Source organism: Ignavibacteria bacterium, assembly GCA_041649015.1.
GTDB lineage: Bacteria > Bacteroidota > Ignavibacteria > Tepidaquicellales > Tepidaquicellaceae > CAIKZJ01.
This window is the reverse complement of the sequence record JBAZNU010000005.1, coordinates 173,015-266,312: the sequence shown is the minus strand read 5'-3', so window position 1 is coordinate 266,312 and position 93,298 is coordinate 173,015. Positions and strand designations below refer to the sequence as shown.

Annotated in this window: 72 protein-coding genes (1 of these 72 only partly in view); 32 read left to right on the top strand and 40 right to left on the bottom strand. The window is 35.8% G+C overall.

The genetic code is table 11. The features are described 5' to 3' along the window. Both WC644_10290 and WC644_10285 read right to left on the bottom strand, forming a co-directional pair. Positions 1–278 (bottom strand): two-component regulator propeller domain-containing protein (locus WC644_10290; GenBank protein ID MFA5012326.1); only part of this gene is annotated, 278 nt, incomplete at its 3' end. A gap of 1,466 nt (positions 279–1,744) precedes the next feature. Further along, positions 1,745–3,055: a Clp protease N-terminal domain-containing protein gene (locus WC644_10285; GenBank protein MFA5012325.1), complete on the bottom strand. Its 1,311-nt coding sequence runs from the start codon at positions 3,053–3,055 to the stop codon at positions 1,745–1,747. Positions 3,056–3,422: 367 nt separating this feature from the next. Here WC644_10285 and WC644_10280 point away from each other — a divergent pair, with 367 nt between their 5' ends. From WC644_10280 to WC644_10260, 5 genes are read left to right on the top strand one after another with little or no spacing between them, the layout of a single operon-like run. Continuing rightward, positions 3,423–4,175 (top strand): glycosyltransferase family 2 protein, encoded by a 753-nt coding sequence (locus WC644_10280; protein MFA5012324.1) that lies wholly within the window; start codon positions 3,423–3,425, stop codon positions 4,173–4,175. Beyond that, positions 4,172–5,995 (top strand): ABC transporter ATP-binding protein, encoded by a 1,824-nt coding sequence (locus WC644_10275; protein ID MFA5012323.1) that lies wholly within the window; start codon positions 4,172–4,174, stop codon positions 5,993–5,995. The genes WC644_10280 and WC644_10275 overlap by 4 nt, the downstream gene beginning before the upstream one ends. A gap of 2 nt (positions 5,996–5,997) precedes the next feature. Then, a complete protein-coding gene (locus WC644_10270; protein MFA5012322.1) occupies positions 5,998–7,233 on the top strand; it encodes an O-antigen ligase family protein in 1,236 nt (411 codons plus the stop codon). Beyond that, positions 7,220–7,519, top strand: coding sequence for a DUF1844 domain-containing protein (locus WC644_10265; GenBank protein ID MFA5012321.1), 300 nt, complete (start codon positions 7,220–7,222; stop codon positions 7,517–7,519). Before WC644_10270 ends, WC644_10265 begins: the two co-directional genes overlap by 14 nt. A gap of 5 nt (positions 7,520–7,524) precedes the next feature. Beyond that, on the top strand, positions 7,525–8,391 hold the full coding sequence (locus WC644_10260) for an NAD(+)/NADH kinase (protein ID MFA5012320.1): 867 nt from the start codon (positions 7,525–7,527) through the stop codon (positions 8,389–8,391). Positions 8,392–8,393: 2 nt separating this feature from the next. Here the strand turns inward: WC644_10260 and WC644_10255 are convergent, their stop codons facing one another. The 9 genes from WC644_10255 to WC644_10215 all read right to left on the bottom strand — a co-directional run bounded on the left by WC644_10255 (position 8,394) and on the right by WC644_10215 (position 18,406). Then, positions 8,394–9,296 carry an ABC transporter permease gene (locus WC644_10255; protein ID MFA5012319.1) on the bottom strand — a complete coding sequence of 301 codons (903 nt, stop codon included), beginning with the start codon at positions 9,294–9,296 and terminating at the stop codon, positions 8,394–8,396. 1 nt (position 9,297) lies between these two features. Next, complete coding sequence (locus WC644_10250) at positions 9,298–10,224, bottom strand: ABC transporter permease (protein MFA5012318.1); 927 nt, start codon at positions 10,222–10,224, stop codon at positions 9,298–9,300. 103 nt (positions 10,225–10,327) lie between these two features. Next, the gene (locus WC644_10245) at positions 10,328–11,818 is read right to left on the bottom strand and encodes an ABC transporter ATP-binding protein (GenBank protein ID MFA5012317.1); all 1,491 of its coding nucleotides are present in this window, start codon (positions 11,816–11,818) and stop codon (positions 10,328–10,330) included. A gap of 3 nt (positions 11,819–11,821) precedes the next feature. After that, entirely contained in the window at positions 11,822–13,024 is a 1,203-nt protein-coding gene (locus WC644_10240) for a glycosyltransferase family 4 protein (protein ID MFA5012316.1), read from the bottom strand. Positions 13,025–13,057: 33 nt separating this feature from the next. Then, the gene (locus WC644_10235) at positions 13,058–14,224 is read right to left on the bottom strand and encodes a DegT/DnrJ/EryC1/StrS family aminotransferase (protein ID MFA5012315.1); all 1,167 of its coding nucleotides are present in this window, start codon (positions 14,222–14,224) and stop codon (positions 13,058–13,060) included. 11 nt (positions 14,225–14,235) lie between these two features. Next, the gene (rfbC, locus tag WC644_10230; protein ID MFA5012314.1) at positions 14,236–14,808 is read right to left on the bottom strand and encodes a dTDP-4-dehydrorhamnose 3,5-epimerase; all 573 of its coding nucleotides are present in this window, start codon (positions 14,806–14,808) and stop codon (positions 14,236–14,238) included. Between the two features lie 120 nt (positions 14,809–14,928). Then, positions 14,929–15,861: a site-specific tyrosine recombinase XerD gene (gene xerD / locus WC644_10225; protein MFA5012313.1), complete on the bottom strand. Its 933-nt coding sequence runs from the start codon at positions 15,859–15,861 to the stop codon at positions 14,929–14,931. Then, on the bottom strand, positions 15,839–18,079 hold the full coding sequence (locus WC644_10220; protein ID MFA5012312.1) for an HDIG domain-containing metalloprotein: 2,241 nt from the start codon (positions 18,077–18,079) through the stop codon (positions 15,839–15,841). Before WC644_10220 ends, xerD begins: the two co-directional genes overlap by 23 nt. Before the next feature lie 24 nt (positions 18,080–18,103). After that, on the bottom strand, positions 18,104–18,406 hold the full coding sequence (locus tag WC644_10215; GenBank protein MFA5012311.1) for a hypothetical protein: 303 nt from the start codon (positions 18,404–18,406) through the stop codon (positions 18,104–18,106). Positions 18,407–18,530: 124 nt separating this feature from the next. Between WC644_10215 and WC644_10210 the strand changes: the two genes are divergently transcribed. The 4 genes from WC644_10210 to WC644_10195 all read left to right on the top strand — a co-directional run bounded on the left by WC644_10210 (position 18,531) and on the right by WC644_10195 (position 25,137). Beyond that, positions 18,531–20,633: a thioredoxin domain-containing protein gene (locus WC644_10210; protein MFA5012310.1), complete on the top strand. Its 2,103-nt coding sequence runs from the start codon at positions 18,531–18,533 to the stop codon at positions 20,631–20,633. Positions 20,634–20,635: 2 nt separating this feature from the next. After that, on the top strand, positions 20,636–22,885 hold the full coding sequence (locus WC644_10205; protein ID MFA5012309.1) for an aconitate hydratase: 2,250 nt from the start codon (positions 20,636–20,638) through the stop codon (positions 22,883–22,885). A 657-nt stretch (positions 22,886–23,542) separates the two neighbouring features. Then, positions 23,543–24,523 (top strand): site-specific DNA-methyltransferase, encoded by a 981-nt coding sequence (locus WC644_10200; protein ID MFA5012308.1) that lies wholly within the window; start codon positions 23,543–23,545, stop codon positions 24,521–24,523. Further along, entirely contained in the window at positions 24,520–25,137 is a 618-nt protein-coding gene (locus tag WC644_10195; protein ID MFA5012307.1) for a BglII/BstYI family type II restriction endonuclease, read from the top strand. Before WC644_10200 ends, WC644_10195 begins: the two co-directional genes overlap by 4 nt. Before the next feature lie 327 nt (positions 25,138–25,464). Here WC644_10195 and WC644_10190 read toward each other — a convergent pair whose 3' ends face one another. Both WC644_10190 and WC644_10185 read right to left on the bottom strand, forming a co-directional pair. Then, entirely contained in the window at positions 25,465–27,564 is a 2,100-nt protein-coding gene (locus WC644_10190; GenBank protein MFA5012306.1) for a YCF48-related protein, read from the bottom strand. A 190-nt stretch (positions 27,565–27,754) separates the two neighbouring features. After that, positions 27,755–29,932, bottom strand: coding sequence for a PAS domain-containing sensor histidine kinase (locus WC644_10185; protein MFA5012305.1), 2,178 nt, complete (start codon positions 29,930–29,932; stop codon positions 27,755–27,757). Between the two features lie 327 nt (positions 29,933–30,259). Between WC644_10185 and WC644_10180 the strand changes: the two genes are divergently transcribed. Further along, the gene (locus WC644_10180; GenBank protein ID MFA5012304.1) at positions 30,260–30,604 is read left to right on the top strand and encodes a rhodanese-like domain-containing protein; all 345 of its coding nucleotides are present in this window, start codon (positions 30,260–30,262) and stop codon (positions 30,602–30,604) included. Positions 30,605–30,662: 58 nt separating this feature from the next. Here WC644_10180 and WC644_10175 read toward each other — a convergent pair whose 3' ends face one another. Continuing rightward, complete coding sequence (locus tag WC644_10175) at positions 30,663–31,088, bottom strand: 6-carboxytetrahydropterin synthase (protein MFA5012303.1); 426 nt, start codon at positions 31,086–31,088, stop codon at positions 30,663–30,665. Between the two features lie 224 nt (positions 31,089–31,312). Between WC644_10175 and WC644_10170 the strand changes: the two genes are divergently transcribed. Next, on the top strand, positions 31,313–31,591 hold the full coding sequence (locus tag WC644_10170) for a serine hydrolase (protein ID MFA5012302.1): 279 nt from the start codon (positions 31,313–31,315) through the stop codon (positions 31,589–31,591). A gap of 9 nt (positions 31,592–31,600) precedes the next feature. Beyond that, positions 31,601–32,200, top strand: coding sequence for a class A beta-lactamase (gene bla / locus WC644_10165; protein ID MFA5012301.1), 600 nt, complete (start codon positions 31,601–31,603; stop codon positions 32,198–32,200). A gap of 13 nt (positions 32,201–32,213) precedes the next feature. Here bla and WC644_10160 read toward each other — a convergent pair whose 3' ends face one another. Both WC644_10160 and WC644_10155 read right to left on the bottom strand, forming a co-directional pair. Further along, positions 32,214–34,322, bottom strand: a complete 2,109-nt coding sequence (locus WC644_10160; GenBank protein MFA5012300.1) for an acetate--CoA ligase family protein — start codon at positions 34,320–34,322, stop codon at positions 32,214–32,216. An 11-nt stretch (positions 34,323–34,333) separates the two neighbouring features. Then, complete coding sequence (locus tag WC644_10155; GenBank protein MFA5012299.1) at positions 34,334–37,063, bottom strand: bifunctional acetate--CoA ligase family protein/GNAT family N-acetyltransferase; 2,730 nt, start codon at positions 37,061–37,063, stop codon at positions 34,334–34,336. 67 nt (positions 37,064–37,130) lie between these two features. Between WC644_10155 and WC644_10150 the strand changes: the two genes are divergently transcribed. Continuing rightward, positions 37,131–37,922 carry an exodeoxyribonuclease III gene (locus tag WC644_10150; GenBank protein MFA5012298.1) on the top strand — a complete coding sequence of 264 codons (792 nt, stop codon included), beginning with the start codon at positions 37,131–37,133 and terminating at the stop codon, positions 37,920–37,922. Between the two features lie 50 nt (positions 37,923–37,972). On the opposite strand, the gene WC644_10145 is transcribed toward WC644_10150, so the two are convergent. From WC644_10145 to WC644_10105, 9 genes are all read right to left on the bottom strand, one after another. Then, complete coding sequence (locus tag WC644_10145) at positions 37,973–38,524, bottom strand: hypothetical protein (GenBank protein MFA5012297.1); 552 nt, start codon at positions 38,522–38,524, stop codon at positions 37,973–37,975. Between the two features lie 17 nt (positions 38,525–38,541). Next, a complete protein-coding gene (locus WC644_10140; GenBank protein ID MFA5012296.1) occupies positions 38,542–38,961 on the bottom strand; it encodes a YtxH domain-containing protein in 420 nt (139 codons plus the stop codon). Positions 38,962–39,156: 195 nt separating this feature from the next. After that, complete coding sequence (rarD, locus tag WC644_10135) at positions 39,157–40,056, bottom strand: EamA family transporter RarD (GenBank protein MFA5012295.1); 900 nt, start codon at positions 40,054–40,056, stop codon at positions 39,157–39,159. Between the two features lie 546 nt (positions 40,057–40,602). Next, positions 40,603–42,207 (bottom strand): SBBP repeat-containing protein, encoded by a 1,605-nt coding sequence (locus tag WC644_10130; protein MFA5012294.1) that lies wholly within the window; start codon positions 42,205–42,207, stop codon positions 40,603–40,605. 264 nt (positions 42,208–42,471) lie between these two features. After that, complete coding sequence (locus tag WC644_10125; protein MFA5012293.1) at positions 42,472–44,130, bottom strand: SBBP repeat-containing protein; 1,659 nt, start codon at positions 44,128–44,130, stop codon at positions 42,472–42,474. Between the two features lie 120 nt (positions 44,131–44,250). Continuing rightward, positions 44,251–45,762 carry a T9SS type A sorting domain-containing protein gene (locus WC644_10120; GenBank protein MFA5012292.1) on the bottom strand — a complete coding sequence of 504 codons (1,512 nt, stop codon included), beginning with the start codon at positions 45,760–45,762 and terminating at the stop codon, positions 44,251–44,253. Positions 45,763–45,818: 56 nt separating this feature from the next. Next, complete coding sequence (locus WC644_10115; GenBank protein MFA5012291.1) at positions 45,819–46,136, bottom strand: hypothetical protein; 318 nt, start codon at positions 46,134–46,136, stop codon at positions 45,819–45,821. Positions 46,137–46,264: 128 nt separating this feature from the next. Then, positions 46,265–47,842 carry a T9SS type A sorting domain-containing protein gene (locus WC644_10110; GenBank protein ID MFA5012290.1) on the bottom strand — a complete coding sequence of 526 codons (1,578 nt, stop codon included), beginning with the start codon at positions 47,840–47,842 and terminating at the stop codon, positions 46,265–46,267. Position 47,843: 1 nt separating this feature from the next. Next, positions 47,844–49,388 carry a T9SS type A sorting domain-containing protein gene (locus WC644_10105; protein MFA5012289.1) on the bottom strand — a complete coding sequence of 515 codons (1,545 nt, stop codon included), beginning with the start codon at positions 49,386–49,388 and terminating at the stop codon, positions 47,844–47,846. 313 nt (positions 49,389–49,701) lie between these two features. Between WC644_10105 and WC644_10100 the strand changes: the two genes are divergently transcribed. Continuing rightward, a complete protein-coding gene (locus WC644_10100) occupies positions 49,702–51,789 on the top strand; it encodes a methylmalonyl-CoA mutase family protein (protein MFA5012288.1) in 2,088 nt (695 codons plus the stop codon). A 35-nt stretch (positions 51,790–51,824) separates the two neighbouring features. Further along, entirely contained in the window at positions 51,825–53,999 is a 2,175-nt protein-coding gene (scpA, locus tag WC644_10095) for a methylmalonyl-CoA mutase (GenBank protein ID MFA5012287.1), read from the top strand. 70 nt (positions 54,000–54,069) lie between these two features. Here the strand turns inward: scpA and WC644_10090 are convergent, their stop codons facing one another. Continuing rightward, positions 54,070–55,788, bottom strand: coding sequence for a T9SS type A sorting domain-containing protein (locus tag WC644_10090; protein ID MFA5012286.1), 1,719 nt, complete (start codon positions 55,786–55,788; stop codon positions 54,070–54,072). A 156-nt stretch (positions 55,789–55,944) separates the two neighbouring features. Between WC644_10090 and meaB the strand changes: the two genes are divergently transcribed. Next, positions 55,945–57,060 carry a methylmalonyl Co-A mutase-associated GTPase MeaB gene (meaB, locus tag WC644_10085; GenBank protein MFA5012285.1) on the top strand — a complete coding sequence of 372 codons (1,116 nt, stop codon included), beginning with the start codon at positions 55,945–55,947 and terminating at the stop codon, positions 57,058–57,060. A 46-nt stretch (positions 57,061–57,106) separates the two neighbouring features. On the opposite strand, the gene WC644_10080 is transcribed toward meaB, so the two are convergent. The 5 genes from WC644_10080 to gatE form a co-directional block, all read right to left on the bottom strand. Next, a complete protein-coding gene (locus WC644_10080) occupies positions 57,107–59,626 on the bottom strand; it encodes a TonB-dependent receptor (GenBank protein MFA5012284.1) in 2,520 nt (839 codons plus the stop codon). Between the two features lie 97 nt (positions 59,627–59,723). Beyond that, positions 59,724–60,260: an NUDIX hydrolase gene (locus WC644_10075; GenBank protein MFA5012283.1), complete on the bottom strand. Its 537-nt coding sequence runs from the start codon at positions 60,258–60,260 to the stop codon at positions 59,724–59,726. Between the two features lie 82 nt (positions 60,261–60,342). Continuing rightward, positions 60,343–60,774, bottom strand: a complete 432-nt coding sequence (locus WC644_10070) for a hypothetical protein (protein ID MFA5012282.1) — start codon at positions 60,772–60,774, stop codon at positions 60,343–60,345. A gap of 233 nt (positions 60,775–61,007) precedes the next feature. Beyond that, positions 61,008–62,393, bottom strand: coding sequence for a Glu-tRNA(Gln) amidotransferase subunit GatD (gene gatD / locus WC644_10065; protein MFA5012281.1), 1,386 nt, complete (start codon positions 62,391–62,393; stop codon positions 61,008–61,010). Further along, a complete protein-coding gene (gene gatE / locus WC644_10060) occupies positions 62,393–64,315 on the bottom strand; it encodes a Glu-tRNA(Gln) amidotransferase subunit GatE (protein ID MFA5012280.1) in 1,923 nt (640 codons plus the stop codon). Before gatE ends, gatD begins: the two co-directional genes overlap by 1 nt. 376 nt (positions 64,316–64,691) lie before the next feature. Here gatE and WC644_10055 point away from each other — a divergent pair, with 376 nt between their 5' ends. From WC644_10055 to WC644_10045, 3 genes are all read left to right on the top strand, one after another. Beyond that, positions 64,692–65,507 carry a ZIP family metal transporter gene (locus tag WC644_10055; protein ID MFA5012279.1) on the top strand — a complete coding sequence of 272 codons (816 nt, stop codon included), beginning with the start codon at positions 64,692–64,694 and terminating at the stop codon, positions 65,505–65,507. Between the two features lie 87 nt (positions 65,508–65,594). Then, entirely contained in the window at positions 65,595–66,356 is a 762-nt protein-coding gene (locus WC644_10050) for a class I SAM-dependent methyltransferase (protein ID MFA5012278.1), read from the top strand. Between the two features lie 170 nt (positions 66,357–66,526). Beyond that, the gene (locus WC644_10045) at positions 66,527–67,087 is read left to right on the top strand and encodes a DUF5655 domain-containing protein (GenBank protein MFA5012277.1); all 561 of its coding nucleotides are present in this window, start codon (positions 66,527–66,529) and stop codon (positions 67,085–67,087) included. An 11-nt stretch (positions 67,088–67,098) separates the two neighbouring features. Here WC644_10045 and WC644_10040 read toward each other — a convergent pair whose 3' ends face one another. From WC644_10040 to WC644_10015, 6 genes are all read right to left on the bottom strand, one after another. Further along, positions 67,099–68,295 (bottom strand): glycosyltransferase family 9 protein, encoded by a 1,197-nt coding sequence (locus tag WC644_10040; protein ID MFA5012276.1) that lies wholly within the window; start codon positions 68,293–68,295, stop codon positions 67,099–67,101. Positions 68,296–68,360: 65 nt separating this feature from the next. Beyond that, the gene (gene ispE, locus WC644_10035) at positions 68,361–69,218 is read right to left on the bottom strand and encodes a 4-(cytidine 5'-diphospho)-2-C-methyl-D-erythritol kinase (GenBank protein ID MFA5012275.1); all 858 of its coding nucleotides are present in this window, start codon (positions 69,216–69,218) and stop codon (positions 68,361–68,363) included. 77 nt (positions 69,219–69,295) lie between these two features. Then, a complete protein-coding gene (locus tag WC644_10030) occupies positions 69,296–70,300 on the bottom strand; it encodes a beta-ketoacyl-ACP synthase III (protein ID MFA5012274.1) in 1,005 nt (334 codons plus the stop codon). Positions 70,301–70,304: 4 nt separating this feature from the next. Then, positions 70,305–72,821 (bottom strand): ATP-dependent Clp protease ATP-binding subunit, encoded by a 2,517-nt coding sequence (locus WC644_10025; GenBank protein MFA5012273.1) that lies wholly within the window; start codon positions 72,819–72,821, stop codon positions 70,305–70,307. A 4-nt stretch (positions 72,822–72,825) separates the two neighbouring features. Further along, positions 72,826–73,275, bottom strand: a complete 450-nt coding sequence (locus WC644_10020) for a BrxA/BrxB family bacilliredoxin (GenBank protein MFA5012272.1) — start codon at positions 73,273–73,275, stop codon at positions 72,826–72,828. 42 nt (positions 73,276–73,317) lie between these two features. Next, positions 73,318–74,163 carry a prolyl oligopeptidase family serine peptidase gene (locus WC644_10015; protein ID MFA5012271.1) on the bottom strand — a complete coding sequence of 282 codons (846 nt, stop codon included), beginning with the start codon at positions 74,161–74,163 and terminating at the stop codon, positions 73,318–73,320. Positions 74,164–74,309: 146 nt separating this feature from the next. Here WC644_10015 and WC644_10010 point away from each other — a divergent pair, with 146 nt between their 5' ends. Then, positions 74,310–75,065: a hypothetical protein gene (locus WC644_10010; GenBank protein ID MFA5012270.1), complete on the top strand. Its 756-nt coding sequence runs from the start codon at positions 74,310–74,312 to the stop codon at positions 75,063–75,065. Positions 75,066–75,179: 114 nt separating this feature from the next. Here WC644_10010 and WC644_10005 read toward each other — a convergent pair whose 3' ends face one another. Beyond that, positions 75,180–75,602 (bottom strand): hypothetical protein, encoded by a 423-nt coding sequence (locus tag WC644_10005; GenBank protein MFA5012269.1) that lies wholly within the window; start codon positions 75,600–75,602, stop codon positions 75,180–75,182. Positions 75,603–75,636: 34 nt separating this feature from the next. On the opposite strand from WC644_10005, the gene WC644_10000 reads away from it, so the two are divergent. From WC644_10000 to WC644_09970, 7 genes are all read left to right on the top strand, one after another. Continuing rightward, positions 75,637–76,296, top strand: coding sequence for a DUF4145 domain-containing protein (locus WC644_10000; protein ID MFA5012268.1), 660 nt, complete (start codon positions 75,637–75,639; stop codon positions 76,294–76,296). A gap of 107 nt (positions 76,297–76,403) precedes the next feature. Next, entirely contained in the window at positions 76,404–77,474 is a 1,071-nt protein-coding gene (locus WC644_09995) for an adenine-specific methyltransferase EcoRI family protein (GenBank protein MFA5012267.1), read from the top strand. After that, a complete protein-coding gene (locus WC644_09990; protein MFA5012266.1) occupies positions 77,471–78,640 on the top strand; it encodes a DUF262 domain-containing protein in 1,170 nt (389 codons plus the stop codon). The genes WC644_09995 and WC644_09990 overlap by 4 nt, the downstream gene beginning before the upstream one ends. 171 nt (positions 78,641–78,811) lie before the next feature. Continuing rightward, positions 78,812–79,039 carry a hypothetical protein gene (locus tag WC644_09985; GenBank protein MFA5012265.1) on the top strand — a complete coding sequence of 76 codons (228 nt, stop codon included), beginning with the start codon at positions 78,812–78,814 and terminating at the stop codon, positions 79,037–79,039. 3 nt (positions 79,040–79,042) lie between these two features. Beyond that, on the top strand, positions 79,043–79,870 hold the full coding sequence (locus WC644_09980; protein MFA5012264.1) for a hypothetical protein: 828 nt from the start codon (positions 79,043–79,045) through the stop codon (positions 79,868–79,870). 30 nt (positions 79,871–79,900) lie between these two features. Then, positions 79,901–80,560, top strand: coding sequence for a hypothetical protein (locus WC644_09975; protein MFA5012263.1), 660 nt, complete (start codon positions 79,901–79,903; stop codon positions 80,558–80,560). Positions 80,561–81,053: 493 nt separating this feature from the next. Further along, positions 81,054–81,626: a dihydrofolate reductase family protein gene (locus WC644_09970; GenBank protein MFA5012262.1), complete on the top strand. Its 573-nt coding sequence runs from the start codon at positions 81,054–81,056 to the stop codon at positions 81,624–81,626. 170 nt (positions 81,627–81,796) lie between these two features. On the opposite strand, the gene WC644_09965 is transcribed toward WC644_09970, so the two are convergent. After that, entirely contained in the window at positions 81,797–84,967 is a 3,171-nt protein-coding gene (locus WC644_09965) for a T9SS type A sorting domain-containing protein (GenBank protein MFA5012261.1), read from the bottom strand. A 279-nt stretch (positions 84,968–85,246) separates the two neighbouring features. Continuing rightward, the gene (locus tag WC644_09960) at positions 85,247–88,159 is read right to left on the bottom strand and encodes a T9SS type A sorting domain-containing protein (protein ID MFA5012260.1); all 2,913 of its coding nucleotides are present in this window, start codon (positions 88,157–88,159) and stop codon (positions 85,247–85,249) included. Between the two features lie 324 nt (positions 88,160–88,483). Between WC644_09960 and WC644_09955 the strand changes: the two genes are divergently transcribed. From WC644_09955 to WC644_09935, 5 genes are all read left to right on the top strand, one after another. Continuing rightward, positions 88,484–89,524: a T9SS type A sorting domain-containing protein gene (locus tag WC644_09955; protein MFA5012259.1), complete on the top strand. Its 1,041-nt coding sequence runs from the start codon at positions 88,484–88,486 to the stop codon at positions 89,522–89,524. Positions 89,525–89,597: 73 nt separating this feature from the next. After that, complete coding sequence (hutH, locus tag WC644_09950; protein MFA5012258.1) at positions 89,598–91,127, top strand: histidine ammonia-lyase; 1,530 nt, start codon at positions 89,598–89,600, stop codon at positions 91,125–91,127. A 4-nt stretch (positions 91,128–91,131) separates the two neighbouring features. Next, positions 91,132–92,043, top strand: coding sequence for a YihY/virulence factor BrkB family protein (locus tag WC644_09945; protein ID MFA5012257.1), 912 nt, complete (start codon positions 91,132–91,134; stop codon positions 92,041–92,043). Beyond that, positions 92,012–93,259, top strand: a complete 1,248-nt coding sequence (locus tag WC644_09940) for a PP2C family protein-serine/threonine phosphatase (GenBank protein MFA5012256.1) — start codon at positions 92,012–92,014, stop codon at positions 93,257–93,259. The genes WC644_09945 and WC644_09940 overlap by 32 nt, the downstream gene beginning before the upstream one ends. Positions 93,260–93,262: 3 nt before the next feature. Further along, on the top strand, positions 93,263–93,298 hold the start of the coding sequence (locus WC644_09935; GenBank protein ID MFA5012255.1) for a hypothetical protein. The gene runs 1,110 nt beyond the window's last position; only the first 36 of its 1,146 coding nucleotides appear in the window; it begins with the start codon at positions 93,263–93,265; the stop codon falls past the right edge of the window.

Here is a 93,298-nt window from a genome sequence, read left to right as displayed (position 1 = left end):
CTGTCAAATACTATATCTCTTATTTTGTTCCCAGGCAGTCCCGAATTTGCTGAATCATACCTTGTCCATTGATTGTTGTAAAACTTTACAATTCCGCTATCTTGGGTTCCAATCCATATTGCCCCGTTTTTATCAGGGGTAACACAGGTAACACCATCGTCCGGTAATCCTGAATTACTCGAATTGTAAACAATAATATTTTGAGAAAAAACATTCACAATAAATATTAATTTTGTGAAAGTTATTAAAACTACCAATATTGAATATTTCTTATACATATTGAGAATTAAATTTCTTATAAAATTAGTTAACGGAAATTTCATTTTATTAATTGAATTTACCCCTCTATAATAAAGCATCCCTAAATGATTTTTATTCATATGTTCATACTTTGGCATCTATTTCTGTGATATATAAAACAAATAAAAATAATCTGTATTAATATTCGATGTTTTTCTCCTCAATACTTTATATAGTACAATTACACTCATTTCTCGGAAAATATTCATAAATTCTTTAAAGAATTTTCATTTAAACAGCGTTTCTTAGATTCTGCTGCAGTTATATATTTTATGCAGTAAGAAATATACTGGAAAATGACTCTTGAGGATCTAACTTTTTCTGAATTAGTAATTTCAAAATTTACAGGATGTATATTAGAAGTCGTGATAAATGAATCAAAGAAATGAAATGAAATTGTAGATAAAGAAAATATCAAAATAAATTCGCGCCCCTCAGACAAACAAATTTGATAACTCAAATTATGCAAAATTGTATTTTCTTAATCCCCCTCATGAATCAAATAGTTACTATTTTTTGAAGAGCGTTTATTAATACTTGAATCAAAATAGTCATTATTTGATTTTCTGTCAATGTAACAATATAGTATTAATCAAGTCCGCATTTCGTCATGAATAATTAAACAATGAGAGTTATAAAGATTGAGTCGTTAAGTATAAAGTGATGCAAAGTAGTTATTAATAAAGAAAAAGTCTCCGTTGTATTACAAACAATAAAATGAGGCTTCGCTGCAAGCAGCCGTGTATGATAAATAAGCAAATATGTAGTACCTACGGGACGGCAGAGTTAAACATTTATTTTGCTATTGTTAGACCTACCTACGGGACTTTGTATGTTTAAAGCAACACAAGATTTCGCTTCAAGCAGGATGTCCCGCCCCTCTCCCGCCAAAAAGATAGGCGGGTCTTCGACAGACGGCGGGTTTTCAATAAGGCGGGATCGAAGAATTGCGTTACACGACGTAGATAAATCTACAAACAAAAGGAAGAAAAACAAATGTTGAAGAATTTTAACCGCAGAAAACGCAAAGAAAAATGTAGGATATTATAGCTTAAAAGATTATTTACAAAAGATTTTAACGCAAAGATTATTAAAAAAAGATTTTTATCGCAAAGCTCGCAGAGAATGCAAAGGACGCAAAGAGAGCAAAAATCTATAACGCGCGGGATAAATACGGAAAATCAAGGTGTATTTATTTTGTAAAGAGTTTGTTTTTATTACAACGTTTTTACGAATAGTAGCACTAAGAACAAAAGCCTGGCATGCCTCCCCAAACTGGAGTTTAAAGAGCGATGCTTCGCGTTGGGAAGGAGGAAAAGATTTCGCTGCAAGAAGCCGGGAATTAAACTTATAGTAATTAAAATCGGCTTAAAAGAATAGATAAAAATATATTTCTACAGTTACATTCTTATTAAGCAATCAAGAAAGAAATAAAATAGTCAAATTACAACTCTCGTTTTAAAGCTTCGCGTTCGATTTCGAGCTGTTTAATACGACGCTCAATGTTATCGAGCTCTTCTGGCATAGAATCGATTTCTATTCTAAGCTTTGATGCTGCTTCATCGATAAGGTCGATTGCTTTATCGGGTAAGAACCTGTCAGAAATATATCTATCAGAAAGTTGTGCGGCAGCAACTATTGCCCCATCAGTTATTCTAACGCCGTGATGGATTTCATACTTTTCTTTAAGTCCGCGAAGAATAGAGACAGTATCTTCAACGTTAGGTTCTGAGACGAGAACAGGTTGAAAGCGGCGTTCGAGAGCGGAGTCTTTTTCGATGTACTTTCTGTATTCATCGAGGGTTGTTGCACCGATACAGCGTAAGTCTCCTCTTGCGAGTGCGGGTTTTAAAAGGTTTGATGCATCCATTGAGCCTGAGGACGCACCAGCACCTATAACAGTATGGAGTTCATCGATGAACAGAATAACCTTACCGTCAGAGCTCTGGACTTCTTTTAAAACTGATTTCAGTCTATCTTCAAACTGACCACGGTATTGAGCACCAGCGATAAGAGCTCCCATATCAAGGGCAACAATATGTTTATCTCTGAGACCATCCGGAATATCGCCCTGGACGATTCTGATTGCAATGCCTTCGGCTATTGCTGTTTTGCCGACACCCGGTTCACCGATAAGAACGGGATTGTTTTTTGTACGGCGCGATAAAACCTGAAGTACTCTTCTAATTTCTTCATCCCTTCCTATAACAGGGTCGAGTTTACCTTTAGCTGCAAGCTGGTTTAAGTTTTTACCATAACGTTCGAGAGCCTGAAAAGTATCTTCAGGATTTTGGGATGTTACACGCTGGGAACCTCTTACATTTTTTAGAATATTTAAAATGCTTTTCTTTGTGAGATTAAAAGATTTTAAAATAATAGACACATTACCTTTTGTTTCAATTAGACCGATAAGCAGATGTTCTACAGAGACATAATCATCTTTCATATCTGAGGCTTCGGAAAAAGCTTTCTCGAGAACACTATTTAATTCCCGAGAGATAGAAAGCTGTTCAGATACGCTTCCGGAAACTTTTGGCATAGCGTTAATGAGTTCATCCGTACGGTTTATAAGCTGCTCCTTGTCAACGGAAAGTTTAATGATTATAGAATTTAATATACTTTCATTTTCGCTTAGCATTGCAGAAAAAAGATGTGCCGGCTCGATTATTTGATTAGAATTATTTACGGCAATATCCTGAGCTTTTTGTAAAGCTTCCTGAGATTTTGTTGTAAGTTTATTAAAGTTTATCGGCATAGTTAATTATTTTAATAAAATTATGAAATATTGATTAAATTATCAATTGAGAGATTAGGAATATTATAGGAACAGGGAAAGAGCTTATTGGAATACAGATTACGGGAAAAGATAAATTTTTGAGAGCGCATATAGATATAAGAAACAATATATTTCATACGTGAAAGAAAAATTAATTAAAAATCACACACTGATAAGAACTGAAAAATTATGATTCACACTGATAAATGAATCGATATAATTTCTGAGGGTTAAGGAGATTTGGAAGGTTAATAGAGGTTGAGTTTGTAGCGGGGATTTTCCGATTTATTTTGTAATTACATATTTGATAGTGTTTCATTAAATTGATTGATATTAAAAAATAAATTTGATTTCAGTAAATATAATCTGCAAGGATGAGGAAAAGAATGTCGAAGACTGCCTAAAGAGTGTTTTATGGGCGGATGAGATAATAGTTGTTGACGGAGAAAGCAAGGACAAAACTGCAGTAATTGCCAGTAAATACACGAAGAACGTATATGTTAATAAATGGGAGGGATTTGCGAAACAAAGACAGTTTGCACTTTCTAAATCAACGAAGGAATGGGTATTAGTGCTTGACGCGGATGAACGATGCTCTAATGAATTAAGAGAAGAGATACTTTCAATTATAAATAACAGAGACAATAAATATAATGGTTATAAGTTACCGCGTAAGAACTTCTTTCTCACAATATGGATAAAACATGGAGGTTGGTATCCAGGTTATCAGAAAAGATTTTTCAGAAGAGAAAGAACAAGTATTTCAGAAAGACTTGTTCATGAAGGTTACGAAATAGACGGTGAAGTGGGTGTACTAAAAGGTGATATATTGCATTACACAGTACAATCGATATCCGAATTTATGGCAAAGGTAAATCAATACTCAACACTTCAAGCTGAAGAAAAAATTGGCAGGGAAAAAACAGGTTATACGGATATGATTTTAAGACCACTGCGGAGATTTATTAATATATATTTTATACGCGGAGGGTTCAGGGATGGGATTCCCGGGCTAATGGTAGCAAATTTTGACCTGATAACTACTTTGCTAACATACATGAAAATATGGGAAAGCCAGAACAAAAACGGAAGTAAATGAAAATATACCTCAGAATAATAACATACATAAAGAAGTACAAGAAATACATATTCTTATCCGTTGTTATGTCATTATTGTTTTCATTATTCAGTGCACTTTCAATCTATCTGACGATTCCACTTTTGAAGACTTTATTCACGGGAGTCCAGACCCAGGGTTCTCAGACGACGGATAACCTAACAGGGTTTTATCAGAGCATTCAAAAGATATTTGAGGACTTCATTCTCAGCGGGTCAAAGGAATCTGCAATATTGAAGATATCGTTATTAATACTTGCTGCATTCTTTTTAAAAAATGTAACAGGGTTCTTTCAGTCGGTTTTCATGCAATACGTTGAAAAGGGAGTTCTCAGAGATATAAGATTTGAAATGTATGAAAAGGTGAACAAACTATCGATAAGATATTTTACACAGGAGAAAGCAGGAAACCTGATATCGAGAATGACTAATGATATTAACAATATACAGTCGGGAATTTCTGCGGCATTTTCAAATCTCATAAAAGACCCGTTATTAATAATAATTTTTTTGATTCTCTCATTGTCGATAAGCTGGCAAATGACATTAATGTCATTTACAGTTTTCCCTATAACAGTACTAATAGTTGCAAAAATCGGTTCGTCATTAAGAAGGAGAAGTTTAAGGGTCCAGGTAAAGCTATCAGAGCTTCTATCAGTAATCAACGAGACAATATACGGAGCAAAAATAATACGTTCTTTCAGGGCTGAAAGGTACAGGAATGAAGTATTCAGAAAAGAGAATAATGAACATTACAAACTATTGATGAAGACATCTATTATGAGTGAGCTTGCATCACCGATTACTGAATTTCTTACAATATTAGCGGGTGTTATAATAATCTGGTTCGGAGGAAGAGAAATATTAATATATAATAACCTCAGACCGGAAGAATTTCTCGGCTTTATTTTTATACTTTTTCAGCTTATTGTGCCGATTAAAAATCTTTCGTCAGTATCGAACAGAATTCAGGAATCAGCAGCATCGGGACAAAGAATATTTGAAATACTCGACTACCCAATAGAGGTTAAAGATGCCGTAGAACCGAAAGATTACAGAAACTTCACAAAAGAGATAGAATTGAAAAATGTATCTTTTTATTATGATACTAATAAATACATTTTAAAGGATATAAACCTTAAAATAAACAAATCAGAAATTGTTGCAATAGTAGGTCCTTCAGGTTCAGGCAAGTCAACAATGGCAGATTTAATCGCAAGATTTTACGACGTAACAGAGGGTCAAATATTATTTGACGGGAATAATGTTAAGGATATCAGATTCAGCCAGCTAAGAGATCTTATAGGCATAGTCCCTCAGGAAACGATTCTTTTTAATGATACTGTAAGGAATAACATCGTGTTTGGAATGGATAATATATCTGATGAAGAACTAAGGAATGCGGCAAAGAATGCGAATGCACTTGAGTTTATAGAACAACTTGACAATGGATTTGATTCAATAGTCGGTGAAAGAGGTTTGAAGTTATCCGGCGGACAGAAGCAACGGATTGCAATTGCAAGAGCATTACTAAGAAATCCGCAGATATTGATACTTGATGAAGCAACATCATCACTTGATACTGAATCCGAAAGAATTGTACAAGAAGCGATTGATAATCTTATGGCAAACAGGACATCAATTGTAATAGCTCACAGACTATCTACGATAAAGAATGCGGACAAGATAGCTGTAATTGCGGAAAGCGGCATATCACAGGTTGGAACACACGATGAACTGATGAAAGATAAGGATGGATTATACAAAAGACTTTACGAGATACAGTTTAATACAAGCGATTAAATATGCTAAGAATAAAAAAAGAGGAATTTACTTTAGATAAAATAATTAATTATTTTATTCTTCTGCAAATAATATCCATAGGTTTTTCTATGGCATTAAGTTCAATTTCTCTTGGTGCATGGGTTGTACTGTGGGGCTTTAAAATATACAAGGAAAAGGATTTTTTATCCTTTAGATTTTTTTTCAAAGAATATAAATACTTCCTACTAAGTTTTGGAATTTATATAATAGTCGATACTCTATCGAGAATTTTTGCTTACTTTCCAGAGGATGCACTTACAGGCCTTAAGAGGTATCTTTTAATAATATGTTTCTTTTCGAATCCGACTGTAATAAAATCCAAAAGTGATATTTTGAGGAATTTGTTAATAATAGCTGCAGTATTTTCTATACTGTCCTGCATAGAGATCGTTAAGTTTGCTCTCACACTTTCAGAAAATTTAAAAACTACAAGTTTTTCCGAAATCAGAATTGATTATTTCAGCTATCCAATTACAGCGGGCGAAATAAAGATGCTGATATTAATGGCAATATTTCCTTTTTTGTTATCGAAAAATAAATACAAGGTAAAGAAAATATATTTAATAATAATTCTTATTCCGATTCTCGTATCGCTGTTTCTAACACAATCGAGGAACGTATATCTTGGGGTACTGGCAGCATTGATAATTTACGGGATTTTTGTTAACTGGAGATTTCTGGTTTCATTCATACTCTTTCTATGTCTTTTATGGATAGTAACACCTAATTCGGGGAAAGACCGAGTAAGGAGCATATTAGATTTTAATCACCCAAGCAATAAAAGCAGGATTGTTATGTGGGAAGTTGGAATAAAAGTGTACAAAGACTTTCCCCTGCTTGGAACAGGAGATAACGAAATTACGAATGTTTACAGAATGTATAAAAATCCAGAAAGTCATGGCGAGGGTTCTCATTTTCACAGCAATCCAGTGATGATACTTGCGACAACGGGTACAACCGGAGCGTTATTTTATTTGTTAATATGGACGACGATATTTTATTATACTATCAGAGATTACAGGCGAGCAAAAAACACTTTTGATAAGGAAATTGTGATAGGAATAATTATTGCAATGATTTCTTTTCATATTTCAGGTATTTTTGAATGGAATTTTGGAGACTGGGAAGTTGTAACATTGTTGTATTACTTAATATCCATAGTATTCACATTAAAATTTATAAATTATAAAAATAATATAATAAATGGAAAAAAATAAATCATCAGAACTATTCGTAGCACTTGTTTATTCATTGCAGATGCAGGCAATGATGAACCTTGGGAAAATAAAGAATCCGATGACGGATAAAGTTGAAAAAAATTTGGAAGGCGCAGAAGTGTCAATAGACATGATAGACATGCTACTACATAAATCAAAAGAAGGATTTACAGATGAGGAGAAGAAGGTATTAGAGACTGTAGTATCCGACCTAAGGTTAAACTACGTTGACGAGAAAAGCAAAAAGGACAGCGACACCACTGAGAACAAGGAAAATAAGGGATAAATATCATGACATTCGGGATAATAGGGAATAAGAATAAAGCCGGGATTGAAAAAGTAATTATATCATTAATAAAATATTTTAGGCGCAAGAATATTTCCTATTTTCTTCATGATGATTTTAAGCAAATAATAAAATCGAAAGAAATAAGTAGTAAGTTTCTGAGAATAAGTATGCTTATAAATAGATCTGACATTATAGTTTCAATAGGCGGCGACGGTACATTCCTAAATTCTACAAGAATGATAAAACACACTGATAAACCAGTTGTTGGAATTAACTTAGGAACGCTTGGATTCATGTCGGATATAATGCCAACAGAGATTGAAAAATTCTTTAGTGAAGTTATAAAAAATAAGTATAAAATAATAAAACTACATCTCGCTAAGTGTACAGTGAACGGCAAGTATGAATTTGATGCATTAAATGAAATTGTTATAGACAAAGCAGATACGATAAAAATGGTTGAACTTGGTATATTTTATAACAAGGAATTTGTCGGAAGATTCTTTGCAGATGGAGTACTCATTTCAACACCGACGGGTTCGACAGGATATTCACTATCGGCAGGAGGACCTATTATAACACCATTCAGCAAAGTATTTATAATAACGCCGATATGTCCTCATTCACTTAATTTCAGACCAGTAATAGTACCCGATTCAGGAAGAATAACGGTGAAATCATACAACGATGTAAAAGTAAGAATTACACCGGATGGTTATAAAGGACTCATAAAAGAAGCTCCTCTTGAGATAATTATAGAAAAATCAGAACACTCAATTGAAAGCGTAAAAAAACATAATTGGTCATTTTTTAATACGCTCTATGAAAAACTACTATGGGGAGAGGATATAAGGAAAGGCAAGAGATAGATTCAATAAGGAACACCGTCAGCAGCAGGAGGTTTAGTTTTGCCGACAAATCCTATAAGGACAAGAATTGTAATCAAATAAGGAAGCATCTGAATCAGCTGTGAAGGAATACCTGAACCCGATATCTGCAGGACTATTTCAAGACTTTCGAAGAAGGCAAACATAAGACAGGCAAAGAAAATATTTACAGGCTTCCATTTACCGATAATCATTGCTGCGATAGCAATATAACCCCTACCCGCAATCATACCATCGCTGAAAGAGTTTTGGTTTGATGCAAGCCAAATACCACCGAGTGAAGCAAGAAATCCGCAAATAATAGTACCCCACATTTTATATATTCTTACTTTAATACCGAGAGTTTCAGCGGCTTCGGGATTCTCTCCGACAGATCTCAATCTCAAACCAAATTTAGTTTTATATATCAAAATTTGAGATAATACGACAAGTATCAATGCAAATATTATTATTGAGTCACCCGTCAGATCGCCTACCAAAGGTATTGAGCTCAGGAATGGAAGTACCGGTACCTGAGTGAAAGACGGAGTGTTGCTTGAGCTCTGAAAGAACATCAACATTAAAAATTTTGCAATACCTGCCATAAGCAGATTAAATCCTACACCGATAACAATCTGATTAATTTTAAGCTTTATTGTGAAAAAAGAATATAATAGGCTAAATAGAATCCCTACCGCAACAGAACCAAAAAGACCAGAGTATGGATTTCCTGTAAAAATGGTAATTGAAGCATATGAGAAAGCTGATATTATCATGAATCCTTCAATAGCAATATTAATTACACCGCCTCGTTCCGAAAAATTAGCGGCGCTGGCACCGAGATAGTAAGGAGTGAACATCCTCAGGACCTGCATCATAAATGTTATTGATAATATGCCTTCAATCATTTTATGACTCTTTAAGATAATAAATTTTAACAAGCCTATCAAAAGAAAGTATTGATAAAATCACGAGTGCCTGAAAAACGAGCATAATTTCTTTGGGAACGATAGTATTAACTGCCAAGCCACCATAGTCCATAACTCCAAAAAGCAAAGAAGTAAATATTATTCCTATTGGATTATTTTTCGCAAGAAGAGTAACGGCGATAGCTGTAAAGCCAATATTGTTAGAAAAACCATATTCATAGTAGCTCTTATAACCGAAAACAAAATTCAGACCTACAAGAGAAGTAATTCCAGCTCCAATCATAAAACTGATTACAGTCATTCTATCGGAATTAATCCCAAGGTATTTTGAGGCTTTTGGATTAAGACCAACAGCACGAAGTTTGTAACCAAATCTTGTTTTATAAAAAATTAAATGCGTTACTAAGGCAAGAATGATAGCAAATATGAAAGTAAGATTAACAGAAGAGCCCTGAAAAATTTCAAAATAGTTTGACAATTGCGGTATGCTTACGTAATCGAGAATCTTTTCAGTTCTGACAGTTGACTTAACAGCAAGAAATTCTATAAGAAGATAATTAATTAAAGCCAGTGAAATAAAGTTTAGCATAATAGTAGTTATTACTTCACTCACACCCCGTTTAATTTTTACATAAGCGGGAATGAGACCCCAGAATGCGGAGAGAAGAAAACCACAAATTATTGCAACAGGAACCACAAGCAAGCCGAGCGAATCATCGAAGACATAGGCTACTATGCTCATTCCAAAAACACCGAGATTTAACTGACCTTCGGCACCAATATTAAATAATGAAGCCTGGAAACAGAAAGCTAATCCGCAGCCGACGATTATAAGCGGGGTCGCTTTAAACAATGCCTGTCCAATTCCATATCCCGTACCAAATACTTCAGTGAACATTGTTTCCATAACAAAGAAGGGATCCCTTCCTACAAAAAACAGGAAAATGAAAAGTATAAATAAAGTAGCAATTAACGAAATTGAAATTGATAGTATATTCGCTTTTAAATTTTTAGACAATGTTGACTCCTATCATTGCTTTACCTATGTTCCTCAGGACCTCGTGACGTTTTATACTGCCTTCTTCAAAATCCTTTCTTTTAAATTCATTCCCTATCCTGCCTTTGTACAGTACACCAATTTTATCAGAAAGATAAAATGCTTCATCAAGGTCAGATGTTATGATGAGTATAGCTTTTCCTTTATTTTTCTGCTGGAGAATAATCTTATGTAAATATGCTGTAGCATTAATATCCACTCCGCGAGTTGGATGAACGAAAACAATTGTATTGCAGTCAAGTTCAATCTCTCTCCCAAAAATTACTTTCTGCTGATTACCACCTGATAAAGAATCGAGAGGTGCGGTTAATGACGGTACCCTTATATCGTATTTTTCAACTATTGATTTTGAAGACTCGATTATCATATTCGAGGTTATGACAAAATTTCTCCCATTCCTAAGAATAACATTTTCACCAATATTAAACTCCTTAATCATTCCCTTTTCAATTCTGTCATCGGGGACGAGTGATATCGCTTCATATTCTAAAAATATTTCGCCATGAGATTTGTGAGCAATCCCAACTATTAATTCTACTATCTCGCTTTGTCCGTTTCCCTCAACGCCGCATATGGAATATATCTCACCTCCATGTACCTGAAAATTGAGTTCATTAATTAATTCAATATCATCCTTTTTATAAACAACATTCTCAAATTTCAAGAATGGTCTTTCACTAAAACTATCAGTTCTTTTATCAACAGTATGGTCAGAATCAATTTCACCAACAATTTGTTTACTTAAAACAGTAAGGTCAATATCGTTTCTATCGACCTCATAAACAACTTTTCCTTTCCGAAGAACTGTTACCCTGTCAGCAAGCTCCTTAATTTCGTTTAACTTATGAGTAATAAGAATAATTGACTTACCTTCATCTTTAAATTTACGAACAATTTTGAAAAACTCTTTAACTTCAACGGGAGACAATACTGCAGTAGGTTCATCAAAAATCAGAATATCTGATTTTCTATAAAGAAGTTTTAGAATTTCAATTTTTTGCTTTTCACTTATGCTTACTTGGCTTATCTTTTTATCGAGTCTGACACCAAGATTGTATTTTACAATCAGGTCAAAAAGATTTTTTCTTGCTTCATCAAGGTTAAGAAATCCATAATTTGAGACTTCGTCACCAAGAATTACATTCTCCAAAGCTGTAAAATCATCAATAAGCTCAAAATGCTGATGCACCATACCGATACCACTTTTTATTGCATCAAGGGGATTTTTGAATGATACTTTGGTACCGTTTAGAAGAACATTTCCGGAATCCGGCTTATAGATTCCGAAAAGAATTTTCATAAGGGTTGTTTTCCCTGCACCATTTTCTCCGATTATAGAATGGACTGTGTTCGGCTTTATACAAAAGGATACATCATCATTGGCAAAAAAATTGTCAAACTTCTTACTTATGTTCTTAAATTCTATAACGGGATATGCTTCCAAACTTCAATCCAGATTCTCAGTAATATTCATTTCTTCCGTAACCGGATCTTTTTCATATACTTCAATCATTTTATTTGTGACAGAAATCCAGTTTATCTTGCCAATTTGTGAGAATTCTTTCACACCTTCCGACAACTCATTAATTTTTGATTCGTTATTGCAAAGATAATAAATGTGGTCGGCAAGTTCATCAACGTCTCCATTCCTGAATAGCATACCTGTTTTACCGTTTATTACGATTTCAGGAATACCGCCAATAGACGAAGCTATGACGGGTTTATTAAAATTGTAAGCTGTCATTAATACACCGCTAAAAGTTGCGTCTCTGTAGGGTAGAATTACAAACTTAGAATTTTTAATCAATTGAACCAATTCTGATGGAGTTATGTACCTGTTCAGACAGATAACTTTATCTTTGCCCTGAATTTCCTCAGGAATTCTTCCTTCGCCAGCAATAACGAGTTTGTGCTCGTTAAGCTCGTACTTTACCCTATCAAAGGCATCTATCAGTACATCAAGACCCTTGTATTTTTTAATTCTGCCAATGAATAAAATGAAATTTTCAGGAAGCTTTATTTTCTTTGGTTTGAATGAATTATATACATCGTATACACCTGAGTAAACGGCATCAACATTATCCCCATTGACATCGAAATACTTTATGAATTCATTTTTAAGAAAATTGGAATGCTGCACATGACAAATATTAAATTTAGAATACATTTTATTCATAAGGTCACCTGAATAGTTCTCATCTCCTGTATGAATTTTGTAATCATGCAGAGACCATACTTTCTTGTTTATCTTAAAATATTTCAGCATAAACAGCAGGAAACCAGAAGCACCGTCAAAATGTACAACATCAAACGATTCATTGTTAATTGTTTTAGAAGATTCTTTTATAATTCTGTAATTTTTTAATCCTTCTTTATTATGAATAAAATAGTTGCTTGGTGTTTTAAGAATCCATAACCTAAAAGAGCCCTCAAAATAATTAATAATTTCATCAGGCAGGTATTTAATTACCTCTGTTTTATTCGTTATAATTCCGTTCGGTACATTCCTTAAATCTATGTCAAGAACACCATGCCTTACTTTATCGCCAGTTACAACCAGCAACACCGTAACATCAGATTTTTCAGATAAATGTTTTGATAATGATAACACACTGTCGGGATTACCAAACACTGTAATTAGTACTTTCATAAAATATTATTCCTCAACAATAAGATTGTTCAATTAAAACTTGTATTCTTTTATTTTATTTGTAATAAACTCAATTTCCTCTGTCTTTATCGATTGATACAAGGGAAGAGTCACGGTACAACAATCAGCAATATAAGAATTCATAAATTTAGTTTTTTCTAACTTATATTTCTTTCTGTAATATTCCAGTGTATGCACAGCATGGGTTCCGGGTCGAGTAGAAATACCATTACCAGACAGATATTCCATGAATTCATTTCTCTTTTTATTAATATCAAGTATGTTCATTTCAGTTTGAACCTCAGGTTTGAACAAACATACATACGACTGGAAACCGTGCTTAAGATCTTTTCCGCATGAAGGAAGAATTAACCAATCTATTCCTTTTAATAATTCAGAATATATATCTGCTATTTCTCTCCTCCTTCTACAAATCGAATCAGCTCTTTGCATCTGTGAGAGCCCCAGAGATGCTTGAATGTCAGTCATTCTGTAATTATACCCGAGGTGCTTAAATTCAGGCAGTAAATACGGCTTATTCCCTTCATGCCTTTGAAGGTCGGAGGCAGAAGCACCATGATCGCGGAGACTCCTCAATAAATCTGCAATTTCCGGTTTATTGACTGTCAACATTCCGCCTTCCCCAGTTGTAATAGCTTTTCTGGGATGGAAACTAAAACAACCAAAATCACCAAAATTACCTGTATGAACATTCTTGTAAAAAGCACCAAAACCACAGGCAGAATCTTCAATTACTTTCAAACCATGTTTTTTAGATATCTCCAATATACTTTTCATCTCTGCAGCAAGACCGAAAAGATGCACGGGAATAATTGCTTTAGTATTTGCCGTTATAAGATTATTAATCTTTGAAACATCAATATTATAAGTTGTAATATCTATATCACAAAAAACGGGTTTTGCTCCAACATACTCAACAGCGTTTACCGTAGCAATCCATGTGAATGAGGGTAAAATAACTTCATCCCCTCTTTTAACACCAGCGGCTAACAAAGCGAGGTGGAGTGCGGTTGTGCAACTTGATACAGCGACGGAATAGGGAGATCCAGTGAATTTACACCAAATATCTTCGAATTCTTTCACTACCGGACCTTGCACAACCCAACCCGATTCGAGAACTTGTTGGACACTGATTAGATCCTGCTCAGTAAATTCAGTTTTTGCTATAGGTATTTTCATTGAAGAACATATTAAACGGGAAGAATATCTTCAGGATTCATTGACTTTTTACTAAACTCTGCGAAAGTTGAAAGTTTTTTGTCTTTTTCGGATAAAATTGGATTTTCAACCGGCCATGATATATTCAAATCCTTATCATTCCAGATAATTCCGCCGTCATAATCCTTATTATAAAAATTATCCGATTTATATACTACTTCACTTAGTTCACTCTGGGTGCAGAAACCGAATGCAAAACCTTTTGGCAGAAAAAGCATTTTTCTACTTTGCTCATTAAGTTCGACGGTATCCCATTTACCGTAAGTGTTGAAATTCTTTCTCAGGTCAACATAAACACTGTAAACAGAGCCTCTTGTGCATCTTATTAATCTGCATTCATCGAAAGGAGGGAACATCATGCTAAGACCTCTCAAGATTCCTCTCTTTTCATTCCGGACATGGAACTCCTGAACCCAATCTCGCTTTAACCCAAAATATTCAAATATTTTTGAATCATAAGATCTCATCAGGAATCCTCGCTCATCATTTTGTGTAGACAATGTGATTTCAAAAACACCTTTTAATTTTTTCTCAATAATATTCATTATCAATGCTTATTAATATAATAATATAACTCAAGTATAAATTTTTAATTATTACAAGTTAAATATTTACAGTTCTATTTTCAAGATTGTAATTAATTAAAATGAAATTAAGTAAATCTATTAACCACGCGGATGATATGTCCTGTGGACTTCAATAAGATATTCTCTGTCTATATGCGTATATATTTGCGTAGTAGAAATATCGCTATGACCCATCATTTCCTGTATTATTCTGATATCAGCTCCGCCTTCAAGCAAATGAGTTGCAAAAGAATGCCGTAGTATATGCGGGTGAATTTCCTTTTTTATTCCTGCAAGTTTGGAATATTTTGAAATTATATTCCAGACCGCCATTCGGGACAAACATCTGCCCCTGAAATTAAGAAATACAAAATCATCTGAATAGGGTTTGTTAAAATATGGCCGGCTTTTTTCCATATAGACATTAATATATTTTAAAGCAGAGCTTCCAATCGGGACAATTCTTTCTTTTGATCCCTTACCAAAAATACGAAGTATCCCGTCGCTGCCGTAAATGTCATTAATTTTAAGGTTTGTAAGTTCACTTACTCTTAGACCTGATGCATACATTGTTTCCATAATAGCCCGATCTCTACATTCATATTTATCTGAAGTACCGGCTTTGCTGAACATAATGTCTATTTCCTGAATAGTGAGTACTTCAGGAAGGTTCCTTGATATTTTTGGTGTATCGATAATATCAGTAGGATTTACTTCAATATACTTTTCAATTAATAAGTATTTAAAGAATGATTTCAAGGAAGAAATAAAACGGTTTATTGATTTAGAGGAATAATAATCCCCTTTTTTACTTTTCAGGTTTCTGAGATTATAAATGTAGGATTCGATAATTTTATCGTTTACACATTTAATATCATTTATATCGTGTTTTTCTTCAATAAATCGGAAAAAGTTTCTGAGGTCGAACAGATAGTTAAAAACAGTATTCTCTGAAAGTGATTTTTCTAATCTGAGATAATTAACAAACTGTTTTCTATAAAAATCTAAATTACTCATCTTTCTTTTTCTCATCAGGATATTTAATCCTTTGATGATAGATACCAACTAATATTTTTAGAAAACTTTTCTTGATTAATGTAAGGTCTCTTAACGTCAGTTCACATTCATCTAACTCACCTTCAATAAATCTTTTCTTTATAATCTCATCAATTTTATCTTCGAGCTTCTTAGGAGTCGGGTCTTCAATGACTTTTGTAGCTGCTTCGGTTGTATCAGCCAGCATAGCTATTGCGGTTTCTTTAGTCTGCGGTTTGGGTCCCGGATACCTGTAAATATAGTCAAGAACATCTTCCCTATCAGGGATTACGAAACTTTTCGCTTTATTGTAGAAAAAAGAGACCAATGTAGTGCCGTGATGCATAGGTATAAAATCGATTACTTCCGGTGGCAGTTTATGCTTTTTAGCAAACTCAATTCCTTCCTTAACGTGATTAATAATCACTCTTGCACTAAGGTTAGGATTCAGGGTTTCATGTTTATTCACTCTTTCAAGTTGATTTTCGACGAAGAAATCGGGTTTAGCAATCTTACCAATATCATGATAGTAACAACCGACACGAGCAAGAATCCTGTTAGCACCGATGGATGCAGCTGCTTCCTCAGCAAGATTTCCCATTACAACGCTATGATGAAATGTACCGGGTGCTTTTGTGGATAATTCCCTAAGCAAAGGCTGATTGAAATCAGCAAGCTCCAAAAGGGTAAGGTCTGTAGTAATTTTAAATACTCTTTCATAAAATATCAGCAATCCATATGCAATAACAGGAGACATTACAGCATTAACACCAATATACGCGATGTTAATTGCAATTTTTGTGAATCCCTCAGACCTATCAAGACCAACTGCAAGCACGGCTAAAATATATCCGCCGAGAATGAAGAAAAATGACCTGAAAATCTGTGATCTGTTTTTAATATCCCGCACACTATAAATAGCTAAAACTGAACCACAGAAAGAAATAAAAGCAATTGTATAATCCCCTCCCCGAATAGATGCCACAAGATAAGTTGTTATAACTATAACATAAAACGCAAGCCGTGAATCAAAAATAATAGTCAACAAAATTGAGGCAACAGAAATAAAGATCAGGTATTCAATCGGAGAGTTTACCTTTAACCTCATACTCATAAAAGCAAAGAAACAAACAAGAACAATCAAAGAACTTACAAGTGCAAGTTTTAAATTATTATCAAAAATATCTTTACGAAAATAAAACAGATAGAATCCTAAGATTACAATTAAAACAATTACCGAAAGTATTTTACCAACATACTGTGCAAAATAATCCTGAACACCAATTCTTTCGAGACGAACTTTTTTATAAGAATCAAGTTTTTGCTTCGAGAGTTCTGTTATTGGTTCATGTTTGCTAATGATTCTTTCATTTTCCTTTACAATACCAATAGTCTTAGGTATTTGCTCTATTCTATTTTGTATTTCAAGATTTGTCAGCTCCTCATTAAAGAATAAATTTTCTTTCAGAAGATTTCTTGCTATTTCAATCGCTATAAGACGAAGGTTACTATCTTCAATCGACTGTAAAGACTTTTTATCAAAAGCCTGATTGACCTCTTTCACGGTCATTACTTTGTCGGCAGATTCTATTTTCTGTAATTTACTGTCCGGTTTTTTAATTGATATTTTATTGGAATGCAGTTCATCACGTTTGAAGTTAATAATTTGATTCTTTGCGAGATCAATAAGCATTTTCTGCAGAGTACTTATATATTCGTTATAATCTTTTGTACCGTCTTTTATTTCTCCTTTGTATAATTTAATCAATTGATACCATTGTTCATCCGCCACATTAAGGTTCAAAAGAACTTTTGCTTGCGAGATGTAATTCTGATCGGCTTTTTCTTCTTTAATTTTTTCCTTTAAATAATTACTTAAGATATTCAGGTAGGATTTTATTGAGTCCCTTGTTTCATTAAAACTGCTTACAGTATCTATAAATACAGGAATTATATTGTTAGTCACATCTTTCTTTTCCTGCTCAAGAAGCTCATCATTTTTGTAAATTGGAAACGTGAATGTTGCTATCAGGTCTTCAGTAGACCAAATAGTTCCTACTTCATGGTCGGAATCTATAGTTCTGTAAGAAGGTAAGAACAAAGAAATAATTACAATTGTAACTACAATCAGGGTTATCTTAATACTTAAATCGGTAAGAGGGTTTGTTATACCCAGCTTTCTCCAAAGATTACCGGCAAAACCGTATCTTTTCATAATTTCATAATATTACAAATTGAACTAACCTTCTATTTCCTTTTTCGTCCTGTACTTGATTTTTTTATCAACTACCATTTCGCTGACCAGTTTAGAAAGCATTTCGTTGATTTCTTCGGATGCATTTTCTTCGAATTTTTCGAAATCAGATTCACTCGAGAAAAGGAAAATTTCCGTAAACTCATTTTGCTTTTTTGAATCTTCAAAGACCATGTATCTATCAATTCCGTCTTTAGCGTAATAAGCCTTTATTTTCCCGAGAAGATCAAGGTATTCTGCCCTCTTTTTCTCAAAAATTGAGTATTTTATCTCGAATAATATGTGCATAATAAGTAAATATTAATTTTTATAAAAATAATTAAGTAATACTTTAAAGTAAAGTTAATTCATTGAATTCGTTGAATTAATAAATATCTGTATATGTTGTGTTTATATATTGAATCAAAATAATATGCCTAAAAGACCAAATAACTTAATAAATGAGAAAAGTCCATATCTTCTGCAACATGCATACAATCCAGTTAACTGGTATGCATGGAATATTGAGACCATACAACTTGCTAAAACACATGACAAACCAATCTTTCTTTCGATAGGATATTCAACGTGTTACTGGTGCCATGTAATGGAAAGAGAATGTTTTGAAGATTTTGGCATAGCGGCGTTAATGAATGAGACGTTTGTAAATATTAAAGTTGACCGTGAGGAAATGCCGGAAATTGACAGAATATACATGACAGCACTTCAATCTATGACAGGTTCGGGAGGGTGGCCAATGAGTATGTTTTTAACACCGGACCTTAAGCCATTCTACGGAGCTACTTATATTCCGCCTAAATCCAAATACGGAAGGTCGGGATTTGAGGATTTGGTAAATCAAATAGCCGAACTATGGAAGCACAAGAAAAATGAAGTAATTAACAGTTCTGAAAAAATAATTACTTTATTAGATAACACATTAAAGGCAGAAGATAGGAAATTTGAGGAAGGGATATTTGACTCAGTATTCGTGCAATGCCTGAATCTTTACGATGAAGAATTCGGAGGATTTGGATCAGGGAATAAATTTCCAAGACCGGTGATTCTCGATTTTCTTCTCAAATATTATTATCATACAAAAGAAACAAAGGCACTGGATATGGTTACATTCACTCTTAAGAAAATGTATGAGGGAGGAATATTTGATAAATTAGATAAGGGATTTCACAGGTATTCAGTTGATAAATACTGGCGTGTGCCGCATTTTGAGAAGATGTTATACGATCAGGCACAAATATCGAACACATATTTTGATGCTTATTCACTCACAAAGGAGTTAAGTTTTTTAAGAGCAGGAAATGAAACGCTTGAATATGTTATGAATTTTCTTCTTGATAAAGATGGAGGGTTTTACTCGGCTGAGGATGCGGAGAGTGCGATTTCGCTCAAAGATCCTGATAAAAAGCAGGAAGGATATTTCTATCTTTGGGAAAAAGACGAGATAGAAAGTGTTATTGATAATGAGAATGCAGACGTATTTAATGAGTACTTCGGAATTCTGCATAAAGGCAATACAATATCTGACCCGCATAATATTTTCGGGTCAAAGAATGTTTTGTATAAGTCTGAGGATTTATCTGAAACTGCGAAGAGAAACGGCATCTCATACGAAGAGGCGGAAGATGTAATAACGAAAGCAATATCCAAACTTAAAGAGCACAGGAATAAACGTCCGCGTCCTTTTCTTGATAAGAAAATTATTACTTCATGGAATTCTCTGATGATTTCGGCATTTGTAAAAGGATATACGATAACAGGAAACAAAGATTACAAGCATGCTGCTGCAAGAGCCGTCAGTTTTTTAGTAAACAACTTGTATAACGAAAAGGAGGAGAAACTTTATCGCAGGTATATTCAGGGAGAGATTAAGTTTGAAGCAGGACTTGAAGATTACGCTTTTCTGATAAAAGCACTGCTTGATTTTCACAACATATCATTCAGCGGAAAACTCTTAACGATTGCGAAAAGACTTACGGAGCTTGCAATAACGAAGTTTTACGACAAAGAAGAAGGCGGTTTTTTTGATTCGGAAAAACGATATGATATAATACTGCGGACAAAAGAGGTATACGACGGTGCTGAACCTTCCGGTAATTCGGTTATGGCAGATAATCTAACACGATTGTTTACAATTTTCAAAGAAGACAGATATTATGAGCTTGCCGATAAGAGTTTTAAATTATTCTATTCAAAAGCGGAGAGTTCTCCATTTTCGAGCCCGCACTTTCTTTCATCACTCTTTAACTTTTTAAAATATAATACAAGTATTATATTGAGTGGAAATTTGCGTTCAGATTTATTTAACGAACTGCATTCAACTGTTATCAGGAAATATTTACCGAACAAGAATATAATTTATTTCAATAACATCTCGGCAAAATTAATACCTTATCTTAATGAAATAGTTAAAGATTATAAAACTGATAAGGTTTACATATGCGAAAATTTCAAGTGTAATTTACCCGTTTCAACAACTAACGAATTAAATAATTTATTAAATAAAATAAGGAATTAGATATGGCATTCGACAAAGAATTAGTAATGAATGTTTATAAAAATTTTAATAATAAAGTTTCAATAGCACGAAAGCGTTTAGGTAGAGGAATGACTTATACGGAAAAAATTCTGTACAGTCATCTATGGAATTCAGACTATACAGGACCTTTTGAAAGGGGTACTGATTTTGTTGATTTTAAACCCGACCGCGTGGCGATGCAGGATGCGACTGCTCAGATGGCACTTCTTCAGTTCATGTCGGCTAATATACCGAAAGTTGCAGTACCTTCTACAGTCCACTGTGATCACTTAATACAAGCCGAAGCAGGAGCTGCAAAAGATTTAAACAAAGCTGTTTCAGATAATAAGGAAGTTTATGATTTTCTTGAATCGGTCTCTGCAAAGTATGGAATCGGATTCTGGAAACCGGGTTCCGGAATTATACATCAAGTTGTTCTTGAAAACTATGCGTTTCCGGGAGGAATGATGATTGGGACGGATTCGCATACGCCAAACGCAGGCGGTCTGGGAATGGTAGCTATAGGCGTGGGCGGAGCTGATGCGGTTGACGTCATGGCAGGATTTCCATGGGAACTTAAGTTTCCGAAAATAATCGGAGTTAAATTAACGGGTATATTAAACGGATGGGCATCGCCGAAGGATGTTATATTGAAGCTTGCGGGAATACTTACTGTGAAGGGCGGTACGGGAGCGATAGTTGAATATTTCGGAGAAGGCACAAAGTCAATCTCCTGCACGGGTAAAGGAACTATCTGCAACATGGGTGCTGAAATCGGTGCAACAACTTCAATTTTTCCGTACGATGAAAAGATGTCGGAATATCTGAGAATAACGGGAAGAGAAGATATAGCGTCAGCGGCGGATGCGATAAAGGATAATCTTACGTCCGATGCGGGTTCGGAGAAATACTACGATAAAGTAATTGAGATAAATCTTTCAGAACTTGAGCCTTATATAAACGGACCTTTTACTCCAGACCTTGCACGTACAATATCAGAATTTAAGAATTCAGTAAAAGAGAACGGCTATCCTGAAGAGCTAAAAGTCGGACTTATCGGAAGCTGCACAAATTCTTCTTACGAAGATATGGAGAGGGCGGCATCTATAGCAAAGCAGGCGTTTGACTCGGGGCTGCGGGCAAAGTCGGAATTTGTAATCACACCCGGCTCGGAACAGATACGTGCGACGATAGAACGCGACGGACAGCTCGATTTGTTTACGAAAATCGGCGGAGTTGTTTTGGCTAATGCATGCGGACCCTGCATCGGGCAGTGGAAGCGGCATGATGTTAAAGACGGAGAAAAGAATTCGATTTTAACATCTTACAACAGAAATTTTTCGAAGAGAAACGACGGCAATATTGCAACGCATTCATTTGTAGCATCTCCGGAAATAGTTACTGCACTCGCACTATCGGGAAAAATTACTTTTAATCCTATTACCGACACGTTAATAAATTCAGAGGGGAAAGAGATAAAGTTATCGCCGCCTACCGGATTGGAACTTCCCGCAAAAGGCTTTGACAAAGGAAACTCAGGCTTTATACCGCCTCCGGAAGACGGCTCAAAGATTGAGGTTAAAGTGGAAAGAAGCAGCAGCCGGCTTCAGATACTTGAGGCGTTTAAGGCACCCGACCTTCTCAAAGATTTTTCAGACATGAGACTTCTTTTAAAAGCAAAAGGCAAATGCACGACCGACCATATTTCAATGGCAGGACCATGGCTGAAATTCAGAGGTCATCTTGATAACATTTCGAACAATATGTTTATAGGTGCGATAAACTTTTTCAATAACAGAATGAATTACGTTAAAAACTTTGTAACGGGCAGCTATGAGGATGTTCCAAAGACCGCCCGTGACTACAAAGCAAGCGGAATTCCATGGGTTGTAGTCGGCGAAGAAAACTACGGCGAGGGTTCATCGCGCGAGCATGCGGCAATGGAGCCGAGATTCCTCGGTGGTAAAGCGATAGTTGTAAAGTCATTCGCAAGAATACATGAGACAAACCTCAAGAAGCAGGGAATGCTTCCTTTGACATTCGCAAATCCTTCTGACTATGATTTGATTCTGGAAGATGACACTATCACGATAGACTTAAATAACTTTGCACCGGGTAATCAAATCAAAGCAGTTATTAATCACGGCGATAAAACACATAATGAAATATTTCTAAACCACACATTCAACGAACAGCAAATCGAATGGTTTAAAGCCGGCTCAGCATTAAACATAATTTCGAGTAACAAATAATTTTAAAACAAAAACACTCTGTCTTAAAAACAGGCAGAGTGTTTTCATAACAAAGATTATTGAACCAATAACCTTCCGGATTTTGTAAACCTCAATTTTTCGAATCGGGCATAGTCTTGACAATTCCAAATAAACTAAATAATTTGTACAGCAGAATACAAACCTGAACGTCCATAATCCGATTATGAAACGCAAGAGTCCGTGATCGAAGCAGCGGAACGCGAAATCGAAGCAGCTGAACGGGATTCTGATTGACCGGAATGCGATTATGAAGCACCCGACCCGAGAATTTGCTCAAAAATGAGGTTTTTTGGGGGGAAGCAAGTATACATCACTTTTAGCATTTTGGCATTTGACTAGTTAAAGTGTGGAAAAAATGAACAGAAATAATGTGTTTTCTGGACCATAAAAAATCGTACATTAGCTTGGAACTGAGACTTTCAGACAAGCAAAAATAAAATTTTTCAGAAAATGAAGATCTCATTTTAGGATGATTAAATATTTATATAATTATTATATTTAACTTAAAACGCTTCGTTTATGGAACATAAAAATGAAAAGAGATAATCGTGAGGAATTTTTTAATAATAGCTTCGGGAAATTAAAGCAGGAAACTTGTTGATTAAATTAAAATTGAAGTAAGGAAAATGAAATAATATGAAAGTTAAAGAACCTCTAATTGAATATATTAGTCCTGACATCACTCATCAGATTATTAATGGTGATAGCCTTACAGTTCTCAAAGGAATAGAAGATGAAAAATTTGACTTAATAATAACCTCACCTCCATACAATATAGGAAAATCATATGAAACAAAGACTAGTATTGAAAAGTACTTGATATCACAGGAAGAGATAATAAATGAACTTGTAAGAACTCTATCAGAAAATGGAAATATTTGTTGGCAAGTTGGAAATTATGTCAATAAAGGTGAAGTTTTTCCATTAGATATTTATTATTATCAAATATTTAAAAAACTTGGATTACAGCTTAGGAATAGAATTATTTGGCATTTTGGGCACGGGCTTCATGCTTCAAAAAGGTTTAGCGGGAGGTATGAAACTATATTGTGGTTCAGTAAAACAGATGATTACATATTCAATCTGGATAGTGTAAGGATTCCGGCAAAATATCCTGGAAAACTTTACTTCAAAGGAGAAAAAAAGGGATTGCCATCTGGAAATCCTCTTGGCAAAAATCCAAGTGACATTTGGGAGATAGTTGCTAATGATTGGGAATCAGCTATGTGGAATATACCAAATGTTAAATCAAATCATCCCGAAAAAACTGCGCATCCTTGTCAATTCCCCATTGAATTAGTTGAACGCTGTGTACTTGCATTGACAAACGATAGAAGCTGGGTTCTTGACCCTTTTGCTGGTGTAGGATCGTCGATAATTGCGGCTATTAAAAATAATCGAAATGCAATAGGAATTGAGAAAGAGATCGAATATTGTAAAATTGCTGACAAGAGAATTAAAGATTTTCAAGAAGGCAGTTTGAAAATCCGACCCATAAATAAACCGATTCATAAACCGACCGGTAACGATAAAGTTTCTCAGGTTCCAAAAGAGTGGATGCAACTTGAATTAAATGATGTTAACAGAAAATATAACGGAATTAATCATCAAAAATGAAAATAGCACAAAAATATTCTCATTTGAACGGAGAAGAATATCTAATTGTTCATCACAAAAAACTTTTCAAAGAAATCAAAGAGACTATTAAAAGCATTGATGCTTCAGAGTTTATTACAAAAGAAAGTAAGGAAAAAACAATGGCGGGAAAAATGCTTTATAGCCCAATTGGATTAAACAAAGCCTTTAATGAAAAATTAAATGAGCTAAATTGGAACGAAAGACGTTATCAATATTATATAACAACCGACCAGAAAATTTTACCAGAATTAATTCTTTTACCATATGATAAACAGAAAGAATTCTTGAATAAAAAGGGAATAAAAGAACCATTATCATCATACAAGCAAACGGACTTTGTGAAAGACCAGATAGCAGTTGAGGTTCAATTTGGTAAGTATGCTTTTGTAGCATTTGACTTATTTGTAAAACATTTACTTTTCTATTCAGGTGGAGTGATAAACCTTGGTATTGAAATTTTACCAACAAAGAAAATGCAATCAAATATGAGTAGCGGAGTTGCATATTACGAAGGCGAAGTTTACAATGTCCTAAGACACGGAAGAAATAATCCACCAGTTCCACTTCTAATTTTAGGAATTGAACAGGATTAAAAACGATTAACCGTAAACAATGGTTTACAAAATAAGGATTAGGTGGTTAGCTAAGATATGTAACCAGTTTTAACTTTTTGAAACTTAACAAGAAATCTCCCTCATCCATCAACCTTTTATATAAACACATTTACACTTTAACTTCCTTCATCAATGTTATTTATTATCTAACATCTCAAAATTGCATTCACAAAAACGATATAGTTCACACTCGTTTTATAAATCATATAATTAAAAATAAAAAGGCGGTCGAGTTGACCGCCTTTATTCGTTTCTGTTTGTTTCACTGTTAACTGTCGTAGATTCGCCGCGACAAATTCAACGCCCCTACTTCATCAAAATCATTTTTTTGGTTAGGGAATTGTTTTCTGACTGAAGTCTATAGAACAAAACTCCGGAAGGTATATATCCGTGTTCGGAAATATTAAATGTATATTCATAAGTACCTTCGCTCTGGGTTTGATTTACGAGGGCAGCCACTTCCCTTCCCATTATATCATAAACTTTTAAAGAAATAAAACCGCTCTTTGGTACGGTGTATCTAATTTTTGTCTGCGGATTAAATGGATTCGGGTAGTTCTGGCTTAAGCTAAAGCCGGAAGGTATTTCTGTTGAAATAATATTAATGCCGACAGTTCCGCCGCCGTCAATTGTTTTTATTATTGTCCCTTCATCGCCGACTATCCAACCTGTTGCGTGATTTACAAATTTTACTGATGTCAGGTATTTACCCGTGTAACCATTTTGTGAGAACCAATTGCTGCCGCCATTGGATGTCCAAAGGATTTTCCCCGCGGCACCTATTGCCCAGCCTGTACTTGAATTTGGAAAATGAATTGAGTTTAAATCGGATATAATTCCGGAATTTTGAGGTATCCATGATACACCGCCATTTGTTGACTTAGAAATTACTCCTGTTTCACCCGCTATCCAGCCTGTGTTTTCATTTGTGAAAAATAATGAATTTATATTGCTTGAAATGCCGAATGCAGCAAGAAACCAGTTCGAGCCGCCGTTTGTAGTTTTCCTTAACTGACCTGAGGATTCAGGAGCCCAGCCTGTATTTTGATTGATGAATTGAATTGCCCTTAGTGAGCCCGTTCCGCCGCTTATCTGCGAGACCCAGTTCAGACCTCCGTTTGTTGTTGCAATAATCAAACCGTTCTCTCCGCAAGCCCAGCCGTAGCTCGGGTTTAAGAAGAAAATTGAATTCACATTGCTTGATGTTTGTAAATTCCAGGTGAACCCGCCATCGGTTGTGTTTCTAATACCTGTTGAACTTGCAACCCACCCATTGAAAACATCTGAAAAATGGACTGCGTTAACTATGCCGGATATACCCGATAAGGCTGTCCAGTTATAACCGCCGTTAACTGTTTTTAAAACAGTACCGATACCTCCCGCGACGTAGATAACGCTTTCGTCGCCGATGCTGATTGATTTTAAATAACCTGATGTAATAATTTTTGATAACGACACCCAGTTCACACCTGAATTCGATGTACGGGTCATGTAACCGAGCTGTCCTGCACACACACCCTGGTTAATGTTAGCAAAACTGATTGATGACAGGGGCGTTTGTATTCCCATATCTTTAAGGTTCCAGACAGTTCCGGCATCGGTAGTATTATAGATTGAACCGTTATAACCGCAAGCGGAAGCATTGTAAAAATCATTCACGAAAACAGATAAAAGGTTATTAGTCGTGTTTGCATTTTGTATAATCCAATTCGCACCGCTATCATTTGTACGCAGAATAGTTCCATAATTTCCTGCCGCATAACCAACAGAACTATTTATGAAGTAAACAGAATTTAAAGTCTGGCCTGTCTGGCTGTTTTGCCAGTACCAATTTGAACCGCCATTGAAAGTATAAAGAATTGCACCGGCTGAACCGACTGTCCATCCCCAAAACGGGTCTGTAAAAGACACATCACTTAATGAGTAGATTGAAATAACTGATGCAAACCAGCTGTCACCTCCATCAGATGTTTTAAGAAAAAGTCCGTTTGCACCGACAATGAATCCGGTATTTGCGTTTACAAAGTTAATTGAATTTATGTTTGTATAGTTTCCGATGTTAAGTGATGTCCAGGTGAAGCCTCCGTTATAAGTTCTTAGAACTGTATTCGGGGCACCCATAACCCAACCCGTATTTTCATTAATAAAACAAATTGATTTAAGGTTTGTAGGGACTCCTGTAGAAAGAGGAAACCAGGTTGAACAACCATCAAGACTTTTAAGGACGGTACCATCCTGCCCGCAAGCAAAGGCAGTATTCGAGGTTACATACTGAATATCATTAATGTTATTCCCCTGCGGCAAAGGGTTTTGCCAAAACCATCCTGTTTGAGAAAATGATTCCGGGGTTAAGGCACATAATAAAAAGATTGTATAAATGAATATTATGGGCTTTACTTTATTCATATTTTTCATATAACTTATTCAATTTTAAAACAATAAATTCAATTTTCAAGTTACAAATCCTCTTTGAAATCAAGTTTAAGTGTGAATTATAAAAATTAGAAGTATTTATCATGTGAATTAAAAAGCAGGAATAAATTTCAATATAAGTATAAATGTATTTTTAGTTTAAACGGTTTTTGATTATAAACTTCTATTCTGATTCAAAAATAGTATCAGAAATTATATTATTTGTTTTTTCCGCAATAGTAATCGGCTCATTCTCTGTTCCGGGTAAGATAATTTTAAAAGTACTACCTTTTCCAACTTCACTATCAATAATTAACTCACCACCAAGTTTCTCTGTAAACTCTTCACATAGTAACAATCCAAGACCACTACTAGGTTCACCATCGGTACCTGTTCGTTTAGTATTAACAGAACTATTGAAAAGATTTTCAATAATATTATCAGGAATTCCAATACCTGAATCACTTATAGAAATCAAAACTTTATTACCATCTGTTTGTTCAGCTTTGACGATAATATTTCCTTCTTTTGGTGTAAACTTTACCGCATTCGTTCCAAGGTTTCTAATAATTCCGTTTAACATCCTTTCGTCAACGAATACTTCTAAATCATCTCGAATATCAGAAGAAAATTTCAGATTTTTTCTAACTGCTGACTCCTTTAATAATTCAAGATTCTTTTTGAGGCATTCCTTCAAATTGATTAATTTGGGTTCTACAGCTATCAATCCCCTTTTCATCGTTGACCACTCAAGAAGATTTTCGAGCAGACCATAAAGGTTTGCTGATGATTCTTTCATAAGTTTGACAAACTCATCAATTTCATCTTCAGACATCGATGATTTACGTTCATCCATCATTTTTGTTACATTCATGAAACTTCCTAGCGGTTCCCTTAAGTCATGAGCTATGATTGAAAAGAACTTATCCTTTTCCAGATTTATTTCCTGAAGATGTTCTTTGCTTTGCCGTAATTTCTCGGCGGCTATCTTACGCTGAGTGATATCGCTGATTATTCTATGATAATAATTCCTTCCGTTTATTTCGACAATACTCAGGTTTATGTCAGCGTAAAAAGTTGAATTGTCTTTTCGTTTTTGAAGCGATTCGTAAATTATACCTTCTTTTAGTTTATCTTCTTCCTCTTTGTTACCGTCAGGTATTTGTTCAGCCTCCGAAACCACAAAATCTTTAATCTTCATGCCAATAATTTCACTTCTGGTAAAACCATAAAGACTCAGAGCTCTTTCGTTAACGTCTCTAATGATAAGGTCATTATCAGAGAGAATCATCGCTACATTAGCATACTTCATAACTTTCTCATAATTCTTTGCTATACCAAGAATTCGTTTTTCTTCCTCGAGTTTCTGAATCTGCAAAGATTTTTTCCTGTTGTGCCATAACCACAACAGACCTGCGCCAAAAATGAAGAGAATAAACGCTGAGAAAAAAACCTGATTCCAAATACGTTCTTTTATCGGGGTATAAATTTCATCAACATCGATCTTATTAATCAAAATCCACGGAGAACCTTCAATTTGTCTTATGTCATTTAAAGTTCTGGAATTTTTATAATCAATACCTTCCGAAAATCCTCTTAGTCCTTTTGCGGCTTTCACTGATGTTATATATTCATTTTCATCGTTAATTTTGATTTTATACTTAAGAGCAGTATTATCTTTAAATCGAAAATTGTTCAGAAATACAACTGTGTTTTCAACTACAGTAAAAAGGATCGATTCAGTAGTTCTGCTAATAACAGGCCAATTATTTATTTCAGGAAATAGAAATTCATTGGGGTCAATCCTTAAAATTACGCCTCCTATCAATTCATTATCACTAAAAAACGGTGCAGCTACATCTAAATAAATTGAAGAATCACTATCAGCAATGAAGAGATTACTAATACTCGGATTTTTACTTAATATACTAATATTTACGTTTGACAATAATGTGCTGTCTAAGGATGCAATAGTGCTATCCAGAGATAATCTTACAGCACGATTTTTATCAAAAAGAATAAGGTTTTTGTAGTTAAAATATCTTTCATAAGATAACACCATTTTAACTACGGCATTTTTTAAATCATCATTTTCCGGATTTCTCAGCCAATTTTTATAAGCTAAAATTAAGCTTGAATTTTCCATCATAACTCCTGCATCACCGTATCTTTCATTTCTCCAAGATTGTACCCTTTTAACTTTTGAATCTGACAGGATACTTAGTTCACGGATTACTTGCTGATATCTTTCTTCGACATTTGATTTGTACGAAAAGAATCCATAAATAATAACTATTATTACAATAATTATATATGATCCGATTAATATTCGAGGTGATAATGAAAATAATTTTGTCTTCATCCCTTTAGTGACAGATAATTAAAGTATGTTTCCCTGATTGATTATAATACAATATGAGATTTTTTAACCTATTCCTATACTAAAGTAAGTAAATTCATGTAGATAATCAAGATTATTTTTTAGATTTCTATTTTAAAATTGTCTCAAAATATCTAAAAATAAATGTAAAAATTGAGTAAAAGATGTGGTTTTAAAGCAGAAATATTTTAAAAAAGTTAAATATCAAGTATAATTATTTCAATGTTTTGTAATTATTATGCATAATTTGCTGTTGATAGTAATAATACTTTAAAACCCAATAAAAACAAATTTAAAACTTAATTTCTGATGTTTAATTTTAATATTTTTCGTACGAATGAAGGTAACATTGATGTTGAGAAATTTGAGGAGCTTATCAAACAAAATTACACAGTAATTGATGTAAGGACACCTGAAGAGTATAAACAATCCAGAATTGACGGAGCGATGCTAATAAATTTCTATGATCCCACGTTTAAGAAGCGAGTTTACGAACTTGACAAAGACGGAAGGTATTTGATTTACTGCAGAAGTGGGAGTAGAAGTAAAAATGCTCTTTCATTGTTTAAACAAGCAGGAATCGAAAAGGCTTTTCACCTTGCAGGTGGAATTATTTCGTGGCATAGAGCCGGAAAGCTGATAGTAAACATATAGAAATACAAAAATCAAATCTTAAAAATAAATTTCTTTCCAGAATTCGCGATACTGCAAATTACTGCATTTTTAAGTTCATTTCAGCAAAAGAATTCGGGGTTTCAAATAACTTAACCGATATTTCGGTAATATTCCTAACTTTCTGTTTCTTAAATTCAAAAGCAATCTTTTCGGTAATATCTGAGCAGATATTTTCGACAGTTGCGAGATATTCGACAACAACCATTTTCATCTTGTGTTTTTTAAGAAATTCTAAAACCGGCTTATCTTTTGAATAAACGAGAAAACAGTGGTCAAGTTTTGAAAGTATCGGTTTGACTATTAATCCAAGGTCATAAAAGTCAATTATCATACCGTTAGGAAGAACTTCACCTGAAATCTCAACAACCATTCTATACGAATGACCGTGTATATTCCTGCAAAGACCTGTATGCTCCGGAAGTCTATGACCCATTTCCCATCTAAATTCTTTAGCTATTTTCATAATTACTTAATTTTTCTTAAATATATTTATTCTGGCAACTTAATTCTATTCAAAGTAGAGTATTTCTTTTAATTTTCAGTGATTCTTAATACAGAAATATTTATTTTTGTGCAATAAAAACAATTCAAAGCTATGAAAATGAAAAACAAATATATTGGAGTTTACTTCTACAAACTTATAACAAACGAATTCACACAAACAAAACGAATGCTCTTTATAAAATAATGATTAAAAAAATTATAATGACACTGGTAATGATACTATCTGTGTCAAAAGCTTTTTCTCAGACGGATATTCTGAAGGAAAATATCGATGAAATTATTTCGGGTAAACGTGCAGTCGTAGGTGTTGCAATCTGTTCTGAAGATGGTCTTGACACTTTATCTATCAAAGGTACAGAGAGATTTCCGATGCAAAGCGTTTATAAATACCATCTTGCCCTGACAGTCCTTAATCTCGTTGAAAAGGGAAAGATTCAACTTAAGGATAAAATTGTAATTTGAAAAGAAGACCTGCTTCCCTATTATAGTCCGCTCAGAGAAAAATATCCCGAGGGAAATGTCGAGTTGTCAATAGATGAGCTTATTCAGTATGCAGTATCTGAAAGCGATAATGTTGCATGTGACTTACTGTTCAGGCTTATTGGTGGACCAACTGTTGTGAATGATTTTTTACTTTCACTTGATATTAACGATATTTCAGTAGTTGCTACAGAAGAAGAAATGCATGAAAGCTGGGATATACAATACCGAAACTGGTCAACACCAAGGGCAGCTGCACAATTACTTTCGAAATTCAAAAACAAAAAGATACTAAATAGCACATATGAATATTTATGGAACGTAATGACTAAAACTAAAACAGGAGCAAAAAGATTAAAGGGACTTTTGCCTGAGAGAACGATAATCGCTCATAAAACAGGCACGGGACCTGAAAATAATGATGGTATGACGAGTGCAACAAATGATATCGGAATAATTACATTACCGAACGGTAACAGTTTTGCAATAGCAGTATTCGTCTCAGATTCTTATGAAACAATGGAAACCAATGAAGAAATCATAGCAAAAATATCAAGAGCTACCTACGATTACTTTCTTAATAAGAAATAGAATATCAGTGAATTTATCTTAGCTTTATTCTTGCATCAAGTATTTTCGACTTATTTCTGTTTGGTGAAAACACAAACGGATTTAAATCTATCTCAGAAAATTCGGGGAAATCAGTAACAAGCTGAGAAAGCTTAAGAAGATTCTCTTCAATGTATTCTATATCAACTGATTTCTTCCCCCTGATACCTTTAAGAATCTCGAAGCTCTTAATTGATTTAATCATAGACTGAGCATCTATATCGTTAAGAGGAGCAACTCTGAATTTAACATCTTTGAACACCTCAACAAATATACCTCCGAGACCAAACATGAGTAAATGACCTGCCTGTTTATCTTCAAAAGCACCGAGTATTGTCTCTACTCCGTCTTCAATTTTTGTAAAAGGCTGTAATATAAATCCTTCGAGCTTGCTATCAATCCCCTTCTCTTTCAATCCGGCAATAATTTTGCTCTCAACATTTAAAAGTTCCTCTTCATCCTGAATATTCAACGCAACACCGCCCACATCAGATTTATGCACAAGCTCTCTGCCGAATACTTTAGCAACAACCGGAAAACCTATTTGATTAGCATCATAGATTGATTGCTGAACATCTTTAGCAATTTTAGTTTCAACGATAGGCATTTTGTAATGATTCAAGATATCATATACATCATTAAAATCAAGATATACGTTACCTGTTTTGTATTTATTAATAATACTTTTGACACCTTTGCTGTTAACATTAAACTTCTTAATCGTTCCATACGGTACCTCCTTGTGCTTTTTGTATTTCAGCATTTCACCTATAGCCCAAGCTGCTTTCTCAGCGCTGTTGAATAAAGGAGGATGAACAGGTATAACTTTTGCAACTTCAGATATTATTTCATCCTGAGACATAACGACAACAATAGCACATTTGCCGCTTTTATTCGCAGCATCGCAAATATATTTTGTGATTTCGACAGTATCAAACATAAGAGGTGGACCAAGTATCAAAATACCAGCATCTACATTTTCATCTGCTAAAAGAATTTCTGTAGCCTTGCCGTAAACCTGAGCATTTGCAGGAGGAAGCAGGTCAACAGGATTGTTAACGGATGCTTCGGGAAGAACTATTTCTCTTAATTTATTCTTTGTGTTTTCAGAAAGATTCACAACATCGAGTCCGCATTTATCAGCTTCATCAACGGTAAGAATTGCCGGACCGCCTGCATTAGTAAGAATACCAACTCTATTTCCTTCAGGAAGTTTTGCTCTGTCAAAAGCTTTAGCAAGATTGAACATATCTTCAACGGAATCGACTCTAATAACGCCCGACTGTTCAAAAAGCGTCTGAGCAATAGTGTCAGCACTCGCGAGCGCTCCCGTATGAGACGAGGCAGCCTTCATACCCGCGGATGTTCTTGCTGCTTTTATAGCTATAACAGGTTTATGCTTAGTAACATCCCTGCATATATTCAGAAATTCTTTAGCGTCAGAGAAGGATTCAAGATATGCGGTAATAACACCAACATCTTTATTAGTTTTCCAGTATTCAATAAGGTCATTTTCCGAAACGTCAGCTTTGTTCCCGATACTAAGGAACTGAGAGAATCCGATATCAAACTTTTCAATAATCTTCAATACGGCTGCTCCAAGAGCTCCGCTTTGCGAGACAAATCCAATACCGCCTGCAACAGGAGTTCCTTTTATGAACGTCCCATTCATAAGTACATCATTCTTTGTGTTAATAATACCCATGCAATTCGGTCCAACCAAACGCATACCGTATTTCTTAACCTTTGAAATCAAATCCTGTTCAAGAGTAACACCCTCTTCACCTACTTCTTTAAATCCCGCGGTAATCACTATTACGGAATCAATATTCTTGTCTTTGCAATCATCAATAGCCTGTAAGACTAAATTCTTACCAAGCATAATTACTGCGAGGTCAACAACATCTTTAATGTCTGATAATGATTTATAGCATTTCAAATCATGAATAGTATCTGCTTTTGGATTAATAGGATAAAGTTTACCTTTATAACCAAATTTAAGCAAGTTACCAAGCAGTTCATACCCAAGAGTTCCTTCTTTTGAAGAAGCTCCAACAACGGCTATGGATTTCGGATAGAAGAATTTATTAAAGTCAGTATTCATAAGTATTATTTTTAATTTATATTATCCAAAGGTTTTGAAACTTCGACTAATGATGAACGGGGATCAAAATCAATATTGAATCCTCTCTTTTCGAAAACAGCAATCATACGCTTGTTATCGGAAGTTGTTTGTGCGACTATCCTCTTCAAGCCCCATTTCTTAGCAATCTCAAAACAGTAGTCAGTCAGCAGTCCGCCTAAGTCTCTGTTCTGAAAGGAATCCATAATTAGGATTGCATACTCAACATTTTCGTGATCAGGATCTGCGATTAATCTACCGACACCGATTAGTTTTCTTTTTCCATTTTCGACTATTTCGGCAACGATTGCAAGTTCCCTATCGTAGTCGATATAACAGTATCTTGCGGCAACTTCATGCGAATCCCACTGAAAGAAAAACCTGAACCTTGAATAAATAGATTCCTTCGAGCAGTTTGCAAGAAGTTCAGTCCACATGGGTTCATCTTCAGGTTTAATAGGTCTAAATGTAACTTCCTTTCCGTCGTTTAATGTAATCTTTCTAATATATTCGTCAGGATAGGGTTTAATAGCGAGATGACTGTAATCATGTTCACCGTAAGCAGACAGAGATTTATCAACAACAACTCTTGCATCAAGGGCTATAGCACCTTCGCTATGTACAAGTAATGGATTAATATCGAGTTCGGTAATTTCAGGATAATCGGCTGCCAAATATGAAAGTCTTATAAGAGTTTCTATAAGCACATCAAGATTTACGGGCTTACTGCCTCTGTATCCTTTGAGCAATGGAAATATTTTAAGGGATGCAAGCATATTATAAGCGAGACTTTCGTTAAGCGGCGGAAATCCAATAACCCTGTCTTTAAACAATTCAGCACCCGTTCCACCCATACCAACCATTATAACGGTACCGAATGTCTCATCCCGCTTAATTCCAAGAATAAGTTCCACGGAATCTTTGTACTTAATCATTTTTTGAAGTGAAACACCTTCAACTCTTGCGTCCGGTAATTTTTCCTTAATATTGTTCATCATTCTAACATAAGCTGCCGACAGCATTTCATAATCTTCAATATTCAGTACAACTCCACCGACATCAGACTTATGAGAAATATCCTGTGAATCTACTTTCATAACTAATGGATAACCGACGATATCAGCAGATTTTTTCAAGTCTCTTACTGCTGTTACTTTGTATGGTTTGGAAGTAGTAATACCATAAGCTTCAAGAATAGATTTTGATAAACTTTCTGTAAGGATGTTTGTCTTATCCGGTATCAATGATTCAAAACTAAATCTAAGTTTATCCCTGTCGGGAGAGAATTTTACGTTTATGTCCTCGGGTGTTTCATAAAGCAGTTCAAGGTTTCTTGAATAAGTAACGAGTTTCATAAATGCACGAACTGCCTGTTCAGGAGTAGAGTAAACAGGGATACCATTATCATTAAGAATTCTAACGCCTTCTTTAATCTTTTCTCCTCCGAGGAATGCGGCAAGAAGAGGTTTCTTATGAGCTTCACTAATTTTACTCAATTCAGAAGCCGCCGCGGCAGGATTAGTCATTGCCTGAGGAGTGAGAATAACGAGTACAGCATCAATGGTTTTATCTTCAAACAAAATCTGTGCGGCTTTAGCTATTCTTTTAGAGTTTGCATCTCCGAGGACATCGACAGGATTTCCTTTTGACCAGTAAGGAGGGAGACTTTCATTTAGCTTTTTAAAAGTCTCATCACTAAGTTGTGCAAGAATTCCATCTTCGGCTATCAAAGCATCCACAGCCATAACACCCGGACCGCCGGCATTTGTTACTATACCCAGCCGCGCACCTTTTGGAATTCTATTTCGTCCTATAAGTTCGACAACATCAAATATTTCACCGATATCAAAAACTCTTGTTACTCCCATTCTTTTAAAAGCAGCATCATAGATAGCATCTTCGGCAGCCATAGCACCCGTATGGGAAGCGGCGACTTTAGCAGATTCGGGGAATCTACCTGCTTTATAAGCAACAATCGGCTTTGTACGAGCGAACGAACGAGCAGCAGTCATAAACTTTCTTGCCTGCCTGACAGACTCAATATAAAGTACTATAGATTTCGTCTTGTCGTCCTCACCTATAAAGTCTATCAAGTCGGAATAATCAACATCGAGAGTGTTTCCGATTGAAATAAAGTATGAGAATCCTATTTTCTTCTCAATAGCCCAATCAAGGACAGAAGTACACAATGCACCTGATTGAGAAATAAAAGCAATATTACCAGACTTAGGAATTCCCGATGCAAAACTAACATTAAGATTAAGACTCGGAACTATAATCCCGAGACAATTCGGACCGAGGATTCTTAAGCCGTTAAACTTTTTAAGAGATGTTTTAATTCTTTCCTCGAGTTCGCGTCCTTCTGCACCGATTTCTTTGAAACCTGCGGACATTATAATAATATTTCTAACGCCTGATTCACCCGCCATTTCAACAATATCGGGTACTTCTTTTGCAGCGTTGCAGATTACGACGAGGTCGGGAGTTTTAGGCAAGCTGCTTAAGCTTTTATAGCAAGGAATACCAAAGACAGCTTCGGCATCAGGATTCACGGGATACACAACACCTTTAAATCCACTACCGACTAGGTTCGTAACGACTTTTCCGCTGACGCTGTTTGGATTAATGGATACACCAGTAATAGCAATTCTACGGGGATTAAAGAAACTATCTAATTTATGGACACCCATATCTGAATAGAATATTAATTTTAAATCTATCAAAAATAAATTAAACAATTTGCAAAAGAAATGGAATAAAAAGTGAATATAATAATTATTATCTTGTTTAATGGCAAAAACAAGAAATACAACAGTATATTCATGGAATGTGAACGGACTCAGAGCGGTTCATAAGAAAGGTTTTCTTGACTGGATGAAAGTCGCAAAACCAGACATTCTGTGTCTTCAGGAAACGAAGGCTCACTTTGAGCAGCTGCCGGGAGAGCTAAAGGAGATAAAAGGTTACACATCGTATTTTCATTCTGCAAAGAAGAAGGGTTACTCAGGCGTTGCGGTTTATACCAGGGTGGAACCGATAAATGTTTCGCTTGGAATCGGAAATGACTATTATGACGATGAGGGAAGATGCATAATACTTGAGTTTAAGGATTATGTGCTGGCTAATTGTTATTTCCCGAACGGAGGGAGAGGACCTGAGAGAGTAAGATACAAACTTGGATTTTACGATGAGCTGTTTTTTCTACTCCAGAGAAAATATTATTCGAGGAAAGGTGTTATAGTAACAGGAGATTACAACACTGCACATAAAGAAATTGATTTGGCAAGACCCAAACAAAATGAAACGAACTCGGGATTCCTGCCCGAGGAACGGGAATGGATAGACAAGATTATTAACCTCGGCTACACGGATATATTTCGTGAATTCAACAAGGAGCCGGAGAACTACACATACTGGGACATGGTAACGCGTGCAAGAGAAAGGAACGTCGGGTGGAGAATAGATTATTTTATGGTATCAAACAGTTTTGTTAAGAACATAGCCAAAGCTGACATACATTCAGATGTGCAAGGAAGCGACCACTGTCCTGTATCGATTCAAATTAAAAATAATAAAGGTTAATTGCTTTGCAGCAATTAACCTTATAAAACACATATAAAGAGTGTGAGAGATTATACTCTCTTCATCTCTTCAAGTTTCTTTCTGACTTCATTCAGTTCTTTATTTATATCGTCGTATTCTTTTTCAAGTTCATAATCGTTATCGTTACCCGCATCGAACAGCAGTTCATCATCGTGTTTTATATAACGCTTCTCGGGTCTTTTAGATTTCCAAGTCTCCGAGAATACCTTTATTCCTTTGACAATTGCCGAGAATGCAGTAATAGTGTCAACGATAGGCGGTTCAACTTTTCTGACGATTTTGTCTTTGAAATCAACAACGTCGTCAATAGCTGTTTTAACCTTCTCAACCGCTTTACTTAAGTAAACAATATTATCGTCAACTTTATCGGTGATTTTGTTAACCTTTTGAATTAATACTTTTGTATCATCTATTAAAGGTTCAACCTTGACTTTGAACTTGTTAAACTCATCCTGCAGAGTCTCGACCCTTTGCATTAGGGACTTGACATAAGCGGACAAGGCAAACACTGCAAAAATAAGAACGACAAAAAGAATAATCTGAATAATTACAGAAACAATATTTAAGACTTCGAGTGTCAATTATTTAAAATTTAAGATTAAACACCTTTGGATTTTTCGTCCTTGTACGCATCAACACCCGCCTTAAAAGCATCTTTAATTCTTTCGCTCTCTACGGTGATTTTTTCCTTAGCGACGCCGAATTTTTCAGTCGCTTTTGTTTTTGCATCGCTCAGAACTGAATTAGCATCATCCAGAAGGGAATTTGCTTTTTCTTTAGCATCCTTAATAATCTGTTCGGATTTTTTCTTTCCGTCGTTAATAAGGTCGCTTGCTTTAGACTTAGCAATCTTCATGTATTCGGATGTATCGTCGATAAACTCATCCTTCTTGATTCTGATATCGTTTCTTAGTTCTCTTCCTGCCTTAGGTGCATAGAGCAAAGCCACAACTGCACCGACTATTCCCCCTGCTAAAAATCCCATCATAAGACCTTTAGCCATTTTGTTTTCTTCCATTTTAATCTCCTGTATTTAAGTTAATGATTAATCTTCACTTATGCGGTAATTACAAACATGTTGTATTATAATTACTGTTTAAGTTACATTTAAAATATCAATATATTAAGGATTAATCAATATATAAAATTATGTAGGGGGAAAATTAGTACCCTTAATTCAGTTCCATAATTAAATCAAAAAATTAGTTATTATTTAATCCATTTCGGGAGGAGATATAGATTTTGCTCTGTAGGACGCGAAACTGTTTAATCCAAAAATTATAAGAGCTATCCATACGGCAGAGAATCCGATGAACTGATTAACAGAGAAAGATTCTTTGAAGACTAATACGCCGAGCAAAAACTGAATTGTTGGAGCGATATACTGCAAAACGCCGATGTATGAAAGGGGTATTCTCTTTGCTGCGGAAGCGAAGAGCAGAAGAGGAATGGTTGTTATAACTCCAGCGAGGACAATCAAAAAATCGGTAAATAAACCCTGATGAGTGAATGCACCCACACCTGAATTTTCAGCTTGAATTAAATAAAAGAGTGCAGGGAGGAGTAAAATAACTGTTTCGAGTGTTAATCCCTGTAAAGAGCTGAGAGGTGCAATCTTCTTTATCATACCGTAAAACCCGAATGTAAAAGCAAGAAGAAGTGCAATCCACGGCAGCTCCCCAATTGAGATTGTCATGTATAGAACTCCGCTGCCCGCAAGAATTATTGGAATCCATTGCCACAGCTTTAATTTTTCCTTGAAGAATAAAACACCGAGCAACACACTTATAAGAGGATTAATGAAATATCCGAGGCTGGTTTCGACAATATAACCGGCATTCACTGCCCAAACATACATAAACCAATTCAAGCCGATAAGAACAGCGGCAAGCAAATAAATTTTGAATATTTTAAAATCAAAAATTGATTTCCGAAATGAATTCCATTGATTTAAGATTAGTAAAACGGAAATCAAAGAAATAAATGACCAAATAATTCTATGACCAATCAATTGCAAAGCGGGTACTTTTATTAGCAGTTTCCAATAAAGCGGAAAGAACCCCCACCATGCGTAAGCTGCGAATGCGTATAAGAGACCTCTATTCAACGACAATAAAATGTAATTTTTGAAAGTGCAATTTAGTTTATTGTTTAAACAAAAATAATGCTGATATTTGGTATAGGTTCCTGAACTTTATGCTTTGCATATATAAGGTCTATTAAGCTGCTATACAAGGTGTATATAAGAAGTGTGTAAAAATTGTGTAAGTAAAGTGTTAGTAATGTGTGAGTGAAGTGTAGAAAGTAGAGATTTTTGCTGTTTTTAGATGTATCGCTTCTAACAGTTTTAACATAATTTTATTAAATATTTGTTCATGAATATAAACATAAAATTATTAAAAAAGTTCCATAATGTCAATAGACGGAAAAATAAAAACTACACCGCCGGATTGCGTAATAAATAAAGTTACCATCCGAAGAGTAAAATATTGGTTGTTTCTTTAAAAGTAATATAGACAACAGGTACTGAAATTTTTTGCAGAGAAGAGATTTGACGCATTTTGCACTTTAACATGGATTCATTAAAGACTTTGCCGAACTAATTAATTATTTATAATTTTACCATATTCTTCTTTAAATTTATTAAAGAACATCCTATTTATTTAATAACCATCATTTTCTTTATGTCCATTTTCTGTCCGTTCACAAAAAGCGTATAAAAATATACACCCGTTGATAAATTATGTTCTTCGAATTTTACTTCATAATTACCGGCTGATTTATTCTCATTAACTAACGAAGCAGTTTCTTTGCCTAATAAATCATGTATTTTAATGTGGATGTAACCTTTTGCCGGTAAAGAATAGCTGATGATGGTTGAGGAGTTAAAGGGGTTAGGATAATTTTGATGTAATTTATAACCTTGAACAATATTTTGATTTGGATTTACAATGCCAGTACTTATTGAATATTTTAATAATATCGCTGAATCAAGTGAACCGCCATATACATATAGATAATTATTTTTATCAATCAAAACTTTTATGCCTCCATGATATGATGCTATATACTCAGGGGGATATAAAAGACCCCATATCATTATTCCTGAATAATTGTAACCAACACTATAAAATTTATAAGCCTGATTATGTCCTGTTATGAAAATATTATTGTTTCTGTCAATTGCCATTGATTGGGGATAAACACCGTTAGAATCATGTATTATCCACAATAAATTTCCATATTTATCATATTTTATTGTTCTATACTCGCCTTGAAAATCAGTTAAGCTATGTCCCCAACCCGTTACATAAACATTACCATCACCGTCTATCTCTAAATATTCCCCGCCATACTGGTCTGTTGTATCCAGTGAATATAATCTAGTCCAAACAGTATCGCCGTTTGGAGCATACTTTATTGTTCCTGATGTACCGGCATGACCTTCAATAGCTACAGAACCTGTTATATAACAATACCCTTCGTCATCGGCTTTTACACTTACAGCTATATCATAATCGTCACCTGGTCCGTTATATCTCTTAGCCCATTGCTGGATTCCTGCATTGTTAAATTTAATCGTTAAATAATCAAAAGAGTAATTATTAGAGTCTCTACAGTAACCTGTTACATAAATATTTCCGGGTTTATCTACAAAACCGGCAAAAAATCCACTTCTGTTAATAGTAGAACTCGCTGTCCATAATAAATCTCCCTGCGCATTATACTTTAAGATAAATGGAGAACCGGTAGCTGTTTGACTGTTCCCTATAAGAAATATATTACCTGTCGTATCAAGAGCTATTGCCTGAGGATATGTATTAAAGCCACCCGTTACATAATATTTTGTCCATTGATAATTACCGCTTGAATCATATTTCGTAAGTCTGAAATAAGAATCATTCATGTCAAAAAAAGTAAAATACAAATTTCCGTATTTATCCGAAGCAGCATGTAAATAACCTCCGTTCACCGATGGTTGAACTTTCGTCCATATAATCGAACCCGAAGGATTATATTTAATAATACTAACACCGTTAGTTTCAGGTCTTCCGAGTATGTAGATGTTACCTGCAGAATCAAGTGCAGCATCCTGCCCCACCATCGGATAATTCCTAACCCACTCAAAATGCGGCTGTGCTAATACCGGCTGTGAATAAATCAACGTCACAGTCGCAATTACGTAAAACAAAATAAACAATCGTCCTCTTCGGGTTGCAAAGTAAGAAACTAAGTCATGATTATCTGCTAATCTTATGTTCATATTATTTAATTAAAATGAGTTTTTTCGTATCTATTATTTTATTATCCGAAAACAATATAAACCGCCCACATCAGTTCTTGCGTATAAAATTTGGTAGCCAATTAAGTTGTCGTTTTTTGCAACATAAATTTCTGTTACAAATCCACCGTATTCGAAATTAATATCACGATAGCTCTGGGCTAATGTGAAATTATTAATAGTACATAAAAATGTCAAAAGAAAAATTATCTTTTTTATAAAATTTAATTTGATATTTAATAAAAATTACTTAATAACTATTAGCCTGTGTATAGATGTTGATTTACCATTAACTGTCAATTTACAAAAATAAATACCGCTCGATAGGTTTTTAGAAGATAATGTGAGTTTATGTATTCCCTTATTTATATTTCCTTTATAAATAATTTGCATTTCTTTTCCTGAAACATCATATAAAGTTATTTCAATATAACTGTCGCGGAGAATCGAATATTCGATTATTGTAGATAGATTAAACGGATTAGGATAATTTCGCAAGGATGCAATGTTTTTTATTTCGTTATTAATAGGGTCGGATATGCCGGTTAACAGCGAATATTTGATAATACAAAAATCTTCTCCTGTTCCAGTTTCAGAACTATAACCTGCAATGATAACACTTCCGTTGTTATCTAAGGTAATTGAAAAAGCCTCGTCAGCATTGTTTGCAGTGCCGTTATAAATTCTTGACCATTTTTCCGTACCTGTCGAATCATACTTAACAACCACCATATTTGCATCTGTGTATGGTTTAATACTTAATCCTGCAATATAAATATTATCATATTTATCCAAAGCCATTTCATAACCTACATCGAAATCATTAACCCCATCGTCATAAATTCTTAACCATATTACATTCCCATCCGGGTTATATTTAATTGTTACAATATCTCTTGCTGTGTTTGAATTATCTGCAAATCCTGTTATTATTACGTTATTTTTACTGTCAACTTTTAAATCATATCCCTGGCAATAACAGCACCCACTGCCCTGATAATCCCTTGCCCACTGGAATACTCCGTTCGAATCATATTTTATTGTACCCATGCGAGACATAGAACCGAAACTTCCGGAAACATAAACGTTCAGGTTTTTATCCACAGCTATATTAGTAGGATAATCATCACCCTGCCTTTTATAAATGGAAACCCATTTTCTGTAACCGAGTTTGTCATATTTAATTGTGCAAAAATCACTTTCGTCTCGGCTCGAATCAAAATGGCCGACAACATAAACATTGCACAGAGAATCGACACATAAACCTCTGATAATATCATTCGAATTATATTTTCTTGGAACTATATACGAATCATACCATAACAATTCTGCGGCGGGGGAAAATTTAAGAGTTATGAATGTTTGTTTATATCCCTCCTCAACGCTTGTTCCGGCAATTAAGATATTACCTTCTTTATCCAATGCAATTCTAAATGCTGCATTTGCGGTAACATCATACCCGTGACCGGTATATTTTCTTATCCATCGCATTGTTCCAAGTGAATCATATTTTATAAGTATAATATATTGCGTTCCATAATCTTTGGCTTCCATACCAGTGACATAAATATTTCCGTTATTGTCAGTTATAATATCATTGCTTCTATTTACACTGCTATAAATTGCCTCTGCTCTGTATTTGGCTGTCCATTTAACTTCTCCGGTAGAATTATATTTAATTGTCACAATATCGACATTATCACCAAAAGTAGTTGTATCATTCGCGGTATTACCGGTTACATAAACATTATTATTTCTGTCTGTAACGACTCTGATAGCATAATCTGTTTTATTTCCGATACTGGAATAATGTCTTATCCACTCCTGATAGACTTGCGAAAATCCGTTGGAAAATATTAACAAAACGGAAAACACAATAAAAAATATTTTATATTTTAAAGCCATAATTGTTAGATAAAAATAAAAACACCTGCCTTTATAATAAAGGGAATAACATAAAATCCATTATCCGGTATTTAATATGGTAGTTTCGTCTTCTTTTCCTCCTCTCTATTTTTATGCGAACTATTTTACTATAATGAGTTTTTTAGTATCTATTAATTTATTATCAGCCAACATAGAATAGAAATAAATCCCAGAAGATAGATTAACTGCATCGAATAATATCTTATATTCACCTGCGGATTTATACCCATTCACAAGAGTTGTAATTTCTTTTCCTGATATGTCGTATATCCTTAGAGTTATTAAACTTTTTACACGCAATGAATAACTAATATTCGTTGATGAATTAAAAGGATTCGGAAAGTTCTGATGTAATTTATAATCACTTATTATAGTTGTGTTGTTCACGATGCTATTAGGGGACGTTCTGAATTTCATTAATATTAAAGAGTCTTGAGAATTAATTATAAGATAAAATGAGTTGTCATAAAATTTCAAATCAAGCTTAGAGGGTGATTTGGGATAATAGTTCTGGCTAATTAGGTTTCCCTTTTCATCACGTTCAATAATACGCAGACTGTCAGGACCCTGCCATAAACTCGTCCCTGCAAAATATATACGATTATTATGAAATGCAAATGAAGTAGAGTAACTGTCGTTATATATATTCCAGAGTAAATAACCTGCTGTGTCATATTTTAAAGTGTAAATAGAAGATAAGTATATGTTTCCGATATCATCGAAATTAATATTTGTTGAGCCGGATGTATATGTTAAAGAATCTCCAAAAATTCTTACCCAGACTGAATCACCTTTATAATCATATTTAATAAGCCCGGAAATGAAGTTCCCATTATACAAAGTTATATATCCACTAACGTAGCAATTACCTTTGTTGTCAGGCTTTACACAAAGACCTCTTGAAATCGTATTCTGATAACTATACTTTCTAAACCATTTCAGATTTCCATTATTATCGTATTTCAAAGTTCCATAATAATAACTTCCACCGGAAGAAATATAACCTCCAGCAACGTAAACATATCCGCTGTCATCAATACTTACATAGTTCCCTCCCATTACGTATTCCGGGTTAATTCTTGTCCATAGTGTATCGCCTTGCGGAGTATATTTTACCGTGAGGCATTTAGTGATTCCATTAAATGTTTCTCCTGTCAAATAAATGAAACCTGCCTTATCAACGGCTATACTGTAAGGCTCGTCATACCCCCCATAAATTAATATATTCTCCCATTTCAACTGCCCTGATGAATCAAATTTTGTCAAGACATAATTATGCGCTATATTACTGCACGATACATATAGGTCTTTATTTTTATCTGTCGACACAAGTATAGGTGAGTTGCTCTTTACGTAATTTAGCTTTCTTTTCCAGATAAGAATTCCATTTGGAGTATGTTTAAAAACTATCAAATAACTTGATGAGTCTCCAACGGAATAAATATTTCCGGAAGAATCAATTGCCGCTGAATGTCCCTGAAAATTAGGATAATTCCTCACCCACTCGAATTGCATCTGTGCTATTGCCGATTGTGAAATAAATAAATATAAAATTACGATAATGCTAAAAAGGATTAATGAGAATAATGTCTGCCAGATTTGTCTTTTCATAAATTCATATTTTTTATTCTGTATGAATATTTTGAATCATATTCAGTATTTATTTCTTAAAAAATAAACCTTTTCGTCCTTAATTTCCATATACAAATATTATTTGATTCATTATCTCCTTCAAAATAAGAAGAAATTGATATCCAGTTTAATCCGTTATTCGTACTTTTATATGCACCGCCTATATCGGTTTTCGCATAAAGAATCTGGTTTGCAAGATTTGCCGGATTTCCTGCAGGATATACTGCGGTTACAAAACCTGCACATTCAAAATTTAAATTCTTAAAATTATATCCAAGAAACGGAAATGACTGACTGTTTAGAATGTTATTTAATATAAACACAATAAGAAGTGAAAAAATAATTTTCTTCATAATTTTTTTATTTTTGAAGTTTTTGAAATAGTTTTATTTTATATCCGCAAAAAAATCTTGCGGCTTGTCGTCTAAAACTATTTACTCATCCATCGGTTTATCCTCCTCTCTTGATGTAGGTTAGCCAGTTATTTAATTAAAATAAGTTTCTTCGTATCAATTATAATATTATCAGCAAACAGAGAATAAAAATATATTCCAGATGATAAACCACCTCCGTCGAATTTAACTTCGTAAATACCTGGTGTTTTTTTCTCGCTTGTGATAGTTCTTACCTCTTTTCCTTTTATATCGAATACTTTCATCTTTATTTCACTATTTTTATTAATAGAATATCTTATGGTTGTTGATGAATTAAACGGATTCGGGTAGTTCTGATGTAATTTGAAATTATCTATCGTGTATCCATGTCCTGATATTGATGATGTATATGAAGAGAATTTAATTAATATCAAGGAGTCATTATCATGTGCATAAATATAAAAACTATTTCCGAATGTTAAGTTACCGTCACAAATCACGGGATGATTTGTTGTTGGATAAATTTGATTAAATATTACATTACCTCTATCGTTGTCATACCCCAACATCTGTATCCTGTCATCCCAAATTCCGCCGGAACCGTAAATATTATTTTCGAATAATAATGCCCGTCTTAAATAAAAATTATTGTTAGCATACCATTTTAAATTTCCATATTTGTCATATTTAATCATATAATTGCAAGGAATGAATACATTGTCATTATCATCAAGTACCATATCTTCCCCAGCACCGAAATCTATTGTATCCTGCAATCTGAATAACCTTGTCCAGATTGAGTCACCGTTAGGTCCGTATTTAATAGTTGCCGGTGTAAATTTTTCAAAGCCATTAACAATTGTATAAGTAATGTATCCCGTAACATAGCAGTTGCCTTTATTATCGGCTTTTACACTGCCTCCTCCTGCTGATGAATATGGGGAGTATGGACTGAAGTATTTAGAAACCCATTTCCTGTTGCCAAGACTGTCGTATTTAATGGTTGTATATGAATTCATTGATTGATAAATCTCTCCCCCCGTGATGAAAACATTCTTCTGGTTGTCAACCGATATTGAACGCCCTATATATCCCCCCCCGTTTGTGCTCGGATAATATATTGCCCTCCACAAAGTATCTCCATCCGGATTGTATTTCACTGTAAAACTATTTGACGCATAATAATCTATTTCCCCCGCTACATATATATTACCCGATGTATCGAGTGTGATGCACATAGGTTCATAATAATAACCTGATATGTTTTTCGTCCACATTAGTGTTCCGCTGGTATCAAACTTTGACAGACCGAAACTATGCCCCTGAGTTGAGTATGTTATATAAAGATAACGGCTTTTATATGCGGCAATTCCAAGATAATTACTTCCGGTTATAACATTAAATTCCTTTGTCCAGATAATATTTCCGAGTGAATCGTACTTTAGGATTTTTTGTGTTCCGCCTGTCTGTTCTCCTACGAAATAAACATATCCTGAAGAATCAATCGCAGCGGCTCTGCCTATAATCGGATAATTCCTAACCCACTCAAAATGCGGCTGGGATAAAGCGGGTTGTGAATAAAACACCATCCCCGCCGCGATAACGCAAAACATAATAAACAATCGTCCTCTTCGGGTTGCAAAGTAAGAAACTAAGTTTCGATTGTCTGCTAATCCCTTGTTCATATCATTTAATTATAATGAGTTTCTTTGTATCTATTAAAATATCGTCAGCAAACAACGAATAAAAATATATTCCGGATGATAAATCGCTTCCGTCAAAGTTTACTGTGTAATTTCCTTGAGGTTTTCTTTCGTTAATTAAAGTCCCTATTTCTTTCCCTGATATGTCATATATTTTCAGTGTGATTAAACAATTAACATTTAAAGAATATTTTATAACCGTTGACGAATTAAACGGATTCGGATAATTTTGAGACAATTTAAAGTTGTTAACTCTGTTTGCATTTTCTGATATTGATGAAGTATTAGTGGTATATTTAATTAAAATAGCAGAATCGTTAGCATAAGCATACAGATACAAATTATTCGAGAATGTTAAGTTCCCTCCGCTGATAACCGGATGAGGTGTCGGATAAATTTGATTGAATATTAAATTACCTCTCTCGTTGTCATATCCCAGCATCTGTAGTCTGTCTTCCCAGAAACCTCCGGAAACGTAAATATTATTTTCGAAAAGTATTTCCCGGGACACAGGGAAATTATTATTCTTATACCATAGTAAATTTCCATTTTTATCATATTTTATAGTATAGTAGCATGGTATAAATATATTTTCGTTATCATCTATTGCTATATCGCTCCCACCTCCAAAATCAATTGTATCAGCTAATACAAATAATCTTGTCCAAATAGAATCCCCGTCGGAACCATATTTTATTGTTACTGGTGCATATCTATACACCCCATTAATAAGTGAATGCAATGTTACGCCTGTAACATAACAATTACCTTTATTATCGGCTTTTACACAATAACCCCTTGTAAAGCTGGTAGAGGAATACGGACTGTAATACTTTGATACCCATTTCCTGTTGCCAAGGCTGTCGTATTTAATTGTTCCGTATGAATAGGTATAATCAGGATGATTTATTCCACCTGTTATATACACATTCTTTTGGTTGTCAACCGATATTGAAAGCCCTGTATATGAACCCCCGTTTGTACTCGGATAATATATTGCTCGCCACAATGTATCTCCAGCGGGACTGTATTTCACAGTAAAACTGTTTGAAGCATAATAACCAATTTCCCCCGCTACATATATATAGCCCGAAGTATCCAATGTCATGCAATACGGTTCATAATAATATCCCGATATGTTTCTTGTCCAGAGAAGTGTCCCGCTTGTATCGAACTTTGATAGACCGAAACTATGCCCCTGTGTGGAATACGTAATATAAAAATAACGACTTTTATATGCGGCAATTCCAAGATAATTACTTCCGGTTATAACATTAAAATCCTGTGCCCAGATTATATTTCCGAGTGAATCATATTTCAATATTTTGTGTGTTCCATCTGTCTGCTCTCCTACGAAATAAACATATCCTGAAGAATCAATCGCAGCGGCTCTGCCGGTAATCGGATAATTCCTCACCCACTCGAATTGCATCTGTGCTATTGCGGATTGTGAAATAAATAAATATAATATTACGATAATGCTAAAAAGGATTAATGAGAATAATGTCTGCCTGATTTGTCTTTTCATAAATTCATATTTTTAATTCTGTGTGAATATTGAGAACGTACTCGTATTTCATTTTTGAAAAAATAAACTTTTTTATCATTAATTTCTATATGGAAATATTGCATAATTAAAGATAAATGTATTTAATTTCAGTTAATGCTTACTGCTAAATTCGATTTATTTTAACTGCTTTACGCACAGAATAACTTATTTTTGATAATAACCTGTCTCAGTTTTATGCAAAGGAAAATAGAACTATACTGATTTTTTGAATTTAATCTTATGTTTAAAATATTGATATTTAAGAATACAATTTAATAATCAAATCGTACCTATGAGTAAACTTTCAGATAATTTAGAACTCAGAAAAGATTTTCCGAGCACATCATTTGAGGACTGGAAAAAAGCTGCAGAAAAAGATTTAAAGGGCCAGTCATACGACAAGAGTTTAATCACAAAAACTTATGAAGGGATAGACCTTCAGCCGATTTATACACAGGAAAACATTAAGGATAATCCCCTTCTTGATAATTTTCCCGGATACAGCAATTATGTACGCGGGACTAAGACGGAAGGAAATATAAAAAACGGCTGGATGATATCGCAGGAACTGCCCTATTTTAGTCCGAGGGAATATAACGAAGCCCTAAAATATGATTTGGAAAGAGGGCTGACGGCTATTAACTTCAGGCCCGACCTTGCAACTCTGCTTTCGAAGGACCCTGATGCGGCGATGAACGATGAATCAGGCAAAGGAGGTACATCAGCAGTATCGCTTGAGGATTTGGAAGAATGCTTCAGGGATATAGATATAACAAAATTTCCGTTGTTTGTTAACGGTGGATTTTCGGCGATTCAGATTTTATCGTTGTTTGTTTCCTACTTCAGGAAATCCAATGCAGATATGAAGAAACTAAACGCGGCATTTCTTTCAGATCCGTTTGTTTTTGCAATGCGGACGGGGGTTACGCCGTATGATTTCGAAACAGCTTTTGATGAGATTTATAATGTGACGAAATGGACTGCGGACAATAAGCTAAACTTTAAAACGATTGGAGTCTGCGGGTACGAATACGTAAATGCAGGCGGAAGTGCTGTTCAGGAACTCGGGTATGCGATGGCATCGGCGGTAGAGTATATTAACCAGATGCTGAAAAGAGGTTTAACGATTGACGAGGCGGCGCCGAGATTCTTTTTCACGTTCGGAATAAGCACGAATTATTTTATGGAAGTTGCAAAGCTGAGGGCAGCGAGAATAATATGGTCGAATATTATTGATGCTTACAAAGGGAAGGAAGACTCGAAGAAAATGTTCATACACTCGAAAACATCTTTTTACAATCAGGCGAAGAATGATATATACGTAAATCTGCTGCGCACGACTACAGAGGCATTTTCGGCTGTAGCGGGAGGTGCGGACAGTATTTACACATCGCCTTTTGATGAAACAGTAGGATTACCGGATGAATTTTCGAGAAGGCTTGCGAGGAATACACAGATAGTATTGAGGGAGGAATCGCATCTTAACTCAGTAATTGACCCCGCGGGCGGTTCTTACTACGTGGAAACGATTACAGCAGAACTTGCACAAAAAGCATGGGAGATTGTTAAGTCGGTTGAAGCAGAAGGCGGGATGCTGAATGCGGTAACGAAAGGGATTCCGCAGACTGAGATTGAAAAGACCGCAACAGCCAAAGAAAAGGATTTTGCAAAAAGGAAGAAGGTGATTGTTGGAAATAACATGTATGCGAATATGAAAGAGGAAAGGATTGCGGAGAAAGAGAACGGATTTGAGGAGGCGAGGAAAGAACGGGCAGATAAATTTAAGAACAGAAAGCAGAGAGAAGTTAGTTTGAAAGAAGTTACGGTTGATTCTTTGATTAATAATTTTCTTGAAGGTTCTACGATTGGCGAAACGGGAAAGTCTCTTAAGAGGAAACCTGCGACAGCAAACATAAAAGCTTTGAAGGTAAAACGTGCTTCCGAGATATTTGAGGAATTAAGAGAATACTCATACAGCTATAAAGATAAAAACGGATACTTTCCGAAGATATTTCTGGCAGCGATTGGACCGTTGAAGCAGCACAAAGCAAGAGCGGATTTTGCGAGAGGTTTTTTTGAAGTGGGAGGATTTGATGTTATTTATGAAAAGGGTTTTGAAAGTAATGCGGATGCCGTTAATGCTGCGGTGAAAAGCAATGCGGGAATTGTGGTAATATGTTCGACTGATGATACGTATCCTGAAATAGTTCCTGTGCTGGTGAAAGAGCTTAAAGCAAAGATAAAGGGTGTGAAAGTTATACTTGCGGGTTATCCGAAGGACATGGTTGAGGGGTATAGGGAGAATGGCGTTGATGATTTTATATTTATGGGTGCTGATGTGTATGAGATGAATAAGAAGCTTTTAATTGGGTTGGTTTAATACATTAATAAAAATATTAAAACATAATATAAGATATGAAAGTAGATTTTTCGAAGATTGAATTAGATTTGAAGTCAAAGAAGACATCATACGAAGACTGGAAGAAGAAGTTCAAGAAAGAAACGGGCAAGGATGTTGAGGAGTTTATCTGGCATACGATGGAACAGATAGACGTGAAGCCGCTTTACACAAAGGATGACATTAAGGACTATGAGCATATAAATTACATGGCGGGTATTCCCCCGTTTTTAAGAGGACCTTATTCGACCATGTATGTGCAGAGACCCTGGACCGTTAGGCAGTACGCGGGCTTTTCGACCGCGGAAGAAAGCAACGCATTCTATAGAAGGAATCTTGCGGCGGGTCAGATGGGGCTTTCTGTAGCGTTCGACCTTGCGACACACAGGGGTTATGATTCAGATCACGAAAGAGTTGTTGGCGATGTTGGCAAGGCAGGCGTTGCGATTGATTCCATTGAAGACATGAAGATACTTTTCTCGAAGATTCCTTTGGACAAGATGTCGGTCTCTATGACGATGAACGGCGCTGTCCTTCCCGTGCTTGCGTTTTATATAGTTGCAGCGGAGGAACAGGGCGTCAAGCAGGAACAACTTATAGGAACTATTCAGAATGATATTCTTAAGGAGTACATGGTTAGGAATACGTACATATATCCTCCGACCCCTTCCATAAAAATCATCGCAGATATATTTCAATTCACTTCCGCTAACATGCCGAAGTTCAACAGTATAAGCATTTCCGGCTACCACATGCAAGAAGCCGGCGCAACTGCTGACCTTGAGATGGCTTACACGCTTGCAGACGGTTTGGAATACGTGCGTACGGGCATTCAGTCCGGAATGGACATAGATAAATTTGCGCCGAGGCTTTCCTTCTTCTGGGCAGAGGGAATGAATTATTTTATGGAGGTTGCCAAGCTTCGTGCTGCGAGAGTAATTTGGGCAAAATTAATAAAGATGTTCGACCCGAAGAATCCGAAATCGATGGCTTTAAGGACTCATTCACAAACATCCGGCTGGAGTTTGACAGAGCAGGACCCTTATAACAACGTTGTAAGGACATGCGTCGAGGCAATGGCTGCCGCTTTAGGACATACACAGTCGCTTCACACAAATTCCCTCGACGAGGCCATTGCTTTGCCGACCGATTTTTCCGCACGTATTGCAAGGAACACACAACTTTATTTGCAAGACGAGACAAACATCTGCAAGGTCATAGACCCCTGGGGCGGTTCGTACTATGTTGAGAGCTTAACCGATGCTTTGCTTAAAAGAGGGTGGCAACACATCTTAGAGGTTGAATCATACGGCGGAATGACGAAGGCAATCGAAGCAGGGATCCCTAAACTCAGGATAGAAGAAGCGTCTGCAAGGCGCCAGGCAAGGATTGACTCGGCGAGAGAGACGATTGTTGGCGTAAACAAGTTCTGTTTAGAGAAGGAAGAGCCGATGGAGATACTCGAGGTCGATAATACCGCTGTAAGGCTATCGCAAATTAAGAGACTTGAAGCGATGAAGAAGAGCCGCGACCAGAAAAAGGTTGACGAAGCCCTGTCAGCTTTGACGAAATGCGCCGAAACCGGCGAGGGTAATTTACTTGATTTAGCAATTAAAGCAGCAAGGGTTAGAGCGTCGCTTGGCGAGATATCTTTTGCTTTAGAAAATGTATGGGGGAGGTTTCAGGCAGTGACGAGAACAATATCCGGTGTTTATAATTCAGAATATGCTTCAGGCAATGAAGACAAAGTATTGCTAGCAAAGAAACTGACGGACGAATTTGCGAAGAAGGAAGGACGCAGACCGCGTATTATGGTAGCCAAGATGGGACAGGACGGACACGACAGAGGTGCAAAGGTTGTGGCTACGGCTTATGCTGACATGGGATTCGATGTGGATATGGGTCCCCTTTTCCAGACTCCTGAAGAAACGGCAAGGCAGGCAGTTGAAAATGATGTTCACGTGATAGGTATGAGCTCACTTGCTGCAGGACATAAAACACTTCTGCCTCAGCTAATTGAGGAATTAAAGAAACTCGGCAGAGAAGATATAATAGTTATCTGCGGCGGTGTTATACCCGTACAGGATTATGACTTTTTGTATGAGCACGGCGTCACAGCGATATTCGGTCCCGGTACGAAGATACCTGAGGCAGCAATACAGATAATGGAAGAGATAAATAAAAGGTTTTAATAAAATTATATATCTTATATATATTAAAGGGGCTTATAGCCCCTTTAATAATGTAATATCAATTATATTCTTATTTCAATACTATCATTTTCTTAACCTCAGAAAAGTCTCCAGCCGTCATTTTATAGAAATACGAACCACTCGTAAAATTCATCATATTCAGCGAGTATTCATAAGTCCCTGCGTTCATGTTTTGATTGACGAGCGACATCACTTCCCTGCCCATAATATCATAAACTTTCAAAGTAACTAAACTGCTTTTCGCTATTTCGAATTTGATTGTTGTAGTCGGGTTAAACGGATTCGGATAATTTTGAGACAAAGAGAACTTGCCCGGAACTTCGCCGAGTGAATTTATTCCTGTCGGGTTTCCGAAAGAACCGTCATAATTAATATTCTGCGCATACATTCCGCCGGCATCATTACGATTATCCTGGAATGCTAGGATTGACATGCCACTTTGATTCAATGCAACACTCATTCTTCCTTTCTTGCCATCATAAGCTCCCGGTGTAATAATGCTTCCGCCCCACTGCTTATTCCCATTTCTATCAAGCTTGAATGCTTTTGCAAAATCATTCGTAGCTGTTCCAATTTCCATATAGTATCCAAGGATGCTTGTATCCCTTGTGTATGTCCAAAGGCTTGCAAATGAATTTCCATCAAGAGGTTTTACCTCAAGCCCTGCATCTGTCCATAATCTTGCTCCTGTAGAAGAAAATCTCTGCCCATGAACACCTATTAACGATTGGTTAGAATTCTTAATCTGCCAGAACATATATGTTTCTCCAGTTGAAGGCATAAACGAAGCAGAAGGAGTAAAATTTAACCTCTCTGCACCTGTTGTAGTTGCTGCAACTCCATTGACAGGAAACAGAATCTGACCATCAGAGTTCTTTCTCTGGATATAACATACAGTCGGTCCGGTTATGAAGCTTTGCCATACATATACGGCGCCGTTATTCCCATCTGAATAAATTGAAGGCTGATAAATTGCGTTTGCATTTCCTTGATTCCAAAGAGTATCAAATGGGTTCCCCCAGAGACCAGAGCCTGCCCCCGAATATTTTTGTGTATAAAGTTTATAGTTCGATGGACTGAAAAACTGTCCTGTGTATCCAACCCAGTACAGAATAAAACTACCGTTATCGGACTTCACTCCTGTCGGATAATTAAATTTTTCTCCTGTACCTATTGCAGGATTCCCTATAATCATCATTGGAACGGTTCCCCAAACTTTATTCCCGGATTTATCAAGTTTATGAATAGCAATCTTGTTATTGTATTGCCAAGGAATGATAAAATTTCCGTCTGAGGTAACTATAACTTTTGGATTAGCCTGATAGACATCTACTGAATCTGTCAAAGCAACGCCGTTAGCACCCCAAAGGAACTGCCCTGAAGGACTAATCCTATAAGCGTAAGGATTAATAGAACTACCAGCTCTTGTATCAGTGAATGCGAGGACACAGCAGTTGCTGTCATCAACCGCTAAATCCCAATCAACGAGCGAAGAGCTTTGCGGGTTATTGCTTATAAGCAAACCGTCGGCGGCAAACTGTTTTACTCCCTGAGAATTTAGTTTTTGTAAATAAACAGCATAGCCTCCACCTCTTTGGTCAAACCAGCCGATATAGCAGCCACCGTCGGATGTAGCAGCAACCTTAGGTAATACTTGTTCTCCGGATAAGTCGCTAATAGATAAATTTACTGCAGGATTCATTGACCATTGTGAATAGAGAGATATACTGCAGAAAATTAGAATTAGTGAAAATAATTGTTTTTTCATTTTGATTAATTTTAAATTAAACCCCGAAAAATATACTAAATATGGATATTAAATAATACTACATCATAATAATTTACTGAAATTATTTATACATCAGATTCTTAAATTAAATTGTTTTGAAATAGATTTAGGTATTAAATTTTTCTATTTTGTAATATGAGCAGTTCTAATAAACAAAAATCATATAAACCCGACTGGACACCAAAGAATGCTGGTGCTGAATTTGCAGTAAAGATAGTAAAAGGTGTTGATAGTGAGAAGATGAAACCTGACGAAAAGAAGTTCAGCAAACGCAAAAAGCTTGATTTGCAGGATTACGTTAACGGGGTTTTGATAAATGACAGAACGATTCTTGCAAGAACAATTACGCTGATAGAGAGTAACTCATCTATTCATAACGAAACGGCGCAAAAAGTTCTGAAGGAATTATTACCGAATACGGGAAAGTCACTCCGAATAGGCATTACCGGATTTCCGGGAGCAGGCAAGAGTTCTTTTATAGAAGCATTCGGATTATACCTGATAAATCTTGGATACAAAGTTGCAGTACTTGCGATTGACCCATCAAGTACGATAACGAAAGGGAGTATATTAGGCGATAAGACAAGGATGGAAAAACTATCGAGGGAAAAGTATTCATTCATCCGTCCTTCTCCTTCAAGCGGTACGCTTGGCGGGGTAGCAAGAAAGACAAGAGAAACAATGTTAGTTTGCGAAGCGGCGGGTTACGATGTAATACTCGTTGAGACGGTAGGGGTAGGGCAGAGTGAAACGACGGTTCGGTCGATGGTTGACTTCTTTTTGCTTATAATGATAGCAGGTGCGGGCGACGAACTGCAAGGAATTAAAAAAGGTGTAATAGAACTTGCGGACGCTATATTAATAAACAAAGCCGATGGTGACAATAAAGCGAAAGCCTTGCTTGCAAAATCTGAATTTGCTATGGCACTTCATTACTTGCTGCCAGCAACAAAAGGCTGGAAAACGTATGCCGATGTCTGCTCGGCGTTAACGGGCGAAGGGATAAAGGAATTCTGGGCAAACGTTCAGAAATTCAAAGAAACCACGATTAGCAGCGACGTCTTTACCGAAAGAAGAAACCAACAGAACATTGACTGGATGCTTAAGATGATTGATGAAAGACTACTTGCGGATTTTTATAGCAGCAAGCAGATAAAAAACGAATTAATTAAGGTTACTGAAAAAGTACTTAACAGGAGTTTGCTTCCAACACAGGCATCTGATTTGCTCTTGAAGCTATTTTACAGTTGAAAAAATAAATCCCCTTGTTAGGGGATTTATTTAAACATAACTATTATTAGAACTCCTGACCTTCCCTATCCATATTCTCTTCCTGCTGCTGCGGCTTTCTTTTCTGCTTCTTATCGTCAGTACCAATCCTGTACGTAAATGTCAGGAAAAATGTCCTGCCATCCCTTCTTCTGTACGAATCTCTTGTAAAAGTGCTTGTACTCTGACTAAAACCAAAGCCCATAGTATTAAGAAGGTCTCTAATTCTGAAGCCAATACTCATACGCTTCTGAAGGAAGTCTTTCTTTACTGTAAAATCAAGTGACTGCATAGGATTGAATGTACCCTGCGTCGTAACATTTAGACCCTGATAAAAATATGAAAGCTGAACATCAAACAAATCCTTGAATGACATGTTAGAAATTAGCTTCGCAGTCCAGGAATACCCGCTGTTGTCAATTTCAGCCGATTGAATATTACCGTCAAGCTCAGACCTGAAGTAAGAGGCGCTTGCGTTAACGTTCCACCACTTAGCAAGCGAGCCGGAACCAATAAGCTCCACGCCATAGTTTCTTGCTTGAGAAAGATTTTCGGGTTTATTGGTCGCAACACCATTAGAATCAAACACTGAATACCTTGTAATTACGTCTGTTGTTAACCTGTAAAAGACAGAAGACGTAAGAGTAAACGCCGTGAAATATTTAACCGCTCCGACTTCCACACCATTAACATATTCCGGCTTTAAATCGGGATTACCTGTTCTCAAGTTCTGAGGATCTGTTCTAATAACGAATGGATTTAGACTCCATAAGCTTGGTCTGTTAATACGTCTCGTGAAGCTTGCCTGCAATTCAAAATCATCCGAAAGACCTTGCTTAACGAACACACTCGGGAAGAAACTAAAATAGCTGTTATCATAATTCTGAGAAGTAACAAGCTGCTCTGATTTAGTGAATGTCTGCTCAAGCCTTAAACCAATCTGATAACCGAACCTTTTAATCTTATCCTCGAAGGTACCATAAACGGCATGTATCTGTTCATTGTAAGAAAAATCGTTGCTAACTGAAGCATCGGTATTAAAAACATTTGTGCTGTAGTTTAAAGTATCGAGTCTATAGTTATCATCAGTATTCCTTATCTGAGACCTGAAACCAAGTTCAAACTTACTTACAAGCTTGAACCCGTGTGCTTCGTCAATTTTCAAAGGATGGACATAATCACCCTGCACAGAAAAGGACCTGTACTTACTATCTAAATATTCCTTCTGTATGTTCGGCGTATTATTAACAGGGATGCTGTTATAATTCATATACTGCCTGTTAGAATTTATGTCCCCTTTCTCATTTGAAGTTGAGAACTGAGAAGATATAGTTAAGTCCTGAAACTTCTTATTAAAATTGAGTTTGTAATTTAAATTAGCATCGATTCCGTCTTCAGTTTCTTCATCAGCAACATGCATGTCATAGAAGAAAGTAGGATTAAGCAATTTATCAAAGTTCTTATAATTGGTAAGTTCATTTCTATTCCTATCCCTATTGCTGTAACTCAGTGACATGCCAAGATAGTTTTCTTTATTTATGTCAAAATCAAAGCCAACGGTTCCAAAATGCGACCTCATTTTGTTGAACATATTAGATGAAGTATTAAGAGCAAACATTGAATCACTTAAGAAGTTATTGCTTCTTGAAACACCGGAAGCATCCATATTAAATGACCTGTAACTGTAATTACCGTAAAGATTCCATTTGCCGGTACGGTATGAAAGACCCGTAGAAAGATTGTATTTGTCGCCTGTACCTGCGTTCAAACTCAAATTATACGTATAACCGGTTTTCGATTCCGTCTTCCCTTTCTTAAGAACGATGTTTATAATACCGGACATGCCCTCGGGGTCGTATTTTGCTGATGGATTATTAATGATTTCAATCCTGTCGACAGTATTTGCCGGAATAGATTCAAGAACACCGATAGGGTCAGTAGATAAAAGACCAGAGGGTTTACCGTTAATTAAAATCTTTACGTTACCGCTGCCCCTTAAACTAATCCTTCCATCGCTGTCTATCGTAACAGAGGGAACGTTCTTTAAAACATCCGTAACGGAACCGCTTTCGCTGTTAATATCCTTCTCGACATTGAATACCTTCTTATCGACTCCCATCTCCATAAAGTTCTGCTCAGCCTCAACAGTAATCTCAGACGTCACAAATTCGTCGCCTGCTTTAATCTTAATATCTCCAAGACTCACCTCCGGTGACTCAAGAGAGACAAATACTTCTTTTAACTTTGAAGTATTGTAACCAATAGATGAAACTCTTACTTCATACTTACCGGGTTTAAAATCGGCAATAACAAAATTTCCATCTTTATCGGTTGCAGTACCTTTTACTAATTTTGTTGTATCATTTGTTGAAAAAATCTGCACGGTAGCAGCTTCGATAGGATTCCCTGAATCAAAATCAATTATTCTTCCTGCAAGTTTAGTTTTTACTCCGGATAAATCTTTTTTCCTGTTCGCTTCTTGAAGGTCTTGTGCAACTAGACTAACACTTAATATAGCGACAAGAACCAAGGATAATAAGTATCTCATTTTATAATAATTTTAATAGTTAACATCAAATCTAACAACATTAATTATGGTTTGATTCCATTAAAATTAGACAATTATTAGGGTAAATGGGTTTAAATTAAAGGAAATTTTTTCTCGTCATTGACCATACTGCCATCGACATACCGTCATGAATTTCATTTGAGATAATTTTCTCTTCAATTTTCCCGGGTTCGAGGAAAAGATGCACAAATTCTTCCTGCTCATCTTTAATCTCTTTTTCGGATTTGAATAAATTTCTTGCTATATAAACATGACAGTATTCACTTGTAATTCCGTTATAAGGATTGAATTTCCCAATTTTCTGCAGTTCACCATCGAATCCGGTTTCTTCGATTAGTTCTTTATGCGCTATCACTTCGGGATTTTGACCGGGCTTCATACCTCCTGCAGGAAATTCGATGCTGAATCTTTTGTTTAAATAACGATACTGATTGACGAGTATAATTTTACCGTCATTCATAACCGGTACAATCATTACAGAACCGCCGGTATACACATAATGGTATTCATATTCGCGTCCATTCGGGATATAACATTTATCTAAACGGTATTCCCACCAGGGATTACTAAATAATGTTTTACTTGATTTAGACTTCCACTCTTTTAATTCCATTTTTTCATGAAGACATGTAAATAATTTAAGCATAAAAAATCCCGTGATAAGACCAAAATAATCACGGGATTAAAAATAAAAGTTACTTTTTAGTATCTTCTTTCTTTATGTCTTTCTTTTCATCTTTTTTAACTTCTTCAGTACTTTCTGTAGTTTTCTTTTTCACGATCCTTTTAGGCTTAACTTTGCAAACCTTTTCTTTTTCCTTCGGCCACATTGTCAGCTGGTCTTTTGTAAGAATTTTTTCTATTTTACTCATAGTTTCGTCGTGCATTTTTTTCATAGATTCATTCTTTGCATCTTTGGACATTTTGGTCATGTCCGTACCTTCCATTTTCTTTGCGGCTTCAAGGAAAATTGAATAAACGCTGTTGTACTGTTCATTCGTAAGCTTTAATTTCTTGTAAAGATAATCAGCTCTTGCACCCGCGATATCACCGGGGAAGTTTTTAGCAAAAAGATTAGCTGAGACAAACAATGCTGCAACAACCAGCATCAAAAGAATTTTTTTCATCGTTTGAATTAAATTTAATTTAAAAGTTGTTAAATTAGTTATACAAATACGTATAGTCAATATACTTAGTCAATACCCTTTTTGTTTCATTAATCTCTCAAAAAGAAACAATTAAATACACCTGCTAAAGATGTAATTCTCGGACCAGATCTATTATAGAAGCCGTGAAGACAAAACGTTTTGTTGCTCACAATTAATGAACTACTAAATATCTTTTAAATGATGGGGAATATTTATTTCCTGTGTTCCGATATAAATTCTTCTACTTCGGGTATTCCGCCCTGATAAATTAAATAACCATTGCTTGGTTCGCGTTCTGTTATTTCACCGTTAATAGGTGTCAACATTATTTTCTTTATCTCGTCAAGATTTTCAGACTGACCTAATGCCCAACCCAGTTTAACGTAAGCAACTTCAGGAAGCATGTTAGCAGTAGGAACTACTCCAAGTTCCATCATGTCGCGACCTGTATCATAGACATACATCTGAACATAACCCCAGAGAGTTTGGACAGTCATGTAAACTGCAATGTTCTTTTCTTTTGCCCTTTTTAAAGCAGGATATAAGGGTTTATTTACATGCCCAAGACCTGTACCGGCAATTATAATGCCTCTATAATCATTGTCTATTAGCGAATCAATTATATCGCGTTTCATGTTAGGATAATAATAAACAATACCTACTCTTTCTTCGAACGCAGTGTTAATTACAACATCTTTATCGTCACGTCTTCTTTTGTAATCTTGTCTTAATGGTTTTATTTCAGTTCTGCTAACCATAGCGACGGGAATGTCGCCAATGGTTCTGAACGTGGAACGGTAAGAAGAGTGCATTTTTCTCACTCTTGTTCCTCTGTGAAGTAATCCGTATTCATCGGATGTTGGACCAAACATACATACAAGGACCTCGGCAATATCACTTTCAGCAGCAGTCTTAACGCTGTGCATTAGATTCAAAGCTGCATCGGATGAAGGTCTGTCGCTTGAACGTTGAGAGCCAACCATAACAATTGGTACGGGAGAATTCTGAACCATAAAAGAAAGTGCAGCGGCAGTGTGATGCATAGTATCAGTTCCATGACCAATTACAATCCCATGGATACCTTTTTTGATTTCAGCACCTATAGCTTTAGCAGTTCCAATCCACTGTTCGGGTCCCATGTTCTCACTAAAAACACCGTAAAGCTTTTCTGTATTGAGATTGCAAATATCGGCAAGTTCTGGTACTGAACCGTAAAGTTCACCGGGTGTGAATGCAGGAATAACAGCGCCTGTTCTGTAATCGAGCCTACTGGCTATAGTTCCGCCTGTTCCCAAAAGCTTGACGTTTGGTTTTGCCGGGTCAAAAGGAAATTCTTTTTCGGGTATTTTATAAATTGCTTCTTTACGCCCTTCAACTTTTATGTTTTTGACACTATTAGCAAGTATACCAACGTTATAACCAGAGCGTAATTTTAAAACTATATGAAGGTCATCGGCGGTTTCGGATCGCGGTAATATAATACCAACGAAATCGGCTCTGGGAGTAGCAATAACAACATCACACCAAACAAGTGCCTCGAACTTCTTTAAGACTTTTAAGGCTTTACCCTTATATCCTTTGTACATGTCATCTGCCATTATTTGTCATCCTTTCTTGATTTTGGAATCAAATCAGTTACCTCTTTACCATCAATTCTGCCTCTGACTATATTCATCACCAATCCTTTAAGTACAAAATCGCGCTTATCATTATTGTACAATTTCTTTCTTTTTAATTCTGTTTCACAGCTTTTAATAATAGTATTTGCTTCCTTAGCTTTGATTTTAGAGGGCAGATTCTGTGCTTCAAAAAGACCTGATTTTACCGAATCGTGCATTACTTTAAGAATTCCCTCTTTAGCTAATAACCCGTCCTTGTAAGCTTTTAAAATATCTTTTAGCAATTTTGGATCAAAGTCCTCAAACTTAAGTCCCATTTTCTTCAATCTCTTGGGATACTGAATTAATACTACTGCTGCTAATTTTGGGTTTAATTTCCATTTATTAACAACTTCTTCGAACAGGTTTGCAAATTTCGAAATTGCAAGCGGTTCGATTAAATCAACAGGAACACCAAGTTCATTATACAATTTAATTCTATCACAGAAAAAACCGGGCAGTTTTGATTCTATTGATTTTATTCTTTCGGGCAAAATTCTCTTGGGCGGTAAATCAGTATCAGGATACATCCTTTCCGGTCCGGGCAAAATTCGTTCAAAGCCTGTCGTTCCGTCTTTCAATGCCTGCCTTGTTTCCGAAGGAATACCTACAGTGGCTTCTTTTGCCCGAATGGCTATTTCTTTCATGGCAGTGTCAACATCCATTCCATTTCCCCAAACTATAACTACAGTGTCATTCTCAACCGCACCTACTGCTTTCTTAACTTTCTGCCATTCTGCAATTGATATTGTTTCGGAAGTGCTGTCTGAATGTATTATATTAGGAAGAGAAGTGAGGCAAGCCACTACCCTTACTCTATCGGATATTTCTTTTGAGAAATAAGTTTCGGTCTGTGTCTGCCAATTCAGCAATCCTTTAAACCCACGAAGGATAACTGAACCAATTATCATTTCCTCGTTGAGTGCATTTGAAATCGGAAGGTATTTTGTTTTTCTTAAGATTCTTGTGATGTTATCATGTTTTGAGGTGAAGGTTTCCGGTGTAATGTTTCTATTTTGTAATTCTTCTTTCAATCTGAGTAAGTTCCATTGTCGCATAGCTTCATTATACGTAAGCAACGGAATTCTTTTTAGACTCGGAACACCTTTTATTTCGATTCGTGTACCACCTGTTACGGATACATTAACATCTTCCCTTGCTGCACCAGCTCCGGTTCTTACTTTCCCCGTACTCTTTACTATATTGCTTAGAATCTTGCCTACTTCAGCTACCTCTAACGGAGTTTTCATGTCAGGTGCAGTAACTGTCTCAATTAGTGGCATTCCGAGCCTGTCAGCTATATATACTCTTCTATGTTCGTGGTCGCTTACTTCCCTGCAGGAATCTTCCTCAATAGATAGTTGAATTATATTTATTTCTCTGTCTTTATACGGGATTCGCCCTCCAATACTGATAATAGCTGTCCTTTGAAAGCCCGTCGGGATACTGCCGTCAAGATATTGTTTTCTTGCAATGTGAATTTCGTCAGTAGTTGCGCTTTTGTAGAGTAAAGCAATTTCAAGGGCAATATCTAAAGCCTGCTCATTTATTTCAAATGGAGGTGTATCGTCCATTTCATAAGTACATACTGTTTCTCTGTTGATATGATAAATAATATCTTTCTTTGTCTTAAATTCCATCAATGCGGTTCCGTCGTATTCACCAAGTTCGGAAAGTGTTGGACGCATGTGCCTTAATATTTCAGCATCGAACTTATGATTGTACTTTCCAGCAGGACATCTGCAGAAAAGCTTTTTCTCAGTAAGAAGCTGTTGATGAATTTCAAGACCAGATTTAAAACCGACAAGCTTATAATCCTCATCAGTCATTTTATCAAATGGTTTAAATACAAAATCTATCATCTGTGAATATACGAGGTTTTGAGGTTAATCAATTTTTTCATAATCATAAAATTACCAAAAAGGGTTGTCATTTTAAAGACAATTATTAATAAATAATGAAACTTCAAAGACTCCTCTTATTAAGTTCTATAGAATAAACACTCGTATTTTTTAGTAAAATATCACTTAATTATAAACACTTTCGAATATATTATTAGTTAAGGGGTAATTTTTCTGCAACTACCAGAAATATAATGGAAAATTGAGATTCAAAATATTTCATTTCAGATTTACTTGATTTTTTTAAGGGATTTAACGATTATATTTTTTAAAGTAAAAACAATTTAAAAATAAATTATTTAGCATTGTTATATAAAGGAATGGGGAAAAATAAAAGATGAAGTTTGAGTATTTACTTGAGTACAATCCGGTATTATTAGCACTCCTAGCGACACTTTTTACATGGGGAGTTACGGCTCTCGGCTCAGCGATGGTATTTTTCTTTAAATCAATAAATAAGAAAGTATTAAATTCCATGCTTGGATTTGCTGCGGGAGTAATGATAGCCGCAAGTATCTGGTCACTGCTAATGCCTTCGATTGAAATGGCTGAGGCAAACGGCTCAATCGCATGGGTTCCGGCATTTGTTGGATTTTTATGCGGAGGTGCATTTTTATACTTAGTTGACAGAATATTGCCGCATCTGCATATGGGACTATCAACAGAAAAAGCAGAAGGTATAAAGACATCCTGGCAACGAAGTGTGCTTTTAATACTTGCTATCACACTGCATAATATTCCTGAAGGTCTCGCGGTCGGTGTAGCATTTGGAGCAATTGCCATAAATGCCGACCCAAGTGTTGCTGCGGGAGCAGTTGCGTTAGCGATAGGTATCGGATTACAGAATTTTCCTGAGGGTGCTGCTGTATCTATTCCACTAAGACGCGAAGGATTTTCAAGGACAAAAGCATTTTATTACGGTCAATTATCGGGAATTGTTGAACCGATTGCAGGTGTAATAGGTGCGTATTTAGTACTGGCAATTACACCACTTCTTCCGTATGCACTATCATTCGCTGCGGGTGCGATGATTTTTGTTGTGGTGGAGGAATTAATACCCGAATCACAAACAGGAAATGAAACGGATTTATCAACCATTGGAGCGATGATGGGATTTGCAACAATGATGCTACTTGATGTTGCATTAGGATAAGCTTCTATGTATGTTTTCCGAAGAATGATATAATGCATTATCTTGAAACTTGAGAGCATTATATATATGTTTGAATAAAAAAACATTATGAAACAGTGGTACGAAGAATTATTCGAGAATTACGCTCACAAGTATGATAATGAAGCTTTTACACAAGGCACACTCGGTGAATGTGATTTTATAGAATCTGAATTAGGATACAATAAGAAATTCAGAATACTTGATATAGGCTGTGGTACGGGTAGACATTCAATAGAGCTCGCGAGTAGAGGATATACTGTAGTGGGGATTGATTTGTCGGATTCTCAAATTAATCGTGCTAAGGAAAAAGCGGCTGAATCGAATCTTGAAATAGACTTCCAAAAGAATGACGCAAGGAACTTGCCGTTCGTTGACGAATTTGACGCCGCTATTATGATTTGCGAAGGCGGATTTTCGTTGATGGAAACAGACGAGATGAATTACAGCATTTTGCAGAATGCAGCACGTTCTCTAAAGAAAGACGGTAAATTAATTTTTACTGCATTGAACGCTTTATTTCCTCTCTTTCATTCGGTGAAAGATTTTATTGAATCACAAGCAAAGGAAGGAAACTCAACATGCACCAGCTTCTCCTTTGATTTATTGACTTTCAGGGATAATGATACAACAACATTCGAGGATGATTCGGGGAACAAAAAGGAGTTGATCTGCAATGAGCGTTATTATGTGCCCTCTGAAATTACATGGCTTCTCAAATCGCTTGAGTTTAGAACAATAGATATATTCGGTTCAAAGCTGGGTAAATTCAGCAGAAATGATAAATTAACAACCGAAGATTTCGAGATGCTGGTTATAGCACAAAAATAGGAAGTAAACAGTGAGTAAAATATATGTACCTGCTAAAAGCCTCACTGCTCTTCATACTTCTTTTAGCTGAATCACTATTTCTTCTTTAAGATGATTAATAAAACTTTTTAATGATATTTTAATGTTATATATTCAATAATATTAATGATTTTTAAAAATGAGAACAATAAATGAGTAACATAGAAAATGCCGAAAAAACAATGATTGACAATCTGTTAAAAAACTCGGGTAAATCACTCGAACAATGGATTGATATTGTTAAAAAACAGAATTTCCAGAAACACGGGGAGATAGTTAGGTTTCTGAAGGAGACGCATTCTTTAACTCACGGATATGCAAATTTAGTCGCACATAAGTCAAAAGGCTCTGATGCCGGTTCGGCTGAGAATAAGGATGAACTTATTGAGAAGCAATACAAGGGTAAAGAACATTTCAAAACAATTTATGAGAAGCTCCACGCAGAGATTTTAAAGTTCGGAAATGATGTAGAAGTCGCCCCTAAGAATGCATACGTTGCATTTCGCCGGAAAAGACAATTTGCAATGTTAACACCCGCAACAAAGACACGTTTTGAAATCGGACTGAATCTGAAAGGTGAACCGGTACAAGGAAAGCTTGAATCGGCGGGGTCTAACATGATGTGCTCTCATAGAATAAATTTATCATCAGTAAAGGAAATCAACAAAGAAGTTATAAACTGGATTAGAATGTCTTATGAAAGGGCAGGCTGAAAAAGCAGAATTCAATCAAGAACTTTCAGTTCGTCGGGGAAAAGTTCGGGATTCAAAGCCTTTCTGATATGAATAAATACATCATCGACTGAAATATGGCTCATGCAAGTAGGAGCTTTGCAACCGTAATCATGACCAAGATAAAGACATGGACTGCAGTATTTATCACTCTGAATTAATACTGTATTCTTGCTGTAAGCTCCCCATTTGGCTGGATTTGTGGGACCGTGCAAGCCCATAGTTTTAGTACCCATGCAAGATGCCAAATGAAGAATACCGGTATTGCTGCAAACGATAAGCGTAACTCTTTTAATCAATGCGACAACATCATCGAGAGAAAACATTCCTGCAATGTTTATTATTTTATTTGTGTTACCGTATATCTTTCTAAGCCCGCTTTCCAGTTCATTGCATTTATGTTTTTCATTGGGTGCACCTGTAATGAGTAATACAATCTCATTATTGTAATCAACCAACCTTTTTCCAAGTGCAACATAGCTCTGGATATCCCATTCTCTCGGGGCTCCTAACCCCCCGCAACCGGGATGGAGGGTAATAACGGTCCTTCCATTTAAATCTTTTTCTCTGAAGAATTCAGATGCAGTGTCTTCATTCTTTTCAGTGAGAAAATACTCAAGGACATAGTCGCTTTGATATACCAGAACAAACAGCGGTGTCAACAAATCTATAAAAGTATCGAGCTCATGTTTTTCACGTGAATGATTAATAACGCGGTTAAACATAATATGCTTATACTGCCCGGGAGTTTTAAAACCAATAGAAAACTGATAACGAAGTAATGCGATAATAATCGCGCTTATCCGTGACCATTGTTCAGTATCGATAATGATAGAGTACTTGTTTTTTCTTAAAGAAAATATCATACGGAGAAACTTCAATGGATTTTTCAGATAGCTGTGAACATTCTCAACGAGGACTCTATCGACATAAGGAACTTTACGAATAATAGATTCATTTATTTCCGAACAAAGAAATGTGATTTCCGCTTTCGGGTATGCTCTGCGGAGGGTCCTGAGCATTGGAATCAGCATAATACTGTCACCTATTGCAGCAAATTTGACAACGAGAATTTTGTTTACATCGTAAGCAGGGAATGATTTTCTTCTTTTAAACAACAGGGCAAGAACCATGAGAATTGGTATGCCGAGAATCCTGTCTAATTTACGATAAAGAAGCTTACGATTCATTAAATTGTTTTAAGAAGATATTTTGTAAATTAAGCATAAACAAAGAAACTTACAAAATATTTAATTCAAGCAATTGCAGTAAAGTATCCTGACATTCTGTATTCTTTAACAGCATAATTTAATTTATCCTTATCACTTCGATCAAAAAAACCATAAATAACAGCACCACTACCGCTCATCGATGAAAAGACGGCACCTCTTTTATACAGGTCATCTTTAATTTTTTCGAGAATGGGATATATAGGAAAAACTACTTTTTCAAAATCATTGACAAAATATTCTATGTTTTCGAGATTAAATTCAGTCACTTTATTCAAGACTTGATTTTTAACGTAATCATTCGATAATCCCAGACTTTCGTAAGCCAATTTAGTTGATACATGCTGATTGGGATTAACGAGTAGAATATCATAATTCAAAATAAAGTTGTTCAGTAGCTGCAGATATTCCCCTTTACCAGTAGCGTAACAAGGTTTCTGTACAAGGAAAAAAGGAACATCGCTTCCAACTTCAAGAGCACATTGTATAAGTTTCTCTTTTTCCGCAGTAATATTGATATTAAAGTATTTCACCAAAAATCTTAATACAGCACCGGCGTCCGAGCTCCCGCCGCCAAGTCCTCCACCAATTGGTATATTTTTCCTGAGTTTAATTTCTAACTTATAATTGTCTTTAATCCGAAAGGCTTTAAAGAATGACTGCACCGCTTTAAAGCAGGTGTTATTCTTATTAAGATGAACAGAGTTTTTTTCAGTTCTGATAATTATGGAATTTGTACCTGCATCAGATTTACGAATTTGAACAAACAACTCATCATAAAGTTTTACGGGATAAAATATAGTCTCCAGGTTGTGGTAACCGTCGTCTCTCTTGCTTAAAATTCTTAAGCCAATATTTATTTTTGCAGGTGCTTTTATTAACATATTAATTATATAATAAAGGTATTGTTTAATAACATAAATGCAATTACAACAATACCTTTTTAAAATTAAAAACTATTCTATATTGCCCATTTAATGTAAACTGAGCCCCAGGTGTAACCGGCACCAAAGCTAGTAAGTATTAAATTATCTCCTTTTTTTAATTTACCTGCGTAATAGTACTCAGAAACACAAGAAGGAATTGTTGCTGATGTTGTATTACCGTATTTATCAATATTTACCATAACTTTATCCAAGCTTACACCCATTCTATCCGCTGTTGCCTGAATGATTCGCATGTTTGCCTGATGAGGAACGAGATATGCAACGTCCTCAGATTTCAGGTTATTCTTTTCCATGATTTCAACCGACACGTCAGCCATGCCTTTTACAGCAGCCTTGAAAACAACCTTTCCGTCCTGTCGGACGAAATGCATCTTCTTATCTACTGTTTCATGTGAAGCAGGATTAAGACTTCCTCCGCCGGGTTGATTAAGAAAATCTTTTCCGGAGCCGTCAACGTGAAGGATGTGGTCGAGGATACCGATTGACTTGTCTTCCGTCGGTTCGAGTAAAAACGCTGCCGCAGCGTCACCAAACAAAATGCAGTTGTTTCTGTCAGACATATCAGCTAAGACCTGCATTTTATCGGCACCTATAATAAGTACATTTTTATAAGCACCGCTTTGAATAAACTGAATAGCAGTTGAAAGCCCAAAGATAAACCCGGAACATGCTGCTGAAATGTCAAAACCGAATGCTTTCTTTGCACCGATAGCCTCAGCTACTAAGATTGCAGTTGCAGGATACATCATATCCGGGGTAACAGTTGTAACAATGATAAGATCAAGTTCTTCCGCAGACATGCCTCTCTTTTCGAGAGCCATTTTTGCAGCTCTGATTGCCATGTAGGAAGTAGGCTGGTCAGGTTCAGTAAATCTTCTTTCGGAAATACCTGTTCTTGTTTTTATCCACTCATCAGTCGTATCAAGAAAACTTTCATAATACGAATTAGGGATTATTTTGTCGGGGAAAAAATGACCGACCGCGCTTATGTAAGCATTGTAAGGTCCTTTGTTGCTCATTTAATTATCCTTTATTTTCTTTAGATTCTTCAATTATTTCGTCGTTAGAGTCCGTGCTTGATGAGCTTGCCTTTGCGGGTTCGAAAATTATTTCTTCCGTTCCCCTTTTCAACCTAACACGTACTTTTGTGTTTTCTTTTATATTGCCCTTAAGAATTTCCTCACTCAAAGGATCTTCAAGATACTTTTGAATAACCCTTCTCAAAGGTCTCGCTCCATAATTCTGGTCGTATCCTTTATCTCCAAGAAATTCTTTTACCGGCTTTGTCAATTCAATCGTAATATTCTGATTGACAAGTCTCTTCTGCAGCGTTTCAACAGATATTTCAACTATTCTCAATATACTATCTCTTCCAAGTTGATGGAACACTATAAAATCGTCAATTCTATTTAAAAATTCAGGGGAAAAAACTTTCTTAACTGCATCGTTAATAGATGACTTCATTTTATCATATTTTGTCTCGTCTTTTGATTCACCAAAGCCGAATACCTTATCCATCTTAATATCACGCGTACCAATGTTTGAAGTCATAATAATTATTGTATTCTTGAAATCTACTTTCCTTCCAAGTCCATCAGTAAGCATTCCGTCATCAAGAACCTGCAGGAGTACGTTAAACGTGTCCGGATGTGCCTTCTCAACCTCATCAAGCAGAACAACACTGTAAGGTTTTCTTCTAACCTTTTCAGTTAACTGACCGCCCTCTTCATATCCTACATATCCGGGAGGAGCACCAACAAGCCTTGATACGTTAAACTTTTCCATGTATTCACTCATATCAACACGAATTAATGCATCCTCGGAATCGAAAAGGAATTTTGCAAGTTGTTTTGCAAGTTCCGTCTTTCCAACACCCGTCGGTCCAAGAAATATGAATGAGCCAATTGGTCTGTTCGGGTCTTTAAGTCCTGCTCTCGCTCTTCTTATTGATTTAGAAATCTTTTCTATCGATTCATCCTGACCGATTAAGACCTTCTTTAGATATTCTTCCATGTGAACAAGCCTCTTTGTTTCCGACTCTGCGACTTTGTTCACCGGAATACCTGTCATCATTGCTACTACGTCAGCAATACTCTGTTCTGAAACTTCATAGAATGTGTTCTGTGATTTTAAATCGAAATCGAATTTAGATTCTTCTAACCTTGCGATTAAACCCTTTTCTTTATCCCTTAGCTTGGCAGCTTCTTCATAATTCTGTGCTTTTATTACTTTCATTTTTTCCTGTTTAACAATATCAATTTCTTCTTCGAGTTTGGAAATATCCTCGGGAACCACAATATGAGCAAGGTGTACTCTTGATCCCGCTTCATCCATGACATCAATGGCTTTATCGGGAAGAAATCTATCAGAAATATAGCGGTCGCTGAGTCTTACAGCTTCTTCAATTGCTTTGTCTGTGTATCTAACTGAGTGATGCTCTTCATACTTACTTTTAATATTTGTTAATATCTGAATAGTTTCCTCGACAGAAGGCGGCTCTACCATAATTTTCTGGAATCGTCTATCCAGCGCACCGTCTTTCTCTATAAACTGTCTGTATTCATTCAAGGTAGTCGCACCAATACATTGAAGTTCGCCTCTTGACAATGCAGGTTTAAAAATATTAGATGCATCAAGAGAGCCGCTTGCACCACCTGCTCCGACTATTGTATGAAGTTCATCGATAAAAAGAATCACATCTTTTGCTTTTTCGAGCTCGTTCATCACGGCTTTCATTCTTTCTTCGAACTGACCTCTGTATTTTGTCCCGGCAACAAGAGCCGCTAAATCCAGGGATACAACTCTTTTATTGTGCAAAATTCTCGAAACAGTTTTCTGAACTATTCTTAATGCAAGCCCTTCCGCTATTGCTGTCTTTCCGACGCCCGGCTCACCGATAAGTATTGGGTTATTTTTCTTCCTCCTGCTTAAAACCTGAGCTACGCGTTCAATTTCTTTCTCGCGTCCAACGATAGGGTCGAGTTTATTTTCAGCTGCAAGTTTTGTTAAATCCCTCCCGAAATTGTCGAGTACGGGTGTTTTTGATTTATCGGTTTTTCTTTCAGATGTTTTACTCTGCTGTGAGGAGCCTGCAGCAGATTTTTGACCTGTAAGTATATTAACAAGTTCCGTCTTTACGCTGTCATATGTAACATTAAATTGATGAAGTATCTGCGATGCAAGGTTATCGTCTTCCCTGAGAATCGAAAGCATTAAATGTTCTGTTCCAATTATATCCGATTTAAAAAGCTTAGCTTCAAGGTATGTAATCTTTAATACTTTTTCTGCCTGCTTCGTCAAAGGAATGTTACCGATGGTTAAGGTACTGCCTGAATGTTTTACGGTTTCTTCTATGTTTTTCTTCAGGGCGTTTAAATCAACACCTAAATTCTTGAATATACTTATAGCAAGTCCTTCACCTTCTCTAAGTACTCCAAGCAGCAGGTGTTCAGTTCCAATATAATCATGCCCAAGTCTTATCGCTTCTTCCCTGCTTAGTCTGATTACTTCCTGTACTCTTTGAGAAAAATTACTGTCCATAACATTAATCCTTCCTGCAATTTTCCTGCAATAATTTAACGATTTTTTCTGCTACAACAAATTCATTCGTATTTTCGATTTCATGTCTTGGAATTAGTGATTTTAGTTTACCGTCTTTTAAAATTCCTATCTGCGGTGATGACGGCGGATTTGGTTCGAAATATCTTCTTACTTCGTTTACTGCTTCTTTTTCCATTCCTGCAAATGCAGTAAGAAGTCTGTCTGGAATTACATTGTTTTCCTCAGCCCATTTCATCGCAAGTTTCAAACCGGGTCTGGCTTTACCTGCTGCACATCCACATACAGAATTAACAAATACAAGTGCTGTTCCTTGAGTTCCTATTTCATTAATTACATCATTCTTATTTAGTAATTCTTTAAAGCCCAGAATCGTCACTTCTTCTCTCATCGGCTTAACTAAGTTTGGGTCATACATGCTGAATTCTATTTTCATTTTAGATTTGTAATAATTTTTTCTACTGATAAAACATATATATTATTTATTTAATTTCAAATATTTATAAAACCAATCTCTACGCAATTTTCTTACTGTATTTCGTTCTTTTCTAAGGTAATGGTCTCCATTTTCTATTGTTTCAAGCCTTAATTCGGCTCTTATATACTCTGATAGTTTTTTATACATTTGGACTGAATCCTGATAAGAGACTTTATCGTCTGCCGTTCCGTGAATCATCAGCAGGGGTACTTCCGGACGAATAGATTCAAAGAAATCGACAGCTGAGCGTTTTCCGATTTCTTCAAGAATTTTCTTCTCGTCGGCACCTTTGAAAAGCCCGTAGAACTTATCCTTTAGTTTCGAATTCTTTTCGAAATTGCTCCTTAAATCAGCGAGCCCTGCAACAACAATTGCACACTTTAAAAAGCTTAATTTAGTCAATAATTGATAAGTCATCATACCACCCCTGCTCCATCCTTCAACACCGATATTTTCACCGTCAAATGCAGGCATTTTCATCCCAATTTTAAGTATGTTAAGAATATCACCGATATCCCTGCCGCCGAATTCATCCTTTTGTCTATATTGTGATGCAACTACGATATATCCCCATGAAGCAATTTCACCGAGTATGCCTGATGCCAAAAAGTCGTCAAGCCTTCCGTTTTTTTCATCTCCTCCCCTATTCCAGAGAATTAGCGGATACCTTTTAGTTTCTGAGCTTTTTGGTTCGGCAATATATCCATCAACTAAATATCCTTCGGAATTATACAATACTCTTGAAATAATTACATTATTAGCAACATCCGCACTCCAACCTTTTTCAATAAGAGTTTTTTCGGATTCCGACAGATTAACTTGCTCTATTTCCTTTAAAGCACTCATTGTGTACATAATATATAAAATGAAAGATGTTTATAAGTCAATTTTCATTAACCCAAGATTTTCGCTTTTATCATAGAATTGACTTTTAAAATTAAACTCCATAATTTTAGTTAAGTAATTTTTCATAAACTTAATATTTTAATATTATGCAAGATGGAGAAAAACCAAAAAGCACTGCGGTACACGAAACCGGCCACGCTATAAACATCTCAAACTTCAAGACTCTAATTGATTACTGTTCTTCCTTTTCTGATAAATATAAACCCAGCAGGGAGGCATTGACGGTAGATCAAATGACGGCTTTATGGCAGACGGCGGATACGGCGCATCAGGCACTGACGACGGCAATTCAAAACGCGAAAGAGCCGATAAATCAAAGGGAAATTTTGTTTGAACCTGTTGATAAGCTCGTAACCCGCACGCTGAATTATTTTGAAAGCACTGAGGCAAGCGACCAGATTAAGCTCGATGCAAAGGGTCTTGCGGATAAGTACAGAGGGTTCAAAGTTAAAGTTAAAAAACTCCCCGATGGAACCTCAGACCCAAACGACGTAAGCCAAAGCCATCAAAGCTACGTAATGAAGGGTGATACTTTCAGACAACTTGTGGATTTATACAAAGCACAGCCCTTGTATTTGCCAAACGAACCGGAACTTGGAACGGCGGCTTTGGGCGATATTTCCCTCAGCATGAAAGCACTGAATGACGGAATAGGAGAGATTCTAGCTCCTATAGAAAATGCGAGAACAGCACGTGATACCGCACTCTACGCCGATAAAACGGGAATAATAGATATTTCACTTGCATGCAAAGATTACGTGCAAGGTGCATTCGGAGCGTCATCGCCGGAGGCAAAAATGGTTAGGGGGTTGGAGTTTACGAGGAAGAAGAAGTCAGCGTAATTAATCCGTTAGCCGGAGGAATTCAGTTTTTGAATCAGATTTAAAGGATTATGGGCGGGCAGGTTGCGATTATCGTCAGTCAGATTGCATTTTTGAACGCTCATAATCCTTCTCTTACAAAACAAAATAGTAATTTGATAAACCGGAATGCCTTATCGAACAACCCGAATGCGATATTGATGAACCCGAATGCGATATTGATGAACCGGAACGCAATATCCGAGAACCGGAACGCAATAACCGAGAACCGGAATACGATTCTGATGTACCGGAATGCGATATCCGAGACCCGGAATGTAATATCCGAGAAACGGAATTCGATTCTGATGTACCGGAATGCTTTTCCGAGGTACCGGAATGCCTTTCTGAGGTACCGGAACGCCTTTCTGAGGTACCCGACCCGAGAATTTGCTCAAAAATGCAGTTTTTGGGGAAGAGTGAGTTTTCGTCATTTTGGGCATTTTGCCATAAAACCCGGACTTTGTGGAAAAAAGGACACAGAAAATGGGTTTTTCTAAACCATAAATAATCGTACATTTGCTAAGAAAAGTAATATTTTAAATACACTATTATGAGTAAACACATTGCACCTGCACTAAGTCAACGTTCTTTTCATTGCCCATTTTGTGGAGTATTAGCAGAGCAAACTTGGTCTTCATCAATTAAATGCAATTATTCAACAACTTTACCAAATGGACAACCAAGTACATTTGAATATTATTTAAATAATACTTCAACAGCAAAGTGCAGACATTGCAGTCAAGTATCGTTTTGGATAAACAATAAAATGGTCTATCCGTTGACTGGGAATGTTGAAATTGCAAACCCCGATTTACCAGATGATATCAAAAAAGATTATAATGAAGCTAAAGACATAGTCAATATTTCGCCTCGAGGAGCAGCAGCGTTGTTACGTCTTGCAGTTCAAAAATTATGCATACATCTTGGAGAAAAGGGGAATAATATTAATGAGGATATTGAGAGTTTAGTAAAAAAAGGACTTCCAAAGACAATGCAGGAGGCTCTTGATAGTGTTAGAGTTATTGGTAATAATGCTGTTCATCCAGGAAGAATTGATTTGAATGATAAAATTGAAATCGCATTTGCATTATTCGGATTTGTTAATATTATTTGTGAAGTTCTTATAAGCCAACCAAAGAAAATAAACGAATACTATGAGAAGAATCTACCTGAAAGTGTTAAGAAAAATATTGAAGATAGAGATAAGTAAAAATTTACATCAACAAATAAGTAGTCCTTTCAAAAAACTAAATGTACCTTTATTTTGAGGACTCATCAAATAATAATATTATATTTGAAAAATAAACATGAAGAAATATGGCTAACAGGAGCTTAGGCAAAGCTAAAAAAGCTAAGAATGACGAGTTTTATACTCAACTTGTTGATATCGAGAAGGAATTGAAAAATTATTCTAATCAGTTAAAAGGAAAGACTATCTTTTGTAATTGTGATGATCCTTTTGAAAGCAACTTTTTCAAATATTTTGCTATGTCTTTTAATCAACTTAAACTAAAGAAATTGATAGCAACTTGCTATTCCCCGAGTCCGGTTGCTGGTACCCAACTTTCACTTTATGACGTTAAGCCTTCTCTAAAGAAAGGGATGAATAAAAATAGTAAACATGCTTACAAAATCGAGATTACTGAAGTTAAAGATTTTAATGAAGATGGAAGTGTAGATCTTTCTGATGTTGAGTATTTAATAAAACATAATGGAAATTCTTTAAAACTTTTGAAAGAAAACGGAGATTTTAAAAGTAAAGAGTGTAAAGAGTTATTGGAAGAATCTGACATTGTTGTTACAAATCCTCCTTTTTCTCTATTTCTTGAATATGTAGCCCAACTAATTGAGTTTGATAAAAAATTCATTATAATGGGTAACATGAATTCATTACATAAAAAGGAAATTTTTAAATTAATTAAGGAAAATAAAATCTGGACTGGTTACGGATTTAATCTAACATGTGATTTTATTATGCCAGATCATTACAAGAAATGGGATAGAATTGAAAATGGTAAAAAAATAGGTAAAGTTCCTGCTATAACTTGGTTTACAAATCTTCATGTTAAAAAACACCACGAAAAAATGATTTTATGGAAAAAATATTCGGAAGAAGAATATATTAAATACGATAATCTTGATGCAATTGAAGTGAGTAAGGTTACTGAAATACCAGAAGACTATTATGGAATGTTAGGCGTGCCAGATACTTTTTTAGATATATTTAATCCCCAACAATTTGAGTTGATTGGTATTCCCACAGGTAATTCGGGAAAAGTTATAGGTGTAACAAAAAATTATCGTGGTAGAACAGATATTTCTCTTACTAGAAATGGGAAGACTAGTTGCCCTTATTCTCGAATAATAATAAAACGAATTAAATCATGAAGATTTATTTAAAGCCGATCACAATTAGGGAAATTGTGGAAAACTATAAGGATAGCGCAGAAGAAGGTGTTGTAGGTTATAATGGCAAATTGAATATAAGACCTGCTTATCAGCGAGAGTTTATTTATAAACCAGATCAACGCAATGAAGTTATAAGAACAATTATGAGGGGTTATCCTAATACAGCATTTCCACTAAACGTAATGTATTGGGCTAAGACAAATAATAATCAATACGAACTCATAGATGGGCAGCAAAGAACTATAAGTTTTTGTCAATTCTTTAATATGGAATTTTCAATAATCTTAGATGGTATGCCTAAGAAATTTGATAACCTTTCACCTGAAAAGAAAGAATACTTCTTAAATTATGAATTGCAGATTTATGTTTGTGAAGGAACACCAGAACAAAGATTAGAGTGGTTTTCAATTATAAACATAGCTGGAGAACCATTAACTTCACAGGAATTATTGAATGCTAATTATACTGGCACTTGGCTAAGTAGTGCAAAGCGTTATTTTATGAAAAGCAATTCCGCCGCATATGGTTTAGCAAATAAATATATAGATATTGAGGCAAATCAAAGTAGAGGCAAGGGTTTAGAAACAGCTATAAAATGGATATCAAGTAATAATGTAAAACAATATATGGCAGACCATCAAAATGATGAAAATGCTGATGTTCTTTGGTTGCATTTTAAAAAAGTAATTGAATGGATTCAAAAAAATTTTATAGATTACCATCGTGAAATGAAAGGGTTGGATTGGGGGCAATTATATGATAAGTATTTCGATATAACTTATAATCCAAGAATTATTTCTAAACAAGTGCAAGAACTCATAACAGATCCCTATATAACGAATTCAAAAGGCATATTTGAATATATACTCGGTAGTTCAGTTGATACAAAGTTACTTGAAGTTCGAATATTTGATGATGCTACCAAAAAATTTGTTTATACTAAGCAAACAGAAAAAGCTGTAAGGAAAAACACTTCCAATTGCCCGTTATGTGCGATTGGGCATGTTTCAAATAAACATAGAATATGGAATTTAAATGAGATGGATGCAGACCACGTTGCAGCTTGGAGTAAGGGAGGTAAAACAATCAAGAAAAACTGCCAGATGTTATGCAAAACACACAATCAAGCAAAGGGAAACAAATAGGAAATGGCAAAAGAGGATTTACTCTAATATTATTAAAGAAAGTTCTCGGAAACATTATCACCGTCAAATACCTTAGCATTATAATATTAAAATATATTTGTTAGTTTTGTATAAGCGAAAAGAAATAATAGCAGATAAATTTCAAATTTATAGAAATAGAAAGGAATAATCATGAGTTTCATCAAAGTTGATTGCGGAACAGTTCAATTGGAAAACTTACTTACTGTTAGTTTTGAAAATATTCAAATTTTAGGATGGTGTGTTAAATTAAATTATAAGAATCAAAAGGACCCGATTAGAATCAAATGTAAAAGCGAGGAGCAAGCAAGAAAGTGTTGTGATGAAATATCTAATAAACTTACGGATTCAGATAGTTCAATAATTTCATTTACAAGATAATATATGGTAGAAGAAAACAATATTGTTGATTCAGATAATAAATTAGAATATATCAAATCTGAAATCGAGAAAACTCAAACTTCAAATCAACGAAGAGCAATTGTAAAGTTTGTTCTTGCAGCATTAGGTAGCATTCCATGGGTTGGAGGTTTTGTTGCAGCAGCTGCAAGTATGAAAACAGAACAAGGCGATATTAGAAGAGAACAATTGCAAAACCAGTGGTTAGAAGAGCATACTAAAAAAATGGGTAAGCTTGCTTTAAATATTGGAGATATTACAGAACGATTTGAAACTATTGGTGAAAAAATAGATGAAAGAATAGAAAGCGAAGAATATTTGGATATTGTGAGAAAAGCATTTAGAACTTGGGATGAAGCTGATACTGACGAAAAGAGAAAGTATATAACTAATTTGATAGAAAATGCTGCTGGTACAAGATTATGTTCTGATGATGTCATAAGATTATTTATTGATTGGTTGAAGATTTATCATGAAGCACATTTTAAAGTTATAAGAGAAATTTATTCTACACCAGGTGTAACTCGTTATGATATTTGGATGTCAATTTATGGTGAAATTGTTAGAGAGGATTCTCCTGAAGCTGATTTATATAAATTGTTGATAAGAGATTTAAGTACTGGAGGTGTAATTAGGCAATTTAGAGAAACTACGGATGATGGAAGATTTTTAAAGAAGAAACCTCCTATTCATAAAGCAAAAACAACAATACTGGAATCAGCATTTGAGAATAGCAAACCTTATATTTTAACCGAGTTAGGGAAACAATTTGTTCATTACACAATGAATGAATTAGTTCCTAGAATTGGTTAAGACAAGTTAGAAGCAAACATAATAACAACTATGAAACTATTGCCATCACAAAAAGACATTTTATTTGACCTTATCGTACAAGTTGGTCTTTCTCCTTCTCAATTTGAATTTGGAGAAATTGCGAGCAAAAAATCATCGGGAAAAAAAGCGACAAAATTAAAGTTCGTAAACTCAGAATATTATTTCCTATTTGAAACAGGAATAAAGTCAACGAAAAGTCATTTAGCCGTGTTTTGCCCTGGTGAAACTGCACACACCGTAAGCGAATATCCTGGAAGTTGGGATTTACAGTTAAATTATGTTAGACAGTGGTTGAGAAATCTTGTAAAAGAAATAAATTCTCCAAATAAATGGGATAGATTAAAAAAGGAAATTGAGGGCATAAAAATTAAGTTTGACAACGATGAAGACAAATTTTCTGTTCACGAATATGAAGATTTACAGAAAAGAGTTGTAGCATTAAAACAAGGTTTGACGACCATTGGTCTATTAGATGGTCAAGTCAATATTATAAATGAAAAACTTGATCATCTAACTGAGCTAGCAAAGGAGATGAATAAATTCGACTGGAAAAGCTTATTTATAGGAACAATAATTAGCATCGTTATTCAACTAGGCGTGACGCAAAACAACGCTAGATTATTATGGGACTTAATAAAGCAAGTATTTAACAACTATTTGCTACCCTGAAATTAATAAACCTCCAATTTCATAACATCAAGAAAATGCAATTGTTTGACATATGCGATGTAAATGCAACATGCGCTTACTTGCATGTCGTTTTAAAACAAATATGATAGGACAATCTCCTTATTTCAAAAGTATCATCTTTTTAGTGATGGTGAAATTATTTCCTGTCTGAAGTCTCTAGAACAATACGCTTGACGGAATGTTCCCATGTTCGGAAACATTGAAAATATATTCGTATGTGCCAACATTCTGGAATTGATTTATAAGAGCTGCGACTTCCCTGCCCACTCTTCTGAAGATTCTCTCCCATAAAACCGGAGAGATTTCTCATGAGTTTTACTATATAAATGATCTCGCCCGTACAACACCTTCAAGTTTCTCTAATATAAAAGTACATGGAATATTTTATTTATCTTTCATTTATTATATTGGTCAGGAATTGTGACACAGAAACGAATAAACAAACTTTATAAATATTTAAACAAATAACGAAATGAGAAAATTAATATTCTTTATGCACACTTCACTTGACGGTTTTGTGTCAGGTCTTAAAGGAGAAATGAACTGGATACATATAGACGATGAGATTTTTGACTTTGTTGCTACGATGACCGACAAAGCTGACTCGGCGCTATATGGACGTGTAACTTATGAAATAATGCAGAGCTATTGGCCCAGTGCCGGCGAGCAGCCAAACGCATCAAAACACGACAAAGAACATTCGGCTTGGTACAACAAAGTTTCAAAGGTTGTTTTATCCAAGACACTCAGCGAAAAAGGGCTTGAAAATACAAAGGTTATTAAAGACCAGCTTGCAGACAACATAAATAAAATAAAATTGCAGGACGGTAAAAATGTTATAATTTTTGGAAGTCCGTCTGCTTCTCTTTCATTATTAAGTCAAGGTCTGATTGACGAGTTTTGGTTATTTGTTAATCCGGTGATTCTTGGAAAAGGCATTCCTCTATTTAAAGGTGTGAAAGAAGCAGCTAAACTGAAACTTATAGAATCGAAAACATTTTCTTACGGAGTAATTGCTCTTCACTACGAAACAAATCGCAATTAATGTGACACTTGCGGCAACTTTGTGCCTCTCGTGTTTTGGCGTTATAAAATACATTAACCCAAATAAAAAAGGCGGACTTTCGTCCGCCTTAATTTTAACTTCTTGCTTTGCTATCAACTAACAACTGTTCCGCCTCGGCGGACGCAAAAAACGCGCAACTATCAACTAATTTATTTGATAAGCATCATTTTCCTTATATCGCTGAATCCATTCGATTCCATTCGGTAGAAATAAACACCACTCGAGAATTGCGAACCGTTAAAGTCAACCGTGTGATATCCGGCCGCTTTCACTTCATTCACTAGCGTTCTTACTTCCCTTCCAAGAACGTCGTATATTTTAATCGTTACTAATCCCTGTTTCGGTAATGCAAAGTTAATCTTAGTTACAGGATTAAACGGATTCGGATAGTTCTGGCTTAATGAATATACAAGAGGTATTTCATTTCCGATTTGCTCGAAACCGGTTATATTGTTATTGACGTAGTCAATTCCTGCTCGTATAAAACGCTCTGCAGGTGAACCCGCAGGGCTTGTAGCTGTAGGTCTGAGTGACTCAATGTCAACACCGAAGGTTGCTACATTCCAGTTTGTATTGTAAAGACCTATTCCGCTCAAAGTGTCAACGCTTGTCATTCTAGGTCTGAATTTATACAACACATGCTGCTGTGTCCCTGCAATCGTGAACACTTTTAAAGCGTCAGGCCATGAACCGACAGTACTGTCAGCGATACCCGGGTTAACGAACGTACCTATGAGACCAATTGCTCCTGTTCCCGGCCTATCAGCCGTCCAGTTCCATCCGAGATAATTGTTCACAAAATCAAGGTCGTAATAACTGGAAGCTGACCTTCCGTAATTATAACCAATATCCTCGGAGAAAATTATTAGTTTTGACTTTGTTTGCAATGTTGTTCCACCTGAATTCAGATATGCTTTTACAGAATCCTTTAGTCTTGTGTTAATTGAACTTGTTCCTTCGCCAAGTAATATAACAGTTTTATATCCACGTAAGGACATTGCGAGTACTGCAGTCTGGCTTCCTCTGTTGAATAAATCGAAGGTAATGTTTAACCTGCTTAATATACTTGCTGTTGAATCTTTAGAAGTTCTGCAAGCGGCTGATGTTGAGTCATAAAGCACCATCACATCACCTTTACTCTGGCGTTTTAGTTTAAGGTTAAATGTTTGTGTTGATTTCACGGAATCTGTTGCATTGTAAGCCCAGACTGCCCATTGACCTGATATTGAATCTCCGGGATTTACTCCGAGTCCTCCAAGTATAAAATCCAATCCCGAGTTAACAATTGATACTGTAGAATCAAATCCGCTCGGGAGTGTAAGAAGCGGAGTAGAAATTGTCGGTGCCCCGAACTTCCATTTATATGTAGTACCTTCGCCCGACCTTGTCCAATTTATGTTAATATTTGAATTATTGAACACAGATGTTACAATTGTTGAATTATTTGCAGGGATATTTAAACTGAACGGCGTAAGAACCGGAGTGCCCCTTGCAAGTGTAATTGTCCTTGGACCATTCGAAGATTTTAAAGAATCATTCGCAGGTGCATTATTTCTGAACGCCCAAACATCCCATGAACCGCTTATAGAACCTCCCTGACTGACACCTATTCCTGCTAATATATTATCCAGCTCTCCGAGAGTCATCGTTAACGAATTGCTGCCTGATGGAAGCGTTAAAAGCCTTGTCGGTAGTGCTGTTCCGAATATCCATTTATAACTTGCACCGGTTCTTGAAGTATCCCACGTAATTGTTACGGGTGTAGATGAACCCGGAAATGATGTAACTGTTGTACCCGCCGTTGGAGTTTGTATATTGAACGGTGCTAATGGTCCCGGGTCGAGCATGAATGAAGCTGTCCATGCATTATAAAAACCGGTTGAAGTTGATGCCTTATCGTCCATCCAGAATCCGAACACTTTATTGGCACCGATTGCAATTCCGATATAGTCGCCCATATATCCACCGCTCATACCTGTCGCCGGTTTGGGTTTGAAATGATGGTCAGTAATTTCGAAATCCGCAAATGTTGCTCCGCCGTCTGTTGACCTTGAAATCATAACGGTTGCTGAGTCAGCATTCGGGAAGTTCCTGTTGTCATAATAAATAATGTTTACACCACCGGCATCATCAACTCTTACTGCCGGGAAAAACTGTCTCTTGCCGTTGTTTAAAACATCCTGATTAACTCTAACTCCGGGCATCCAAGAAGCACCCTGATTTGAGGAACGGTATAACACAACGTCTTCATCCGAACCCGCAGGTGCATGGCTTATTTCCATCATTACGATGTAAATCCATCCGTTTCTCGCACCGCCGGATTTATCTACATCAATTCTTGGAAAGTCGTTTACTCTTAATCCCCATCCGCCGAATGTTCCGTTATTTCTGGCGCCGTTTACGTTAATGGCACTATCACTTGATGTAAAGTTTACACCGCCGTTTGTTGACTTTGCAAAGCCGAGATAATCAGCTCTATACGGTGAAGAATTCATGTTAGATACCCATGTTACGTAAACTTCACCATTAGGTCCTGCTGCCACATCGTGACCCTGAACGAAATGTCCGGAAAGTCCATTACTCAAAGTAACGTACGGCTCCCATGTTACACCGCCGTTCGTAGTTCTCGAAAACCTCGAAGCAGGAGGCGTACCTAAATTACACCACACTGTATATGATTGACCGTAATATGGACTTGTCGGTGAGTCGTCAGTATTGCTTAAATTCTTATCAACATTTGAACTCGTTTCCAGCATAAATGTTGATGAAAAATTCGCACCGTAGTTTGTTGAGTAATTGGCTCCCATACCTGTTAGACTACCAAAGTTTGTTGCACTTACAAGATGAGAAAATACAAATCTCATATTCTTGTCAACTACCGGTCCCGGGTCTCCGCGCTGGTCATTTGGATTACCTGAATTTATTACCTGATAACCTCCCCAGCTAACACCATTATCCGTTGAAACAAAACAGCCGGAATTTATTGAGCTGCTCGCCACATTATTCGATGACCCGAATAAAACACTTCTGTTTGCTTTATTCGAGGCAAGATACAGCTCTGTTTGCGCAACTGTTGTCGACGGTAATACCCTTACACTCGGAGTAACAACCATCATACCGTGAGTTGTTTCTACTTGTCTTGGAGCAGTTGTGAATTTCACAAATCTGTCCGGGTGACTCGGTAGTGGTACGTAATTTCCCAAAGGATTAACATGCGTAAACGCCTGACTCCATCTGGGACTCTCATTATCAATCTTTTGCCCCGTAAGAACAAAGAACCCAATAACGAGAATTGCTAAAACTGAAATAGTTTTTTTCATGTTATGTAATTTAATGATTTATAAAGATTTTTTAAATAATTCATTTTTGTATTCAATAATACGAAATTATCCTTTTCCTAATTCATAATCAATATATATTTAATAATTGTTCGCATTTTTTAAAAAACAATAATTTTGGGAAAATATTGTAATCCCTGATATTTAATGATTTCTCTTTTAAATCGTGAAAGGTGTATAGAAATGATTATTCTCGCAGGTTAGCTATATTAAAAAAGGCGGTAATCATTACCGCCTTTTATTATAACGAAAAGTATATCCTTATTTAATTAACATCATTTTCTTAATATTACTATAACCACTTGATTCCAGTTTGTAGAAGTAAACACCGCTCGAATATTCTGAAGCATTAAAATCTACAGTATAATTGCCTGCTGCTTTTATTTCATTAACGAGCGTTCTTACTTCCCGACCGAGAACGTCGTATATCTTCAACGTTACAAAACCCTGCTTTGGTATTGCAAAGTTTATCTTTGTAGAAGGATTAAACGGATTCGGGTAGTTCTGACTTAATGAATATGTTTGGGGCAATGTCGTACCGACAGGATTTACTGATGTTGCTGTATTAATTACGAGACAGATATTAGGTCTCGTGGATGCTGTGGACGTTGCTGTTAAGTTGCAGCCTGCACTATTATCAACATGATTGTGTACAACCGTTCCCGTCTGTGAAGTTCCTGCAACAGTGCTGTTTGATGACCAAGTATCATTATCAAAACACACTTCAATCAGTAAATTTCCAGTACCATTCCAATAGAACGGATTCTCAAGATTGATATACTGTAATCCGGTTCCCGGAGGTGTATAGGAAGCTGAATCCAATACCTGAGTCCATCCGGTTGTTGTCCATGATGAAATGGTAGTGCCGGATATTGTCTGCATCTTAATAGAAAAACCACTCATTGCCGGAGAACCAACTGTCAAAAACGTGAAGCCAAGTTTACTTATGAATCCGGCTCCACCACCGCCTGCCATTAATTCTGCTGCTTTAAAAAGCATTTGTGTTCTTGAATCTTCATAAAGCGTATAGAATGGATAACTTGTTGATGTTGTTCCAGTCCCGACACAAGATGTTGCTTGAGCAATAATTTTAAATGTCCTTAATGTTGTAGAATCTGTATTATGTGCAATTGAATTATCGCGTGCAAATACTCGGTATGATATCGAATCTCCTGGTTGCACATCCCCATTCACTGAATTAAATTCTGCAGAATAAGACGATCCGCCTGTATTAGTAAGCTTAAACTGCTTTATTCCGTTCGATGGATTATTTTTGTACCACTTTACCCATGCAGAGTCAACACCGATGTTATCAGTCACAGTTGCCGTTACGGTTGCAGGCCATTGTACTTTTGGTACATCTACCAAAGAATTATGTACAATTACCGGTCTTGAAGTATCAGTTGCTGCTATAAATGAAATTGTATTACCCGGGGCACCTGCTGGATAAGTTGCTGTTCTCATTAAACCGTCTGTTGCTGTAATATAATACCTGTAAAGTCCCGCTCCCGAAATCGGTAAATTAGCAGTCCAGTTGTCTCCGCTCGAGTTCGTCATTGTGACGTTCGAAGTAAGGGTCGGATTATCTTTCGAATAATAAAGTTTTACCGTAGATGGAGTTATAGGACTTCCCGCCGGTGTTATTATACAATTGATTTCTCTTGTTCCGGAAAGTTGTTCGGTGTTACCGAGATTTGTATGTGCTATCGATGGTCCGATATCAACTATTGCCGCCCAGGACTGATATCTGCCTACTCTGTTATCTGCCCAATTCGGGATTATCCTGTTATTACCTGATGTAATTCCAATGTAATCACCCTGATAACCTGTTGCTAATCCGGACATAGGTGCTGGTCTGAATTTCGCATCATTAACTTTTACTTCTGTCCAAGTCGTCCCACCATCTACAGAGCGGTTTACGTATGTATCTACTGAGTCATTGTTGTTTGAATTCCTGCAATCGTGATATACTACGTTTATTCCACCGCCTGCATCTACGTTAATTGCAGCATGATATTGAAGTTTACCATTTGCCGCATCCTGATTTACTCTTATTGGCGCACTCCAGGTCGTTCCCTGATCTGAAGACCTCCATAAGAATACGTCTGCTGCATCACCACCCACAAAGTTCTTTTCTGGTGCTACTACATATATCCAGCCGTTTCTCGGTCCGCCGCTTCTGTCAATATCAAGTCTTGGAAAACCTGCTACTCTGACTCCCCATGGCCCGAAAGATCCTGATCTGATTCCATTCATATTAGCTGCATTGTTCCTTGCTGTCCAGGTTACTCCGCCGTCTGTCGACTTTCCAAATCCAAGCGAATCTTCTGTTGAGTTCTGACCGTTCGTAGTACAGTTTGCCCATACTGCATATACATTACCCTCAGGACCTGCTGTTACATCACAACCCTGATGATGATGTCCTGATGCCGTCGGTGGACTTATAACTTGAACATTTGACCAGCTTACACCACTGTTTGTTGTTTTTGTAAATAATATTCTGTTTGTGTAAGTCACTCCGAACTCTGTATATACTGTATATGAATGCCCATAATAAGGGCTTGAAGATGCATAGTTTGTTCCCGAAAGATTTTTATCCGCGTTTGTTGTAGCGCCAGGGAATGTTATTGCCGGAGCCCAAGTCAGACCATAATTTGTCGAGTAACTTGCACCCATCGAATATGATTGAGTTATAAAAGAAATCAAATAAACGCCATCTTTATCAATCATTGGTGCCGGATCACCGCTATTTCTTACTGTTGTATCACCTCCGTACCAATTTAAACCACCGTTAGTTGAAATATATCCTCCTGTACTGAAATAGGAACCGCCCCAAAATATGTTTGCGGACCCAAACATAAGGTTTGGATTGTTCAAACTTGATGTTATTATTGTTTCAGATTGTGTACCCGGTGCATTTGTTGGATGTAATCTGAAGTTTGGACTTACTGCAAAGACACCTTGAGGAGTTCTTATGTATTGTGTTACTGTATTTGGATTTACGTAGTTATCTGTGTTTGGATAAGTTGGTAAATTGTCATACTGACCGACAGGTATAAACCTTGTCGATGCCGGATGGGGATTCCATCGCGGATCATTATTGTCGAATTTCTGACCGGTTAAAACAATAAAACCAATCGTAAAAATCGCCAAAATGGAGAGAGTTTTTTTCATTTTACTCGATTTTAATTTGTAAAAAACTAATATATTAATTATTCAATCTATTATTATTGGATGTGCAAAAATAAAGATTGTTCACAAATTATCCTTTTGACACTATAAAATCAATTGTAAATTGCATTTTATAAAATAAATTGAATAACTATTGATTGTTTGATTTATGTATTATTTTCGGTGCGGCAATTAGTGGGTGCCTAATTTTTTATCGATATTGAAGATAAAATTTTTGTTAAATTCATTCTTTTATCATAGTTTTTGTACTATTATATTTATAAATTCTTTATCAAATAAATCATTTTTAAATTATAATTAATAATCATGAAAACTAAATTATTTACAATTATTTTCGCATTAATATTCGCATCAGGATTAAATGGTCAGATTCTATTGGATGAGAATTTCAGCTACGCTGCTGGAGATAGCTTGCAGGCAAATGGTTGGACGGTGCACAGTGGTTCTACGGGTCCTATTCTTGTTGTTTCGCCTTCTTTAACTTATACCGGTTATCCTCTTTCAAACATCGGTAATGCAGCAAAAATTGACTCAGGTGGTTATGAAGACGTAAACAGAAATTTTTCTGAAGAAACCTCAGGAAATATTTATGTCTCATTCTTACTTAACGTTACGACAGCAAGAACGACAGGAGATTATTTCCTTCATATCGGACAGACTACATTAGGATCAACTTTCCGTATGAAAGTTTTTATTAAAGGAAATGATGCTTCAAGTTTCTTCCTCGGTATCAGCAAGGGTAACAATGTTGCTACTGCAACATTTTCCACTTCTACATTTAATTACAACACGACTTATCTTGTCGTCGGTAAGTATTCATTTCTAAGTGGTACGACTTCGGATGACCTTGTCAGTTTGTTTGCTTTCACAGCACCTAACCTCCCGGTTACAGAACCGGCAACACCATTGTTAGGTCCTTTAACAGATGCAACAACTGACCTGACAAATGCTGGTACAATTGCGTTAAGGCAGGGTTCTTCTGGACTGCGTCCATCGTTTATCATTGACGGTATCAGAATAGCTAAATTATGGTCTAATATAGTAACAGGCGTTATTCCTGTCAGTACTGTCGCAGAAAGCTTCAATCTTTCTCAGAACTATCCAAATCCGTTCAACCCTTCAACAACTATCAATTTCAGCATTCCAAAAACTGGATTTGTTACATTGAAAGTTTATGACATAAACGGCAGAGAAGTTAAAAACCTAATCAGCGAAAATATGAATGCCGGTAAGTATGAAGTTAATGCTAACTTCAGCGAACTAAACAGCGGTGTTTATTTTTACAAACTGAACCTTTCAGGAGATGTAAGTTTCTCCGACACGAAGAAATTTATGCTTGTAAAATAATTTTATAAATTCTTATTAATCCGGATTTATTTGTTTTGTAAATCCGGATTTTTTATTTCAATAGATTACACCGATGAATAAATTCATACTAAATGGCAATAATCTAAATGTTCTTGATTCAGTTAAACTAATTAAAGGTAATTATTCTCTTTCTGTTTCAAAATCTGCTGAATGGAATGTCCGTAATTCAAGAAAGCTTGTTGAACACTGGATTGCTAAAGAGGAAGTTATCTACGGTATCAATACCGGTTTTGGTGAATTCAAAGACGTAATTATTTCTAAGAATCAGACTGAAGAACTCCAGCGGAACCTTATCCTGTCACACTCTACTGGTGTTGGCTCGCCTGTTGAAGATGATGTTGTGCGTCTGATGATTCTGTTCAGGATAAACTCTCTTATTCAGGGACATTCTGGAGTCAGGTTTGAATTAATAGAGTTTCTTCTGAAATTCTTTAATGCACGACTTATTCCTGTTATTCCACAACAGGGTTCTGTTGGCTGTTCGGGTGATCTGGCACCGCTTGCTCATCTTGCCTCTGCTTTTCTTGGCGAAGGTTTAACGAAGTATAAAGGTAAAATACTGAAAAGCAAGGATGCGCTCAAAAAAGCTGGTCTTAAACCTTTTGTTCTTTCTTCAAAAGAAGGGCTTGCTCTTATCAACGGTACGCAAATGATGTCTGCATATCTTTGCGTTTCGCTTTATGAATCGTTAAAACTTTCTAAACTCGCTGATATCGCTGGAGCAGTTTCAGTAGAAGCCACTAAAAGTACTGATACCGCCTACGACCATCGTATCCAAAAAATCCGTCCGCATAAAGGACAGATTGCTTCTGCTGAAAATTTAAGGAAACTTCTTAAAAACAGCGGTATTATAAAATCACACGAAGATTGTCCGAGAGTTCAGGACGCATATTCTATTAGATGTATTCCGCAAGTGCATGGTGCTGCTAAAGATGCAATTAATTATTGTGTTAATGTTCTTAATACTGAAATAAATTCCGTTACTGACAATCCTTTAATCTTTGCTAATGACAAAGAACATCTTGAAGGAGGTAATTTTCACGGTGAACCGCTTGCTCTCGCTGCCGATTTTCTCAAAATTGCTGTCTCGGAACTCGGTAGTATTTCAGAAAGAAGAACAGCACGGCTCGTTGACGGAAGCCTCAGCGGTCTTCCAAGATTTCTAATCAAAGAAGGTGGCTTGAATTCTGGATTCATGATTGCCCAATATACCGCAGCCGCTCTCGTGAGCGAAAATAAAGTCTTATCTCATCCTGCATCCGTAGATTCAATCCCTACAAGTGCAAATCAGGAAGACCATAATTCTATGGGTTCTATTGCTGCGAGAAAATGCTATGAAGTCATTTGCAATGTCAAAAACATTTTAGCTATTGAAATTCTCTGCGGTACGCAATCACTGGAATTTCTTAAACCGCTTATTCCCGGTGCTGGTGTCAAAAAGGCTTTTGAATTGTTCAGAAAAAAGATTATGTTTGTTAAAAAAGACTTATACATGAAAGATTTGATTGAAAGTGCAAATAAAATATTATATTATTCCGATTTTATCGAGCAGATTGAAAAAGTTACTGGTAAACTAAAATGACATATTGGAGAAACGTTTAAATAATTTATTTTTCTACTTAAAAAGGCTCTACCAGAAGTATGATACTGACCAGATTTGGTTCTTATCCTCTGGTGTTTCTTTTAGTATCCTTTGGGTTATTATTCCTACACTGCTGATATTTCTTGGTATTCTCGGATTTTATTTCGATCAGGTCAATGCTGTTCAGAAAATTAATGAATATATCAACCAGACTCTGCCTGTAAATTTTGAGATGAAGGATAAAGTAATAGAAACAATCTCAGGCAAAGCTTTCGAGCTTTCTCAAAATGCTCTGATAACAACTCTGATAGGTCTGTTAGGAGTATTCTGGGCGATGAGCAGTATGTTCAGCTACATGCGAGATGCCCTCAACAGAATTTTCGATGTTAAAGAATCTATAACTTTTTTAAAAGGAAAACTTCGTGATTTCGTTCTGCTTCTTATTATTATTGTGTTGTTTTCTTTCACAACTATTGTTACTTCTGTTCAGCAAATTGAAAACGAGTTTATCAATTTTATTTTTACTTCTGTTTCATCCGTAATTAGCTCAAGTATTTTTCTTCTTTTCCTTCTTCCTTTCTTTATTTCTTATGTAATGTTTTTCTTTCTTTATAGATTTGTTCCTCATTATAAGATTCCGACTCGATCCCTGCTTTTTGGTACTTTAATCTCTGCTTCCCTTTATGAACTCCTGAAATATGGATTTGCTTATTATATTCTCCATCTCTCTAATTATACCGCAGTTTATGGTGCATACGCTGCTATTGTAGTTTTTATGCTGTGGATTTATCTTTTATCTCTGATTTTCTGCACCGGTGCAGCGTTGTCAAAAATACACATGGAGCTGTATAAGCTCGAACTAAAATTTAACAATAAAGAAAAATATGGAACAGAGGAAATTATCCCGAACGATTGAAAAATTCATAACTGAGGCTCCAAATTTCAAGAAAACTGAAGACCTGCTAAAATACGTTCTGCATCAGATTATCGGTGACGAGAACATTGGTATCAGCGGCGGGAGAATCTGGAAACTAAACAATAATAAAAAAGCGTATACGCTCCTCGACCAACTTGGTGACGTTAAAAAAATTGATAAAGGTTTCGTCCTTGGACTAGACGAACTACATATTCTCCACGAGATTTCTAGAAAAAGAACTGTAACAACAATGGAAACGAATGTTTATCTTAAAAGAAGAGGCATTGCAAACTATTCTGCAACAGGCATTGGCGAAAAATATAAAATTCTTTACAAAAATAAACCTTTAATTCTGTATCAGTTCATCCTCGCATTTAATGGAAACATTATAAACGATGAATTTCTTTACACACTGAACATAATAAGCGTTACAATTAATTCTATTATTCGTACTAAAAGAATTGAATCAAAAGCTAAGGATAATATCACAGAACTCGCCAAAGCTAGCGAGATTCAAAGAAGCATTCTTCCCGAACATGGTTATGAATTCGGTAATTATGAAATGTACGGTGTTTCTATTCCCGATAAAATTGTAGGCGGCGACTTTTTTGATTACATAAACATAGCGGATGATAATAAACTCTGTATTGCAATTGGTGATGCCGCATCTAAAGGTATATCTGCGGCTGCTCAGGCTTTGTATATTTCTGGCGCCCTGAAAATGGGAGTTAGCTATGACGTAGGTTTTACAACACTTCTGAAACGTATCGGAAACCTCGTCAATGAAACATTCCCGAACGAAAGATTTGTTACTCTCTTCCTTTGCGAACTTTACAAAGATAAAAAAGGTCTGTGCGTCTATGTTAATGCGGGTCACAATGCACCCTTTGTCCTGAAGTCCGGTTCAAAGGATATAATTAGTCTTTCTTCAACCGGTTCCGTCCTCGGTCCTTCACCTAATCAGGATTATTATCTTGATAGTCTTTACCTTGAAAAAGGAGATAATTTAATCCTTTACACAGACGGTATTGTCGAAGCAACTAATGATAAGTTTGAATTCTACGGTGAAGACAGATTGAAGAATTTAATTATTCAGAACAAAAATGCCGGACCTGAAATAATGTGTAAAAGAATCATTGAAAGCGTCCAGAAATATTCTGCTAACGGAAAATATTCTGACGATAGAACACTCGTTATTATAAAAAGAGTTAAATAAAAAATGAAACTATGTAGGTTCTATATACTGCTAATCATT

What these genes read in the sequence shown, in the direction of transcription:
- WC644_10285 (MFA5012325.1), bottom strand. Translation starts at nt 3,055, where the DNA reads ATGCCGATAAACTTTAATAAACTTACAACAAAATCTCAGGAAGCTTTA.
- WC644_10275 (MFA5012323.1), top strand. Translation starts at nt 4,172, where the DNA reads ATGAAAATATACCTCAGAATAATAACATACATAAAGAAGTACAAGAAA.
- WC644_10270 (MFA5012322.1), top strand. Translation starts at nt 5,998, where the DNA reads ATGCTAAGAATAAAAAAAGAGGAATTTACTTTAGATAAAATAATTAAT.
- WC644_10265 (MFA5012321.1), top strand. Translation starts at nt 7,220, where the DNA reads ATGGAAAAAAATAAATCATCAGAACTATTCGTAGCACTTGTTTATTCA.
- WC644_10260 (MFA5012320.1), top strand. Translation starts at nt 7,525, where the DNA reads ATGACATTCGGGATAATAGGGAATAAGAATAAAGCCGGGATTGAAAAA.
- WC644_10255 (MFA5012319.1), bottom strand. Translation starts at nt 9,296, where the DNA reads ATGATTGAAGGCATATTATCAATAACATTTATGATGCAGGTCCTGAGG.
- WC644_10250 (MFA5012318.1), bottom strand. Translation starts at nt 10,224, where the DNA reads ATGGAAACAATGTTCACTGAAGTATTTGGTACGGGATATGGAATTGGA.
- WC644_10240 (MFA5012316.1), bottom strand. Translation starts at nt 13,024, where the DNA reads ATGAAAGTACTAATTACAGTGTTTGGTAATCCCGACAGTGTGTTATCA.
- WC644_10235 (MFA5012315.1), bottom strand. Translation starts at nt 14,224, where the DNA reads ATGAAAATACCTATAGCAAAAACTGAATTTACTGAGCAGGATCTAATC.
- rfbC (MFA5012314.1), bottom strand. Translation starts at nt 14,808, where the DNA reads ATGAATATTATTGAGAAAAAATTAAAAGGTGTTTTTGAAATCACATTG.
- xerD (MFA5012313.1), bottom strand. Translation starts at nt 15,861, where the DNA reads ATGAGAAAAAGAAAGATGAGTAATTTAGATTTTTATAGAAAACAGTTT.
- WC644_10220 (MFA5012312.1), bottom strand. Translation starts at nt 18,079, where the DNA reads ATGAAAAGATACGGTTTTGCCGGTAATCTTTGGAGAAAGCTGGGTATA.
- WC644_10215 (MFA5012311.1), bottom strand. Translation starts at nt 18,406, where the DNA reads ATGCACATATTATTCGAGATAAAATACTCAATTTTTGAGAAAAAGAGG.
- WC644_10210 (MFA5012310.1), top strand. Translation starts at nt 18,531, where the DNA reads ATGCCTAAAAGACCAAATAACTTAATAAATGAGAAAAGTCCATATCTT.
- WC644_10205 (MFA5012309.1), top strand. Translation starts at nt 20,636, where the DNA reads ATGGCATTCGACAAAGAATTAGTAATGAATGTTTATAAAAATTTTAAT.
- WC644_10200 (MFA5012308.1), top strand. Translation starts at nt 23,543, where the DNA reads ATGAAAGTTAAAGAACCTCTAATTGAATATATTAGTCCTGACATCACT.
- WC644_10195 (MFA5012307.1), top strand. Translation starts at nt 24,520, where the DNA reads ATGAAAATAGCACAAAAATATTCTCATTTGAACGGAGAAGAATATCTA.
- WC644_10190 (MFA5012306.1), bottom strand. Translation starts at nt 27,564, where the DNA reads ATGAATAAAGTAAAGCCCATAATATTCATTTATACAATCTTTTTATTA.
- WC644_10185 (MFA5012305.1), bottom strand. Translation starts at nt 29,932, where the DNA reads ATGAAGACAAAATTATTTTCATTATCACCTCGAATATTAATCGGATCA.
- WC644_10180 (MFA5012304.1), top strand. Translation starts at nt 30,260, where the DNA reads ATGTTTAATTTTAATATTTTTCGTACGAATGAAGGTAACATTGATGTT.
- WC644_10175 (MFA5012303.1), bottom strand. Translation starts at nt 31,088, where the DNA reads ATGAAAATAGCTAAAGAATTTAGATGGGAAATGGGTCATAGACTTCCG.
- WC644_10170 (MFA5012302.1), top strand. Translation starts at nt 31,313, where the DNA reads ATGATTAAAAAAATTATAATGACACTGGTAATGATACTATCTGTGTCA.
- WC644_10160 (MFA5012300.1), bottom strand. Translation starts at nt 34,322, where the DNA reads ATGAATACTGACTTTAATAAATTCTTCTATCCGAAATCCATAGCCGTT.
- WC644_10150 (MFA5012298.1), top strand. Translation starts at nt 37,131, where the DNA reads ATGGCAAAAACAAGAAATACAACAGTATATTCATGGAATGTGAACGGA.
- WC644_10140 (MFA5012296.1), bottom strand. Translation starts at nt 38,961, where the DNA reads ATGGAAGAAAACAAAATGGCTAAAGGTCTTATGATGGGATTTTTAGCA.
- WC644_10130 (MFA5012294.1), bottom strand. Translation starts at nt 42,207, where the DNA reads ATGAACATAAGATTAGCAGATAATCATGACTTAGTTTCTTACTTTGCA.
- WC644_10125 (MFA5012293.1), bottom strand. Translation starts at nt 44,130, where the DNA reads ATGGCTTTAAAATATAAAATATTTTTTATTGTGTTTTCCGTTTTGTTA.
- WC644_10120 (MFA5012292.1), bottom strand. Translation starts at nt 45,762, where the DNA reads ATGAAAAGACAAATCTGGCAGACATTATTCTCATTAATCCTTTTTAGC.
- WC644_10115 (MFA5012291.1), bottom strand. Translation starts at nt 46,136, where the DNA reads ATGAAGAAAATTATTTTTTCACTTCTTATTGTGTTTATATTAAATAAC.
- WC644_10110 (MFA5012290.1), bottom strand. Translation starts at nt 47,842, where the DNA reads ATGAACAAGGGATTAGCAGACAATCGAAACTTAGTTTCTTACTTTGCA.
- WC644_10105 (MFA5012289.1), bottom strand. Translation starts at nt 49,388, where the DNA reads ATGAAAAGACAAATCAGGCAGACATTATTCTCATTAATCCTTTTTAGC.
- WC644_10100 (MFA5012288.1), top strand. Translation starts at nt 49,702, where the DNA reads ATGAGTAAACTTTCAGATAATTTAGAACTCAGAAAAGATTTTCCGAGC.
- scpA (MFA5012287.1), top strand. Translation starts at nt 51,825, where the DNA reads ATGAAAGTAGATTTTTCGAAGATTGAATTAGATTTGAAGTCAAAGAAG.
- WC644_10090 (MFA5012286.1), bottom strand. Translation starts at nt 55,788, where the DNA reads ATGAAAAAACAATTATTTTCACTAATTCTAATTTTCTGCAGTATATCT.
- meaB (MFA5012285.1), top strand. Translation starts at nt 55,945, where the DNA reads ATGAGCAGTTCTAATAAACAAAAATCATATAAACCCGACTGGACACCA.
- WC644_10080 (MFA5012284.1), bottom strand. Translation starts at nt 59,626, where the DNA reads ATGAGATACTTATTATCCTTGGTTCTTGTCGCTATATTAAGTGTTAGT.
- WC644_10075 (MFA5012283.1), bottom strand. Translation starts at nt 60,260, where the DNA reads ATGGAATTAAAAGAGTGGAAGTCTAAATCAAGTAAAACATTATTTAGT.
- WC644_10070 (MFA5012282.1), bottom strand. Translation starts at nt 60,774, where the DNA reads ATGAAAAAAATTCTTTTGATGCTGGTTGTTGCAGCATTGTTTGTCTCA.
- gatD (MFA5012281.1), bottom strand. Translation starts at nt 62,393, where the DNA reads ATGGCAGATGACATGTACAAAGGATATAAGGGTAAAGCCTTAAAAGTC.
- gatE (MFA5012280.1), bottom strand. Translation starts at nt 64,315, where the DNA reads ATGATAGATTTTGTATTTAAACCATTTGATAAAATGACTGATGAGGAT.
- WC644_10055 (MFA5012279.1), top strand. Translation starts at nt 64,692, where the DNA reads ATGAAGTTTGAGTATTTACTTGAGTACAATCCGGTATTATTAGCACTC.
- WC644_10050 (MFA5012278.1), top strand. Translation starts at nt 65,595, where the DNA reads ATGAAACAGTGGTACGAAGAATTATTCGAGAATTACGCTCACAAGTAT.
- WC644_10045 (MFA5012277.1), top strand. Translation starts at nt 66,527, where the DNA reads ATGAGTAACATAGAAAATGCCGAAAAAACAATGATTGACAATCTGTTA.
- WC644_10040 (MFA5012276.1), bottom strand. Translation starts at nt 68,295, where the DNA reads ATGAATCGTAAGCTTCTTTATCGTAAATTAGACAGGATTCTCGGCATA.
- ispE (MFA5012275.1), bottom strand. Translation starts at nt 69,218, where the DNA reads ATGTTAATAAAAGCACCTGCAAAAATAAATATTGGCTTAAGAATTTTA.
- WC644_10030 (MFA5012274.1), bottom strand. Translation starts at nt 70,300, where the DNA reads ATGAGCAACAAAGGACCTTACAATGCTTACATAAGCGCGGTCGGTCAT.
- WC644_10025 (MFA5012273.1), bottom strand. Translation starts at nt 72,821, where the DNA reads ATGGACAGTAATTTTTCTCAAAGAGTACAGGAAGTAATCAGACTAAGC.
- WC644_10020 (MFA5012272.1), bottom strand. Translation starts at nt 73,275, where the DNA reads ATGAAAATAGAATTCAGCATGTATGACCCAAACTTAGTTAAGCCGATG.
- WC644_10015 (MFA5012271.1), bottom strand. Translation starts at nt 74,163, where the DNA reads ATGAGTGCTTTAAAGGAAATAGAGCAAGTTAATCTGTCGGAATCCGAA.
- WC644_10010 (MFA5012270.1), top strand. Translation starts at nt 74,310, where the DNA reads ATGCAAGATGGAGAAAAACCAAAAAGCACTGCGGTACACGAAACCGGC.
- WC644_10005 (MFA5012269.1), bottom strand. Translation starts at nt 75,602, where the DNA reads ATGTACGATTATTTATGGTTTAGAAAAACCCATTTTCTGTGTCCTTTT.
- WC644_10000 (MFA5012268.1), top strand. Translation starts at nt 75,637, where the DNA reads ATGAGTAAACACATTGCACCTGCACTAAGTCAACGTTCTTTTCATTGC.
- WC644_09995 (MFA5012267.1), top strand. Translation starts at nt 76,404, where the DNA reads ATGGCTAACAGGAGCTTAGGCAAAGCTAAAAAAGCTAAGAATGACGAG.
- WC644_09990 (MFA5012266.1), top strand. Translation starts at nt 77,471, where the DNA reads ATGAAGATTTATTTAAAGCCGATCACAATTAGGGAAATTGTGGAAAAC.
- WC644_09985 (MFA5012265.1), top strand. Translation starts at nt 78,812, where the DNA reads ATGAGTTTCATCAAAGTTGATTGCGGAACAGTTCAATTGGAAAACTTA.
- WC644_09980 (MFA5012264.1), top strand. Translation starts at nt 79,043, where the DNA reads ATGGTAGAAGAAAACAATATTGTTGATTCAGATAATAAATTAGAATAT.
- WC644_09975 (MFA5012263.1), top strand. Translation starts at nt 79,901, where the DNA reads ATGAAACTATTGCCATCACAAAAAGACATTTTATTTGACCTTATCGTA.
- WC644_09970 (MFA5012262.1), top strand. Translation starts at nt 81,054, where the DNA reads ATGAGAAAATTAATATTCTTTATGCACACTTCACTTGACGGTTTTGTG.
- WC644_09965 (MFA5012261.1), bottom strand. Translation starts at nt 84,967, where the DNA reads ATGAAAAAAACTATTTCAGTTTTAGCAATTCTCGTTATTGGGTTCTTT.
- WC644_09960 (MFA5012260.1), bottom strand. Translation starts at nt 88,159, where the DNA reads ATGAAAAAAACTCTCTCCATTTTGGCGATTTTTACGATTGGTTTTATT.
- WC644_09955 (MFA5012259.1), top strand. Translation starts at nt 88,484, where the DNA reads ATGAAAACTAAATTATTTACAATTATTTTCGCATTAATATTCGCATCA.
- hutH (MFA5012258.1), top strand. Translation starts at nt 89,598, where the DNA reads ATGAATAAATTCATACTAAATGGCAATAATCTAAATGTTCTTGATTCA.
- WC644_09940 (MFA5012256.1), top strand. Translation starts at nt 92,012, where the DNA reads ATGGAACAGAGGAAATTATCCCGAACGATTGAAAAATTCATAACTGAG.